114 protein-coding genes, 1 tRNA gene, 4 pseudogenes and 1 riboswitch (2 of these 120 cut by a window edge) are annotated in these 111457 nt (G+C 53.9%); of the genes and pseudogenes, 52 read left to right on the forward strand and 67 right to left on the reverse strand.

What is annotated here, in order from left to right; translation table 11 throughout:
- Positions 1-537 carry the 5' portion of a DUF692 domain-containing protein gene (locus tag QN378_RS12760; RefSeq protein WP_323550877.1) on the reverse strand. The gene continues 300 nt to the left of window position 1, outside the view, so only the first 537 of its 837 coding nucleotides appear in the window; it begins with the start codon at positions 535-537; its stop codon lies beyond the left edge, outside the window.
- Positions 538-583: 46 nt separating this feature from the next.
- On the reverse strand, positions 584-856 hold the full coding sequence (locus QN378_RS12765) for a DUF2282 domain-containing protein (protein WP_322184196.1): 273 nt from the start codon (positions 854-856) through the stop codon (positions 584-586).
- A gap of 250 nt (positions 857-1106) precedes the next feature.
- On the opposite strand from QN378_RS12765, the gene QN378_RS12770 reads away from it, so the two are divergent.
- Positions 1107-1679 (forward strand): sigma-70 family RNA polymerase sigma factor, encoded by a 573-nt coding sequence (locus tag QN378_RS12770; RefSeq protein WP_323550862.1) that lies wholly within the window; start codon positions 1107-1109, stop codon positions 1677-1679.
- Entirely contained in the window at positions 1676-2317 is a 642-nt protein-coding gene (locus tag QN378_RS12775) for a DUF1109 domain-containing protein (RefSeq protein ID WP_323550861.1), read from the forward strand. The genes QN378_RS12770 and QN378_RS12775 overlap by 4 nt, the downstream gene beginning before the upstream one ends.
- 78 nt (positions 2318-2395) lie before the next feature.
- Here the strand turns inward: QN378_RS12775 and ychF are convergent, their stop codons facing one another.
- From ychF to QN378_RS12815, 8 genes are all read right to left on the reverse strand, one after another.
- Positions 2396-3496: a redox-regulated ATPase YchF gene (gene ychF / locus QN378_RS12780; protein WP_322201080.1), complete on the reverse strand. Its 1101-nt coding sequence runs from the start codon at positions 3494-3496 to the stop codon at positions 2396-2398.
- Between the two features lie 21 nt (positions 3497-3517).
- The gene (pth, locus tag QN378_RS12785; protein WP_322201082.1) at positions 3518-4102 is read right to left on the reverse strand and encodes an aminoacyl-tRNA hydrolase; all 585 of its coding nucleotides are present in this window, start codon (positions 4100-4102) and stop codon (positions 3518-3520) included.
- A 165-nt stretch (positions 4103-4267) separates the two neighbouring features.
- A complete protein-coding gene (locus QN378_RS12790) occupies positions 4268-4867 on the reverse strand; it encodes a 50S ribosomal protein L25/general stress protein Ctc (protein ID WP_323550860.1) in 600 nt (199 codons plus the stop codon).
- A 137-nt stretch (positions 4868-5004) separates the two neighbouring features.
- On the reverse strand, positions 5005-5946 hold the full coding sequence (locus tag QN378_RS12795; RefSeq protein WP_297840316.1) for a ribose-phosphate pyrophosphokinase: 942 nt from the start codon (positions 5944-5946) through the stop codon (positions 5005-5007).
- A 46-nt stretch (positions 5947-5992) separates the two neighbouring features.
- A tRNA-Gln gene (locus QN378_RS12800) sits at positions 5993-6067 on the reverse strand.
- Positions 6068-6102: 35 nt separating this feature from the next.
- On the reverse strand, positions 6103-6951 hold the full coding sequence (gene ispE, locus QN378_RS12805) for a 4-(cytidine 5'-diphospho)-2-C-methyl-D-erythritol kinase (protein WP_322206814.1): 849 nt from the start codon (positions 6949-6951) through the stop codon (positions 6103-6105).
- 5 nt (positions 6952-6956) lie between these two features.
- Positions 6957-7574 (reverse strand): lipoprotein insertase outer membrane protein LolB, encoded by a 618-nt coding sequence (gene lolB, locus QN378_RS12810; protein WP_322201086.1) that lies wholly within the window; start codon positions 7572-7574, stop codon positions 6957-6959.
- Positions 7575-7578: 4 nt separating this feature from the next.
- Positions 7579-9306 (reverse strand): tetratricopeptide repeat protein, encoded by a 1728-nt coding sequence (locus tag QN378_RS12815; protein ID WP_323550859.1) that lies wholly within the window; start codon positions 9304-9306, stop codon positions 7579-7581.
- 228 nt (positions 9307-9534) lie between these two features.
- Here QN378_RS12815 and hemA point away from each other — a divergent pair, with 228 nt between their 5' ends.
- The 6 genes from hemA (at position 9535) to QN378_RS12845 (ending at position 14908) form a co-directional block, all read left to right on the forward strand.
- Positions 9535-10812, forward strand: coding sequence for a glutamyl-tRNA reductase (gene hemA / locus QN378_RS12820; RefSeq protein ID WP_322201089.1), 1278 nt, complete (start codon positions 9535-9537; stop codon positions 10810-10812).
- Positions 10809-11891 carry a peptide chain release factor 1 gene (prfA, locus tag QN378_RS12825; RefSeq protein ID WP_323550858.1) on the forward strand — a complete coding sequence of 361 codons (1083 nt, stop codon included), beginning with the start codon at positions 10809-10811 and terminating at the stop codon, positions 11889-11891. The genes hemA and prfA overlap by 4 nt, the downstream gene beginning before the upstream one ends.
- Positions 11892-12734, forward strand: coding sequence for a peptide chain release factor N(5)-glutamine methyltransferase (gene prmC, locus QN378_RS12830; protein ID WP_322201093.1), 843 nt, complete (start codon positions 11892-11894; stop codon positions 12732-12734).
- The gene (locus tag QN378_RS12835) at positions 12728-13483 is read left to right on the forward strand and encodes a molybdopterin-synthase adenylyltransferase MoeB (RefSeq protein ID WP_323549500.1); all 756 of its coding nucleotides are present in this window, start codon (positions 12728-12730) and stop codon (positions 13481-13483) included. Before prmC ends, QN378_RS12835 begins: the two co-directional genes overlap by 7 nt.
- Positions 13476-14276, forward strand: a complete 801-nt coding sequence (gene murI, locus QN378_RS12840) for a glutamate racemase (RefSeq protein WP_322201097.1) — start codon at positions 13476-13478, stop codon at positions 14274-14276. Before QN378_RS12835 ends, murI begins: the two co-directional genes overlap by 8 nt.
- Positions 14277-14389: 113 nt before the next feature.
- Complete coding sequence (locus QN378_RS12845; RefSeq protein ID WP_322201099.1) at positions 14390-14908, forward strand: acyloxyacyl hydrolase; 519 nt, start codon at positions 14390-14392, stop codon at positions 14906-14908.
- 246 nt (positions 14909-15154) lie between these two features.
- On the opposite strand, the gene QN378_RS12850 is transcribed toward QN378_RS12845, so the two are convergent.
- The 12 genes from QN378_RS12850 to QN378_RS12905 form a co-directional block, all read right to left on the reverse strand.
- Positions 15155-15469, reverse strand: coding sequence for a YkgJ family cysteine cluster protein (locus QN378_RS12850; protein ID WP_323549498.1), 315 nt, complete (start codon positions 15467-15469; stop codon positions 15155-15157).
- Between the two features lie 60 nt (positions 15470-15529).
- Positions 15530-16033, reverse strand: a complete 504-nt coding sequence (locus QN378_RS12855; RefSeq protein ID WP_323549496.1) for a DUF2878 domain-containing protein — start codon at positions 16031-16033, stop codon at positions 15530-15532.
- A complete protein-coding gene (locus QN378_RS12860; protein ID WP_322201105.1) occupies positions 16026-17288 on the reverse strand; it encodes a cyclopropane-fatty-acyl-phospholipid synthase family protein in 1263 nt (420 codons plus the stop codon). The genes QN378_RS12855 and QN378_RS12860 overlap by 8 nt, the downstream gene beginning before the upstream one ends.
- The gene (locus QN378_RS12865; protein WP_322201107.1) at positions 17278-18075 is read right to left on the reverse strand and encodes a DUF1365 domain-containing protein; all 798 of its coding nucleotides are present in this window, start codon (positions 18073-18075) and stop codon (positions 17278-17280) included. The genes QN378_RS12860 and QN378_RS12865 overlap by 11 nt, the downstream gene beginning before the upstream one ends.
- Positions 18072-19319 (reverse strand): NAD(P)/FAD-dependent oxidoreductase, encoded by a 1248-nt coding sequence (locus tag QN378_RS12870; protein WP_322201109.1) that lies wholly within the window; start codon positions 19317-19319, stop codon positions 18072-18074. The genes QN378_RS12865 and QN378_RS12870 overlap by 4 nt, the downstream gene beginning before the upstream one ends.
- On the reverse strand, positions 19316-20107 hold the full coding sequence (locus QN378_RS12875; protein ID WP_322201111.1) for an SDR family NAD(P)-dependent oxidoreductase: 792 nt from the start codon (positions 20105-20107) through the stop codon (positions 19316-19318). The genes QN378_RS12870 and QN378_RS12875 overlap by 4 nt, the downstream gene beginning before the upstream one ends.
- Positions 20104-20526, reverse strand: coding sequence for a nuclear transport factor 2 family protein (locus tag QN378_RS12880; protein WP_322201113.1), 423 nt, complete (start codon positions 20524-20526; stop codon positions 20104-20106). The genes QN378_RS12875 and QN378_RS12880 overlap by 4 nt, the downstream gene beginning before the upstream one ends.
- The gene (gene phrB / locus QN378_RS12885) at positions 20519-21964 is read right to left on the reverse strand and encodes a deoxyribodipyrimidine photo-lyase (RefSeq protein ID WP_323549494.1); all 1446 of its coding nucleotides are present in this window, start codon (positions 21962-21964) and stop codon (positions 20519-20521) included. The genes QN378_RS12880 and phrB overlap by 8 nt, the downstream gene beginning before the upstream one ends.
- Before the next feature lie 9 nt (positions 21965-21973).
- The gene (locus QN378_RS12890; protein ID WP_323549491.1) at positions 21974-22924 is read right to left on the reverse strand and encodes a MerR family transcriptional regulator; all 951 of its coding nucleotides are present in this window, start codon (positions 22922-22924) and stop codon (positions 21974-21976) included.
- A 3-nt stretch (positions 22925-22927) separates the two neighbouring features.
- The gene (locus tag QN378_RS12895) at positions 22928-23890 is read right to left on the reverse strand and encodes a DUF523 and DUF1722 domain-containing protein (protein WP_323549489.1); all 963 of its coding nucleotides are present in this window, start codon (positions 23888-23890) and stop codon (positions 22928-22930) included.
- Positions 23891-24060: 170 nt separating this feature from the next.
- The gene (locus QN378_RS12900) at positions 24061-24276 is read right to left on the reverse strand and encodes a TIGR02450 family Trp-rich protein (protein ID WP_322201121.1); all 216 of its coding nucleotides are present in this window, start codon (positions 24274-24276) and stop codon (positions 24061-24063) included.
- Entirely contained in the window at positions 24273-25259 is a 987-nt protein-coding gene (locus tag QN378_RS12905) for an NAD(P)/FAD-dependent oxidoreductase (RefSeq protein WP_323549486.1), read from the reverse strand. The genes QN378_RS12900 and QN378_RS12905 overlap by 4 nt, the downstream gene beginning before the upstream one ends.
- Before the next feature lie 310 nt (positions 25260-25569).
- On the opposite strand from QN378_RS12905, the gene QN378_RS12910 reads away from it, so the two are divergent.
- Both QN378_RS12910 and hemH read left to right on the forward strand, forming a co-directional pair.
- Entirely contained in the window at positions 25570-26472 is a 903-nt protein-coding gene (locus tag QN378_RS12910) for a TIGR01777 family oxidoreductase (RefSeq protein ID WP_323549485.1), read from the forward strand.
- Positions 26473-26485: 13 nt separating this feature from the next.
- Positions 26486-27511 carry a ferrochelatase gene (gene hemH / locus QN378_RS12915; protein ID WP_322201127.1) on the forward strand — a complete coding sequence of 342 codons (1026 nt, stop codon included), beginning with the start codon at positions 26486-26488 and terminating at the stop codon, positions 27509-27511.
- 62 nt (positions 27512-27573) lie between these two features.
- Here the strand turns inward: hemH and QN378_RS12920 are convergent, their stop codons facing one another.
- Positions 27574-28851 (reverse strand): uracil-xanthine permease family protein, encoded by a 1278-nt coding sequence (locus QN378_RS12920; protein WP_322201129.1) that lies wholly within the window; start codon positions 28849-28851, stop codon positions 27574-27576.
- Positions 28851-29489 carry a uracil phosphoribosyltransferase gene (gene upp, locus QN378_RS12925; protein ID WP_322201131.1) on the reverse strand — a complete coding sequence of 213 codons (639 nt, stop codon included), beginning with the start codon at positions 29487-29489 and terminating at the stop codon, positions 28851-28853. The genes QN378_RS12920 and upp overlap by 1 nt, the downstream gene beginning before the upstream one ends.
- A gap of 150 nt (positions 29490-29639) precedes the next feature.
- Between upp and QN378_RS12930 the strand changes: the two genes are divergently transcribed.
- Entirely contained in the window at positions 29640-30197 is a 558-nt protein-coding gene (locus QN378_RS12930; RefSeq protein WP_322201133.1) for a hypoxanthine-guanine phosphoribosyltransferase, read from the forward strand.
- 218 nt (positions 30198-30415) lie between these two features.
- Entirely contained in the window at positions 30416-30703 is a 288-nt protein-coding gene (locus QN378_RS12935) for a PA4642 family protein (RefSeq protein ID WP_323549482.1), read from the forward strand.
- Between the two features lie 58 nt (positions 30704-30761).
- Here the strand turns inward: QN378_RS12935 and mqo are convergent, their stop codons facing one another.
- Positions 30762-32270 carry a malate dehydrogenase (quinone) gene (mqo, locus tag QN378_RS12940; protein ID WP_322201137.1) on the reverse strand — a complete coding sequence of 503 codons (1509 nt, stop codon included), beginning with the start codon at positions 32268-32270 and terminating at the stop codon, positions 30762-30764.
- A 1106-nt stretch (positions 32271-33376) separates the two neighbouring features.
- Between mqo and QN378_RS12945 the strand changes: the two genes are divergently transcribed.
- Positions 33377-33961 carry a YajG family lipoprotein gene (locus QN378_RS12945; protein WP_322201138.1) on the forward strand — a complete coding sequence of 195 codons (585 nt, stop codon included), beginning with the start codon at positions 33377-33379 and terminating at the stop codon, positions 33959-33961.
- A 45-nt stretch (positions 33962-34006) separates the two neighbouring features.
- Here QN378_RS12945 and QN378_RS12950 read toward each other — a convergent pair whose 3' ends face one another.
- Both QN378_RS12950 and QN378_RS12955 read right to left on the reverse strand, forming a co-directional pair.
- Positions 34007-34213: a hypothetical protein gene (locus tag QN378_RS12950; protein ID WP_322167752.1), complete on the reverse strand. Its 207-nt coding sequence runs from the start codon at positions 34211-34213 to the stop codon at positions 34007-34009.
- Positions 34214-34480: 267 nt separating this feature from the next.
- A complete protein-coding gene (locus QN378_RS12955; protein WP_322201140.1) occupies positions 34481-35644 on the reverse strand; it encodes a 1-acyl-sn-glycerol-3-phosphate acyltransferase in 1164 nt (387 codons plus the stop codon).
- Between the two features lie 131 nt (positions 35645-35775).
- Here QN378_RS12955 and QN378_RS12960 point away from each other — a divergent pair, with 131 nt between their 5' ends.
- The 3 genes from QN378_RS12960 to QN378_RS12970 all read left to right on the forward strand — a co-directional run bounded on the left by QN378_RS12960 (position 35776) and on the right by QN378_RS12970 (position 36910).
- The gene (locus QN378_RS12960) at positions 35776-35958 is read left to right on the forward strand and encodes a CPXCG motif-containing cysteine-rich protein (RefSeq protein WP_322201143.1); all 183 of its coding nucleotides are present in this window, start codon (positions 35776-35778) and stop codon (positions 35956-35958) included.
- Positions 35958-36218: a DUF2007 domain-containing protein gene (locus QN378_RS12965; RefSeq protein ID WP_322201145.1), complete on the forward strand. Its 261-nt coding sequence runs from the start codon at positions 35958-35960 to the stop codon at positions 36216-36218. Before QN378_RS12960 ends, QN378_RS12965 begins: the two co-directional genes overlap by 1 nt.
- Positions 36219-36289: 71 nt before the next feature.
- Positions 36290-36910 carry an SOS response-associated peptidase gene (locus tag QN378_RS12970; protein WP_322201147.1) on the forward strand — a complete coding sequence of 207 codons (621 nt, stop codon included), beginning with the start codon at positions 36290-36292 and terminating at the stop codon, positions 36908-36910.
- Between the two features lie 103 nt (positions 36911-37013).
- Here QN378_RS12970 and QN378_RS23605 read toward each other — a convergent pair whose 3' ends face one another.
- From QN378_RS23605 to QN378_RS12990, 5 genes and pseudogenes are all read right to left on the reverse strand, one after another.
- Positions 37014-37859 (reverse strand): methyl-accepting chemotaxis protein, encoded by an 846-nt coding sequence (locus QN378_RS23605; protein ID WP_407074513.1) that lies wholly within the window; start codon positions 37857-37859, stop codon positions 37014-37016.
- 12 nt (positions 37860-37871) lie between these two features.
- Positions 37872-39152, reverse strand: a pseudogene (locus QN378_RS23610) (HAMP domain-containing protein); the annotation flags it as partial.
- Between the two features lie 214 nt (positions 39153-39366).
- The gene (locus QN378_RS12980) at positions 39367-39951 is read right to left on the reverse strand and encodes a TMEM165/GDT1 family protein (protein WP_322201151.1); all 585 of its coding nucleotides are present in this window, start codon (positions 39949-39951) and stop codon (positions 39367-39369) included.
- 20 nt (positions 39952-39971) lie between these two features.
- Positions 39972-40159, reverse strand: a riboswitch (yybP-ykoY riboswitch).
- A 39-nt stretch (positions 40160-40198) separates the two neighbouring features.
- Positions 40199-41197, reverse strand: coding sequence for a class I SAM-dependent methyltransferase (locus QN378_RS12985; protein ID WP_322201153.1), 999 nt, complete (start codon positions 41195-41197; stop codon positions 40199-40201).
- 51 nt (positions 41198-41248) lie between these two features.
- A complete protein-coding gene (locus QN378_RS12990) occupies positions 41249-42214 on the reverse strand; it encodes a 2-hydroxyacid dehydrogenase (protein WP_323549474.1) in 966 nt (321 codons plus the stop codon).
- Between the two features lie 422 nt (positions 42215-42636).
- Here QN378_RS12990 and QN378_RS12995 point away from each other — a divergent pair, with 422 nt between their 5' ends.
- The 7 genes from QN378_RS12995 to QN378_RS13025 all read left to right on the forward strand — a co-directional run bounded on the left by QN378_RS12995 (position 42637) and on the right by QN378_RS13025 (position 49292).
- Entirely contained in the window at positions 42637-43494 is an 858-nt protein-coding gene (locus tag QN378_RS12995) for a transporter substrate-binding domain-containing protein (RefSeq protein ID WP_322201157.1), read from the forward strand.
- Between the two features lie 64 nt (positions 43495-43558).
- Positions 43559-44281, forward strand: a complete 723-nt coding sequence (locus QN378_RS13000) for an ABC transporter permease (protein ID WP_323549473.1) — start codon at positions 43559-43561, stop codon at positions 44279-44281.
- A 16-nt stretch (positions 44282-44297) separates the two neighbouring features.
- Positions 44298-45041 (forward strand): ABC transporter permease, encoded by a 744-nt coding sequence (locus QN378_RS13005; RefSeq protein ID WP_323549472.1) that lies wholly within the window; start codon positions 44298-44300, stop codon positions 45039-45041.
- Positions 45042-45059: 18 nt separating this feature from the next.
- On the forward strand, positions 45060-45851 hold the full coding sequence (locus QN378_RS13010) for an ABC transporter ATP-binding protein (RefSeq protein ID WP_323549471.1): 792 nt from the start codon (positions 45060-45062) through the stop codon (positions 45849-45851).
- Positions 45852-46001: 150 nt separating this feature from the next.
- Positions 46002-46631: a LysE family translocator gene (locus QN378_RS13015; protein WP_323549470.1), complete on the forward strand. Its 630-nt coding sequence runs from the start codon at positions 46002-46004 to the stop codon at positions 46629-46631.
- Positions 46632-46864: 233 nt separating this feature from the next.
- Positions 46865-47404, forward strand: a complete 540-nt coding sequence (locus QN378_RS13020; RefSeq protein ID WP_323549469.1) for a hypothetical protein — start codon at positions 46865-46867, stop codon at positions 47402-47404.
- Between the two features lie 205 nt (positions 47405-47609).
- Positions 47610-49292 (forward strand): fatty acid--CoA ligase, encoded by a 1683-nt coding sequence (locus QN378_RS13025; protein ID WP_323549468.1) that lies wholly within the window; start codon positions 47610-47612, stop codon positions 49290-49292.
- A 171-nt stretch (positions 49293-49463) separates the two neighbouring features.
- Here QN378_RS13025 and QN378_RS13030 read toward each other — a convergent pair whose 3' ends face one another.
- Both QN378_RS13030 and QN378_RS13035 read right to left on the reverse strand, forming a co-directional pair.
- The gene (locus tag QN378_RS13030; RefSeq protein ID WP_323549467.1) at positions 49464-50666 is read right to left on the reverse strand and encodes an HD-GYP domain-containing protein; all 1203 of its coding nucleotides are present in this window, start codon (positions 50664-50666) and stop codon (positions 49464-49466) included.
- Positions 50667-50809: 143 nt separating this feature from the next.
- Positions 50810-51100 (reverse strand): hypothetical protein, encoded by a 291-nt coding sequence (locus QN378_RS13035; protein ID WP_323549466.1) that lies wholly within the window; start codon positions 51098-51100, stop codon positions 50810-50812.
- A 2-nt stretch (positions 51101-51102) separates the two neighbouring features.
- On the opposite strand from QN378_RS13035, the gene QN378_RS13040 reads away from it, so the two are divergent.
- Positions 51103-51798: an OmpA family protein gene (locus QN378_RS13040; RefSeq protein WP_322201172.1), complete on the forward strand. Its 696-nt coding sequence runs from the start codon at positions 51103-51105 to the stop codon at positions 51796-51798.
- Between the two features lie 104 nt (positions 51799-51902).
- On the opposite strand, the gene QN378_RS13045 is transcribed toward QN378_RS13040, so the two are convergent.
- From QN378_RS13045 to QN378_RS13055, 3 genes and pseudogenes are all read right to left on the reverse strand, one after another.
- The gene (locus QN378_RS13045; protein ID WP_322201174.1) at positions 51903-52811 is read right to left on the reverse strand and encodes an acyltransferase; all 909 of its coding nucleotides are present in this window, start codon (positions 52809-52811) and stop codon (positions 51903-51905) included.
- A 76-nt stretch (positions 52812-52887) separates the two neighbouring features.
- Entirely contained in the window at positions 52888-54978 is a 2091-nt protein-coding gene (pta, locus tag QN378_RS13050) for a phosphate acetyltransferase (RefSeq protein ID WP_322201176.1), read from the reverse strand.
- A gap of 112 nt (positions 54979-55090) precedes the next feature.
- Positions 55091-55400: pseudogene (locus QN378_RS13055) on the reverse strand (DUF3565 domain-containing protein).
- On the opposite strand from QN378_RS13055, the gene QN378_RS13060 reads away from it, so the two are divergent.
- The 4 genes from QN378_RS13060 to QN378_RS13075 all read left to right on the forward strand — a co-directional run bounded on the left by QN378_RS13060 (position 55399) and on the right by QN378_RS13075 (position 58378).
- On the forward strand, positions 55399-55884 hold the full coding sequence (locus QN378_RS13060; protein ID WP_322201178.1) for a peptidylprolyl isomerase: 486 nt from the start codon (positions 55399-55401) through the stop codon (positions 55882-55884). The pseudogene QN378_RS13055 and the gene QN378_RS13060 overlap by 2 nt on opposite strands.
- A gap of 121 nt (positions 55885-56005) precedes the next feature.
- Positions 56006-56488, forward strand: coding sequence for a glutathione peroxidase (locus QN378_RS13065; protein ID WP_322201180.1), 483 nt, complete (start codon positions 56006-56008; stop codon positions 56486-56488).
- 158 nt (positions 56489-56646) lie between these two features.
- Positions 56647-57285: a TetR/AcrR family transcriptional regulator gene (locus QN378_RS13070; RefSeq protein ID WP_407074080.1), complete on the forward strand. Its 639-nt coding sequence runs from the start codon at positions 56647-56649 to the stop codon at positions 57283-57285.
- A complete protein-coding gene (locus QN378_RS13075) occupies positions 57275-58378 on the forward strand; it encodes an NADH:flavin oxidoreductase (RefSeq protein WP_322201184.1) in 1104 nt (367 codons plus the stop codon). The genes QN378_RS13070 and QN378_RS13075 overlap by 11 nt, the downstream gene beginning before the upstream one ends.
- 100 nt (positions 58379-58478) lie before the next feature.
- Here QN378_RS13075 and QN378_RS13080 read toward each other — a convergent pair whose 3' ends face one another.
- The 6 genes and pseudogenes from QN378_RS13080 to cysZ all read right to left on the reverse strand — a co-directional run bounded on the left by QN378_RS13080 (position 58479) and on the right by cysZ (position 63885).
- Positions 58479-59654 carry a glycosyltransferase family 1 protein gene (locus QN378_RS13080; protein WP_323549502.1) on the reverse strand — a complete coding sequence of 392 codons (1176 nt, stop codon included), beginning with the start codon at positions 59652-59654 and terminating at the stop codon, positions 58479-58481.
- A gap of 362 nt (positions 59655-60016) precedes the next feature.
- Positions 60017-60514: a hypothetical protein gene (locus tag QN378_RS13085; protein WP_323570705.1), complete on the reverse strand. Its 498-nt coding sequence runs from the start codon at positions 60512-60514 to the stop codon at positions 60017-60019.
- A gap of 326 nt (positions 60515-60840) precedes the next feature.
- Positions 60841-61025, reverse strand: a pseudogene (locus tag QN378_RS13090) (EI24 domain-containing protein); the annotation flags it as partial.
- A 744-nt stretch (positions 61026-61769) separates the two neighbouring features.
- Positions 61770-62267 (reverse strand): hypothetical protein, encoded by a 498-nt coding sequence (locus QN378_RS13095; RefSeq protein WP_323570706.1) that lies wholly within the window; start codon positions 62265-62267, stop codon positions 61770-61772.
- 376 nt (positions 62268-62643) lie between these two features.
- Positions 62644-62985, reverse strand: coding sequence for a hypothetical protein (locus QN378_RS13100; protein ID WP_323549464.1), 342 nt, complete (start codon positions 62983-62985; stop codon positions 62644-62646).
- Between the two features lie 132 nt (positions 62986-63117).
- The gene (gene cysZ / locus QN378_RS13105) at positions 63118-63885 is read right to left on the reverse strand and encodes a sulfate transporter CysZ (protein ID WP_323549463.1); all 768 of its coding nucleotides are present in this window, start codon (positions 63883-63885) and stop codon (positions 63118-63120) included.
- A gap of 367 nt (positions 63886-64252) precedes the next feature.
- Between cysZ and trxB the strand changes: the two genes are divergently transcribed.
- Positions 64253-65215, forward strand: coding sequence for a thioredoxin-disulfide reductase (gene trxB / locus QN378_RS13110; protein WP_322201192.1), 963 nt, complete (start codon positions 64253-64255; stop codon positions 65213-65215).
- Positions 65216-65272: 57 nt separating this feature from the next.
- Here trxB and QN378_RS13115 read toward each other — a convergent pair whose 3' ends face one another.
- The 5 genes from QN378_RS13115 to folM all read right to left on the reverse strand — a co-directional run bounded on the left by QN378_RS13115 (position 65273) and on the right by folM (position 67645).
- Positions 65273-65614 (reverse strand): HopJ type III effector protein, encoded by a 342-nt coding sequence (locus QN378_RS13115; RefSeq protein ID WP_323549462.1) that lies wholly within the window; start codon positions 65612-65614, stop codon positions 65273-65275.
- On the reverse strand, positions 65607-65903 hold the full coding sequence (locus QN378_RS13120) for a DUF1244 domain-containing protein (RefSeq protein ID WP_323549461.1): 297 nt from the start codon (positions 65901-65903) through the stop codon (positions 65607-65609). Before QN378_RS13120 ends, QN378_RS13115 begins: the two co-directional genes overlap by 8 nt.
- A 75-nt stretch (positions 65904-65978) precedes the next feature.
- On the reverse strand, positions 65979-66350 hold the full coding sequence (gene folX / locus QN378_RS13125; protein ID WP_322201198.1) for a dihydroneopterin triphosphate 2'-epimerase: 372 nt from the start codon (positions 66348-66350) through the stop codon (positions 65979-65981).
- 2 nt (positions 66351-66352) lie between these two features.
- On the reverse strand, positions 66353-66913 hold the full coding sequence (gene folE, locus QN378_RS13130; protein WP_322201199.1) for a GTP cyclohydrolase I FolE: 561 nt from the start codon (positions 66911-66913) through the stop codon (positions 66353-66355).
- A 21-nt stretch (positions 66914-66934) separates the two neighbouring features.
- On the reverse strand, positions 66935-67645 hold the full coding sequence (gene folM / locus QN378_RS13135) for a dihydromonapterin reductase (RefSeq protein WP_322201201.1): 711 nt from the start codon (positions 67643-67645) through the stop codon (positions 66935-66937).
- Between the two features lie 474 nt (positions 67646-68119).
- Here folM and QN378_RS13140 point away from each other — a divergent pair, with 474 nt between their 5' ends.
- Entirely contained in the window at positions 68120-69085 is a 966-nt protein-coding gene (locus tag QN378_RS13140) for a MerR family transcriptional regulator (protein WP_323549460.1), read from the forward strand.
- Positions 69086-69124: 39 nt separating this feature from the next.
- On the opposite strand, the gene QN378_RS13145 is transcribed toward QN378_RS13140, so the two are convergent.
- Both QN378_RS13145 and QN378_RS13150 read right to left on the reverse strand, forming a co-directional pair.
- Positions 69125-69733: a hypothetical protein gene (locus tag QN378_RS13145; RefSeq protein ID WP_323549459.1), complete on the reverse strand. Its 609-nt coding sequence runs from the start codon at positions 69731-69733 to the stop codon at positions 69125-69127.
- Positions 69734-69787: 54 nt separating this feature from the next.
- Positions 69788-70246, reverse strand: a complete 459-nt coding sequence (locus QN378_RS13150; protein WP_323549458.1) for a PAS domain S-box protein — start codon at positions 70244-70246, stop codon at positions 69788-69790.
- A 97-nt stretch (positions 70247-70343) separates the two neighbouring features.
- Between QN378_RS13150 and QN378_RS13155 the strand changes: the two genes are divergently transcribed.
- The 4 genes from QN378_RS13155 (at position 70344) to QN378_RS13170 (ending at position 73626) form a co-directional block, all read left to right on the forward strand.
- Positions 70344-70799 (forward strand): flavodoxin, encoded by a 456-nt coding sequence (locus tag QN378_RS13155; RefSeq protein WP_322201209.1) that lies wholly within the window; start codon positions 70344-70346, stop codon positions 70797-70799.
- Positions 70800-71033: 234 nt separating this feature from the next.
- Positions 71034-71816: a class II aldolase/adducin family protein gene (locus tag QN378_RS13160; RefSeq protein ID WP_323567468.1), complete on the forward strand. Its 783-nt coding sequence runs from the start codon at positions 71034-71036 to the stop codon at positions 71814-71816.
- A gap of 185 nt (positions 71817-72001) precedes the next feature.
- Positions 72002-72913: an SDR family oxidoreductase gene (locus tag QN378_RS13165; protein ID WP_323551101.1), complete on the forward strand. Its 912-nt coding sequence runs from the start codon at positions 72002-72004 to the stop codon at positions 72911-72913.
- 188 nt (positions 72914-73101) lie between these two features.
- Positions 73102-73626: a hypothetical protein gene (locus QN378_RS13170; RefSeq protein WP_323551100.1), complete on the forward strand. Its 525-nt coding sequence runs from the start codon at positions 73102-73104 to the stop codon at positions 73624-73626.
- Positions 73627-73767: 141 nt separating this feature from the next.
- Here QN378_RS13170 and QN378_RS13175 read toward each other — a convergent pair whose 3' ends face one another.
- Positions 73768-74166 (reverse strand): hypothetical protein, encoded by a 399-nt coding sequence (locus QN378_RS13175; protein ID WP_323551099.1) that lies wholly within the window; start codon positions 74164-74166, stop codon positions 73768-73770.
- 764 nt (positions 74167-74930) lie between these two features.
- Between QN378_RS13175 and QN378_RS13180 the strand changes: the two genes are divergently transcribed.
- From QN378_RS13180 to QN378_RS13190, 3 genes are all read left to right on the forward strand, one after another.
- Positions 74931-76730: a DUF1302 domain-containing protein gene (locus tag QN378_RS13180; protein ID WP_322201218.1), complete on the forward strand. Its 1800-nt coding sequence runs from the start codon at positions 74931-74933 to the stop codon at positions 76728-76730.
- A 22-nt stretch (positions 76731-76752) separates the two neighbouring features.
- Positions 76753-78120 carry a DUF1329 domain-containing protein gene (locus tag QN378_RS13185; RefSeq protein ID WP_322206816.1) on the forward strand — a complete coding sequence of 456 codons (1368 nt, stop codon included), beginning with the start codon at positions 76753-76755 and terminating at the stop codon, positions 78118-78120.
- A gap of 157 nt (positions 78121-78277) precedes the next feature.
- On the forward strand, positions 78278-80833 hold the full coding sequence (locus QN378_RS13190; protein ID WP_322201220.1) for a LuxR C-terminal-related transcriptional regulator: 2556 nt from the start codon (positions 78278-78280) through the stop codon (positions 80831-80833).
- 571 nt (positions 80834-81404) lie between these two features.
- Here the strand turns inward: QN378_RS13190 and QN378_RS13195 are convergent.
- Positions 81405-82208, reverse strand: coding sequence for a SirB1 family protein (locus QN378_RS13195; protein ID WP_322201221.1), 804 nt, complete (start codon positions 82206-82208; stop codon positions 81405-81407).
- 225 nt (positions 82209-82433) lie between these two features.
- On the opposite strand from QN378_RS13195, the gene QN378_RS13200 reads away from it, so the two are divergent.
- Positions 82434-83459: a Leu/Phe/Val dehydrogenase gene (locus QN378_RS13200; protein WP_323551064.1), complete on the forward strand. Its 1026-nt coding sequence runs from the start codon at positions 82434-82436 to the stop codon at positions 83457-83459.
- Positions 83460-83593: 134 nt separating this feature from the next.
- Here QN378_RS13200 and QN378_RS13205 read toward each other — a convergent pair whose 3' ends face one another.
- On the reverse strand, positions 83594-83857 hold the full coding sequence (locus tag QN378_RS13205) for a YebG family protein (protein WP_322167804.1): 264 nt from the start codon (positions 83855-83857) through the stop codon (positions 83594-83596).
- A 279-nt stretch (positions 83858-84136) separates the two neighbouring features.
- On the opposite strand from QN378_RS13205, the gene QN378_RS13210 reads away from it, so the two are divergent.
- Entirely contained in the window at positions 84137-84625 is a 489-nt protein-coding gene (locus QN378_RS13210) for a phosphate-starvation-inducible protein PsiE (RefSeq protein ID WP_322201225.1), read from the forward strand.
- A 6-nt stretch (positions 84626-84631) separates the two neighbouring features.
- Here QN378_RS13210 and QN378_RS13215 read toward each other — a convergent pair whose 3' ends face one another.
- On the reverse strand, positions 84632-84958 hold the full coding sequence (locus QN378_RS13215; protein WP_322167806.1) for a DUF3509 domain-containing protein: 327 nt from the start codon (positions 84956-84958) through the stop codon (positions 84632-84634).
- 184 nt (positions 84959-85142) lie between these two features.
- Complete coding sequence (locus tag QN378_RS13220; protein WP_322167807.1) at positions 85143-85559, reverse strand: HPF/RaiA family ribosome-associated protein; 417 nt, start codon at positions 85557-85559, stop codon at positions 85143-85145.
- Between the two features lie 315 nt (positions 85560-85874).
- On the opposite strand from QN378_RS13220, the gene QN378_RS13225 reads away from it, so the two are divergent.
- Positions 85875-86459 carry a hypothetical protein gene (locus tag QN378_RS13225; protein WP_323551065.1) on the forward strand — a complete coding sequence of 195 codons (585 nt, stop codon included), beginning with the start codon at positions 85875-85877 and terminating at the stop codon, positions 86457-86459.
- Between the two features lie 6 nt (positions 86460-86465).
- Here the strand turns inward: QN378_RS13225 and QN378_RS13230 are convergent, their stop codons facing one another.
- Positions 86466-87338, reverse strand: a complete 873-nt coding sequence (locus tag QN378_RS13230) for an AraC family transcriptional regulator (RefSeq protein ID WP_323551066.1) — start codon at positions 87336-87338, stop codon at positions 86466-86468.
- Positions 87339-87472: 134 nt separating this feature from the next.
- On the opposite strand from QN378_RS13230, the gene QN378_RS13235 reads away from it, so the two are divergent.
- The gene (locus QN378_RS13235; RefSeq protein ID WP_322201232.1) at positions 87473-88372 is read left to right on the forward strand and encodes a DMT family transporter; all 900 of its coding nucleotides are present in this window, start codon (positions 87473-87475) and stop codon (positions 88370-88372) included.
- Positions 88373-88562: 190 nt separating this feature from the next.
- On the opposite strand, the gene QN378_RS13240 is transcribed toward QN378_RS13235, so the two are convergent.
- Both QN378_RS13240 and QN378_RS13245 read right to left on the reverse strand, forming a co-directional pair.
- Complete coding sequence (locus tag QN378_RS13240) at positions 88563-89537, reverse strand: D-glycerate dehydrogenase (RefSeq protein WP_323548922.1); 975 nt, start codon at positions 89535-89537, stop codon at positions 88563-88565.
- A 33-nt stretch (positions 89538-89570) separates the two neighbouring features.
- Positions 89571-90518 carry a LysR family transcriptional regulator gene (locus tag QN378_RS13245; RefSeq protein WP_322201236.1) on the reverse strand — a complete coding sequence of 316 codons (948 nt, stop codon included), beginning with the start codon at positions 90516-90518 and terminating at the stop codon, positions 89571-89573.
- Between the two features lie 185 nt (positions 90519-90703).
- Here QN378_RS13245 and QN378_RS13250 point away from each other — a divergent pair, with 185 nt between their 5' ends.
- The 4 genes from QN378_RS13250 to QN378_RS13265 are packed head-to-tail and all read left to right on the forward strand — an operon-like array spanning position 90704 to position 95552.
- On the forward strand, positions 90704-92215 hold the full coding sequence (locus QN378_RS13250; RefSeq protein ID WP_323548923.1) for an efflux transporter outer membrane subunit: 1512 nt from the start codon (positions 90704-90706) through the stop codon (positions 92213-92215).
- Between the two features lie 54 nt (positions 92216-92269).
- Positions 92270-94447, forward strand: coding sequence for an FUSC family protein (locus QN378_RS13255; protein ID WP_323548925.1), 2178 nt, complete (start codon positions 92270-92272; stop codon positions 94445-94447).
- Positions 94437-94637 (forward strand): DUF1656 domain-containing protein, encoded by a 201-nt coding sequence (locus QN378_RS13260; protein WP_323548926.1) that lies wholly within the window; start codon positions 94437-94439, stop codon positions 94635-94637. Before QN378_RS13255 ends, QN378_RS13260 begins: the two co-directional genes overlap by 11 nt.
- Positions 94638-94691: 54 nt before the next feature.
- Positions 94692-95552, forward strand: a complete 861-nt coding sequence (locus QN378_RS13265; RefSeq protein ID WP_322201244.1) for an HlyD family secretion protein — start codon at positions 94692-94694, stop codon at positions 95550-95552.
- 164 nt (positions 95553-95716) lie between these two features.
- Here QN378_RS13265 and QN378_RS13270 read toward each other — a convergent pair whose 3' ends face one another.
- From QN378_RS13270 to yaaA, 3 genes are all read right to left on the reverse strand, one after another.
- Entirely contained in the window at positions 95717-96538 is an 822-nt protein-coding gene (locus QN378_RS13270; protein ID WP_323548927.1) for an SDR family oxidoreductase, read from the reverse strand.
- Positions 96539-96557: 19 nt separating this feature from the next.
- Positions 96558-97016 (reverse strand): multidrug transporter, encoded by a 459-nt coding sequence (locus QN378_RS13275; protein WP_322201248.1) that lies wholly within the window; start codon positions 97014-97016, stop codon positions 96558-96560.
- 168 nt (positions 97017-97184) lie between these two features.
- On the reverse strand, positions 97185-97973 hold the full coding sequence (gene yaaA / locus QN378_RS13280) for a peroxide stress protein YaaA (protein ID WP_322201250.1): 789 nt from the start codon (positions 97971-97973) through the stop codon (positions 97185-97187).
- 209 nt (positions 97974-98182) lie between these two features.
- Between yaaA and QN378_RS13285 the strand changes: the two genes are divergently transcribed.
- Both QN378_RS13285 and QN378_RS13290 read left to right on the forward strand, forming a co-directional pair.
- Positions 98183-99307: a polysaccharide deacetylase family protein gene (locus tag QN378_RS13285; RefSeq protein ID WP_323548929.1), complete on the forward strand. Its 1125-nt coding sequence runs from the start codon at positions 98183-98185 to the stop codon at positions 99305-99307.
- Positions 99308-99655: 348 nt separating this feature from the next.
- A complete protein-coding gene (locus QN378_RS13290) occupies positions 99656-101050 on the forward strand; it encodes a PhoH family protein (RefSeq protein ID WP_323548931.1) in 1395 nt (464 codons plus the stop codon).
- A 58-nt stretch (positions 101051-101108) separates the two neighbouring features.
- On the opposite strand, the gene QN378_RS13295 is transcribed toward QN378_RS13290, so the two are convergent.
- Genes QN378_RS13295 through QN378_RS13310 form a run of 4 tightly spaced genes read right to left on the reverse strand, consistent with a single transcriptional unit; the run spans position 101109 to position 106456 of the window.
- Positions 101109-102335, reverse strand: coding sequence for an MFS transporter (locus QN378_RS13295; RefSeq protein ID WP_323548932.1), 1227 nt, complete (start codon positions 102333-102335; stop codon positions 101109-101111).
- Positions 102336-103460, reverse strand: coding sequence for a carbamoyltransferase C-terminal domain-containing protein (locus QN378_RS13300; RefSeq protein ID WP_323548933.1), 1125 nt, complete (start codon positions 103458-103460; stop codon positions 102336-102338). It abuts the gene before it with no gap.
- A 13-nt stretch (positions 103461-103473) separates the two neighbouring features.
- Positions 103474-105330, reverse strand: coding sequence for a methyltransferase domain-containing protein (locus QN378_RS13305; protein WP_323548935.1), 1857 nt, complete (start codon positions 105328-105330; stop codon positions 103474-103476).
- Positions 105331-105346: 16 nt separating this feature from the next.
- Positions 105347-106456, reverse strand: a complete 1110-nt coding sequence (locus tag QN378_RS13310; RefSeq protein WP_323548937.1) for a SagB/ThcOx family dehydrogenase — start codon at positions 106454-106456, stop codon at positions 105347-105349.
- Positions 106457-106926: 470 nt separating this feature from the next.
- Here QN378_RS13310 and QN378_RS13315 point away from each other — a divergent pair.
- The 4 genes and pseudogenes from QN378_RS13315 to moaE all read left to right on the forward strand — a co-directional run.
- Positions 106927-107169 (forward strand): annotated as a pseudogene (locus QN378_RS13315) (PhoH family protein); the annotation flags it as partial.
- A 179-nt stretch (positions 107170-107348) separates the two neighbouring features.
- The gene (gene moaC, locus QN378_RS13320; RefSeq protein ID WP_322201264.1) at positions 107349-107831 is read left to right on the forward strand and encodes a cyclic pyranopterin monophosphate synthase MoaC; all 483 of its coding nucleotides are present in this window, start codon (positions 107349-107351) and stop codon (positions 107829-107831) included.
- On the forward strand, positions 107828-108073 hold the full coding sequence (locus QN378_RS13325) for a MoaD/ThiS family protein (protein ID WP_322201266.1): 246 nt from the start codon (positions 107828-107830) through the stop codon (positions 108071-108073). Before moaC ends, QN378_RS13325 begins: the two co-directional genes overlap by 4 nt.
- A gap of 2 nt (positions 108074-108075) precedes the next feature.
- Positions 108076-108534 carry a molybdopterin synthase catalytic subunit MoaE gene (moaE, locus tag QN378_RS13330; protein ID WP_322201268.1) on the forward strand — a complete coding sequence of 153 codons (459 nt, stop codon included), beginning with the start codon at positions 108076-108078 and terminating at the stop codon, positions 108532-108534.
- A 46-nt stretch (positions 108535-108580) separates the two neighbouring features.
- Here moaE and rhlB read toward each other — a convergent pair whose 3' ends face one another.
- Together rhlB and QN378_RS13340 are read right to left on the reverse strand one after the other, a co-directional pair.
- Positions 108581-110059 (reverse strand): ATP-dependent RNA helicase RhlB, encoded by a 1479-nt coding sequence (rhlB, locus tag QN378_RS13335; RefSeq protein ID WP_322201270.1) that lies wholly within the window; start codon positions 110057-110059, stop codon positions 108581-108583.
- A gap of 146 nt (positions 110060-110205) precedes the next feature.
- Positions 110206-110862, reverse strand: coding sequence for an alpha/beta hydrolase (locus QN378_RS13340; RefSeq protein WP_322201272.1), 657 nt, complete (start codon positions 110860-110862; stop codon positions 110206-110208).
- 480 nt (positions 110863-111342) lie between these two features.
- Here QN378_RS13340 and QN378_RS13345 point away from each other — a divergent pair, with 480 nt between their 5' ends.
- Positions 111343-111457: the start of an amino acid ABC transporter substrate-binding protein gene (locus tag QN378_RS13345; RefSeq protein WP_322201274.1), read on the forward strand. Its footprint extends 917 nt past the window's final position; 115 of the gene's 1032 nt are visible here — the first part of the coding sequence; the start codon lies at positions 111343-111345; its stop codon lies off the right edge, out of view.

Below are 111457 nucleotides of genomic sequence, written 5' to 3' on the forward strand. Positions count from 1 at the left end.
TAAGTTGTGCGCGCTGATGTGCACATTATTCACATCCAGCAGCAAGCCACAGCCTGTCCTCTCGCTGAGCTCGGTCAGAAAGTCCAGTTCGCTATAGTCATGGCCATCAATGTGCAAATAGTGGGTCGGGTTTTCAATCGCGATACGACGCCCAAGGGCATCTTGTGTGCAATTCACATTACTGGCGATGCGCCGCAATGCCTCGCCGGTGCGGGGAAATGGCAGCAGGTCAGGATGGTATTGGCCGCGCCAGGCAGACCAAGCCAAGTGCTCGGAGATCAAGCCGGGTTGAATGCGATCCGCAAGATTTTTCAGGCGCTTTAAATGCTCTGCATCCGGCGGACGATCGGCCGCCAGCGAGAGTGATACGCCGTGCAATGACAGTGGATGTCGAGTGCCAATGGCCTCAAGCCACGCCAAGCGGGGGCCACCGCCGACCATGTAGTTTTCCGGATGAACTTCGAACCAGAGGCCCTCGGCTGTGCAGTCGAGGGCGTCCTGATAGTGGACCGGTTTGAGGCCGAGTCCGGCCCCCATCTGGAACTGATTCTTCATGATTGGCGTGTGCCCCGTGGTGCAGAAGTTACATAGGTGTCAGAGTGCCCATGCCTTTTGGGGTCTTGATGCTGGTGCACGTACCCGCTGGAACGTTTTTCCAGGAGTTAGCCTGGTAGTCCATTTTGGCGGTGCCTGCACAGGTGGTGCCTGCGCCGGCTTTGCAATCGTTGTGACCGGCCATTGAAACGCCGTAGCATTTTTCCATGGCGCCTGCCGCTGCTGGGGTTTCTGCAGCCATGGCACCGGCTGCGAAGGAAGAGAAAGCAACGGCGAGGGCGGCAAGTTTCAGAGTGTTCATGGTTATTTCTCCGGATGAAAATAAGAGGTCGTCTCGTCAGTGCAGAAGTGCGCTGTGCTTGCGATCCGAAAGGTAGTTCGCTGATTTTTCGTATCCGGTTACAGCAATCGCAAAATTTTTTTTGGATATGCGAAATAAACCCGCTGGTTGCCTTCCGCCGTTGAACACAAGCATGATCGCCTGCCCGTTATTGGCATTGCCGTTATGCAGGTACGAAATATTTTTATCCTTCGTGTAACCAGGGCGGACGATGGAACGAATTACACATAACGACACGTTACGCAGCAGAGAACTCCATCTTCAACGCTTGTTCCTCGACGGTTTAAACGGAGACGAATGGGCTTATCGGGAGTTTCTGTCTGAATTAAGCGGTCATGTGCGCGGCTTTTTGCGAGCGAAACTTCAACGGCAACCCGAAGAATCCGAGGACTTGTTGCAAGAGGTCTTACTCGCCGTTCATAACGGGCGCCATACGTACCGAGTGGATCAACCTCTGACCGCTTGGGTCTTTGCTATTGCGCGCTACAAGCTTACTGATTTTTTTCGAGGCAGGTCACGCCGTGAGGTGTTTAACGACTGTCTCGACGAGGTGTCCGAGCTGTTTGCCGAGCCCGAGCTAGAACCTGCGCAGGCCAGTCGCGACCTACGCAAGTTGTTGGCGCAGCTGCCTGAACGTCAGCGTCTACCCATCGTGCATGTGAAGCTTGAAGGATTGACGGTAACGGAAACTGCGCACATGACGGGATTATCGGAGTCGGCTGTGAAGATAGGCATACATCGCGGGCTTAAGGCGTTGGCGGCGAGAATTATAGGTGCACGATGAAAACTGACGAGTTTATTACCATGCTCGCGTCGGGCGTTACCCCGGTTGACCGCAATGCCCTGCCCAAACGCTTTGGTGTCGCCGTGTTGGTGGGACTAATGGCTGCCACCTTGTTGGTGGCGGCTGTACTGGGCATTCGTCCAGACCTGGCTAAAATTGCGGCAACGCCAATTTTTTGGGCGAAGATCGGTTTTCCTCTATGCCTGATGATGGGTGCGCTCCGTTCGGTTTCGCGGCTGGCAAGACCCGGCACAACCCTTGGCTCCGGAAAACTCCTGATCGTTGCGGCAATTGCGGCGGTATGGGCCGGCACCCTTTATGTCCTCATGAGCGCAGCACCCGATGCGCGCGTTGCGATTATCCTCGGCAAGACGTGGCGGGTGTGTGCGTTGAACATTACCTTGCTGTCGATTCCAGGATTCATTGCCGTTTTCTGGGCCCTACGTGGACTTGCGCCCACGCGACTGGTACTAGCAGGTGCCTGTGGCGGATTGATGGCCGGTGCGATGGCTACGCTTGCATACAGCTTGCATTGCCCAGAAATGGAAGTTCCATTTTGGGGCGCCTGGTACTTACTGGGCATGCTGGTTCCAGCAGCCATCGGTGCGTTGCTCGGGCCGCGATGGCTTCGTTGGTAACAAACAAAACCCCCGTATCGGCTAGCGGTTACGAGGGTTTTGAGGTTTACCAAACGCTGTGAAACTCCACGGAATTCGTCAGACGTTAAAGCGGAAGTGCATTACGTCGCCGTCTTTGACAATGTATTCCTTGCCTTCCAGGCGCCATTTACCGGCTTCTTTAGCACCGGCTTCGCCCTTGTACTGAATGAAGTCGTCATAGGCGATGACTTCGGCGCGGATGAAGCCTTTTTCGAAGTCGGTGTGAATTACGCCTGCAGCTTGAGGACCGGTGGCGCCGACGCGGACGGTCCACGCACGGACTTCTTCAACGCCAGCGGTGAAGTAGGTTTGCAGGTGCAGCATCTCGTAACCGGCACGAATTACCCTGTTCAAACCGGGTTCTTCAAGGCCTAGGGCTTCGAGAAACATGTCTTTTTCTTCGCCATCATCAAGTTCGGCAATTTCTGCTTCGATCTTGTTACAAACCGGCACCACAATCGCGCCTTCTTCTTTGGCAATGGCGCGAACCACGTCCAGCAGCGGGTTGTTTTCGAAGCCGTCTTCGGCAACGTTGGCGATGTACATGACTGGCTTGGTGGTCAACAGGTGGAAGCCGCGAATGGCTGCCTTCTCATCGGTGCTCATGTTCTTCATCAGGCTGCGCGCTGGCTTGCCTTCGGTGAAGTGAGTGATGAGTTGTTCCAGCAAGCCTTTTTGAATGACTGCGTCCTTGTCACCGCCTTTGGCATTGCGCGTGACTTTCTGCAGTTGTTTTTCACAGCTGTCGAGGTCGGCGAAGATCAATTCCAGGTCAATGATCTCGATATCACGTTTGGGGTCAACGCTGTTGGAAACGTGAATAACGTTCTCGTCTTCGAAGCAGCGGACTACGTGAGCGATTGCATCGGTTTCACGGATGTTGGCGAGGAACTTGTTGCCCAGCCCTTCACCTTTCGATGCGCCCGCGACTAGGCCAGCGATATCGACGAACTCCATGGTAGTCGGCAAGATGCGCTTTGGTTTGACAATGGCTGCCAAGGCATCAAGGCGTACGTCAGGCATCGCCACAATGCCGGTGTTCGGCTCAATGGTGCAGAAGGGAAAGTTCTCTGCCGCAATGCCGGATTTAGTCAGGGCGTTGAAAAGAGTGGACTTGCCGACGTTAGGTAGGCCGACGATGCCGCAGTTAAATCCCATGATATTTCCCCTCGGAGTTAGTCAAGCCTTCTGGCTGTGCAGGTTCTTCATCGCACGGTTCCATTCACCGGCGAAGATATCCGGCAGCACGCCGAGGGCAAAATCGATACTGGTGTCCAGTTTTTCCTGCTCGGCGCGAGGCGCTCGACTCAAGACAAATCCAGAGACCTTACTGGCATCACCCGGGTGGCCAATGCCAAGCCGCAGGCGGTGGAATGTATTTTGATTGCCGAGTTGCGCGATGATGTCGCGTAACCCGTTATGACCGCCATGGCCGCCGCCTTGCTTGAGCTTGGCAACGCCGGGTGGCAGATCAAGTTCATCGTGAGCCACCAGTATGGCGTCTACCGGGATACGATAAAAGCCAGCAAGCGCCGCGACTGATTGTCCGCTGCGGTTCATGAACGTGGTGGGAATCAGCAGACGAACATCCTGACCCAAGTGACTAAAGCGCCCGGTCAGGCCAAAAAATTTGCGCTCGGCAACTAGATTGATGTGGTGTGCCGCAGCAATGCGCTCAACAAAAAAAGCCCCTGCGTTATGCCGGGTCTGTTCGTATTCGGCGCCTGGATTTCCCAGGCCAACGATCAGTTGTATGGCAGTCACGACAGGGGCTCTTCCTTGGAGTTGTGGATAACACCGATATAGACAGTGGCAGCAATAGGCGAAATTAGCTCATTTACCATGATGTAAACTCCGCGATCTCGCCCACTTTGCCTGACTATCGCTCCCGGTGTTTTCTGAGCAACTCCGACGTTGCCAAGTAATGAATTACTCGGCTGCGGTTGCGTCTTCAGTCGGCGCTACACGTGGCGCGTGAACATTGGCTACGGCCAAGTTGTTACCGTGCACGAGTGCGACAAACTCAACACCTTTAGGTGCTTTCAGGTCTGACAGGTGTACGATCGAACCGACTTCGGCGTTACCCAGGTCGACTTCGATGAACTCAGGCAGATCTTTTGGCAGGCAAGTCACTTCAACTTCAGAAATAACGTGCGAGATTTCGCCGCCTTTCTTGATAGGAGCTTCTTCATTGATGAAGTGCACTGGTACGTGGGCGGTCAGTTTCTGACCGGCAATTACACGCACAAAGTCAGCGTGAAGCACGTGACCTTTAGCTGGGTGACGTTGCAGTGCCTTGATAACGACGTTCTGCTTGGCGCCGGCAATATTCAATTCGATAACGTGGCTGAAAGCAGCTTCGTTTTCTAGCAGCTTGGCAACTTCTTTGGCGGTCATGCTGATGGATTCAGGGGCTTTTTCGCCACCGTAAACTACAGCTGGAACCAGGCTCGCGAGACGACGCAGGCGGCGGCTCGCACCTTTCCCCAGGTCAGAACGCAGTTCAGCATTTAAAGTAAATTCATTCATGGTGTTTCTCCAAAATAACCACATTCGCCCAGCGTTTGCGACCGGCGCTAAGGCGATATGGGCAAAAAAGCCCCGCTCCAACAATAGGTTGGGGCGGGGCGCTTTTCGACAACGAGATGTAGCGTAGGGCAGAGCCCTTAGCGGAACATCGCGCTGATCGATTCTTCGTTGCTGATGCGGCGAACCGCCTCGGCGACTACCGGTGCGATATCCAATTGACGGATACGTGAACAGGCTTGAGCAGCAGCGGACAATGGGATGGTGTTAGTTACCACCAATTCGTCCAGCATGGAATTTTCAATATTCTCGATCGCCCGACCCGACAGCACAGGGTGTGTGCAGTAAGCGAAAACCTTGGAAGCGCCATGCTCTTTAAGGGCCTTTGCCGCGTGGCACAAAGTGCCGGCGGTATCGACCATGTCATCGACCAAAATACAGGTACGCCCTTCAACATCGCCGATGATATGCATCACTTCCGAGTGATTAGCTTTTTCACGGCGCTTGTCGATGATCCCGAGATCGACGCCCAGAGATTTAGCAACAGCACGTGCACGCACGACGCCGCCAATATCCGGAGATACGATCATCAGGTTTTCGAAGCGTTGATCTTCAATGTCATCCACCAATACTGGGGAGCCGTAGATGTTATCTACCGGAATATCGAAAAATCCCTGAATTTGGTCAGCATGCAGATCAACCGTTAGAACACGATCAATCCCGACTACCGTCAGCATGTCAGCCACAACTTTTGCGCTGATTGCTACACGTGCGGAGCGCGGACGGCGATCCTGACGGGCATAACCAAAGTATGGGATTACCGCAGTGATACGAGAAGCCGAGGAGCGGCGGAAGGCGTCTGCCATCACTACCAGTTCCATCAGGTTATCGTTCGTTGGGGCACAAGTCGGCTGAATAATGAACACGTCTTTACCGCGAACGTTTTCGTTAATCTCAGCGCTGATTTCACCATCGGAGAACTTACCGACGGAGATATCACCTAGTGGGATATGTAGCTGACGTACTACACGTCGAGCTAGATCGGGGTTGGCGTTCCCCGTAAAAACCATCATCTTGGACACGCGCACTACCTGCCGGCTGAGGGTATACCTGGATGAGTATAGAAAATGGCAGGGGCGGCTGGATTCGAACCAACGCATGGCAGGATCAAAACCTGCTGCCTTACCGCTTGGCGACGCCCCTGTAATTGTTGCATCTGAGTGCCCAGCACTCAGTTCTTAGAACAGCTCTTGCAGCTTGCGGTGCAACATCGAAACGTTGCTCCCCTTCGCTACAAACCCTGTAAGGGTCTCTGTTAGAAGGGCCGAGACTTTATCAGCTTCAGCTTTGTTTGGGAAGGCCCCAAACACACAACTTCCAGTACCAGTTAATTTTGCGTCGGCATATTTGCCCAGCAAATTCAAAGCGTTACGAACGGCTGGATAACGCCTCTCTACAACTGGTTGACAGTCATTTCGACTGTTTCCCTCAAGAACGGGGCGCACTTTAATTGGAGGAGTGTCACGTGTCAACAGCGGATCTGAAAAAATTTCTGCTGTACTTACAGATACTTGCGGCACAAGCACCAGATACCACGGTTCTTCGGGGTCTACAGGGGTCAATATTTCTCCGACACCTTCGGCAAAAGCTGCGTGGCCACGTACGAAAACCGGGACGTCTGCGCCCAGTGTAAGGCCTAGAGCGGCCAAACGATCTTCTTCCCAGCCGAGTTTCCACAGGTGATTAAGGCCCAGCAAAGTAGTAGCTGCATCGGAGCTTCCACCGCCGATTCCCCCTCCAATGGGCAGGCGTTTTTCCAGCCAAATGTCTGCGCCAAGGCTACTGCCAGCCTGTTTTTGCAGTGCGCGAGCGGCTCTGACGATCAGATTGGAGTCGTGGGAGACATTTGGAATGTCAGTTTGTAGCTGGATGCGGCCGTCATCGCGTATTGCAAAACTGAGTTCGTCGCCGTAATCGAGAAACTGAAATAGTGTTTGCAGTTCGTGGTAGCCATCAGCGCGACGGCCGAGAATATGTAGCATAAGGTTGAGCTTGGCCGGCGCGGGCAGCGTCAAGCGTTCAGTCATCATGCTCACTGCCCCAATTTGCGCGGCTGCCAGTCCTTGATCACCAGGGTGACATCAAGGTCTTGCCCATGCAGCTTGATGCGCTCGGGCAACCAGTAGCCGTTCTGTTCCGAATAGCTGAGGTATTGGACTTGCCAATTATCTTGTTCAAGGCTGGCAAGGCGACTGTCACCGTCGAGCGTCAGTTTGCTTTTGCTGTCCGGGGCAGGAAGGCCACGCACCCACCACACCAAATGCGAGACCGGTAACTTCCAGCCTAACTGCGCTTGTAGGAGGTCTTCGGGGTTGGAGGCCTCGAAGCGTCCCTGGTTGGCGACTTCTAGCGCCACGGTGCCTGGACGACCTGTCAATCGTGCTGCGCCGCGTCCCAAGGGACCAGATAGTCGGATGTCGTAATAGTCTTGTCGCTGTAACCAGAACAAGGTGCCGCTCCCCGAATCCTTGGGCGCACGAATACCCACCTTGCCGCTAATTTGCCAGCCGTCCAGGCTGCTCAGTTGTGCTTTATGTTCGCGCCATTGCGCGGGGCTGCCTTGGCCCTGCACGGCTTCGCGGTTAGTAAAACCGGCGCAGCCGGCGAGCAGGGTGATCAAGCTAAAAACTATAACGTGGCGCAAAAACATAAAATTAAAGAGTCTCAGATCCGGTCAGGCGCCGCAGAGTGCTGCGCAGAATTGGGCTGTCAGGTTGTTGTTCAAGGGCCTTGCCCCAGACTTTGCGAGCTTCGCGCTGGTTGCCTTTGGCCCATAAGACTTCGCCCAAGTGAGCGGCTACTTCATGGTCGGGGAAGCGTTTCAGGGCTTGTCGCAGTAGGCGTTCAGCTTCATCAAGGTTGCCCAAGCGGTAGTTCACCCAGCCGAGGCTGTCGAGGACTGCCGGGTCTTCCGGGTTAAGGTGATGGGCGCGTTCGATCAGCTCTCTAGCTTCGGCGTAGCGCGTTGTACGGTTTGAAAGCGTGTAACCCAATGCGTTCAGCGCCATGGCATTGTCTGGTTCGCGCTTCAGGATGGCGCGAAGGTCTTTTTCCATCTGCACCAGATCGTTGCGTTTTTCCGCCAGCATGGCGCGGGTATAGAGCAAGTTCAGGTCATCAGGAAATTGCTTCAGCGCCAGTTCCAACACGCGCGATGACTGATCAAATTGCTTGCTGTTTTCCAGTGTCTGCGCTTCGATCAAATACAACTGGACCGCGTAATCGGGCTGAGCATCACGTGCCGAAGCCAGAAGTTTGGACGCTTCAGCGGTACGGCCGTGACTCATCAAAATATCTGCCTGACGTAACTGTGCGGCCAAGTAATCGTTGCCGGGGCCAACTTGGGCATATTCAATCAGGGCTTTGTCAGCAGCGTTGCGTTCTTCGTCAACACGACCGAGGTTCAGGTGCGCCGAATCAACGTGACTGCCGCGACCGATCAAGTCTTCGAGGTAACCGACGGCTTCGTCCCAAGCTTTGGCCTCAAGGCAGACAAGCGCCAGTGAATAACGCAGTTCGTCGTCGTCCGGGAATTGCTGCACCAGACTTGAGAACTCGATCTTGGCCTCATCTATGCGATTCTGCTCGACCAGCATCCGTGCGTATGTCAAGCGCAGACGTTTATCATCAGGGTATTTTTTGATGTTTTTTTGCAGGATGGGCAGGGCTTCTTTGCCACGGTCCATTCCTTGAAGAATGCGTGCTCGCAACAGAATAGGTGCAACCTCACCGTCAGTCGGCGGATTGTCTTCCAGCAACTTCAAGGCCGCTTCGGTATCACCGTTTTGCTGAAGGAGTAAGGCTTTACCAAATATCAGTTGGCCGTTCTTCGGATATTTCTTAAGCAGACGGTCAAAGCTTTTCAACAGACCATTGCGCGTATCTACATCGGTTTCTGCAGCAGACAGTGCCAAGAAGTCGAAATGCGTATCGCCTTGCCCTTGAAGTACCTTCTCCATATCCGCCATGGATTCGTCGTAGCGTCCGGCGCGGGCCAGTTGAATTGCTGCAGCGCGTTGAGCTTCAAGATTGGTGGGGTCGTTTTTCGCCCAGATTAACGATGTTTCCAGTGCAGCCTGATCGGCGCCCAGGTACTCGGCAATCCGGAAAGCTCGCTCGGAAACCCCGGGGTCCTGGGTGTTGACCGCCTGAGTGACGTAATTATCCAGGGCGATGTCGAAGCGATTGCGCTGGCCAGCCAGCTCCGCTGCCAACAGGCTGACAACCGTGTCTTGAGAAAATGAGCTATAGACCTGCGGCTTGGCGACAGGCGCGGGTGTTGTGTCTAAGGCCGGAGCGGTTGCGTCCGGAGAAACGGGAGCCAAGGCTTGGCAGCCGTTTAAAAAGACAAAGGCGAGAAATAACGCGGAGGATCTATTCATATATAGGGAAAGGACGACTTACCTGCGGTCAGATCATCATGACACAAGCCTTGGAGCAAACCCACAGCCGGTGCGAAAACTACTCGGCTTGCCCGATTCCTGGATGAAAACACCCCAGATTATCGGTATCAAGTGAGCATCCCTATTAGGACAATAGTCTGCGGTAGTTGTTCTGAATCAGGCGAAGTAGGACAATTGCCGGCTTCACGTCACCATCAGCGACCTTGAATGGCCTTCCTTGCACTCGGTATTAACCATAAGACTGCCTCAGTCGATGTCCGCGAGCGCGTGGCATTTACGCCTGAGCTGTTGGTAGAGGCGTTGCAGCAGCTTTGCCGTCTCACCGATAGCCGCGAAGCTGCAATCCTCTCGACCTGCAATCGCAGTGAGCTTTACATCGAACACGACAACATCGCTGCCGACTCGGTTCTGCGTTGGTTGGCCGATTATCATCATTTGAGCCTGGAAGAGCTGCGGGCCAGCGCTTATGTGCACGAAGATGATGCGGCAGTTCGTCACATGATGCGGGTGGCCTCGGGGCTTGACTCACTGATATTGGGCGAGCCACAGATTCTTGGCCAAATGAAATCCGCGTACGCCGTTGCACGGGAAGCAGGGACCATCGGCCCACTGCTCGGTCGACTGTTTCAGGCCACGTTCAACGCAGCCAAACAGGTGCGTACTGAAACGGCCATCGGTGAAAACCCGGTATCGGTTGCGTTTGCCGCGGTAAGTTTGGCGAAACAGATTTTCAGCGACTTGCAACGCAGTCAGGCGTTGCTGATTGGCGCAGGTGAAACCATTACATTGGTCGCCCGACACCTGCACGAACTGGGCGTGAAGCGTATTGTAGTGGCCAATCGCACGCTGGAACGCGCCAGTATCCTGGCTGCCGAATTTGGCGCGCACGCGGTGTTGCTTTCAGACATTCCCGCAGAGCTGGTCAACAGCGACATCGTTATCAGCTCTACTGCCAGTCAGTTGCCGATTTTGGGCAAGGGTGCGGTGGAAAGCGCCTTGAAGCTGCGTAAGCACAAACCGATTTTCATGGTGGATATCGCTGTTCCTCGGGACATTGAGCCTGAAGTCGGTGAATTGGACGACGTTTACCTTTATAGCGTCGATGACCTGCACGAAGTGGTTGCTGAAAACCTCAAGAGTCGCCAAGGCGCCGCGCAAGCAGCTGAAGAACTGGTGATGATTGGCGCCAACGATTTTATGCTGCGCCTGCGCGAATTGGCGGCGGTGGATGTGCTTAAAGCCTACCGCCAGCAAAGCGAGCGCCTGCGAGATGACGAACTGCTCAAAGCACAACGGATGCTGGCCAACGGCGGCAGTGCTGAAGACGTGCTGATGCAGCTGGCTCGCGGCCTAACGAACAAACTGATGCATGCACCTAGTGTGCAACTGAAAAAGCTGACAGCCGAGGGCCGCCTTGATGCGCTGGCCATGGCCCAGGAACTTTTTGCCCTTGATGAGGGCTCGACGGATAAACCCCCGCAATGAAAGCTTCACTGCTCAATAAGCTGGACATCCTCAATGACCGCTACGAGGAATTGACCGCACTGCTGGGCGATGCCGAAGTCATTTCCGAGCAAAATAAATTTCGCGCCTATTCCCGCGAATACGCTGAAGTAGAACCGATTGTCGTGACTTACATTCAGTTGCTCAAAGTCGTGAGCGATATGGAAGCCGCGCAGGCATTGCTCAAAGACAGCGACCCGGATATGCGTGAAATGGCCAGCGAGGAAGTTCGTGAAGCCAAAGCCCGGTTAATTGACCTCGAAGGTCAATTGCAACGCATGTTGCTGCCAAAAGACCCAAATGACGGCCGCAATGTCTTTCTGGAAATTCGTGCTGGCACCGGTGGTGATGAAGCAGCGATATTCTCCGGCGATTTGTTCCGTATGTATTCGCGTTATGCCGAGCGCCGTGGCTGGCGCGTGGAAATTCTCTCTGAGAATATTGGCGAGCATGGCGGCTTTAAAGAAGTCATTGCTCGTGTCGAAGGCGAAAACGTCTATGGCAAATTGAAATTCGAGTCCGGCGCGCATCGAGTACAACGCGTTCCAGAGACCGAATCCCAGGGCCGAATCCATACGTCTGCTTGCACCGTGGCGGTCTTGCCAGAACCTGATGAGCAGCAAGTAATTGAAATCAATTCCTCCGACCTGCGGGTGGATACTTATAAGTCTTCAGGCGCAGGCGGCCAGCATGTCAACAAGACCGACTCGGCAGTGCGTATAACTCACTTGCCGACCGGTATTGTCGTTGAGTGCCAAGAGGAGCGTTCCCAGCACAAAAACCGCGCGCGGGCGATGTCTTGGCTATCAGCAAAACTCAATGATCAGCAAACCAGCGCGGCAGCCAATGCCATCGCCAGCGAGCGTAAACTGTTGGTGGGCTCGGGCGACCGATCCGAACGAATTCGCACGTACAACTTCCCTCAGGGGCGGGTGACGGATCACCGTGTCAACTTGACGCTGTATTCTCTTGATGAAGTTTTGGCGGGCGGAGTCGATGCAGTGATAGAGCCACTTCTAGCTGAGTATCAGGCCGATCAACTTGCAGCATTGGGTGAATAAATGACGATTATCGCCAGCTTGTTAAGAGGCGCCGAGCTTCCTGATTCGCCGACTGCGCGTCTGGATGTGGAGTTACTGTTGGCAGCAGCTCTGGGAAAGCCTCGAAGCTTTTTGCACACATGGCCAGAACGAATAGTCAGCACCGAAGCGGCGCTGATGTTCGCGTCCTACTTGGCGCGGCGGCGAACAGGTGAACCGGTGGCTTATATTCTGGGCCAGCAAGGTTTCTGGAAGCTTGACCTGGAAGTCGCACCGCACACGCTGATTCCTCGGCCTGACACTGAGCTGTTGGTTGAGGCAGCGCTGGAATTGCATGCAGCAACGCCGACATTGGCGCCGGTGACGGTGCTCGACCTCGGTACCGGCACCGGAGCAATTGCCTTGGCGCTGGCAAATGAGCGTCCAGCCTGGGTTGTGACCGCTGTAGACCGCGTGCCGGAAGCCGTGGCCTTGGCGGAGCGCAATCGTCATCGGCTGCACCTGGATAACGCCATCGTCCTGAAAAGCCACTGGTTCAGCGCCCTCCAGGGGCAGCGTTTCGATCTGATCATTAGCAATCCCCCTTATATAGCGGCTGCCGATCCCCACCTGTCAGTGGGTGATGTGCGTTTTGAGCCGAGCAGCGCGCTGGTGGCGGGGGTTGATGGCCTGGATGACATACGTCTGATTATTGCGCAGGCGCCTGAACATCTCGAGGCGGGTGGGTGGTTGCTGCTTGAGCACGGTTACGATCAGGCTGCTGCCGTGCGTGACCTGCTGGCTGGCGAAGGGTTCGAACGTATTCATAGCCGCATGGACTTGGGCAGCCATGAACGAATTACCCTGGGCCGCCGTCCATGCTGACTGACTCGGAACTGTTGCGTTACAGCCGACAGATTTTGTTGCAGCACGTTGATATCGAGGGTCAGTTACGTCTCAAAAACAGCCGTGCACTGATCGTTGGCCTTGGTGGTCTTGGTTCTCCGGTGGCTTTGTACTTGGCGGCGGCCGGGGTCGGTGAACTGCATTTGGCCGACTTCGACACCGTGGACCTGACCAATCTGCAACGGCAGATCATTCATGACAGCCGCAGCGTGGGGCAGAGTAAAGTCGATTCGGCCATCGAACGTCTTACGGCCCTCAACCCGGAATTGAAATTAATTGCCCATAGCAGTGCTCTCGACGCCGACAGCCTGGCGGCAGTCGTTGCGTCAGTGGATCTGGTCCTCGATTGCTCCGACAACTTTGGCACTCGCGAAGCGGTAAATGCGGCCTGTGTCGCCGCCCGCAAACCGTTGGTCAGTGGTGCAGCGATTCGCCTTGAAGGCCAGTTATCGGTATTCGATCCCCGGCGTGCCGAGAGCCCTTGCTATCACTGCCTTTACGGTCACGGCAACGAAGACGAATTGACGTGCAGCGAAGCGGGCGTGATTGGCCCCTTGGTTGGGGTGGTCGGCAGTTTACAGGCGTTGGAAGCATTGAAGCTGCTTGCCGGCTTTGGAGAGCCTATGGTGGGGCGGCTATTGTTGGTTGATGCCTTGACCAGCCGCTTTCGGGAAATCAGGGTCAAACGAGATCCTGCGTGCAGTGTCTGTGCCTGCGCGCATGACTAAAAAAAATGAAGCGGCCATCGGAGTATTCGATTCCGGGGTGGGTGGATTATCGGTTTTAGGTGAGATTCGCAGCCTGTTGCCCAACGAATCATTACTGTACGTGGCTGACTGCGGTCACATTCCCTATGGCGAGAAAACCACCGAGTTCATTCGTCAACGCTGTGCGGTCATCGCTGATTTTTTCCATGTACAAGGTGCTAAAGCGCTGGTGCTGGCGTGCAATACCGCCACGGTGGCTGGGGTCGCCGATTTGCGCCAGCGTTATCCAGACTGGCCCATCGTCGGCATGGAGCCCGCCGTCAAACCGGCTGCAGCGGCGACTCGAAGCGGCGTGATCGGGGTATTGGCAACCACGGGCACGCTACAAAGCGCAAAATTCGCAGCGTTACTTGATCGATTCGCCATTGATGTGCAGGTGATTACTCAGCCGTGCCCGGGCCTGGTCGAGTTGATCGAAACCGGAGACTTGGTCAGCCCTGTTATTCACACTTTGCTGCGCAGTTACGTCGAACCTTTGCTGGCTGCGGGCTGCGACACCATTATTTTGGGTTGCACGCACTATCCCTTCCTCAAACCGCTGCTGCGCGAAATGATCCCGAAGTCCATTAGTCTGATCGACACTGGTGGCGCTGTAGCGCGTCAGCTTCAACGTTTACTTGGCCAGCGCAACTTGCTGGCGCAAGGCCCCGCTCAAGAAACGCACTTCTGGACCAGCGCCTCTCCAGAGGTTTTTAAAAACATATTGCCATTGCTATGGAATAAATCTGGCGATGTGCGATTCTTCGCAATGTAAAAAATGTGTCAAAGGCGCAGAGTTGGGCTGGAACTTAAGCGGGCGTCGGGATTTCTATAAAAAGTCTGTGATTAAAAAAATTCCTGAAACGTTATGTAAATAGGGTGTTTCTGATGAAGCGACTGTTTTGTTTGGCTGCGATTGCGGCCGCATTAATGGGGCAAAGTTTTATTGCTCAAGCAGCGGGTCTTGAGTTGTCAGTCGGGGAGACAGGGGAGTCGACGCAGACTTACCGATTGGGCGTGCAGTTTGATTGGGATAAAAGCTGGTTCCAGACAGACGTTGGGCGACTGACGGGCTATTGGAACGGTGCTTATACCTATTGGACCGGAAACAAGACATCAGGCAATAACAGCTTGTCGTTTTCGCCAGTTTTTGTTTATGAATTCGGTTCGGCAAGCATTAAGCCTTATCTGGAAGCGGGTATTGGCGTGGCGGTATTTTCCAGTACACGTGTGGAAGGGCAGAATCTAAGCACCGCTTTTCTATTCGAAGACCGCGTCGGGTTTGGTTTGCGTTTTGCCGGTGGGCATGAAGTGGGTATTCGTGCGATGCATTATTCCAACGGCGGCATCAAAGAGCCAAATGCGGGTATAGAGACTTACGCGCTGCACTACACGGTTCCGTTCTAGGTTTGAACGACGGCGGGAGATGACCTCAATCCTTGTTGCTTGAAATGCGCCCCAGAGATTGGATCTATGTCCAACTTTTGGGGCTCAGTTCAGCTCTCTGTAGGCGCAAGCGTGTTAGCGAGGTGGGGTGACTGACTCCCCGCGAGATTCCTTTGCCAACAAGTCGGCTCCAGAAATTCAGGTTCTCGGATTGCGTGTCTCCTGGCACCGTTCGTTGGCTTCGCCGGAACCTGGCGGCAGAAATAATTACCGATACGCCGTGGCTATACCGCGGCGTTCGTTCAGGCAATCTTCAGCACCTGCCTCGAACTCGCGACAAATCAATGGGCGTTTTTCGTAGATGGTGCACAGCATGGTGTTGCGATCCAAGGCTGCACACCAGCCGTCATCCAACCGCAGCATGACCTCGCCACCCCAATCGTCGTTAACGATGTAACGCTCAGGCACGCCAGTGTCAGTGATCAGCATCACTTCCAGTTGGCAGCAGCAGGCTGCACAGGTCGAACACGTGATGGCCGGTTCTGCGGGGAGTTGAGTCAGCGGAATATTGGTGGTTGTCATAGGCGCGCAGTGTATGCCGTTGCGTCGCACTCGTGTGACCGTAGCGACAAAACACCATCTTTATATCCAGGCATGTTGCTTATAAATTTTTGCCAACTTCTGTAAGAGCGGAAACAACACCGCCCAGATAATACCCAGCAACAGCATGCTCGGCCAAAGTCCCAGTGGCAGATAAACCCCAGCCATCTTTGACCCCGCGTAATACGACATCGGACCGCCGATTGCGCCCAGCACACTGGCGCGCCACCACGGTGTGGCGGTCCAATCCAAACAGTGGTTGAGCGTGGTGGCCAAAACAGCCCATAGCACCATCAGCCACAGGGGAATCAACAGCCCTTCGCTGGCGAAACTGAAAACACCTGATTTCAGCAACAGGCTGTCGATCAACGTACCTATAAGTGCCACGCTAACTACCAGCGGACCTTCCGTGCGCCACGAACTTATCCACAATAGATGCATCGCCAGTACCACCCCAGCCAACAATAGCCAAAGACTATTGCCGCCCAGTACGCAGGCAAACCAACCGATTTGGAACAATAACGCGTTGGCTAGGCGCTTACGCATCAAACCGTCCAAGCAGCGGTTGTGGCATGGCGTCGGGTTTGGCTAGCAGCAATTGCGCGGTGCCGATGGTGCGTTCGAGAAACCCCCCTTCGCAGTAGCACAGGTAGAATTCCCAAAGCCGCAAGAAATAATCATCGTAGCCTAACTCCATCAAATAGCCGTGAGCGTGGCGAAAGTTGTCGTGCCACATCCGCAGCGTTCGTGCGTAATGTAAGCCAAAGTCTTCCATATGCATCAGGTTCATGTCGGTATCGCGCCCCACCACTTCCAGCATGCGCTGCACTGAGGGTAGGGCGCCCCCTGGAAAAATGTAACGTTGAATAAAATCGACGGTGTTCTTCGCCTGTTCGTAACGTTGCTCACGAATCGTAATGGCTTGAATAAGCATCAATCCGTTGCTCTTCAACAGGTGCGCGCACTGTTTGAAATAGGTCGGTAAAAATTGGTGACCCACAGCTTCGATCATTTCTATAGACACTAGCTTGTCGTATTCGCCAGTGAGGTCGCGATAATCCTCCAGCAGCAGTGTTACTTGATTCTGCAACCCGAGCTGGATGACGCGTTTTTCAGTGTAGGCAAATTGTTCTTTAGACAGCGTGGTAGTGGTCACGCGGCAACCGTACTTCTGTGCAGCGTAGATAGCCATGCTGCCCCAGCCCGTACCGATTTCCAATAAATGGTCCGACGGTTTGAGCACCAGTTTTTGGCAGATACGCTCGAGCTTGTTCAACTGCGCCTGCTCCAGCGTGTCATCGGCACTGAGAAATTGCGCGGCGGAATACATCATGGTCGGATCGAGAAACTGTTCGAACAGCTCGTTGCCGAGGTCGTAGTGCGCCGCAATATTTTTCTGCGAACCTTTGCGCGTATTGCGATTCAGCCAGTGCAAGCCATGAATGAATGGCCGACTGAGTTTAGCCAGTCCACCTTCCATCGCATCTAGTACTTCCAGGTTGCTGACCAATACCCGAATAACGGCAGTCAGGTCTGGGGTGGTCCAATAGCCATGAATAAACGCCTCCCCCGCCCCTATTGAACCGTTGCTGGCAACCATGCCCCAGGTGGCGGGATCAACCACCGTGATTTGCCCTTGCAACACTGCGCCGGCTGCGCCAAATACCTGGCGATCATTGCCTTCAGTGACTACCAGCTGCCCGCGTTGCAGTCGTGCCAGTTGACGCAGAACACCGCGTCGAAGGAGGTTCGTCGTCAGGCTGTTAGTGCTGATATTTGCCGTTACGCTGCTACTTTTCATGGCGAGAATCCTTGGGTTGCACGGCGGCAATACGAAAGGCGGCGTCAGCAGCCTGATGGGAAAAAATTGGCATTCGTTTGATTAGCAAACGCAACGCTTGCCAATAAATTGCCAGACACGTCTTGGCCGTCATCCAGGGGTATTGGAGCAAATAACGGTGCAGGCTGGCGCGGTTCAGGTCTAGTCGTTCCAGGTTCAGCGTTGCGTCGAACACTTTGAGTTCGCCTTGCCAGTCAGCCATGTGCACTCCTAACTTTTCCGCCGGCGGGCTAAAACTCATTCGGTACTCCAGGTCCCGTGGCAAAAACGGCGAGACATGAAAAGCCTTGGCGACCGCAAAATGTTGATGCGTATCACCTTCAGCGGGTAGCACGTAGTGGTAATGCTCGCCCCACGGCGTATTGGTGACTTCGCACACAATGGCTGCCAGCTGGCCGTCGCTCTCGTAACAATAAAAGAAACTGACCGGGTTGAACGACAGACCCCAACTGCGGGCTTGGGTTAGCAGGCAGATTTTGCCCAGAGGTGTATGACTGAGCGCTGCGCCGACCAGCTCACGCACCGCGTCCATCAGTGGAACTCCACGCTGGGTATAGGTCTTTAGATAATCAGTTTGGCGAAATGAAAAGGGCGCAAACCGACTACTGCCGGCCAGTGGCGACAACGCAAGTACCTCTTCTTGTTCGGCGAGGTCCAAGTACAGCAGGCCAATCCGATACCGAAAGTCGTGGGCTTTAGGCGAGAACCTCCTATGAGCGATCCAGCCGCAGTAAAGGGCGCTATTCACAGCAGTTCCCCAAACGCTTGGGCAACTCGCAGGCCGCTGACTACGCCGTCTTCATGAAAGCCGTTAGCCCAATAGGCGCCGCAGTAATAAGAGTGCTGAGCACCAAACAGTTCTTCCCAGCGCGCTTGTGCCGCAACGGCCGTCAGGCTGTATTGAGGATGGGAATAGCGGTAGCGGGCGAGGATTTTGCTCGGGTCTATGGCCGCTGTCTGGTTAAGACTGACGCAAAAGCGCGTGTTGGATTTAAGCCCCTGCAGGATGTTCATGTCATAGGTAACTGCCGCTAAATGCTGCTCATCACCGCCTAGGCGATAGTTCCAACTGGCCCAGGCCAAAGGGCGTTTGGGCAATAACTGGATGTCGGTGTGCAGTACCACGTCGTTGTCGGCGTAGAGCAGGGCTCCCAGAATTTCTTGCTCGGCTGCGCTCGGTTTCGTCAGCATTTTTAAGGCTTGGTCGCTGTGGCAAGCGAACACTACTTTGTCAAAGCGCTCACTGCCCGCTGCGCTGTGAATCACCACGCCCTGATCATCGCGCTCGACCCGATCCACCGGGCAGTTAAGCCGAATTTTGTCGCGGAACGAAGCGATCAACGGGTCTATATAGCGGCTGGAGCCACCTTCTACTACGCACCATTGCGGTCGGTTACTGACCGAAAGCAAACCGTGGTTTTTGAAGAAACGTACAAAAAATTGCAGCGGGAAGCTCAGCATGTCGGCGAGAGACATCGACCAGATCGCCGCGCCCATAGGCACGATGTAGTGTTCTGTAAAACGCCGTCCGTATCCGCCACTTTTCAGGTACGCACCCAAAGTGGTATTCACGGCAATGCGCTGACTTTGGAGGTCATCTAGCGCCTCACGATTGAAGCGTAGGATGTCGCGTAGCATTAACCAAAATGAGGGTGAGCAAAGGTTGCTGCGCTGAGCAAACAGGCTGTTAAGGGAATTACCGTTGTACTCAATGCCGGCGCTGGGGTCGCAGACTGAGAAACTCATTTCTGTGGCTTTAAACGAGACACCTAGGGTGCCCAGCAGCCGAATAAAATTGGGGTAGGTCCAGTCGTTAAACACGATAAAACCGGTATCAATGGCGTGGCTTGTGCCGTCAACCGTGACATTCACGGTGTGCGTGTGACCGCCCACCCAGTCAGCGGCCTCGAAGACGCTGATGTCATTACGGCGGTTGAGTAAATACGCCGTGGTCAGCCCGGATATACCGCTGCCAATGATCGCGATTTTCATGGAGTTACCTTCTCCGTGCTCGATGTGCGGGCCAAGTGTTTGCCGAGCAAAAGTTGCAGGCGTTTGGGCAGCATCGCTATCAGCCGTAGGCTGAGAATAAAGGCGGTGGGGAAGGCTATCTCCAGCGGACGGTGTGAGCGCTGCAAACGCTCGGCGATGTGCCGGGCGGCTTTGTCTACAGGCCAGCGCATAGGCATCGGAAAGTCGTTACTTGCGGTCAGTGGTGTGTCGACGAAACCGGGGCTGACGATGGTTACGTCAATGCCTTCATGAGCCAGGTCGATGCGCAAAGCCTCGAACAGGTATCGCAAGCCTGCTTTGGAGGCGCCATAGGCTTCAGCCCGGGTCAGGGGCAGGTAAGTCACCGAACTGGCAACGGCCACTAGATGCGGTTTTTTTCCGCTACGCAGCAAGGGCAGGGCTTCCTGCACGCAATAGCTGCTGGCGATTAAATTAGTTCGGATTACCCGCTCGATCATGGCAGCATCGAAATTTCTACTGTCGACGTATTCGCAGGTGCCAGCGTTTAAAATTGCGGAGTCAAGAGCGCCCCAAATTTGAGCGATACGCTCGCCAATTTGTTTGACCTGTTCGCTGTCAGTGAGGTCGCCAGGTGCCAGCAGGACTTGTTGGGGATAGCGTTTATCCAGTATTTCCAATGGCCCAACCGTGCGCGCAGTTAATGCAACGCGATGTCCGGCTTTGAGCAGTTCTTCTGCCAACGCCAAGCCTATTCCACTGCTAGCGCCGGTCAGCCAAATTCGGCGAACGTTTGGATTGGGCGTCATGCAACTCTCCCCTTTAACCACAATATGGCTCGGCCCAAGATCGGCACGTGTTCGTAAAGCATGGCGCCCGCATCGAAAAAATCGCGGTGTTGATAAACCTTGTCGTTCCACAGCAGATGCGAACACCCCTCAACGCGGATCAGCTGCCCGGCGTTTAGCCGTGGATGACGAAAACTCATGGTCCAGCGCAGATAACCTTTGCCTTCGCGCACCTGATCGAACGCGTAAAACTCGAAGCGCAGCTGGCTGACATTGCCGTACAGCTCTTCGAAGTAACGCTTTACGTTACTGAGGCCGGTGACCTCGTGAAGAGGGTCGGTAAAGACCACGTCATCGCTATAGAGCTCGCCAAGTTGATCCATCGAATCTTTGTCCAGAGCTGCGAAGCTGTGAGCAAAGCGACGTAGATAATCACTCACTTAGATTTTCCCCTTGCTGGCGATGGGGCAGGCTCTTGAAGGCAGCCAGTGCTCTTAGGCGGCTTAGACCTAAATCCACGATGGGTTTGGGGTAGTTGGCGACGCCGAACAAGCCGCCTGCCGTAGCCGGGTTATGAACTTCTTTTTTATTCAGATTTGCCAACTCCGGCAGCCAGTGCTTAAGAAAGAGGCCTTCGCCGTCGAATCGTTCCGATTGGCTTAGCGGGTTGAAAATTCGAAAGTACGGGGCGGAATCAGTGCCGGTCGATGAGCTCCATTGCCAACCACCATTATTGGCTGCCAAGTCGCCGTCGATCAGGTGCTGCATAAAAAATCGTTCGCCAAGGCGCCAGTCGATCAATAGATTTTTAGTTAAAAACATCGCAACAACCATCCGTAGACGGTTATGCATCCAGCCGGTATCCAGCAGTTGGCGCATGGCGGCGTCAATGATCGGCAGGCCGGTGCGCGCTTCTTGCCAGGCGGCCAGGTCGGCAGGCGCGTCACGCCATTGCACCGCTTCGGTCTCAGGGCGAAACGCACAGTGACGCGAAACCCGTGGATAACCGACCAGAATATGTTTGTAAAACTCTCGCCACAGCAACTCGTTTATCCAAGTGACTGCGCCGATATTACCGGTGTCGAATTCACCGTGATTACTTCGCAAGGCTGCATGGAGGCACTGGCGAGGTGATATAACGCCTGCGGCGAGGTATGCCGATAGTTGGCTTGTGCCAGGTTTCGCAGGAAAATCGCGCTCGCTTTCGTAATAGTTGATCTGTTCGTCGGTGAACAATTCCAGGCGCCGTCGGGCTTCCTCTTCTCCCGCCGGCCACAGCCCGCGCACGGCTTCAGTAGGCGGCGTAAAGCCTGCAACGCTGGTTGGCACGGTGTCACTGTTAATAGACAGTTCTGGCTGGGCGGTTGGGCGCTGAACCAGCGGCGGTATTGATAGGTTCATGCGTGAGTAACACGCTTTGCGAAACTGACTATAGACCTGAAAATAGTTACCCGATTTGGTCAGCACGCTGCCGGGCTTGAAGAACAGCTGATCTAAATGGTTATAAACATGAATCCCTGCATCTTGCAGCGTTTCACTAACGGCCCGGTCACGCGTCATCTCGTGGATGCCATATTCGTCGTTAAGGTGCAGGGCTTCTACATTGTGCTGTTTGCAGAGCTCAAGCAGCACGCTTGGCGCTTGGTTCCAGGTATCCGCGTAGCGAATCAATAGCGGTACATTTATTTTTTTCAGCGATTGGCTTAGTTCGGACAAATTCCGCAGCCAGAAATCAACCTTGCAGGCTGCGTCGTCATGGGCTTGCCATTGCCCTGGGCTGATCAGGTAAACAGCGATCGTCGGACCGCGTTGCATCGCAGCGGTTATCGCAGTGTTGTCATGTGAGCGCAGATCGCTGCGCAGCCAAACCAGTTGCATATTCACACCTTAAATAAGCCCGAGTTTGTGCAGTATGGTCTGGGCAGCAAGCGGATCTTCGGCCAGTGTCAGTCCGTCAATCTCGGTAGTAGATACGGACAGCTCGGCGCAATGGATGCATACCGTTGGTCCGACAATCAGTTTGGGGCAGGCTATGTTGGCCAAGAGTTTGGGCAACAGATTCACGCTCAACGCCTTACTGGAATACAGCAGCAGCCCCCGGGCTTGTAGGTATTCGACGGCCAACGCCAACTCACCGACGGGCACGGGCCAATCGAATACTTCCACCGGACAATCGCTGCTACTGATTAACCAAGCGGTTAGCCAAAGATGCGGTTCTAGAGGTAAGTCAGACTGATTGACCAGCAGCAGGGGCGTGCCATTGAGTTGACGATTGTTGTAGTAGATCCGTGCGCCCAACTTGCTACGAAGCCATGAGTAGAAAAAAATTCGCTCCAGTTGCGCGCCGAATTGTCCCTGCCAACGCTGTTCCAGTTCGGTTAGCAATGGCAAAAGAAGTTGTTCGCAAAGGGTGCGCGGTGGGTACAGCGCCATCGCCTGATTAATAGTTTCATCAACTTTGCGTTCAGCCAGTTGGCCAATGGCAATTAGCAATGTCTGACGTAGATTGTCCCAATCGTTTGCGGGGTCATGGGTGATCGGTTGCGGCATATCAATCAGTTGCTTGACCTGACTGACAGACACTCCACGATTGAGCCAAGTGAGAATCAAAAAAATTCGTTGCACATGTTCGGCGCAATACAGCCGATGACCTTTAGCCGTGCGCTGAGGTATCACCAATCCATAGCGCCGTTCCCACGCCCGAAGCGTTACCGCATTGACTCCGGTTTGCCGAGCAACTTCGCGAATAGGCAGCCAGCCGTGTTCCAGCGCCAATTGGTATTCGGCGCGCCTCGATTCCGGCTGTGCGTTGTGCGCTTGATCGGTTAGATTTTTCATGAGTCAGATCGCATTGCGCAAACCGAGATTTTCCGGATGCGGTTGGAGGTAAACCTGCTGTGCCAGGTAGGCATCCGGATGCTGTCGCAAGTGGTGTTTGAGCAGGGTCAGTGGCACCACCAGTGGCACCACGCCGCGCCGATATTGGCCGATCAGTCGCTGCATTTCCTCTCGGTCGTCCTGGTTCATGGTGTTTTTGAAATACCCATTGAGGTGTTGCAGGACATTTGTGTGGGTGCCGCGTGTGGCGCATTTTTTCAACGCGTCCATCAATTCACTGAAATACCGTGGTCCAATTTCATTCGGATCTGACTTGGCCATGGAGCCCAGCATTTTACCCAGTGCTCGGTATTGAGCAGGGTTGTTCGCCATGAGTTGGTATTTGTAGCGCGAGTGGAATTCAGTCAGGCTGCGGCGGCTCAATCCGCTACTCAGTAGTGCTTGCCAATCGGCGTAGGCATACACCCGAGTGATAAAGTTTTCTCGTAATACGGGATCATTTAGTCGACCGTCTTCTTCAACCGGCAGGTTCGGTTGTTGCGCACAAAAGGCTCGGGCGTAGATCCCTCGGCCTACCGGGGCTGGGAGACCGTTGTCTTTGTACACCTTCACTCGTTCGAGACCGCACGAAGGTGACTTCTGCATAAAAATATAGCCGCACACATCGCTCATCTGCGTGGCCATGTGCACGCCGTAGTCAGCTAACGCCTGGGTCACGTTCAACTCACTATGAACACTCCCGATTGCCTGAGGTGAGTCTGGATCGCCGATCAGTCGAATGGCTTCCCGTGGAATGCCCATGCCAATGGCGACCTCGGGGCAAGCAGGCACGAAATCAAAATACTCTTTCAGGGTTTGGGTACACAGGTGTGATTCTTTATGGCCGCCGTTGAATCGCACCTCAACGCCCATCAAGCAGGCGCTGATGCCGAGTTTGGGTTTGCTGAGGGCGGTAACGCTAGACATGACAAACCTCTGATTTTTTGTTGTACAGACATGGGCTTCTGTACAACTTTAAATCATCATAGGTTCGATACTGTACAAGTCAATTTATTTGTACAATATTTGTCGCGAATTGAGCGGGTAACTACCGGCAGTGGTTTGAACGCAATAGCCCTGAGGATGAAGGCTGTCTGCTATTTCCAGCCCATGTGCCAAGCGTCGCTGTTTTGCAGGCTTAGCCACGGTAGACGTTCGGTGCGCCGAGTGAGGACGGCCTGTAATTCAATCTCCAGCACTATGCCTTGCTCATCGCAAAACAGTTCGGTCACCAGAAAATGTTTTTCTCGGAGTTCGGGATGGGCTGCTGTCCATTTCGACAGCAGCAACTTGTGGGGGTTAAGTCGGTTCACTCTAAGTGCTCCATCAGTCGGCGTGCAGCTTCTTGTCCGCTAAGCCATGCACCTTCAACGCGGCCAGACAGGCACCAATCGCCACACACATAAACACCTAAATCCGAGTCGGACAATGAGCCCCATTCATGAGCCCCAGCCGGCCGCGCATAGAGCCAGCGATGGGCAAGAGTGAATGCAGGAGCAGGCATGGCGCAACCGACCAACTCGGCGAAAGCGCCGTGCAAGTGCTCAATGACCGCTTCTTTGGGCAGGTCCAAATGTTGTTTGCTCCACGCGCTGGTGGCATGCAGGACCCACGTGTCAAGGGCGCTTGAACGTCCCGGTTTACTTCGATTTCGGGCTAGCCAGTCAAGGGGGCTGTCTTGTACGAAGCAGCCTTCCATGGGCGTTTTTAGAGGTGTGTCAAAAGCCAGTGCCACGGCCCAGGTAGGTTCCATTTGAACCCCCGCTACAACACTGGCGAGTTTCGGCGCGGCGGCGAGCAGGGTAGTTGCTTGCGGGGCGGGTAAGGCGATCACGACATGGCTGAATGGACCGTGAGTGACGCCGTCAGCATCTTGCAAACTCCAGTGGTGTTTACCGCGATACACTTCGGTGATTCGGCATGAAAAGGTCACGGGAAGGTCGGCGCGCATGGCTCGGGTTATCGCACTCATACGTGGGCTGCCAACCCAGCGAGTCTGCTCATCCGGCGACGGGCTGAGCTTGCCTGCGTGATAGTTATAGAGCTGAGGGGCCCATACTGCGACGTACCCACTCAATTGCCATTGCTGTACAACTTCAACGAAGCGCCTGTCACGGGCAGTGAAGTATTGAGCGCCCAAGTCCAGAGCGCCCGCATCACTGCGTTTGCTGGACATTCGGCCGCCACTGCCGTGGCTTTTATCAAAAAGATGAACGGAATGCCCGGCGCTGTGGAGCGCTTGGGCAGCTGAGAGTCCGGCGATGCCGGTACCGATGATTGCGATGGGTACAGTCATAGGGGCCTCGTTACCTTATTTGTACAGACTACGCCGTAGTTAAAACCTGTACAATCTTGTTTTTCGGTATAACTTGCTGCTCGTGCGAATTATGCGACTCGCTTATCTGAGTTTGGCCCCTGATCGGGTTTGCTCAACTACCCATCCGGATTGTGTACGGCTAGGCAAAGATCGATAAGAGCCGCTATGACCTATGGTTAAGGCGGACGGCAGAATCAGTAGCTGCCTGGCATCCCACTGCTGCACGAAGGTTGAGTGTGGTAATCAATAGACTAATGATTTGCGACGAACGCCACGCGAGGAGCATTTCATGCACATATTGCTGACCGGCGGTACTGGTTTGATAGGACGCCAGCTGTGCAAAAGCTGGCGGTCACAGGGTCATCAGCTCACGGTCTTGAGCCGCAGGCCTGATGAGGTTCTTAGATTGTGCGGAGATTCAGTGCGAGGTATTGCCCGGCTGGATGATGTAGGCGCTGACCCGGTCGATGCGGTTGTCAACCTGGCGGGCGCACCTATCGCAGACAGGCCTTGGACGCGTAAACGCAAAGCGTTGTTATGGGAAAGTCGCGTAGGCCTCACGGAGCAGTTGCTGGCGTGGCTGGAACGTCGCGAACATAAACCGCGGGTATTGATCTCCGGGTCTGCCGTTGGCTGGTACGGCGATGGTGGTGAGCGTGAACTGAACGAAGACGCAGCGCCGGTCGCCTTGGATTTCGCCAGCCGCCTGTGCGATGCGTGGGAGGAGACTGCGCAGCGCGCCGAGGCACTGGGCATACGTGTCGTCATTGTACGTACGGGCTTGGTCTTGGCTGACGGCGGCGGGTTTTTGCAGCGTCTTTTGTTGCCGTTCAAACTCGGTGTTGGTGGCCCGATTGGCAGCGGTCGACAATGGATGCCATGGATTCACATTCAGGACCAAGTCGCACTGATTGATTTTTTGTTGAACCGGACCCAAGCCCAAGGTCTTTATAATGCCTGCGCGCCTTACCCGGTTCGCAATCGAGAGTTCGCTAAAACGCTGGGCACTGTTTTACACCGTCCTGCGTTCATGCCATTGCCAGCGTTTGCACTGAGAGCACTGCTGGGGGAGATGTCTGTATTGTTACTGGGCGGCCAGCGCGCACAACCGGCTCGACTTCAGGAAGCAGGCTTTACTTTTTCATTTACTGATTTAAACGCGGCCCTGAATGATGTCTTGGGCCGCCACTGACAAAGGATGCTGCATGACCGATCACGCGCTGTTGCTGGTCAACTTGGGTTCGCCGGCCTCGACCAAGGTGGCAGATGTCCGAAGCTACTTGAATCAATTTTTGATGGACCCCTATGTCATTGACGTACCGTGGCCGGTTAGGCGGCTTCTGGTATCGCTGATTTTGATTAAGCGCCCCGAGCAGTCGGCGCACGCTTATGCGTCCATTTGGTGGGACGAGGGTTCTCCGCTGGTGGTGCTGAGTCAGCGCTTGCAGCAAGCGATGGTCAAGGAGTGGAGGCAGGGCCCTGTCGAGTTGGCAATGCGTTATGGCGAGCCTTCTATCGAGACCGTACTGACCCGTTTGGCCGCACAGGGTATTCAGAAAGTGACCCTGGCGCCGTTATACCCACAGTTTGCCGACAGCACCGTGACCACGGTGATCGAGGAGGCAAAGCGGGTGGTGAAGGCGAAGTCATTGAACATCCGGTTTTCGTTGCTACAGCCGTTCTACGATCAGCCGGAATACCTTGATGCGTTGGTGGAAAACGCTCGACCACAGCTTCAGCAACCCCATGATCATTTATTGTTAAGTTTTCACGGCTTGCCCGAGCGGCACCTGCACAAGCTAGACCCCACCGGTAATCATTGTCTGAAGGGAGCCGAATGCTGCAAGACGGCGTCTGCGCAGGTGATCGCAACGTGTTACCGGGCGCAGTGTTTGCGCACGGCGGCACTATTTGCCGAACGGCTGGGCTTGGCCGATGGCAAATGGTCGGTGTCGTTCCAGTCACGCTTGGGGCGTGCGAAATGGATCGAGCCCTACACCGAAGCGCGTCTCGCTGCACTGGCGAAAGACGGCGCGAAAAAAATCCTGGTGATGTGCCCGGCATTTGTTGCCGATTGCATCGAGACCCTAGAGGAAATAGGCGATCGGGGCAAAGAGCAATTCCGCGAAGCGGGAGGGGAGGAGTTGGTACTGATTCCTTGCCTGAACGATGACCCGAATTGGGCTGCCGCGCTCAAAACGCTGTGTGAGCGAGCGCCAGTAATGTTGTAGTTTTCTAAGTTGCCTCGCCAACAATTTGTTGGCGAGGCACCCTAGAAGAGAGCCAACTAGCGTTACAACATCTCTTCCAGTTTTTTCTTGTGCTTCCAGCTGTCATTGCCCGGCAGCAGCAGGTTCAAGCCAATCGCAACCACCGCACACAGCGCAATGCCTTTGAGACCAAAGTCGTTAGGGCCGGTGCCGGTGCCGATCAAGACGCCACCAATACCGAACACCAACGTTACCGACACAATCACCAGATTGCGCGCCTCGGCGAGGTCGACTTTATGGCGGATTAAAGTGTTCATCCCCACCGCAGCAATCGAGCCGAACAACAGGCACAGAATTCCGCCCATGACGGGGATCGGGATGCTTTGCAGCAGCGCGCCGAACTTGCCGATGAAAGCCAGGCTGATGGCGAATATCGCCGCCCACGTCATGATTTTAGGGTTGTAGTTTTTGGTCAACATCACCGCGCCGGTTACTTCGGCGTAGGTGGTGTTCGGCGGTCCGCCAAACAAACCTGCCACGGTAGTAGCGATACCGTCACCGAGTAGCGTGCGATGCAGCCCTGGTTTTTTCAGGTAATCGCGACCGGTCACACTGCCCACTGCAATCACGCCGCCGATGTGTTCAATGGCGGGTGCCAACGCGACCGGGACAATAAACAAGATCGCCTGCCAGTTGAATTCCGGGGCCGTGAAGTTAGGCAGCGCCAGCCAAGGCGCAGCGGCGATTTTTGCGACGTCGACCACGCCGAAATAAAACGCCAGGGCGAAACCGATCAACACACCGGAAATGATCGGCACCAGACGGAAAATTCCGCGCCCGAACACCGCTACGACCACCGTTGTCAGCAGCGCCGGCATCGAGATCCACATGGCGATGTGATACGGAATCAACTGCGCACCGTCTCCACCTTTACCCATGGCCATATTGGCGGCAATCGGCGCCATGGCGAGACCGATAGAGATGATCACCGGGCCAATGACCACGGGCGGCAACAATCGGTCGATGAACCCCGTGCCCTTGATCTTCACCGCAAGGCCGAGAAAAGTGTAAACAAACCCTGCCGCCATGATCCCGCCCATGGTCGCGGCCAGACCGAACTGGCTTTTGGCGAGGATAATCGGCGTAATAAACGCGAAGCTTGAGGCCAGGAATACCGGCACCTGACGGCCCGTAACCACCTGAAAACACAAGGTGCCAAGCCCGGCGGTGAACAGCGCGACGTTCGGGTCGAGGCCGGTGATCAATGGCATAAGGACCAAGGCGCCAAAAGCCACGAAAAGCATCTGAGCGCCTGAGAGCACGGTGCGCCAGAGTGGATCGTTGAATTCATCCGGCTTCATCAGGCTTCCTTCTGCTTGGTACCGAATATCTTGTCGCCGGCGTCGCCCAAGCCTGGAATGATGTAACCGTGTTCGTTCAAGCGCTCATCGATGGATGCGGTGTAAATCATCACATCGGGGTGAGCTTTCTCCACTGCGGCAATGCCTTCGGGCGCTGCGACCAACACCATGGCGCGGATTTCCTTGCAACCTGCGCGCTTGAGCAGGTCAATGGCCGCAACCATTGAGTTACCGGTCGCCAGCATTGGATCAATGATCATAGCCAGTCGCTCATTGATCTCAGGAACCAGCTTTTCCAGATAGGTGTGGGCTTGCAGTGTCGCTTCATTGCGAGCCAAGCCGACGGCGCTGACCTTGGCACCGGGGATCAGGCTGAGCACGCCATCGAGCATGCCGATACCTGCCCGCAAAATCGGGACAACAGTAATTTTCTTGCCGGCGATTTTTTCGACCTGCACTGTACCTGCCCAACCCTGGATTTCGTAGGTTTCCAAGGGCAGATCGGCGGTTGCTTCATAGGTCAGTAGCGCACCGACCTCCTGAGCCAGTTCACGAAAATTCTTGGTGCTGATGTCCGCTCGGCGCATTAAACCGAGCTTGTGGCGGATCAGCGGATGGCGGATCTCACGGATGGGCATAAGGAAAGACTCCGACGGGGGCAAAAAAACGGCCTAGATTAATCTATCCAACTGTTACTGTCCGAACGTTAGTCCAGAAATGCTTGCTCTGACCGAAGCGGATGCGTACCTTTGCCCGCTTTTCTTCCACCGCACCCAATGGAGAGCGCCATGTCTGCTGATCTCGAGCATATCCGCCAAATCATGCGCGAAGCTGATTGCCTGTACACAGAAGCTGAAGTCGAGGCAGCCATCGCTCGTCTTGGCGCCGAGATCAATGCCGCGCTGGCTGACACCAATCCCGTGGTGTTTTGCGTTATGAATGGTGGCCTGATCTTCACCGGAAAACTATTGACGCACCTCAACTTCCCGCTGGAAGCGTCCTACTTGCACGCCACCCGCTATCGCAATGAAACCACCGGCGGTGACCTGTTTTGGAAGGCTAAGCCGGAAGTCTCGTTTATCGACCGCGATGTGTTGATCATCGATGACATTCTCGACGAAGGTCACACCCTCGGCGCGATCGTCGACTTCTGTAAGCACGCAGGCGCTCGGGCGGTTCACACCGCCGTGCTGATCGATAAAGAACACGACCGCAAAGCGCGGCCAGACCTCAAAGCCGACTTCGTAGGTTTGCCATGCATCGACCGCTATATCTTTGGTTACGGTATGGACTACAAGGGCTACTGGCGCAATGCAGCCGGTATTTATGCGGTTAAAGGGATGTAAAGCGGCCTACATGCCTGAGTTCACGCCAGTTTTCGGGAACACTTGCACATGACGTTGTTGATCGCTCGGCTGCCTTGCTTCCACTGGTGTTGAGCAACCTTGATGGCCATGTATGGGCCGGTTTACACACCATCGGGCTACATGTGCGTTGAGCGCCGAGGCGGGGGAGGGTTAAACTGCCCGCCCGTGATATCGCGAATCAGTTGGAGTCAGCAGTAATGCGTAAAGATAAAAGGCAGGTGATTGGCGATGAAATCGGCGATGAACAAATCAAATTGTTCCTCGATTTCGAACCGGTTGATGCTACCTCGCCGTCACTGCACAAGCTGATCAAGGCCTACCGTGGTCTGCGGATTAACGATTTTGAGCGATTTTTGGTATTTTTTCTCGCGGCGGGTTTGGACCTTGATGGCAAAAATGAGCACGGTCAGGATTTCGTTACGTTGATCAAAGACCAGCGTAACGCCGAGGAATACATTGACCTGATTGAACAGGCTCGCGGCTGATACTGTTGTTTAGCCCAAAAAAAACGCCCCTCAGGGGCGTTTTTAATAGCGGATACGATCAAGCGAAGCTTTCGGACTCGTTGCTGATCACAACCAAATCCAGGCTTTCGTTGCACTGGTCGTTGATCCGCCGATACAGCTGCGCATCGTTTTCCAGCTCTTTTTCTCTTGCCGGGAAAATTTCATTGAGCTTGGCAGCCCATTCGCCACGGGCCTTGTCCGGGAAGCAGCGGTCAATCAGGTCGAGCATGATTGACACCGTCACCGAGGCACCTGGAGAGGCGCCGAGGAGGGCCGCCAGCGAACCGTCTTTGGACGATACCAGCTCAGTGCCGAACTGCAGCACGCCGCCTTTTTTTGCGTCTTTCTTGATGATCTGAACCCGTTGACCGGCGACTTCAAGACGCCAGTCCTCAGCCTTGGCTTGCGGGTAGAAGCGGCGCAGCGATTCAAGACGTTGTTCCATCGACTGCATCACTTCGCTGACCAAGTACTTGGTCAGGTCCATGTTGTCACGGGCGACAGCCAGCATCGGGCCAATATTGGCGGCGCGAACCGAAAGCGGCAGATCCATGAAGGAGCCGTGTTTCAGAAACTTGGTGGTGAAACCCGCGTAGGGTCCAAACAATAACGAGGTTTGACCGTCGACGACGCGGGTGTCCAAGTGCGGCACCGACATCGGCGGCGAACCCACGGCGGCCTGGCTATACACCTTGGCTTGGTGGTGTTTGACCACTTCTGGATTATCGCAACGCAGCCATTGGCCGCTGACCGGGAAGCCACCGAAACCTTTGCTTTCTTCAACGCCAGACATCTGCAACAACGGCAATGCCGCGCCGCCTGCACCGAGAAATACGAATTTGGCATCTACTTCGCGGGTGTTGCCGGTATTGACGTCTTTGATGCTAACGCTCCAGCCTTGGCCGTTTCGGGTCAGACCGGTGACGCGCTTACAGTATTTGACCTGCGCATCCGGCGTGCTAGACAAGTGTTTGAGAAGCTGATTAGTCAATGCACCAAAATTGACATCGGTGCCATTCATGACGCGGGTTGCGGCGATAGGCTCATCTATTGGCCGGCCCGGCATCATCAGGGGCATCCACTCGGCCAATTTGGCTTTGTCTTCGGTGTATTCCATGGCCGAGAAAGCATGATGCGTATGCATCGCTTCGAAACGCGCTTTGAGGAACGACACGCCGTCGGTGCCCTGGACAAAACTCAGGTGCGGGACTGGACTGATAAACGATTTTGAAGAACCAAAGGAGCCTTTCTTGGTCATGTATGACCAGAACTGCTTCGAGACCTCAAACTGGGTGTTGATATGCACCGCTTTTTTGATAGATATAGAGCCATCAGCCGCTTGCGGTGTGTAATTGAGCTCACACAGGCCCGCGTGGCCGGTGCCGGCGTTGTTCCACGGATTGGAACTCTCCGCAGCACCGGAATCCATCAGCTCAACGACTTCCAGCGTGAGGCTGGGGTCGAGCTCTTTAAGCAGCACCGCCAGGGTGGCACTCATGATGCCCGCCCCAACCAGTACCACATCAACTGTTTCGTTATGCGCCATTAACGCGTCTCCAAAATCTGCAGCACCAAATTGACGGCATACGATCCCGAGCTCAGCTGCCGGTTGTTGCCGAGGCCTGAATCCGAGAGAGCCCCAGGTAACCTATGGCCAGGATCGCCATGTCCGATTCTTCGCAATTTTTTGCATCTTCAGCGGACGCCACCCTTCGGGCTTTGAGTGCTTATGAACTCACTTTCAGGCTCGACTGGCAATTCGACTATCGTCAAGGCGTCCGTTTGTGCAACCAAATCCGTAGTGGACAGGCTTCAGGCTCCGGTCATGGAGACTGCGCAGCAGCGTTGGGCCCCATTTAACAGGGCTGGATCAGACGTTAACGGTGCATGTAAGAACGCAAAACTATTCATTTGCTCGCCACACTCTTATGAAGTAGTGAAAACCCGTTTTTTCACGCTCTTTTGAAGACGTGAACCTCAAAAAGAACCGACGTTAACGCAGGTTCTGGCAGGCAGGATGCAAAACAAGAGTGACGCTGACGGGTGAGTACTCTCGAAACAATTCGAACGATTCGACCCGGATCGGCGAGCACGAGTGCTTGCAAATAACCTGTGTGGGCGACTCTCTGTGGGGCGGTGCGGGGAGCTAATAAAGAGCATTAGCGATGCTGCGAGGCCCGATCAGGAGACGTCCTTATAATCGGGGCAAGATTATAGCGATGAAACGCTATGAATTGATCGTATTTACTGACTTTAATTAGCCGCCGAATCAGTGAGTCAAAGTGTGGCGGCGACTAACGCATGGTTGGGGCTTGGCGGTGCGGGCGTTATCGGGCAAAAGGGTGACTGCCATTGTGGACAAATTTTGTCTGTTTCTCTCTATCCAGCAGCCCTAGGCGGCGAAGCGCCATGATGATGGCTGCGGCGCAAAACGCGTAATGACAATAAAAAGCCTTGCATTGCTCCAGTGAGCGTCAGCAAGAGCTTCCTTACTACATCACATGCCTTTTTGCAGCTGAAAAGGAGTTTCGACAGGGCATAGGGCAAGGAACTGATGCAGAGCGTGTCAGGTCTGATTTTCAGCTAGTGAGCCGACTATCGGCACCGCTATACTGCTGGCCATTTATGTTTTTGGCCTCTGGAGAGATGAGTATGTTGCATCGCCTGTTGTTCGGTTTAATTGCTGTAAGCAGTTTGACGTTGGTCGGCTGTGCCAACAGCCCGCAACAACTTAGCCCGCAACCCAAACTCACGAGTCAACTCGCTGCGGTAGGTCATGGCCAGCCGGTAGTGGTTCGTGTCGTTGACGGTCGCGCCTCGCCCACCCTGGGCACGCGCGGTGGTTTGTATCCGGAAACCAGTGCTGTCAGCGTCCAGCCAAATGACATCCTGCCTAAATTGCAGCAACAAGCCGAAGCCGCTGTGCGTTTGCTTGGCTACACCCCGAGTGGCAATAGCGGTAACGTGCCTCAGTTGACCGTGACCCTCGCTGACCTGAAGTATCAATCGCCTAAAGAAGGCCTGTACGTGACTGAAGCAACGATCTCCGCGACCTTTCGCGCTGACGTAGTCAACAACGGGAAAAGCTACAACGGTCGTTATGCGGCGTCGCTTGATCAGCGTTTCGGTATGGCGCCGAATCAAGAGACCAACACCAAGCTTGTCAGCGATGTATTAAGTGATGCCCTGACCCGCTTGTTCCAAGACCCGACCGTCGGACAAATGCTCGGTCAGTAATGCTGAGTGTGTAGGGGCGGCCTAGCGCGCTCCTACACACTGCTCTCACGCTGCTTCTTGGCAAAAACCCAGAAAATTTAAACCGGCTTGCAGGTCCAGGTCTGGTAGGTCGTGGTGCTGGTGCCCGCCCAAGGCGCAGTAGACCAGCCAATGGCGGTCCTGCACGTTGAAGGCAAGGGCGTCGATCAGCGCTTCTTGTTCATCACTTTGAGCGATCAGGTACAAGCGATCCTGGTTTTGTGCATGCAACATATCGGGCTCACTGTAGGTGTCTAGTCAGGTATCGAGGTGCCATACAGTGGTCGGTTCACGTTACGTTACGGTGACCTGTTCTAAATTAATTTCAAGAATCTATCGTCGTCCCACGCTGTCGCCGTGTAAATCAAGAGACGCATCGACTTGAGTCGCTTGAGGTGAAGCATTTAGATCAGTCGACCGAACAGATTCAAATGCATGATCCGTTCATCGGCTCATAAAAATGGCGCCCCATAGGGCGCCATTTTGTTATCGGCGAAAGGCTTAAAGCGCCAAGCCCGCCTTAACCCGGTATTGGTTGCGTACCGGGGCGGCGTATTGCAACACCAAGAACGGCCGGTGCTCGACAGGGCAGGTATCCAGGCGGCGCTGCCATTCTGCTTGGGCGCGGGCCAATTCGTCTGCCGGGAAAATCTGCGCCGCCGCTGGCACCGCGAGCGTCGGGTCCGAATCTGCCCATTGCGCATATGCCAGATAGTGCGCAGGAAACAGGCGATACCCTCCGAGGATTTGACGATCCATTTCGATTGCCAGTTGCTTGGTGTCGTCGAACGGCTCGGAGATAGGCGCTGCGAAACTCACGTGCACCCGGCCTTTATAACCCGTTATACCAAGGGCGATGCTGACATCATCTTCGCCGGGCACCTTGGTGTAGGTGCCAGTGGTTGCGCGAATATACAGCTCGCGGGCCTTGGCGCGGTCGCACGGATCGTACTCGTAACTGATCGACACTGGCGTCAGGTTCAGCGATTGGATCACGTCGCAGAACGGCTCGTCTTTGCGGCTCATATGGAACATTTTCAAGATCGCTGATTCGGTGCGGTCGTCACCGTCCTTGGCGCGGCCTTCGGCCTGAGCGATCCAGATCGATTGGCAATCGCTACGAATCGAGTGATTGATATACGCCGACAGCAGTAGGTAGGCCGCCATTTTTTCCCGACGCCCGGCAATCGAGCGGTGAACGATAAAGCTTTTGTTTAATCGCATCAGGTCGCTGACGTAGGGCTTTTGCAGCAGGTTGTCACCGATGGCAATTCGCGGCGTTGGCAGACCGGCGTGGTACACCGCGTAATTGACAAAGGCCGGGTCCATAACGATGTCGCGATGATTGGCCAAGAACAAATAGGCGCTCCCGGACTTAAGCTGCTCAACGCCGGTATAAGTCACACCATCGGTTGCCCGCTCAATGGTATGGTCGATATAAACCTCGACCTTGTCCTGCAGCGTTGCGACCGAATGCACCCCGTCGAACTCGCGGCGCAGCCGATGAGCTATAAGAGGTCGGAGTATCCAACCGAATGCGCTGGCGAGGCGGGGAAACCGAAAGTGAGTCAAGATTTCAAGAAGTGCTTTGTCGCTAAGCAGACGCGCCAGTACAGCTGGGACCTCGGCGTCGTCGTAAGGTCGGATGGCATCGAATTCGCCCATCATGCTCTCTTGTTGAAAATCGCTAATGTAGAGGTAGGCTGGGTCTGAAAAGTGCCGTCAAACCCGCTGATTAAAAGAACCAGCCTTCAAATTGAGCGCGATTATACGCATAACTCTTCTCGGAGACCGTGATGCAGGAAATACAGGCTTACGACTGCCCTTACTGCGGCGAATCGGTGGAGGCCGTGCTGGATTTATCCGGCGGCGATCAGCGTTATATTGAAGATTGCCCGGTGTGCTGCCGACCGATTGTGTTCGATCTGCAAACCGACGGCGAAGAATGGAACCTAGACGTACGCAGCGAGAATGAATGATGCAAAAAGTCTACGAACCGGAGAACTTGATGGAGGGCGAACTGCTGCAGGGCATGCTCGCCAGTGAAGGGGTCAAAGCTCATCTAACGGGGGGGCATTTGCTCGGCGGCGTCGGCGAGTTGCCCGTATTTGGTTTGCTGGGGCTGTCAGTGGACAACGATCAGGCTGATCAGGCACGGCAACTGATCACCGCGTACAATGCTGCCATGCCGCTGTCGGGAGACGAACCTGACACTTTTCCTGACGTCTTGATTTGCTGACAGGCGTCGGGTTCCGCTTTCAGAAATCTGCTACTGAAGCAGATTTTTTCAGACGAGAATCTACTGCCCTCATGTGTGGACGTTATGCGCTGTTTCGCTGGAATCCCGCGTTTGCGGCTTTGCCCGGTTTTCCTGCTGACCAAAAGGCGCAATGGAATATCTCCCCAGCCGACTCGGTATTGATGCTGCGGGGTGCTGATAGTCAGCGCCAGTTGGCCCGAGCGCGTTGGGGTCTGACGCCGCCATGGTTAACAGATCTTTCCCGTACGCCGGCCCATGCCCGCGCTGAAACCTTGGCTGAGCAGCCGATGTTTCGCCAAGCATTCAGAGAGCGACGCTGCCTGTTACCCGCCAATGGCTTTTACGAATGGCGCGGCACCACCCGCAAGCGGCCGTTCTGGCTGACACCGAGTGAGGGCTCGACATTATTTTTCGCCGGAATTTGGGAAGCGTATCCGGTTCAAGAACACACCTACCTGAGTGTCGCCGTTGTTACGCAGGCCGCTGCCAGTCAGCGCCGGCCGCTGATCCTCGATGCGCAGGGGCAAGCCGCCTGGCTTAATCCGGAAACTCCGATCCAGATCCTGCAAGCGCTACTGGCCAGCCCTCAATCAGCGTTGCGCGAACGCGAGTTGGCCAATCTGGTCAACGACCCCAAGCTCAACGCCCCCGAGTGTTTGACGCCGCTTTGATGCATCCGAATCTGTAGCCAACTGGTTGGCGATATGAGCAACGCCTTGGTGTGTCAGGCATTTCGCATAACATCTTCGCCAACAAGTTAGCTCCTGGGTTTGCTCAAACCCTGAATTGATTAATCAACCGCCGTTGTTGCTCGGCCAATTGGGTCAATTCCGCGCTGGCTTTGCTGGATTCATCGGCACCGCCTGCGACTTCGTGTGCTACCTGACCAATGTTGATCACGTTGCGGTTGATGTCTTCCGCTACCGCGCTTTGTTCTTCGGCCGCGCTGGCAATTTGGGTGTTCATGTCGTTGATCACCGACACGGCCTTGGTGATAGTTTCCAGGGCTTCAGCCGCAAGCGCCGCGTGGCCCACGCTTTCGTCGGTTTTGGCTTGGCTGTCTTCCATGACCTTGACTACTTGGCGGGTGCCCGACTGCAACTGCTGGATCATGGTCTGGATTTCTTCGGTAGCTTTTTGAGTTTTCTGTGCCAAGTTGCGCACCTCGTCGGCCACCACCGCAAAACCACGGCCCTGTTCACCGGCGCGAGCTGCTTCAATGGCCGCGTTCAACGCCAGCAGGTTTGTCTGCTCGGCGATCCCGCGAATCGCGACCAGAATCGCGTTGATGTTTTCGCTGTCCTTGGCCAAGGTTTGCACCACACCTACCGCTCTTCCGATTTCTACCGCCAGCGAGCTGATCGACTGCGAGGTGTCCCGTACGATTTGCATGCCCTTGTGCGCCGCTTCATCGGCATGGTTGGCGGCGGACGCTGCGTGAGTGGCGTTGCGAGCGACATCGTGGGCGGTTGAGGTCATTTCATGGACGGCAGTGGCGACCAAGTCAATTTCGCTAATTTGTTTATGTACCCCTTGATGAGTGCGGATGGCGATATCGGCGGTGTGCTCAGAGGAGTCGCTGACCTGCTGAACCGAGGTCACCACTTGGGTGATCATCATCTGCAATTTGCCGAGAAAAGTGTTGAACCCCTTCGCTATGGCGCCCAGTTCATCCGCGCGGTCACTGTTCAAACGACGTGTCAGATCGCCTTCGCCTTGGGCGATGTCATCAAGCATCGTCACCATTTGTTTCAGTGGTCGGGCAATGCCGCGGCCTACCAGCCAGATGACCAGCAAGCCCAGGCCTGCGATCAGCAACCCGACCATTGTCATACCGAAAATATCTGTTTTGCGTTGGGCGGCGAGATCGCTTTGCAGCTTCTGCAAGTCGGCCATGACGGCGTCCAGCGGCAGTTGCAGCATCAGTGTCCATCGCGCGTCGGTCGAACCGATACCGAACGGCAGGTACAGTGAGATGCGGCTGTGCTCCTTGTCGAGTTCGTAGCGCACCTGGCCCAGCCCGATCTGGCCGAGGCTGGCCATTTTGCTCGCATCCAGAATATCGCTGGCTTTTTCGCCGAGCTTGCTGACGTCCTTGGTGTACGCCACCAAGCGGCCGTTACTGGCGATCAAGGCCATATCACCCGCGCCGTTGTAGAGCTTTTGATCGGCGAGGTTGAGCATGTCCTGGATGAAGTTCACGGACAGGTCAGCACCGACAATGCCCTGAAACGAGCCATCGACGAGGATCGGTTGAATGAACGAAGACAGCATCACCATTTTGTCGCCGACGCGGTAAGGCGCAGGGTCGATGACGCAGGCTTTGTGGGTATCTTTTGAGCACAGGTAGTACTCGCTGGCACGAATGCCGGTGGACAACAATTTTTGATCTGTTACATCGGCCAGCGCTTCCAGCGCCAGGCTGCCGTCCTGCTTGCGGTACCACCACGGCAACATTCTTCCGCTCTTATCCATGCCGAGCAACGGAGGATCAACATAGGCTCCATCGTTATGTTCCAGCGCGCCAGGCTCCCAGGCGATGTACGAACCGAGAATCTTGGGATTCTGAACCACGGTCTCGTGGAGCATATTCATTAGCTGTTCACGGCTAATGTTCAACTGCGGCTGACCTTTACCGTCCTTCATACCGATCAGGGCGTTGACCCGGGCTAGACCCGCGGCGATTTGCAATGGCGATTCCAATTCGCGCTTGATTTCACTGGTCTCTGTTTGAGCCAGAGCGGTGAGGCGCTGTTCGACGGCTTGTTCGAACTGAGCTTGGGTGCGTTGATCCACCAGTGCCTGAGTGCGGGCCCCGGAAAACAGCGCGTATAACACAAGCGTCGCCACCACGCTGAGAACAATGGCGCCGGCGAGTGCAGCCACGGAAGACTGGATTGACTTGAACTTCATAAGGGCTCCCGACGTGACATTACGCCTGTATTGCCTTATCGGCCCATGCGTTGAAAAACCTGAGCGGAAGGTGACAAAAGGACTGTATTTAATGAGTACGCGTCGTTATTGAGCATGGAGATGCCTTTTATGATGCTCTTGGCTGGGTGGCGCGGGGTATTGAGTGAGTCGGGTTGTCGCTGACAACCTAACTCCGAGGTTGCTGGAGGAGGTGTCAAATCCAGCCGCTGACCTGCATGGCCTTGTAAACGGCGACCACAGCCAAGACGAAAAACGCAAAAGCCGCCAAGCGACGAATCAGGGTGAGAGGTAGTTTGTCGGCGGCGAAGTTACCGGCCAACACCACCGGCACGTTGGCGATCAACATGCCTGCCGTGGTACCCAGAATGACCAGCCACAGGTGGGAATACTGCGCGGCGAGCATCACCGTCGCGATCTGAGTCTTGTCGCCGATTTCAGCGATGAAGAACGCAATCAGCGTCGTGACGAAGGGGCCGAACTTGCGGGCTGAGTTGCCTTCGTCGTCGTCCATCTTGTCCGGGACCAAAGTCCAGAGCGCGGTGGCGACGAAACTGGCGGCCAGAATCCAATGCAATGTGGCATCTGAAAAGAGACTGCCGAACCATGCGCCTATTGCACCGGCTGCGGCGTGGTTAACCAGAGTGGCAGCGACAATGCCGCCGATGATGGGCCAAGGCTTGCGAAAGCGCGCTGCGAGAATCAGGGCGAGCAGTTGCGTCTTGTCACCGATTTCGGCCAAGGCAACAACAGCGGTGGGGACCAGCAGGGATTCCAGCATCAGGTTTTTCCTAAGGGCGGGTAGACACGGCTATGACACGTACAACCTCCCCGCCCTGGGTAAGGTGTTCGTGTCATAGGTCTGGTCAAACCACCGATTCGCCTGAGCGGATCTGGGTCGCACGCACCATGGTCTGCTGACCAAGTATGTTGATACGTGCCGGGCGAGCATGAAGGCTCGCGGGAGACTACTCCCCTAGGACGGTGCGGATTCTGCCTACACGATTGAGATTCGGCAAGTGCTTATTTCAAGCGCGTTTGGCGCGGTAGATGCGAAAACCCTGGCCTTCTGCCTTTACTGCGCAAACCCCTAAATGCTCTTCGATCAACGGCTGGTAGCGCAGGAAACTATTCGCAACCAAGCGCAGTTCGCCGCCGGTTTTCAGATGAAGACGTGCTTTTCGCAGCAAATTTTCCGTGGCTTGGTAGTCCGTATGGACGCCCACATGGAACGGCGGGTTGCTCAGAATAGTACTCAACCCCATCGGTGCGGCGTCGATTCCGTCACCGGTTAATACATCAGCTTCCAGTCCATTGGCTGTCAAAGTCAGACGGCTGCTGGCGGTCGCGAATGCATCGACGTCCAACAAAGTGACGGTGTTGTGTGGGTAGCGGCGTTTGACGGCGGCCCCCAAAACACCGGCGCCACACCCGAAATCTAGGACGTTGCCGCTGGGAAGTTTGTCCAGATGCTGGAGCAGCAGCGCAGACCCGCGATCCAATCGACCGTGACTGAATACGCCCGGCAAACTGACAACTTTGAGTGGGCCGTCTTCCATCTCGACCTCGTAATGCTGGGCAAGACTTTCCAGTTCGACGGCTTGCGGGGCGTTGTCTACCGTGACCAGCCATAGCTGGCAGTGGCGAGCGCTGTCGAGCTTGCGTGGTTTGCCGAAGGGGCTTAATTGCTTGGCGGCGGCTTCGATTCCGCTGCGCTTCTCACCGACCAAGTACAACTCGCGTCCGGCCAGGCGCGACGCCAACGCATTCAAAACGTAATCGGCCAGATCGCGGGCTTTGGGCAAAAAAACCACGGCGGCGTCGAATGGTTGCTCCGGCGCTTGAACGCCAAAGTGAGTGCGACCTTCAAAACTTGCATTGAGGCTCGCTTGGTCGCCTGCATGCCAGCACCAACCATGGGCGTTCGGTAATTTCCCGAGCAGATCGTCGGCAGGCAAACCCGCCAGAAGCAACGAGCCCTGAAACAAATCGGCCTGACGGAGTAGTACTTCGCTGCGCGGGTCCATTTTTAGCTCCTGCAAAAGAGGCGAAGTCTAAACGTTTCGTCGGCGAGCGTGTCAGCTGACAACGCGTCGAGGGGTTCCAGCGCGATACGCCTCAACGTTTTCGCTGAGCTGGCCGACGATCCGTTGCCGCGCTTCGCGACTGCCCCAGGCATTGTGTGGCGTCACAATTAATCGAGGAATATCACCCGCCAATAACGGATTGCCGTCGACCGGTGGCTCGACCGTCAAGACGTCGGTGGCGGCTCCGCCGAGATGCCCGTTGCGTAGCGCATCGGCCAGCGCCTGCTCATTGATCAGGCCGCCACGTGCGGTGTTGATGACGAACGCATGGGGCTTGAGCAATGCCAGTTCGTGAGCGCCGATCATGTTCTGAGTGTGCTCGTTGAGTGGACAGTGCAAGGTCAATGCATCCACTTGCGGCAGCAGCTCATTCAATGGCACGCGGTCCGGGCGGGCAGGGCGGCCGGGAATTTGCCCGAGCAGAACGCGCATTCCAAAAGCTTCAGCCAGCTTCGCCACTGCGCCGCCCAACTCGCCATGGCCCAACAAGCCCAAGGTTTTGCCTTCCAGTTCGACGATCGGGAAGTCCAGCAGGCAAAACTGTTTCGCTTGCTGCCAACGACCGTGCTGTACAGCGCTCTGATAATCCGGCAGGCGTGTGGCCAGCGCGAGCAGCAACATTAAAGTGTGTTGCGCCACGGACGGCGTGCCATAACCCTGGCAATTACACACCACCACCCCGTGTTTCCGAGCCGCGGCCAAGTCGACGTTATTAGTGCCGGTGGCGGTAATCAACACCAGTTTCAGGTCCGGGCACGAGGCGAATGCGTGGGCGTCGATCACGGTCTTGTTGGTAATCGCGACCTGCGCACCCTGCAAGCGCTCAATGATCTGTTGTGGCGTGCTGCTGCTGTGCAATTGCAAATCACTGAAGTTTTCCCGCAGTGCGCTGAAGTCCAGGTCGCCAAGGTCCAGGGACGTGTGGTCGAGAAAAACTGCTGTGTACGGGCTGCTCATCTGCGCTGGGCTCCTGTGAAAAGCTAAAAAGAGTGAAGAAACGGCATCGGCAACCTTACCTGAAACCCCGTAGGACCCCGTAGGAATAATCCCGCACTGTTTCGACGCCGGGCTGCGTCCCATGCGCAACGCCTGCGTTCGGCAGCTCTTTCAAAATGAGAGCGACTCATCCCCACTGCACACTTTTGGTTCGGAAAGTAACGTTCGGTCCTTAATTCAGTGCGCTGCCGAGCATCGTTCAGAACGAACCACCGTCAAATTCTGTCTCAAAACCTGTCAGGCTGCGGCCTGGTTACTTTTTGAGAAGGGTTTCCAGAGTTGGCGTTTAAATTGCTAGTACTTGTATGTACAAGCATAGGGGACCACGTTTAGTGGCTTTTTATACACCACGTTCTTATTTGGCTTAGGCGGGAAGGATGACGATGTCGAAGAAAATCAGTTGGTTTGGATTTGTAGCGGTGAGTGCAGCAGCGCTGGCGTTTATACCGGTTGTGCATGCCAAAGACTGGACGTCGGTGAACATCGCCACCGAAGGCGCTTACGAACCGTGGAACCTGACGTTGCCAGGCGGCAAAATCGGCGGCTTTGAGCCTGAGTTGATGGACATCCTCTGCCAGCGCATGAAACTGAAATGCAACGTGGTGGTGCAGAACTGGGACGGAATGATTGCCAGCCTGAACTCGGGCAAATTCGACGTGCTGATGGACGCGATCGTGATCACCCCAGAGCGCCAACAAGTCATGGCGTTCTCGATTCCTTACGCCAGCACCCCCGCGAGTTTTGTCGCGCTCGACGCGAAATTACTGCCGGGTAAAACCGGTCAGGCGGATGGCATTACGCTGGGCACCGATGCGAAAAAAGTTCGCGCCAGTGTCGAGGATTTGCGTGCCGCGCTGAAGGGCAAAACCATCGGTATTGCATCGGGCACGGTCTACACCCCGTTCATCGATGAACAGTTCAAAGACGTCGCCACCGTTCGTGAATACAGCAGCTCGGCAGAAGCTATTCTCGACTTGCAGGCTGGCCGAATCGATGTGGATTTTGACGACGTGACCTTCTTGAACTCGTTGATGGACAAGCCGGAAAACAAAAACCTGGCGTACACCGGACCACAGATTGCCGGTCCGATCTGGGGCCACGGCGAGGCGTTGGGTTTCCGTCAGAAAGATGCAGATTTGAAAGCCAAGTTTGATGCCGCGCTGAAAGAAGCATTGGCTGACGGCACGGTTAAAAAACTCAGCGAAAAGTGGTTCAAGCTGGATTTGACTCCGAAATCGTGAGGCTGGCATACCTGGCGCCTTAACGGCGCCGGGATTCAAATAAGCTACTCGCAGGAACCTGTATATGAATCTCTTGCAGATGCTGAGCTTCGGTGACACGGGTTGGGGCATGGCGCTGCTCAAGGCTGCTGGCACCACACTGTTGTTGACGCTGGCGGCGTTGTTGATCGGCGCACTGATCGGCGGCGTGATTGCAGCGGCGAAGTTATCCCGTCGACGCTTATTTCGAGGCTTGGGGGATCTGTATTCAATTCTGTTCCGCGGCATCCCCGAGCTGTTGGTTATCTATCTGTTCTATTTCGGTGGCGCCACCGTGGTGTCTGCGGTCGGCCACTGGTTTGGGGCCGATGGTTACATTGATGTCCCACCGTTTTTAGTGGGTGCCATAGCGGTAGGACTGATCTCTGCGTCATATCAGGCGGAAGTCTATCGCGGCGCTTTCATTGCGGTGCCCAAGGGCGAGCTGGAGGCCGCGCTGGCCATCGGCATGACCAAAGCCATGCGCATCAGGCGGGTATTGATTCCGCAAATCATGCGTTACGCGCTGCCAGGTTTGGGCAATGTGATGCAGATGAGTCTGAAAGATTCGGCACTGATTTCGGTGATTGGTCTGGTGGAATTGATGCGTGCCAGTCAGGTGGCGGCCGGTTCGACCCGACAATATTTTACGTTCTATATCGTTGGCGGCGCGTTGTACCTGGTTCTTACCGGGCTCTCGGGGCGCATTTTCAATATCGCTGAAGCTCGAGTGCGCCGCACGCAGCGTCGCAGCCCTACACAGTCTTGAGACAGGAGAATAGCCCATGATCGATTTCGCCTTTCTCGCCGATACCATGCTCAAATTGTTGGCCGCTCTGCCTACCACGCTGACCTTGTTTTTTTGCTCGCTGGTGTTGGGCTTGACCCTTTCCCTGGGCATCGTCGCCATGCGCGTAAGCCGCTGGGCCATCCTCAGTTACCCGGCGCGTTTCTACATCATGATCTTTCGCGGTACGCCGCTGCTGATCCAGATGTTCCTGATCTATTACGGCCTCGGTCAATTCCCGGCGGTTCGCGACAGTTTCATGTGGGTGGTGCTGAAATCTCCCTACGGGTGCGCGGTGCTTTCCCTCGCCATGTGTACGGCCGGCTACACCGCTGAAATCATCCGGGGCGGTCTGCTCAGCGTGCCCCATGGGCAAATCGAAGCGGGGCAGGCCATTGGTATGTCGCCGTGGGCCTTGTTGTACCGGATTATTGCGCCGGTGACGTTGCGTCAGGCGCTGCCAGCGTATTCAACGGAAGCGATTCTGCTGGTCAAATCCACCGCCTTGGCCAGTTTGGTCACGGTGTGGGACGTCACCGGCGTCGCCCAGCAAATCATCCAGCGCACGTACCGGACCATGGAAGTGTTCCTCTGCGCCGCGTTGATTTACCTGGTGCTGAATTTTCTGGTGGTGCGCGCGGTGGCCTGGATCGAGCACCGTCTTTCGCCTCATCTTCGTGAACGACCGGCCGGGCTTTCGCCTAAATCAAAAACGGCCGTTACATCACCCACTAATCCCTAATTCGCTGCGGAGCTGGTCATGACTTCTCAATCAAACACCGCCCTGTCGGTGAGCAACATTCAAAAATCCTACGGCCCGGCGCACGTGCTCAAGGGCATTTCCCTGGACGCACACAAAGGCGATGTCATCTCGATTCTCGGCGCCAGCGGCTCGGGCAAAAGTACCTTTCTGCGCTGCATCAATCTGCTGGAAACCCCGGACGAAGGCTCCATCAGCCTGGACGGCGAAGCCATCGAGATGGCCCGTCGTCGTGATGGTCGCCTGCTGCCAAGCAACGCGCGCCAGGTTGAACGGATGCGCAGCCGGTTGGGCATGGTGTTTCAGAACTTCAACCTGTGGTCGCACATGACCGTGCTGCAAAACGTCATCGAAGGCCCGATGCGTGTGCTCAAACGCCCGCGTGCCGAGTGCATCGAAGATGCCGAACAACTGCTGCACAAAGTCGGCCTGTACGAGCACCGCGATTACTACCCCGCGCATTTGTCCGGCGGCCAGCAACAGCGCGTCGCCATCGCCCGGGCCTTGGCGATGAACCCGCAAGTCATGCTGTTCGACGAACCCACTTCAGCCCTCGACCCGGAACTGGTGGGCGAAGTGCTGCGGGTAATGCGCTCATTGGCCGAAGAAGGCCGCACGATGTTAGTGGTGACCCACGAAATGGGCTTTGCACGCCACGTGTCGAACCGAGTCCTTTATATGCATGGCGGGTTGGTTGACGCACAAGGCACACCGGCTGAGCTGTTTGAAGGCTTGCCGACTGAGCGTTTCCGTCAGTTTGTTTCCAGCCACAACCAACGCAATACCGATTGACCTGCCCGTCGTGGCGCGGGGTGGCATTGCCCGCGCCTGCTTCGCTCCATTGCTCGGCAACTGTACCTATGGCGCAACGCGGTGAAGGCGTACTGTGGCGAACGCCTTAATGTTTGCTCACAACAATTTACGCCCGATGCGGAGGCTCCCATGTACTGGACGGAATTTCTAACCGTTGCCCTGATTCACCTGCTCGCCGTCGCCAGCCCCGGCCCGGATTTCGCCGTAGTAGTCCGCGAAAGTGTGACCCACGGTCGCAAAGCCGGCACATGGACCGCCTTGGGCGTCGGCACCGCGATTTTCCTGCACGTGGGTTATTCGCTTTTAGGCATCGGCCTGATCGTTTCGCAATCCATCGTCTTGTTCAACGCCCTCAAATGGGCCGCCGCCGCCTACCTGCTGTACATCGGCATCAAAGCCCTGCGCGCCAAACCCGCCAGCGCCACCGACGCGCCGGTCAAATTACCCTTGGGCGAACGCACCGCTCGCGGCGCCTTCACCAGCGGTTTTGTCACCAACGGCCTCAACCCCAAAGCAACGTTGTTCTTCCTTTCATTGTTCACCGTCGTGATCAACCCGCACACGCCGCTGCTGGTGCAGGCGGGTTACGGCATCTACCTCGCCCTCGCCACCGGGGTCTGGTTTTGCCTCGTGGCGCGGCTGTTCAGCCAGGAACGCGTGCGCGCAGGGTTTGCGCGGATGGGCCACTGGTTTGATCGGACTATGGGGGTGGTCTTGGTCGCGTTGGGGGTGAAGTTGGCGTTTACTTCGGTGCATTGAGGGATGTTATTAATGACTGATAATGGCTGAAGGACTTTTTATTGTTTCCATTTAACTTCTAATACCGTGTTCTGTTAACTCTAAAACCGCCGCGTTCACGCCGGCGGTTTTTTATTAAATGGCGTTTGGGAAATTTCCTAACGGGGTCGCGGACGCGTCCTACATACGGCAACGGCCGACCTGAGCAAGCATGTGCGCCAGCGCATTCTTGGCTTACAAAAAGAGGGTCGTCCATGCCGATTTTAAACACTCAGAAAAGATTTACCCTGACCGTCGCCCAGCCAAAACAAACCTACAACCTCCAGGTTTTCGAATTCTCCGGACGCGAATCCCTTAACCAACCCGACTATAAAGCGCAACGACCCACGTTACCTGATTGGGCTGATATTCCATCGCTGGGGATTACGGCGTTTCGCGGCAAGCTCAACCTGCTGGACACGCCGGAAGTGCGAGCAGTTGACCCTGTCACGAAAATCGACCTGCCAATGCAGGACGTTGGCGCCCTCAGGACGTTTACCAAAAACACGGGCGATGTGCTGAGGCTGGCCAAGGCATTGCCGTTGCCTGATGCCCTCAGCGAAGAAACCGCCACCACGCCGGAGCTTAAAACCCTGCTCAACGCCCACAAAACGGCGAAGGTCGCAAAAATGGCCAAAGACTTGTTCGACAGCCTGCCCGCCGAGGAGAAAACCAGTTGGTTGGACCAGATCAAGGCGTGGTGGGTGGCTAATCCACCCACCTGTGGGAGCCAACGTGTTGGCCAAGGGGCTTGACGTGGTAGGGCTGACAAAACGCCTCGCGAACACGTTCGCTTCTACAGAGATGTGTGCGAAGCCAACAATCCGCCATCAACAGTGGCCACATGCGGTCATTCACGTCAGCCATCAAATCATCCCTTCGGCTGATTTAGCTGGCGAGCAACGTGTCTACAGTGCATATTTTTCAGCCACGCCTGTGCACTTATAAAAAGGAACTCGTATGTTGCAGACTCGCGTCATTCCGCCAGCTGATGGTGCTTATCAATACCCGCTGTTGATCAAGCGGTTGTTGATGTCGGGCAGCCGTTACGAAAAAACTCGAGAAATTGTCTACCGCGATACCGTGCGCTATAGCTATCTAACCCTTAATGAACGTATTGCGCGTCTGGCCAATGTGTTGACGAATGCTGGGGTAAAGGCTGGCGATACGGTTGCGGTGATGGATTGGGACAGCCACCGGTACCTGGAGTGCATGTTTGCTATTCCGATGATTGGCGCGGTGATCCACACGGTTAACGTGCGGCTGTCGCCGGAACAAATTCTCTACACCATTAACCATGCGGAGGATAAGTTCGTGCTGGTCAACAGCGAGTTTGTTGAACTCTACAACGCGCTTGCGCCGCAGCTGACCACCGTCGAAAAAACCCTGCTGCTGACCGATGCACCCGAAAAAACTGCTGGCTTGCCCAATCTGGTCGGTGAATATGAAGAGTTACTGGCGGCGGCCAGTACCCAGTATGAATTCGAGGATTTTGACGAAAACTCCGTCGCGACCTTGTTCTACACCACGGGCACGACCGGTAACCCCAAGGGCGTGTATTTCTCGCACCGGCAGTTGGTCCTGCACAGCATGGGGGTGGCGACGATCATGGGCTGCATCGACAGCGTGCGTTTGCTCGGCACCAACGACGTCTACATGCCCATCACCCCGATGTTCCACGTGCATGCGTGGGGCGTGCCGTATGCCGCGACCATGCTCGGGCTCAAGCAGGTTTATCCGGGTCGGTACGATCCTGAGTTGCTGGTGGCCTTGTGGCGTAAGGAAAAGGTGACCTTTTCCCATTGTGTGCCAACCATTCTGCAAATGGTTCTCAATGCCAAGTCAGCTCAGGACGTCGACTTCTCCGGCTGGAAAATTATCATTGGCGGCAGTGCGCTCAATCGCACCCTGTATGACGCGGCCAAAGCCAAAGGGATTCAACTGACAGCCGCTTACGGTATGTCTGAAACTTGCCCAATGGTGTCCGTGGCGCATTTGAACGAAGAAATGCTCGCGGGCAGCGACGACGAGCGCACCATGTACCGAATAAAGGCTGGCGTGCCGGGGGTGTTGGTCGACGCGGCAATCATCGACGAAGAGGGTAATTTCCTGCCTGCTGATGGCGAGTCCCAAGGTGAGTTGGTCCTGCGTGCGCCGTGGCTGACTGAGGGCTATTACCGTGAGCCGGAAAAAGGTGCAGAGCTGTGGGCCGGGGGCTGGCTACACACCGGCGACGTTGCTACGCTGGACAGCATGGGGGTGATCGATATCCGTGACCGGATCAAAGACGTGATCAAGACCGGTGGGGAATGGGTGTCGTCATTGGCGCTCGAAGACCTGGTCAGCCGTCACCCGGCGATACGTGAAGTTGCGGTAGTGGGAATTGCTGATCCGCAATGGGGCGAGCGGCCGTTTGCATTGTTGGTCATCCGCGATGGACATAGTATTTGCGCCAAGCAGTTGAAGGATCACTTGAAACCTTTCGTCGAGTTGGGGCACATCAACAAGTGGGCGATCCCCAGTGAGATTGCTCTGGTTACTGAAATTCCCAAGACCAGCGTTGGCAAGCTCGACAAGAAACGTATCCGCCTGGACATTATCGAGTGGAAAAAAACTAACAGTACTTTTCTCTCGACACTGTAAGCACTCTCAGGTGCCGCGCTCTCCGGGCACGGCACATTACTCAAGCAAAATCTTGGCGTGCTAATTCTATTGGTCACGCCATTTAGCTTGCTTGAAATTGACCGCAGGGTAGGAGGTGCTCTCGGTGGTTCGCAATATTTGTATTCATTAGACTGGTTTTATTAGAGAAGACTATTCATTTGAATTGTTATTGTTTACTAGTGAGATACCTGACCACAATGTTTCTGTGTTGCTTATACCCAGATCTTCTGCAGACTCGATCTGAACTATTTTATCGCGCTGGTCGATGTGGGCCAAATCGATAATTTCAAGTGAGATGGGTGTTTTGTTGTGTATTAACATGAACACCTTAACTTTGGGTTTTAATAGCGAAACACCATTCTGTTCAACGACTACCCCCAAACGACCACTCTTCAGGCTCACCAGTGCGCCAATGGGGTAAATGCCTACGGTTTTAACGAAGTTCCGGAAAACGGTTTCGTCGAAGTGCCCTTTCCACGAGGCCATTTCACGAATGGAGTGTGCTGGCCCCCAACCCTTTTTATAGGGGCGTTCAGAAGTCACGGCGTCATACACATCACACACCGCGCCCATTTTCGCAAACAGGCTGATCTGGTCGCCAGCAAGACCGTGTGGGTAGCCTGTGCCGTCGATTTTTTCGTGATGATGCAGGCATACGTCCAGCACATCGGCGCTGAAGCTTGCAGTTTTCACCAGAATATTCAGCCCTTCTTGGGGATGATCTTTCATGCGTTTGAATTCTTCTGAGGTCAGCTTCCCGGCCTTATCGAGGATGGTGCTTGAGATCATCATTTTGCCGACATCGTGCATGAGCCCTGCTATCCCGGCTTCCTTGACCTGGTCCGGGGCCATCTTTAACTGACGGGCCAGAGCGATCATTAGTATGCAAACGGCTACGGAATGCATATAGGTGTAGTCATCGGAAGTCTTTAGACGCGACAGGCTAAGCAACGCGTGCGGATGCCGGAGAATCGAATCGGTAATTTCGTCTACCAGTAGCGAGCTTTGTTTCGGGCTGATTGCCCGGCCTAGACGCGCGTCATTGAACATCGCGATCACGGCTGCTTTGGCCCGTGCGCAAATTTTTATTGCCTCGGTCAATTCCTCATCCAGACTGATGGGGCTTGGGCCAGCTGAAGAGTCGATGCCGACGGGAACAGCGTCTACTAACGAGTTGCCTCTGCTGAGATCGATCCATACTTCTTTGATAGTTAAAAGCTGTATCCGCACTATATCCTGCGAATCTTTGACTTCAAAACTACCTTTCCAAGAGGGATGATTAATCCACGCGCCACAAAATTGATGGATGTACATGCCTACATTAAGGTCAGCGGTCAAAATTTTCCTGAGCATGTAGTTCTCTCTACTGCAATGCGTCCCTGCATCGGAACTTACTGTGTCACGACGGCTGTATTGTTATAAATGCTTCAATCATGGAGTCCTAAATCAGCGAGAGTGGTCAGAAGTCTCAGGCGAATGATTTCATTGTGCCACTATCATTGCCAGTCGGAAAGCTTTATACGAACGTCAAAATCGTCGACGAATTCGTAAAACCCCTTCTCTTCTAGCCCTCTGCATTGCGGCATCTCGATCTTAAACAACACTACCACCATATAAGCATTTGCAGGGGATAACGGGGAGAAGTGAGAAAAATATTCGTTTTTGGTGTGCAACCTCTCATCCCTCTCAAGGAATTTTTTCTTGAAGTGGTGTTCAAATTGCAGCGCGGTTGATGCCTGATGTTGGTTTTGGCCGCTAAGCTGCTTAGTGATAAACAGGAGTACCAAAAATGTTTACCTCGTATCGATCGGTGATTTTCGCTACTGCGGTTGCCTTAATGGCCGGTTGCGCGTCGCCGAACCCGTATAGCAATCAGCCTCAAAACAGCGATTCGAGCGGCGTGAGCAACACTGCTAAATACGGAGGTTTGGGCGCGTTAGCGGGTGCCGTTGCTGGCGCCGCGCTGAATCACGGCAACCGTGGCAAAGGCGCTTTGATTGGCGCTGCCGTAGTAGGCGCCGGTGCAGCCGGTTACGGTTACTACGCGGATAAGCAAGAAGCTGCGTTGCGTAAGAGCATGGCCAATACCGGAGTCGAGGTGCAGCGGCAAGGTGATCAAATCAAGCTGATCATGCCGGGTAATATTACGTTCGCCACGGACTCTTCAGCCATTGCTGCAAGCTTCTATGCGCCGCTGAATAACCTGGCGGGCTCGTTAAAGCAGTACAACCAAAACATGATTGAGATTGTTGGCTTTACCGATAGCACCGGCAGCCGTCAGCACAATATGGACTTGTCATTGCAGCGCGCGCAGAGCGTCAGTACTTACTTGACGTCGCAAGGCATTGATCCTTCTCACTTGGCAGTAGGCGGTATGGGGCCGGATCAACCGATTGCCAGCAATGCTGACGTTAACGGTCGGGCGCAGAACCGCCGGGTTGAGGTCAATCTGAAGCCGATTCCTGGACAACAGTATCAGCAGTAGGGGTTAGACCTTATAGGACACGAATTGTTGGCGAAGGTCGCTCGAACTTTATCGCAGCTTTCGCCAACGCCTACACAGGTCGTGTTGCTGCTGAATCCTGCCGTTTATTTCCTCGCTGGGTATTCTCGATGCATCGCCTCCAGCAATAAGTCCTTCTCTTCCCACAGCTTATTAATCCACTGCTGGAACTCCTGGCGGTACTGGTCATCCTGGTCGTAATTTTTGCCGATGAACTGCGAGGGAATTTTGATTTCTTCAAAATGCGCCACAATGGCTTCGACGTTGCCGCTCAGAAGATCCCAATAGCCAGGTTGTCCGCCGGGGTAATGAATCGTTACGTTGACGATGGACTCCAACTGCTCACCCATTGCGTCTAGCACAAAGGCGATACCGCCCGCTTTGGGCTTTAGCAAGTAGCGAAACGGTGACTTCTGCTGCGCATGCTTACTCTCGTTAAAACGAGTGCCTTCGACGAAGTTGAAAATGCCCACCGGGTTATGGCGAAACTTGTCGCAAGTGCGGCGAGTGGTTTCCAGGTCTTTGCCTTTTTTCTCCGGATGCTTTGCCAAGTACGCCTTGGAGTAGCGCTTCATGAACGGGAAGCCCAGTGCCCACCACGCCAGGCCAATTACCGGTACCCAAATCAATTCCTGCTTGAGAAAAAACTTCAGCGGGCGGATGCGTCGGTTAAGCACATATTGCAACACCATGATGTCGACCCAGCTTTGGTGGTTGCTGGTGATCAAGTACGAATGCTGATAGTCCAGCCCTTCAAGTCCGCTCAGGTGCCAGCGCGTGTTACGCAGCAAGTTCATCCAAGCTTTGTTGTTGCTGATCCAGGCTTCGTGAATATGGCTCATCAGCCAGTTGGTGAAGCGCTGTGCAGCCGGTATGGGCAAGCATAGCTTTACGATGGCGACGATGAATAACGGCGTGCAGCAAACAATGGTGTTTAGTGCCAATAGCAGCGAGGCAATGATGCCGCGCAGTGGAGCGGGTAAAAAATACAGCATATGGGCCGAGGCCTCCGCGAAAAAATCGGATGCCGTCGGGTGGTCCGGCGGCACTGGTTAGTGGGTAATAGGAGCGTTAGGACAAGTAGGCTGCTTGAATCGCTGTGAGAGCGATGGTGTAGACGATGTCGTCAACTTGAGCGCCTCGCGGCAGATCATTCACTGGTTTGCGCAGCCCCTGCAACATCGGGCCGAGACTGACGCAATCGGCGCTACGTTGCACCGCTTTGTACGTGGTGTTGCCGGTATTGAGATCCGGGAACACGAACACGGTGGCACGACCCGCGACTGGGCTGTTCGGCGCCAATTGACGGGCTACATCTTCGTTGGCGGCAGCATCGTACTGCAACGGGCCATCGATTTGCAGGTCGCTTTGTGCCCGATGGGCCAACTGAGTCGCTTCACGGACTTTTTCAACTTCCTCGCCGCTGGCCGATTCACCACTGGAGTAGCTGATCATCGCGACCCTCGGCGCAATCCCGAATGCCACCGCTGAGTCGGCGCTTTGCAGGGCAATTTCAGCCAGCTCGGTAGCGCTCGGGTGCGGGTTCATGATGCAGTCGCCATAGACCAGCACTTGCTCTGGAAACAACATGAAAAATACTGAGGACACTAACGTGCAGCCCGGTGCAGTCTTAATCAATTGTAATGCCGGGCGGATGGTATTCGCCGTGGAGTGACTAACTCCGGAGACCAGCCCGTCAACTTCATCCAGCGCGAGCATCATGGTGCCGATCACCACGGTGTCTTCAAGCTGCTGTTCGGCCATTGGCGCATTCAGGTTTTTATGTTTGCGCAGCTCTACCATTGGCGCGATGTAGCGCTCGCGAATCAGGTCGGGGTCAAGAATTTCAAGCCCTGGCGGCAGCTCAATGCCCTGCGCCTGCGCCACGGCGTAGACTTCTTCAGGTTTGGCCAGCAACACGCAGCGGGCGATTCCGCGCGCCTGACAAATAGCTGCGGCTTGAATGGTCAGCGGTTCACTGCCTTCTGGCAACACGATGCGTTTGTTAGCGTTCTGAGCACGCTGGATCAGTTGATAGCGGAATACTGCTGGCGACAGTCGCATCTCCCGTGGTGTACCACATCGCTGATGGAGCCATGTCGCGTCCAGATGTTCGGCGACAAAATCAGTAATGATTTCGGCGCGTTCGCGGTCATCAATAGGGATTTCTTTATTCAGTTGATTCAACTGGTTTGCGGTGTCGTACGAGCCGGTGCTTACCGATAGAACGGGCAAACCTGCCTGAAGCGCACCACGGCATAGCTCCATTATCCTAGGGTCCGGCACGGTGCCGCTGGTTAGCAACAACCCCGCCAACGGCACGCCATTTATGGCCGCAAGGCTGACAGCGAGAATAATGTCATCGCGGTCGCCGGGGGTGACCACTAGCACTCCGGGTTTGAGCAACGCCACTGTGTTAAGCACGGTACGGGCACAAATGATGACTTTTGACATGCGCCGTTGTTCGTAGTCGCCTGCATTTAAAACCTGCGCGCCGAGCAGATCGGCAACGTCGCGGGTGCGTGGAGCGTTCAGATCGGCTTGAAAGGGTATGCAGCCCAACAAGCGGAACTCACCGCTGCGCAATAACGGCGAATGCTCTTTAAGTCGGGCGGCGAAGGCTTCCATGCTCTCGTCGGTGCGCACTTTGTTCAAAATGACGCCAAGGACTTTCGGGTCTTTAGGACCACCAAACAGCTGCGCCTGCAATTCGACCCGGTCAGAGAGTTCGGTCAACACCTCATTTTCTGGCGCCGAGACGAGGATTACATCGGCATCCAGGCTTTTCGCTAGATGCAAATTGACCCTCGCCGCATAGCTGGCATGGCGGGTAGGGACCATGCCTTCAACGATCAGCACGTCTTTGCCAACGGCGGCTTGTTGATACAAATTTATGATTTCTTCCAGTAACTCATCCAACTGACCATCGCCCAGCATGCGCTCGACGTGCGCCAATCCCAGCGGTTTTGGTGGCTTCAGACCATGTGTACGGGCAATAAGCTCGGAGGAGCGTTCAGGGCCCAAATCACCTGGATGGGGTTGAGCGATAGGCTTGAAGAATCCAACTTTAAGGCCCGCGCGTTCGAGGGTGCGCACTAGGCCAAGGCTGATGGACGTCAAGCCCACACCAAAGTCAGTGGGTGCGATAAAAAAAGTTTGCATGCGGACATCTCGATTGAGCAGTACAAGGGCTGTACTAAGCAGCCAGGCAAAAATATCGGTTTACGTCGTGTGCGTTCAGTGCGGCTTGCCGCGAGCTTAGATTCGCCGCGATTCAGTAGGGCGTAAGGTTATCGTTATCCGGACCCTGCGCGCACCAGCCGCAGGTAAAGCTTTTACCTATTTGTTGTTGGCGCTTCAACGGATCAAGCACCCAGGCCCTTGATTGCCAGGGTGGTTGATGGCGTAGATGCTGGGTATGCCCACAAGAAAGGAGGGCTATCCAATGGCCATCAGCGTCTTGGCGAAAATCAATGAGTGTGCTGCTGTGCAATGGGCCGTCCGTCAGAGTTGCGTTCGCTTTCGGGCGAGCGCTTGGTTAAACTTGTGCGTTATTCAATTCTCAAGCAAAGGTCTCGCCCCATGCCGATCGCCGCGAACAAGGCCGTCTCCATCGACTATACCCTGACCAACGACGCTGGTGAGGTCATTGACAGTTCTGCTGGCGGCGCGCCGCTGGTCTACTTGCAGGGTGCAGGTAATATCATTCCAGGTTTGGAAAAAGCACTGGATGGCAAAAACGTCGGCGATGCACTCAAAGTGTCCATCGAACCTGAAGATGCTTACGGCGAGTACCAGGCTGAACTGGTCAGCACCTTGAGCCGCAGCATGTTCGAAGGCGTCGACGAACTTGAAGTGGGTATGCAATTTCACGCATCCGGCCCCGATGGCAGCATGCAGATTGTGACAGTTCGTGATCTGGACGGCGACGACGTTACTGTTGACGGCAACCATCCGTTGGCCGGTCAGCGTCTGAATTTCGACGTCAAAATCATTGAAATTCGCGATGCCAGTCAGGAAGAAGTTGCTCACGGTCACGTGCATGGTGAAGGCGGCCATCACCACTGATTTGTGCTGCTAAGCTCAGTTAGCCGGCTAGGCGCCCCGACAGGAAGCGTGAAAACGACAGGCTCGTTTTCACCGCCTGATGCGGGCGCCTTTTTCGTCCGCTAGTTATTTGGAGTTCGTCATGAGTGCTTTTCACGACACTAATTTAAAAGCTCTGGATGGCCAGGATCTGCCTCTCAAGCCTCTCAAGGGCAAAGTAGTGTTGGTGGTCAACGTTGCGTCGAAGTGTGGCTTGACCCCGCAATATGCCGCCCTTGAAAAACTCTATCAGGAGTATCAGGGTCAAGGCTTCAGCGTCCTTGGCCTACCCTGCAACCAGTTTGCGGGTCAGGAACCGGGCTCCGAAGAAGAGATTCAGACATTCTGTGACGTCAACTACAATGTCACCTTCCCTCTGGGCAGCAAGCTGGAAGTGAACGGCGATCACCGTCACTCGCTTTACCGTTTGCTGGCAGGCGAAGGCGCTGAATTTCCGGGTGACATTACTTGGAATTTCGAGAAATTTCTGGTGGGAAAGGACGGTCGTGTGCTCGCCCGGTTTTCTCCTCGCACACCGCCGGATGATCCCACGGTGATCCACGCCATCGAAAAAGCGTTGAAGTAATTTAACTGTTGTTTGCGCTGGGTCGTTGCGTTTTCGACCCGGCAGTTCGTTTCATCCCTCCCCAGTAAATTAGCTTTTACTCGCCTGACTTTTTATTTGAAATCACTCCCATCAATAGTGCTGGCGAGGTCTAGACGACCGGTCATATGCTCGGCGCCATGAATACATCCTTTCGACTCGACAAGCGTGATCTGATTCTCGCCAAAGGTGCTCACCTGATGACCCGGCGGGGCTATCACGGAACCGGCGTGCTAGATATTGTTCAGGCCGCGGGCATTCCCAAGGGCTCGTTTTATCACTACTTCGCCAGCAAAGAAGACTTCGCCGTGCAAGCGCTTGAGTACTTGTACGGGCCAAGGCTGCTGCGTTATGAAGCTGTTCTGAATGACCCTGCACAGAGCCCGCGTGAACGGATTCTGGGTTACTACCGGGATGTGATTGTGCATTTTTCCCGTCAGGAAAAGCCTGAACACCATTGTTTTATCGGCAGTCTCAGTTTCGAAATGGCGGGGGAATGTGTGCCAATTGCCAGCCAGGTCGAAAGCATCTTACAGCGCTCGGTAGCCATTCTTGCCCAGAGCCTGAAAGTCGCACGGGATGCCGGCGAGTTACCGGAAAACACTGACTGCGCGGCGCTTGCCGAATTTGTCGCCAACGCCTGGGAAGGTGCGTTGATGCGCATGAAAGTAAGAAACAGCGCTGCATCCCTGAGTATTTTTCTGGCTCAGCTTGAACGTCTTCTGACGCCAGACCATCTGCTGTTGATCGATTCCCGAGGAACCTTACATGCCAGTTAAAGCTTTGTTCAGACCCTTCAGCCTGGGCACCTTGCAGTTGCCGTCTCGGGTAGTTATGGCGCCGATGACCCGTTCGTTTTCACCGGGCGGGGTGCCAAATTCGAAGGTCATTGAGTATTACCGTAGGCGGGCTGCCGCGGGGGTGGGGTTGATCATCACCGAGGGGACTACGGTCAATCACAAGGCTTCTAACGGTTACCCGAATGTTCCCCAGTTTTTTGGTGACGCGCCGTTGGCAGGCTGGAAAAAAGTCGTTGATGCCGTGCATGCTGAAGGCGGAAAAATAGTGCCCCAGTTATGGCACGTAGGGGCTGTGCGTCACCTTGGGACTGAGCCTGACGGTGATGTACCGGCTTACGGCCCGATGGAAAAACTCAAAGACGATAAAGTCTTGGTTCGCGGTATGTCCAAGCAGGATATTCAGGAGGTAATTGGAGCATTCGCTCAGGCTGCCCGGGACGCGAAAACCATCGGCATGGATGGCGTTGAAATTCACGGCGCCCACGGTTACATCGTTGATCAGTTTTTTTGGGAAGGCACCAACCAACGCACCGATGAATATGGAGGCGACTTGGCGGGCCGGTCGCGGTTTGCTATTGAGTTGATCGAGGCAGTGAGAGCTGCGGTCGGTCCTGACTTCCCGATCATCTTCCGATTCTCGCAATGGAAGCAGCAGGATTACGCCGCCCGTCTAGTTCTGACGCCGGAAGCTTTGGGCGAATTTCTCAAGCCGTTGTCTGCCGCAGGCGTGGATATTTTCCATTGCTCGACACGTCGCTTCTGGGAGCCGGAGTTCGATGGTTCAGACCTCAATCTTGCAGGCTGGACGCGCAAGCTCACCGGTAAGCCAACCATCACCGTAGGCAGCGTCGGTCTGGATGGCGAGTTTTTGCAGTTCATGGTCAAGACCGACAAGGTCGCGCAACCGGCCAGCCTGGATAACTTGCTGAAACGCCTGAACGACGATGAGTTCGATCTAGTAGCCGTCGGCCGCGCTTTACTGGTCGACCCGGACTGGGCACAGAAAGTACGTGAAGGCCGTGAGCAAGACATCCTAGCGTTTAGCCGGGAAGCGTTAACCACGTTGGTCTGACCAAATATCTATTGATAACAAACTTGTTGGCCAGGCGTGAGGGTTGATGGACACAACGCCGATGGCCTCGCCAACAAGTTAATTTCAGCGAATGTAACTACTACACCTGAATCTGCCCCATCGGAACCGCCTTGCCCTGTTTAGACGTGCTGCGCAGTTGCTGTTCAAACGCGTCGATAATCGCTTCCCAGCCCTGATGGATGGCGTGTTTACGAGCATTCAGACGGACGCTACGCAGGGTTTCGCTGTCTTTTAGTACCCAGCGTGCCGCGTCAATAAAGCCTTGCTCGTCCCCCGGCATCGCCAGCGCGCCATTATGGCCGTGAAGAATGTGCTGCGCGGCGGCGGCCTCGTCATACGCAATCACGCCCAATCCTGAAGCCAATGCCTCTAGCACGACATTACCGAACGTTTCAGTCAAACTCGGGAACACAAACAAATCGGCTGACGCATAGTGCGCCGCCAGCATTTCACCGCGCTGTGTACCGCAAAAAATAGCGTCTGGCATTTGTTGTTCCAGCACCGCGCGTTTCGGGCCGTCACCGACCACTACCATCTTCAATCGCAGCTTCGGATAGGTCGCTTGCAAGGCATCAAAGCTGGTTTTCAACAGGCCCAGGTTTTTCTCCGGCGCGAGCCTACCGACATGTAATACGGCAATATCGTCGACGCGCAATCCCCAACTTTGTCTTAACTCCATGCAGCGCTTTGCCGGATGGAACAACTGGCTGTCAACGCCTCGAGACAACAACTCAATACGCTCGAAACCCCGTCGCCCCAATTCCAGTTTTTGACTGGCACTTGGCACAACCGTCATCTGTGAGCGGTTATGAAACCAGCGCAGATAATGCGTAAGCAGCCGCGAGAAAACGCCGAGACCATAATCGACGGTGTACTGCTGGAAATTGGTGTGGAAGCCACTTATGACCGTTATCCCCAAACGCCGCGCTGCACGCAATGCCGATAACCCTAGCGGTCCCTCGGTGGCGATATAGAGGACATCGGGTCGTTGCCGGGTCCAGCGTCGTAGCAGTTTGTGCATCGACGATTGCCCCCATTGCAAACCTGGGTACCCAGGGATGGGCCATCCCCGGCATAACAACAGATTTGCATCCGCAGTTTGGCTTTGGTCGTCCACTTGGCGCGGCCGGACCAGTTCAACGCGATGGCCGCGTAGACGCAAGCCGTCACACAGCCGGCCAAGCGTATTGGCCACACCATTGATTTCAGGCGGGAAGGTTTCAGTGATCAGGGTGACATGCAATTGTGGATTCATGCCGTTAGTGTCGACGGGTGTCATGTCGCTGACGTGGCGGTTGGGTGATGGATTTGTGACGGTAATGCTGGCGGTGTATTTAGTTGAAGAATAGTGCGGTTGGTTAGCTAGGCGATATTTCAAACACTACATAGTTCAACTATGCCAAGGACCGTAAACAGATGTCACGATGTATCGCGTCAACGGTCAGGCTCGACAAGTATGTTTGCTGGGAATAATCAATCGCAACCATTCTTTTTTAGAACGGTTGTAAACGGTAGGAATAGTTCGCCCGTTCCGGTTGGTGCCCAGGGGGGCGGTGACGGTAAAGTGGTGATCTAATCGTGTTGCCGTCTAGGGAAGGATCCCGAGACGGCATTGGTTTACAAGTCGGCCATTCGTTTGAACTCATTCGGTAATGCGTCGTAGTAGGCGAATACCTTTTTTAAGACTTCTATAGCCGGTGTATTTTTTGCTATTTCAGACCTGTAGAGCTCTGCGAGTCCGGGCTGCTTGTTCTGACGAACTTGTTCATAATAGGTTTGCATTTTTTTCGTATAGACTTCACCCGTCGCGCTAAGTCTTATAATTGGCTCGTCGGAAACGTCTATTAAAGGCCCGTCAAGCGAGTCGCATCCATAAAGTTGCGCCCACATTCCCGCCCGTTCCGAATCGTTATTCGCATCGCTCATTATCCAATCGCGAACTTCAGTAGCCCTTGCGCTTCGTACATAAGGTATTTCAGCCATTTTGTTCGTGGCGTTACTTAGTGTTTCGGCAAACGATATAGAGCGCTGTGAGTTTTCAGCTTTTTTATCGGCTGATGGCCGAAGCATTTCATTGCTGATTATCAGGGTGGTTGAATTCGTTACATTTGACATGGCCATATCCCTCCTTTGCGTGGCAAATGGATATAGCAATCCTAATGCCAGATTTGGATATGGATATGCCACAGAATATGAGTATGCGCGGGACTTAATAAAGGGGTGTTTGCGCATTTTTTGAGTTGCACGAGTTCAGAATTTCGTTACAACCAGTATAAAAGTGGCAACCGCTTGCCGCCTTTCGGTAAATCGGTGCCTTCGTTGGAAACCGCGCCTTGAATGCTCGTTCGCTGCTTCGAAATGAACGAGCTTCTACATTTTGTACCAGATGATTATTCTCGGTTCGTTTGAGCGCCGATCAACGACCGTTACGGGCCATCTGCTTATCTACCATTAGATTCCCGCCTTGGCATCTGCAGCAGGTTCACAAACTGAATCAGTAGCACCAGATACACAACTTCGCCAAAGCCTAACTCTGCCAACGCTTCTGTCACAGCCAGGCAAGCATTTCGTTCCAGCTGAGTTTGTGGTTATCCGCCGGATAGTCGATGTACTGGAAAATGAGCATGCGTCATCCGAAAGCCACGTCGTCACTGTCCCTTCCCAAAGGAGTGAATAAAAATGTATCAGTGATATGGACGGACTGAAGGCTTGGATTGTCCGCGTTGCTCAGTTTTCTAAGAAGGTGTTAGGTCGGCTAGTCAGTGAATACGGCGGTGTTGTCGTCAATCTTGCGCTTTGACCGGAAAATATTTCATTCGAATCGTACATGAAGACACAATGCGCTTCCGTTGTGATTAGCTAGTAATCAAAATAGGACTCGGCCCTGCATTGATATTCGTATATGTATTCATAAGAAATTCCCCCAAAGCGGGTTTGCATTTCTTTTCTGAAATGTGTGTAAGTATTTTACTTAAATTTCTCAGACCGAAAGCCCTGTGATGAAAAAAATGTGCGCGGCGGATTTTTTGATTTGACATATCGATAAAATGGACCCGTTTAGCCCCTTTAGGCTTTTCTGAGAGCCTGTGGTCGGTCCCCGGGGCACCCGCCGCCCCATCCGAGTTGGTTCCTCAACATAAAGCGATTAGTCGTGGGTTATTCTGGTTTTTTCCGTGGGCTTGCGGTCCAATTGTGCCAAGGGTCGGTACGATCCAGCCATTGACGTCTGCGACACTAAAAATGTGGGTTTTTAAACAATAGGAACAGTTCCCCTGTGCCGGTTGGCGGTTTGGGATCCGCAGTGACCGTGTCGTGGTGACCTGAATAAATGCCTGACTCAGGAAGCTATCCTGGGACAGGCATTGGATTGTTACCAGTCTGAAATTCGTTTGAACTGATCTGGCAACGCGTCGTTGTAAGCATATATTTTTTTCAGTATATCTACAGCAGGTGCACCTTTGGCTATCTCGGACTCATACAGTTTTGAAAGCCCGCCCTGATTCTCCTGCCGTATCTGATTATAGTAGTCCTGCATTTTTTTCGTATAGACTTCACCGGTCGCGCTGAGTCGCATAAAAGGTTCGTTTGCCGAACTAATTAAAGGTTGGTCGAGTGAAGTGTACGCCAGAAGTTGCGCCCAGACCTTTGCCCTTTCGGGGTCATTAGTAGCATCATCCATAATCCAAGCACTAAGTTCAGTAGCCCTCGCGCTGCGGACATAAGGTATTTCAGCCATTTTGTTCGTGGCGTTACTTAGTGTTTCTGCAAACGATGTTGATCGCTGTGAATGCTCGGCTTTTTTATCGGCTGACGGCCGAAGCATTTCATTGCTGATTATCAGGGTGGTTGAATTCGTTACATTTGACATGGCCATATCCCTCCTTTGCGTTGGCCATACGAATAAAGCAATGTAAATGCCAACTCCTAATATGGAAATGTCACAAAATATGGAGAGTAATGTTTGCGGGGGATAAGAGTGGTTGCTTGATGTTTAAGACTACCGACATACAAGGCAAAAGTTCGTGGTTTGGCAGGAGCGGCAACCACTTGCCGTGCTTCGATAAATGAGGCCTCGATTTATTAGGCCTAAAACGCCGCCGCGATTACCTGACAAGTAATTGAGCGAATGCAGGCTGTGGGGAAGGCTGTGGCAGAAAGTTGTTCAGCGGGTTTATTCCTGACGACCCAGGAGGTTTCATGCTCAGAAGATGGTGATCCGGTAAGGGATCACCAAGCAGGTATCATTAACCCAAGGTACGAACCAGGTTAGAAATGATTTCGCTCAAGGCACTAGCGTCTGGCCCCTCCATTCGGTGCTCGTCGGCGAAGGAGTATGCAACAGAAAACAGACCTGCATTGACGAACGAATAAGCAGGTTCTTCTTTGTCTAGAATGCACTGCACAGCTGCATTAGTAATGGAAGTCGAGCTGATGACCAAACGTTCAGTCAGGTTGTTCACGCCGTTGATAAAGACTTCATCGGGGTTGAGGCCCGACAGCGCATCGCTCAGAAGCGGGCGCACGGTGTTTGCGATGTTGTTCCAGTCTTCTTGATGACCGGCTGCAGGGTTAATTGTCTTGCTCATACTGATCTTCCTTAATCTAGCGTCCATGCTAGTTGAGCATCATGCTCATCTCAGTGTTGTGAATGGACTTGTTTGTGGAAAGGCCATTAGAGCGGAACCCGCCTGTTGCGAGCGCATATATAAATATCGTGTTCAGTTTTTTCGGCCAATCGCCTGTTTTTCCACCGCCAGGTGCCCACTTTCACGTACCCAAAATAACGTAGCCCCAGCCACTGCCGCTGGCATCATCAGCACATTCACGACCGGAATCAGCAGCGCCAGATAAACGATTCCGCCAAAACCCATACTCTGCCAACGCTTCTGCCGCAGCCAGACGAGCATTTCGTTCCAGCCGAGTTTGTGGTTATCCGCCGGATAGTCGATGTACTGAATCGCCATCATCCACACGCCAAAAAGCAGCCACAACGGGGCGGCGATGACGTTGACCACGGGGATGAAAGAGAGGATCAGCAACCCAATGGCGCGGGGCAGAAAATAGCCCAATTTGCGCATTTCACGGCTGAAGGTGCGTGGCACCATGGCGATCAATTCGCCCCAGCTAAAGGTCGGGAAGTCATCGTTCCCCCTTAGGACCACTTCCACCTTCTCGGCCAGAAAACCATTAAAGGGCGCGGCAATTACGTTCGCAATCAGGGTGAAGGTGAAGAACACCATCAATATCACCAGAATGACGAACAATGGCCAGACGATGTAGTTCAGAAAGCTCAACCACGTGGGCAGTTCTGGCATGAAGGTGTCGACCCACATACCGAACTGATGCATGGCGAGGTAGATCAGTCCGCCGAACAACAGCAGATTGATGGTCAATGGCAGCAGGACAAACAGACGCAAACTTGGGCTGAGGACCAATTTCAGGCCTTCGTGCAGGTATTGCGGGCCAGATAGAGCAGGGGCAGGCATGGCAGCGTCCGATTAGTGGAGTCGGGCAGACCTTACCGGCTTTGGTGGGCGAGCGGAAGTCGTGACATTCGCAGTAACGATCACGGCAATGTAAAGTCGCTGGTTAGCCACAGATACAGCTATGTCGACATAGATGTGATCTATGAGGTGGATTGTGAAACCATATTTCCTTAATCTTCGCCTACTCGATAGTCTTCTCGATAATTAATCGACTTGGCAGTATTTGGCAGCGGCCTGGCCGCAGCCTCCGATTTCAGGACCGCCGTGTTTATAGCCTTCCCCAAGTGCTTGCGCGGTCCTTTTTATTCCAGCCGGTACGCCGGCGATCCGACCACTCGTCATATCGGCCGGTCAATAGGAGCGTGTCATGTCTGAAGTACGTCATTCGCGGGTAATTATCCTAGGCTCCGGCCCTGCCGGTTACAGCGCTGCGGTTTACGCCGCCCGTGCCAACCTCAAGCCGTTGCTGATCACCGGTATGCAAGCAGGTGGTCAATTGACCACCACCACTGAAGTCGATAACTGGCCTGGTGATCCCCATGGCCTGACCGGCCCGGTATTGATGGAACGGATGAAAGAACACGCTGAGCGCTTCGAGACCGAAGTGGTGTTCGACCATATCAATGCGGTGGATTTGGCCGGCAAGCCATTTAGCCTCAAGGGCGACAACGCGACTTACACCTGCGACGCGCTGATTATCGCGACCGGCGCCAGCGCGCGTTATCTGGGCTTACCGTCGGAAGAAGCGTTCATGGGCAAGGGCGTTTCTGCCTGCGCGACCTGCGATGGTTTCTTCTATCGCAACCGTGAGGTGGCAGTGATCGGTGGCGGTAACACGGCCGTTGAAGAAGCGCTGTACTTGGCCAACATCGCTAGCAAAGTAACGCTGGTGCATCGCCGCGAAACCTTCCGCGCCGAAAAAATTCTGATCGACAAGCTGTTTGTGCGTGTTGCCGAAGGCAAGATCGTGCTCAAGCTCAATTCGACACTGGAAGAAGTCCTTGGCGACAAGATGGGCGTGACCGGTGCTGCGTTGCGTAACAACGACGGTACCCGTGATGAGCTGAAAGTGGACGGCGTATTTATCGCCATCGGTCACACGCCCAATACCTCGTTGTTCGAAGGTCAACTGACGTTGAAAGACGGGTACATGGTGGTTCAAGGTGGGCGTGAAGGTAATGCCACCGCGACCAACATCGATGGTGTGTTTGCTGCGGGTGACGTGGCCGACCACGTTTATCGTCAGGCTATTACCTCTGCCGGTGCAGGTTGCATGGCGGCATTAGACGTCGAGCGTTACCTTGACGGCCTGAAGAACGCTGCGTTCTAAACGAACTGGTGCGCAAAAAAACCGGCCCGGGCCGGTTTTTTTATGCCTGTCAGCACGTCACTCTTTGCGCTTCAACGGTTTGCCTTCAAAGGTCACTCCCGCCAGTCCGTTAGCGATCATGGATCGAATGTTAGCGTGGTCGCTGCCCTCTGGCGTGGCCTGTACCGAGCGGTAGTGTTCGCCGAACGCAAGCAACGTTTCTTCATCGCTTAATCCTTCAAGCAGTGCGAACCCCAAGAGCTTGCACGACCCTTCGTTCTGTCCGGCGGCATTTTCGACGTTGCCGTTGGTGAAGGCTTGCGGTTGATAGGCATAATCTTTAGCGATGAACGCCAAGGTGTCGGCGAAGAGGTGTTGGCCGCTGCGTAGGTGGGCACGCAGGGTGTTCAAATCAGTCATGCTTTTGGTCCTTGGCAAATGCAGTGTTCTGTTCGGCGCTGGCTTCTTGCTGGAATTTGCTTTTCCACTCGACGTACGGCATGCCGTAAACCACCTCACGGGCTTCGTCGAGGCTGACGCCTATGTGTTTTTCATCGGCAGCGGCTTTGTACCATTTGGACAGGCAGTTGCGACAGAAGCCGGAAAGATTCATCAAGTCGATATTCTGGACGTCTTTACGACTGTCTAGGTGCGCGACCAGTCGGCGAAAGGAAGCGGCTTCAAGTTCAAGGCGTTCTTGGTCAGTCATGATGAGCTCTGGCAGGCAATTGAATGGTTCGGATGATAACGGGCAAAACACCGTCACAGTTTTTGAGCGGTAGATCTAGCGCTGCCCAGCCAAGGTAATCGACACCGATTCGGCGAAACGCAGCGCGTGTGGTTTGTCGACTTCGACTTCGGCGTACAGCACGGCCTGATGGCTCATGACCAAATCAAGGACTTCCTGGGTCAGTCGTTCAAGCAGCGCGAAGCGATTACCTTCCACGTGCTGAATAATGGCTTTAGTAATGGTGCGGTAATTCAGTGCGTGATCGATGTCATTGTCACGCACCGCATCTTGGGCTGCGTACAGGATGGTCAGGTTGATTAACACATCCTGCTTATTGAGGATTTCGTCTTCATTGATGCCAATAAATGTGCGTAAACCCAAGTCTTTGACCCGAATTCGAGCAGTGCCTGGTTCAAGTCTTGGCATGCTTACCTGCTCCGTCCGATCAACTGTAAAAATTCCTGCCGGGTTGTGCTCGATTCACGAAATGCACCGAGCATCACCGAGGTCATCATGGTCGAGTTCTGTTTCTCGACGCCGCGCATCATCATGCACATGTGGTGCGCCTCAATGACCACGGCCACACCAGCGGCGTTGGTCACTTCGTTAATCGTGTCGGCTATCTGGCGGGTGAGATTTTCCTGGATCTGCAGGCGTCGGGCGAACATGTCTACAATCCGTGCGATCTTCGACAGACCCAATACTTTTCCGGTGGGGATGTAAGCGACGTGGGCCTTGCCGATAAACGGCAGCAAATGATGCTCGCACAGCGAGTACAGCTCGATATCTTTGACGATCACCATTTCATCGTTGTCAGAGGCGAACAGTGCGCCATTGACGATCTCCTCGATGCTCTGTGTGTAGCCTCGACATAAATACTGCATCGCTTTAGCAGCGCGTTTTGGTGTGTCCACCAAGCCCTCGCGATCGGGGTCTTCGCCCAGACCAACAAGGAGTTCACGGTAATTCTGTGGCAGGGACAAGGTCATCAAGGATCCTCACGGGGCGGCTTACTTAAGGTGCCTACCGCCGTTTACAGTCAAAGTTGTGCCGGTAACGTAAGGGTTGTCCAGCAAATAGCGCAGGCTCTGATAGATCACTTCGGCTCCGGGCTCTATGCCCATGGCGGATTTAGTCAGGGTGCAGGCACGGTACGCTGCGTCGTCGTCAGGTTGAAACATCAACAGCGCTGGCGCAATGCTGTTGACTTTGATTCGGGGGGCGAACTTGGCCGCGAATGATAGCGTCAAACTCTCAAGCCCAGCCTTGCTGGCGCAGTACGCAATATGTTTGCTGCTGCCCTTGCGAGTGACGTCGTCGCTAATGTGGACAATGTCGGCTATGGGTGAGCGATGCAACAGGTGAGCGCAGTGAAGATTAATCAAATAAGGCGCCAACATGTGAACGCCAAACATTTGAGTAAATACTGCCGCTTCCTTCCCTGGCGTTTCGACTTGCCACTGTGAGGCATTATGGATAATTGCCCGCAAGCTGTCGGTGTGAGAAGCGAGTTCCTCGATAAAGGTCAGGATGCTTGCTTCGGAGCAAAAGTCGCTATGAATAGCTACTGCCCCCAAATCACGCAACTGCTGAACGCCAGGGCGTTCGCTGCGGTAGCTGAAAATGACGGGCTTCCCCTCCGCCAGCAAACGTTTTGCGCAATGCAGACCAACTCGCTGGCTGGCGCCAGTGATCAAGACAGGTGGAGTGGCGAAAACCATGGGCAACTCGCGTATCAGTAAAGGTCGAGCCGGGCGCCAAAATAGCGGCCGCGAGATCAAACCAACGAAGCCATCAACTGACTATTATCTGCAGCAAAGTTATACCAATGGCCATAACCGAACAACCCGCAAGGCAAGGCGCAAGACATTTCCTTGTGTCGCACCTAGTGGCGCGGGGCCGTTTCAGACGTGCGGATGGGCACGCAAAGTGCGCTATGCAACCCGCACGTGGGCAAGCGAGCTGACAGCGCAATAAACAGGAACCGCGAGGGGCTGAGTGGCAACATGCAGGCCCGAGCCGGAAACAGAAGAGTTAATTCACGCAACAATGAGCCAAGTACACAGTTGAACACCACACGAACCGGAAAATTGCCCGCTATATCACCCTTGCCTATTTCCGCGGTGGCAGCGGGACAGTTTGTGGGCGGCGGTGTTGTGAGTACAATGCTCCACTGTATTCAATCGATGCCTGCCATGACTGATTCTGTTAACGGCCCCGCTATAGATGGTGGCCTGCAGCTAGACGACCTGAAACAAGAAGAATTATTTCCTATCCGCGAAGTGTCACGCATGACTGGAATCAATCCGGTCACGTTGCGTGCATGGGAACGGCGGTATGGACTTATTCAGCCAACCCGCACCGACAGCGGGCATCGTCTGTATTCTCAAGCCGATATTGAAGAAGTTCGCAGCATTCTTGGCTGGATTGAGCGCGGTGTATCGGTCAGTAAAGTCGGTAAGATTCTCGCCAGAGCCAGCGTCGTTAGAGGTGCGCCCGGTGCTGGCCGGGAAGACGGGTCGCTAAAGGAATGGAGTGAATGGCAAGCCCAAGTGCGCCGTGCGACCCGTGCTTTTGATGAGCGAAGTCTGGAGCTGTTATACGGTCAAATATTTTCGACATATCCGATGATCGTGGTGTTCCAAGATATTTTCATGCCCCTGTGGCAAGAGTTCTTGTTGCATCAGGATCAGTTTGGTCAAGCCAGTGAATGGCTGTTCCTCGATAGTTTTCTGCGGGGACGAACCCTGCAACGTTTGCAGATGTCCCGCAGTTCTGGAGAAACTGCCGTATTGGTAGCGGCCCTACCCGGAGAATGCCGTGAGCTGGAGTTGTGGGTGGCAGGTCTGATGTTAGGAACCACCGATACCTCGGTTAGCGTATTGGCCTTGGGTCAACCGCTGGAGGAGTTGAGCCTTGTGTGCGGAAAAGCTCAGCCGCAGGTGTTAGTGCTGTATTCCAATCGCCCCCCGACTGCCGATCTGCCTCGGCGTTTGCAGCGCCTTGCGTTGATGCTCGACTGCCCGGTTTTGTTGGCAGGCGAAGCTTCTGATCTGGCGCAGGATATCCTTGCGGGTTCGCCCATTGCATGTCTTGGAAGTGATGGGCGTGTGATGCAACGACGGTTACAGCAGTTTCTGAAGGGGCATCTGGATTCGTAGCCGGTCGGCTGGGCTACCCGCTCTAAGCAAAAGCTGTAGCTACTCAAATGGAGCAGGATGAGCCAATTGATGCTGTTGCAGAATGTACTGGCGCAGCAATTCGGTGGCTTGCTTGTTTCGCTGGCTCAAGCGGTAAGCGGCCAAGCCCTGCGCAGTGAGTCGTTCGAATGTGCCCCGCAGGGCGATACGGGCATGCCCAGCTGGAGTAAACCACAACGAAAAATACTTTGGGGGTTTGGTCGCTTTGCGATTTTCCACCAAGACACCTTTGAAAGATATCTCGTGAACCCACATTGCAGAAAGCGAACCTTTATCGGTTTTCAGCGGCAACGGTTCGTCCAAGTTCAAGCGCCAAGGGCGGGTCATGGAGCCGTTTTCTTCATAAATGCTAGGTGCGCCCAACTGCAGATGCATGGCGTGAAATTCATCTTCCACCAAATGCAGCGGGAATGTCATTTGCTGGTTGTCGAACTGCGCTTGGAGTGTCACTTGCTCGTGAGCGGCCAGCCGCGTCAGCAATTCTTGAATCTGCGCACCGCCGTTGACCAGCAGGCTGCGCGACTGATCGCGCTCGTTAAGTTTTTGGCTGTGCTGCATGTTTTGAATGAAGTCCAACTCGTCCTGGGTCAGCAAGGTATCGCGCTGCATGGTAAAGCTCGGATCTGCGGTTAATGGATTAAAAACCGTTAGTTTCGGCGTTAGTTAGGACCGCTTGTCGTTTTTTAGCGACATAATTTCTGCTCGTGCTGAGGCCAGATCGGCTTCTAACTCGACAACCCTTTGTTGTGCCTCGACCTGCTCAGTCACGTCTTTCTGGATACCTATGAAGTAGGTCAGTTGATCGGCAGCATTAAATACGGGCGTAATCGATAACTCGTTCCAAAAATAGCTGCCGTCTTTGCGGTAATTACGCAGCACTGTTCGGCAGGGCGAACCCTCGACGATGGCCTTTCGAATCAATTCCAGGCTAGGCTGATCTCTGTCGCCGGCCTGCAAAAAACGGCAGTCGCGATACAGAATGTCTTCTCCCTGATAACCGGTCAGGTCTTCAAAGGCTTTATTGACATAAATAAGAATATTGTCATCGCCTTCTTGCTCAGCGACCACGATCCCGTCGTTCGACGCATTGATTACCAGTTGCAGCAGCTTTGCATTAATCATTGAAAACTTCCGACATGGTTGCTAGGTCCGCATTCTAAAACATCGTGCCTGATTGAGGCATAATGCCGTCCTTTTTACTGTGCTACAGGGTCAGTTTATGAAAGTCGTTATCCTTTCTGGGTCGGTCTATGGCTCAGCTGAAGAGGTTGCTCGGCATGCGCAGAGCATCCTTCGCGATGCCGGTCACCAAGTCTGGCACAACCCTCGCGCTACGTTTGCCGAATTGCAAGCTTATGCGCCTGAAAGCTTTTTGGTGGTGACCTCGACCACCGGCCTTGGCGAGTTACCGGACAACTTTCTTGCACTGTATTCGCACATTCGCGACGTTTTGCCCGCGGCTTGGCGTGGTTTGCCAGGCGGCGTGATTGCCTTGGGCGACGCCAGCTACGGCGATACGTTCTGCGGCGGCGGCGAGCAGGTACGCGAGCTATTTGCCGAGCTGGGGATTCGAGAAATACAACCCATGCTGCGCCTCGACGCGAGTGAAACAGTGAACCCTGAAGCGGATGCTGAGCCATGGCTGGCGACTTTCATTGTTCAGCTCGGCGCTTGATTGGGTTGTTCACGCAACAAGGACAACCATGTGTGCGCGGCTTTTGATTTGTGCGCGCCCTGGCTGGTTTCCTCAACGTGTTCGCTGCTCGGTTATTGTCCGCTTTGCTTTAAGATGACTCGCTCGGCCAGTAAGCTGGCTGCGAATGCAACTACGGGGATCCTTGGCTCTGAACTAGACTGTTCGGCATACCATCCATAACGCCAACATAATAAAAGTGCCGAGGTGAACGCCGTGAATGTCGCTCAAGTTTTGCCCGCCCGAAATGTTCAGGATCAAGTCAGCGCCACTGAGTGGCAAGCCAGGGTTGATCTGGCCGCGTGCTATCGGCTGGTTGCGATGCACGGTTGGGATGATCTTATCTTCACCCACATTTCCGCCAAGGTTCCGGGCACCGAAGACTTCCTGATCAACCCTTACGGTCTGATGTTTCACGAGATCACGGCATCGAGTCTGGTTAAAATCGATCAGGCCGGTAACAAGTTGATGGACAGTCCTTACGAGATCAACCCTGCCGGTTACACCATCCACAGTGCTATCCACGAGGTCCGGCACGACGTGGCGTGTGTGATTCATACGCACACTGCCTCCGGGGTTGCGGTGTCTGCGCAGAAGCAGGGAATTCTGCCTATCAGCCAGCAATCAATCTTCATCCTCTCCAGCTTGGCTTATCACCCTTACGAAGGTGTTGCACTCAATCACGAGGAAAAAACACGCTTGCAAGCTGACCTTGGTGAGAACAACTTCTTGATGCTCAATAACCACGGGTTATTGACCTGTGCCGGTAGCATCGCTGACGCCTTCTTGATGATGTTTACGTTCCAGCGTGCCTGTGACATTCAGGTGTTGGCGCAGAACAGCGGTGCCGAGCTGATTCCCATTCATGGACAGATTCTGGCCGGTGCAAGAGCGATGATGGCTGGAGTCACTAAAAGCGCACAAGGCATGGGTGGTGTATTGGCGTGGCCAGCGCTGCTACGCAAGGTCGACAAGCTTGACCCGAGTTACAAGGAATAGCGTTGAACAGAGCTTAAATCCTACCGTGCGGGGTTATTTGTCTGGCAATAAACGCTTTAGGGCAGATAGACGCGCGCACATCTGCTGGCCTTATTAGTCACTATTCAGCACGAACCGTGTTGATTGTGACTCGGCGTCGGGTGATTGACACTGATGCCATTGCCTACCTTCCGCTGGAGTTGTTCATGAGTGAGCCTGTGCGTTTTGAAGATAAAGTTGTCATCGTCACGGGCGCGGGCGGCGGTTTAGGGCGTGCCCATGCCCTGCTATTTGCTAAACATGGCGCTCGCGTAGTGGTCAACGACCTTGGCGGCTCGGCGCATGGCGAAGGCGCGAATGCGTCGGCGGCGGACCGGGTGGTAGCTGAGATTCGCGAAGCGGGCGGCACGGCCATCGCCAACCACGATTCCGTGACTGACGGCGACAAAATCGTCCAAAACGCCCTGGACGCGTTCGGCCGTATCGATGTAGTCGTCAATAACGCAGGCATCCTGCGCGACAAAACCTTTGCGAAGATGGACGACGCTGATTGGGACTTGGTGTATCGCGTCCACGTTGAGGGCGCCTATAAAGTAACCCACGCTGCCTGGCCGCACATGCGCGAGCAAAACTATGGGCGTGTAATCTTTACCGCCTCAACCTCCGGCATCTACGGTAACTTCGGCCAGTCCAACTACGGCATGGCCAAACTGGGCCTGTATGGCTTGACCCGAACCTTGGCGTTAGAAGGGCGCAAGAATAACATTCTGGTTAACGCCATCGCTCCAACGGGCGGTACTCGCATGACCGAAGGGCTTATCCCGGCCGCCGTATTCGACATGCTCAAGCCAGAGCTGATCAGCCCATTAGTTGTATTCCTCGGCAGCGAACAGTGTGTAGAAACCTCCGGCCTGTTTGAAGTAGGTGGCGGCTGGATCGGCAAAACCCGCTGGGAGCGCAGCGTAGGTGCTGGATTTGACCCGCGCGCGGGTTTCAGCCCGGAAGACGTCGCGGCCAGCTGGGAAAAAATCGGCGACTTCGATGGCGCATCACATCCCAAAGACACGACCGACGCATTAAAAGAGATGATGGCGAATTTGCAAAAGTATTCCGTTTGATTTGTTAGTGCGTGTTGTGTTGTTAGCTAAGCCGATCAATTGATCGGCTTAGCTGTTTTTGTAGGAATGTTATTTGCAAGCGTGTAGGGCTGTTCTGAATCTATTGTGTAGAGGTGGTTTTCGTTAAAGTTTATCCAAAAGACCTCCGATAAGACGGGAACAATGACGTCGAGTGTGGAGATTTTTTTATGATGGATAATTATGATGTTGTAAAATTACGGTTGGAAAGCTATACAGCGTCTCCCGATAGAGCTTTCAGGGTTGAAACAGATTATCCCGTCGCAGAAAAAGATATTCAGCAAAAAGTCGGACAGTATTGGGCGGATAAATCCATTTCTAATGAGGAAAGGTTGGCCGGCTTTGAGTATGACTTGTCCAATTTTGATCCGGAAAATACCAGTAATGTTGAAATGCGTGCTATTGCGTGGGAACTTTGTGACCTTGGGGTAATTGATACAGCTACCGCTAGCTGGCTGGGGGGGCTTGATGTTGAGTTTAATAGTCAGGGTAATGAAATAAATAAAGGCAAGAAAAAAAACGTATTCACGTCTTTTAATAGTAGCTTGGAATATTACAAAACGGAAATATCTGCTGGGAACACGAGTCTGAAAAATGTGCAGAGAAGCCTTAGCGCTGCTCTTCTAGTTGTACTTGCGATACAAGAGCGCGCGCAGATGACTAAGAATAAAGCGCTGATCGATACGCATGCTTAATATCAAAATAGACGTTTTCTGAACCAGTAACTTTGGAAATGCATCTGACTTCACCTACATTGATCGGTAGGCCTCCCAAAGCGGTTAACTTGGGCCGCTGCATAACGGTAGCGGCCCAAGTATTATGTTCTCAGTTGTGTGTTAAAGAGGAACGGAGAATGTGCCGCCTTTATAGGGGGCAGATGTTTGTTTACCTTGGTTGTTTAGCACAATTCTAAACGTTCCGGAACCATACTGTTTCGCGGGATTAAATGCACCGCTCTCGACATTCGTCCAAACACCTCCAATCAGCTTTTGCACATCCACAAATGTCAGCCCAAGCCGAAATTTGTGATAAGTCGTGGCGCATTTCGCGGTATACGGCCCGTAAACAACCTTGAGTTCCCCCGGCGCCGCAACCCCTGGATAAACCGTTCCGTTGTTGATGAAACACATTTTGTTCAGCGGCGTTAGCCAGCTTTGCATTGGCGCAGCCACCACCTGACCACTCATTTGCACCAATCCAAACGCCAGCACCCATGCACCTAGTTTCTTATTCATGATGTAGCTCCTGTTATGTATTAAAGTGTCAAGTCATACGCTTTGTCCCATTTGGGCTCAACGCTTGTAGAACACCGACTTGACACTAACAGTTTAAGCACACTTGTTTGTAGTCCTGCTCCCGAGAATAACGTAAGAAAATTCCGAGTATGGCCGTTCGGAAAGTTATCTGTAGGAGTCCTCTTGTAGTGTTGAGAGAGATTTTTTTAATTCAAGTGAGTAATCAGGATCGTGTTGGCGAGCGGATGATAAATTGCAGGTAAAAAAAAGCCGCTGTATTAACAGCGGCAAATAAGACGCAGATCCAGGAGCTCTAAAATCAACGTCGGTCAACCAGAGGTGCAACTAGCGCGTAGGCGATCGATCATCGATAGTCTGCGCGATGCAATATTCATTTGGAAAGTTAAGGCATAATTGCGGTATTCAATAATGCTGATCAGTCGTTGTGAAAGCCCAGCAAGAATAAGGAAAAAACGTCCGATGAAACAGAGCGGTTTGCGACAATGACTATTGCACCACAGGCAACAACCGCCATTTTTTCAGGATTGCGCTCTTGCGATTCCAGTCTCGCCTCTACGATGCACATTAGTTCAATCCATCCCCGTCATCATCGATCATCCACCGCGTCGATGATGCTTCGCGAAGCCGGGCCAGATGGGGGATTCACTCTTTCGAGGTACAACACAAATACCTCCTTTGTGCGCTTATCGCTCCTGATGGCGCTGGGTAGGGTATCTTCCTCTGCAATCAACCGGGGAAGACGCATGACAACAACAATAATGCGCGCCATCTTCAAGCCAAAGGCGCTGGCGATTGCCGTCGCACTGGGCTGTACAGCACAGGCGCAGGCCGTTTCATTCAACATTGGCGAAGTCGAAGGGCAATTCGATTCGTCGCTTTCATTAGGCGCAAGTTTTGCGCTACGTAATGCCAACCAGGGTCTGGTTGGGACGGTGAATGGCGGCAAAGGTCAGGCGTCTACCGGCGATGACAATCGCCTGAATTTCCAGAAGGGCGATGCGTTCTCTGAGATCTTTAAAGGTGTGCACGACCTGCAGCTGAAATGGGGTGACAGCGGCGTGTTCATCCGCGGCAAGTATTGGTACGACTTCGCGCTCGAAGACAATAACCAGGATTTCAAACAAGTCAGCAACAATGGGCGTAAAGAGGCGGCCAAGTCCTCCGGCTACCAACTGTTAGATGCGTTCGTTTACCACAACTACACCATTGCCGATTTGCCGGGCACCGTGCGGGCGGGTAATCAAGTAGTTAGTTGGGGTGAAAGTACCTTCATCGGTAACTCGATCAATTCGATCAACCCCATCGACGTTTCTGCATTCCGCCGTCCTGGTGCCGAGCTTAAAGAGGGCCTGATTCCGGTCCCGATGCTGTTCGCTTCCCAGGGGATAACCGACAAGCTTAGTGCAGAAGGCTTTTATCAAGTGCGCTGGGAGGAGACGGTCGTAGATAACTGCGGCACCTTCTTCGGGAATGATGTTGTAGCAGAAGGCTGTAACAACAACTACACGGTCGGCAGCCCCGCCATTGCGCCATTGCAGCCAATCGCCGCTGCTTTCGGCCATGGCTTCCAGGTAACGCCAGAAGGCGTTGTTGTACCTCGGGGCAGCAAGCGCGATCCGAGTAACAATGGACAATTCGGTGGTGCTTTGCGTTGGTTAGGAGACGATACCGAATACGGTCTGTACTTTGAAAACCTGCACAGCCGCGTTCCAGTCCTCAGTACCCAGACCGCTAGCCTGCAGACGTTTCAATCGATCCCCGGCATTGCCGCTGCCGCGGGCCGGGCTACAGGCAGCGCCGCTGCTGCCGCTGGTTTAGCGCAGAGTACTGCGCTTGGTAATGGTCAGTACTACCTTGAGTACCCGGAAAACGTGCGTTTGTTCGGCGCCAGTTTTGCCACCACCTTGCCGGAAGGCACGGCTTGGAACGGCGAGATCAGTTATCGGCCTAATGCTCCGGTCCAACTCAATACCACTGACTTGACCCTGGCGCTGGTAAACCCACTCGTTCGTGGCGCTGCATCGCCTATCGCGACCTCGCCAGGTGCAGACAACCAAGGCTACAGACGTAAAGAAATCACACAGGTTCAATCGACCCTGACGCACTTTTTCGATCAAGTATTGGGCGCTGAACGTTTAACTGTAGTCGGTGAAGCCGCTGTGGTGCACGTTGGTGGACTGGAGTCCCACGACACTCTTCGCTATGGCCGTGATTCGGTGTACGGCGCTTACGGTTTCAACGGCGACACCAAAGGCTTTGTGACTGCGACGGCGTGGGGTTATCGTGCGCGGGCAATACTTGATTACGCCAACGTGTTTGCGGGCGTCAATCTTAAGCCCAGCGTGTCTTGGTCACACGACGTAAATGGTTACGGTCCGAACGGTCTGTTTAACAAAGGCGCGAAAGCGGTCAGCCTTGGGGTTGATGCCGATTACCGCAACACCTATACCGCCAGCCTCAGCTACACCGATTTCTTCGGTGGTAACTACAACACCTTGATCGACCGTGACTTCGCCTCGTTGAGCGTCGGCGTGAACTTCTGATCAGTTTGAAAAGGGCATGACTATGCGCAAGATCATTCTTCAATGTGGCGTCCTGGCACTCAGCCTGATGGCCACCAGTGTAATGGCCGCAGTTTCGGCGGAAGAAGCCGCCAAGCTGGGCAAAAGCTTAACCCCAGTTGGTGCAGAAATGGCCGGCAACGCTGCCGGCACCATTCCAGCCTATACCGGTGGCCTGCCGGTCAACGCTGGCACAGTGGACGCCAATGGTTTTCTGTCCGATCCCTTTGCTAATGAAAAGCCGCTGTTCATTATCACTGCCGCCAACGTAGCCCAATACAAAGACAAATTGTCTGACGGTCAGCAGGCGATGTTCCAGCGCTATCCCGATTCGTATCGGATTCCGGTTTATACGACGCACCGCACGTTTGCCTTACCGCAAAAGATCTACGATTTGGCTAAGAAAAGCGCCACCACGGTGACGACGATTAACGATGGTAATGGTTTGGCAAACTTTGCTGAAAGCCGCTATTACGCGTTTCCGATTCCGAAAACCGCCAACGAAGTGTTGTGGAACCACATCACCCGTTATCACGGCGGTAACGTACACCTCACCATCACTCAGGCAACGCCGCAAACCAATGGCGCATTCGATTCAGTCACCTTTGAGGAGGATATCGGGGCGCCTGAGGATATTCCGGATCTCGACAAACAGGCCAGTGCCAACATCCTGACTTACTTCAAACAAGAAGTAACCAAGCCTGCGCGCTTGGCAGGTAACGTATTGCTAGTGCACGAAACCCTTGATCAAGTTAAAGAGCCCCGTCAGGCCTGGATCTACAACGCCGGTCAGCGCCGTGTTCGCCGTGCACCGCAGGTGGCTTATGACGGGCCGGGCACCGCTGCTGACGGCCTGCGTACCTCTGACAACTTCGACATGTTCTCCGGTGCACCTGATCGTTACGATTGGCAGCTGATTGGCAAGAAAGAAATGTACATTCCTTACAACAGCTACAAACTCGATCAGCCGACCCTCAAATACAGTGATGTGATCAAAGCTGGGCATATCAACCAAGATCTGACTCGATATGAGTTGCACCGAGTATGGGAAATCGTTGGCACCTTGAAATCCGGCCAGCGCCATATTTATGCCAAGCGTCACATGTACATTGACGAGGACAGCTGGCAGGTAGCGTTGGTCGATCATTACGACGGTCGCGGGGCATTGTGGCGTGTCGCAGAAGGTCACGCGGAGTATCACTACGCACGTCAAGCGGCCGCTTACACGCTTGAGGCTCTTTATGACCTGAACGCCGGTCGATATATCGCCCTTGGGATGAAAAACGAAGAGAAGCACGGCTACCAGTTTGATCAGAAGTTCCATGCGTCCGACTTCACACCTAACGCGTTACGCAACGCAGGTATCCGCTAAGCCTGTAACCAAGCATTTTTAGCAAAAAATAAACCACTTACAGCGATGTAGGTGGTTTTTTTATGGTAAATAATCACTGCGCCGAATATTCCTACATCCAGAACTACCGAACCGCTTAGTGTGGGCGTGAGAAGTCAGAATAATAATAGGGGCTCCCATGACTGCCTTTACCGTTCATCTGGGTCATGCGGACTATTGGCCGCGCCTGTCGCCTCAGCACTTGGTACGTCCACGCTTGACCGTGCCGTTACTCATGTCTAGTGCGCGAGTGAAACTATTGTGCGCGCCCGCTGGCAGTGGCAAAAGCGCAGTACTGGGTGAGTGCATCCGCCAAGCCCCTTCCGACTGCAGCGTCAGTTGGTTGCCGTTAGCAGGAAACGAGCAAAGTCCTGCGGGCTTTTGTGCACTGCTAGCCAGTGCACTTGGTATCGAAGATCGCGACGAAAACAGTTTTGTGCATCATTTGGCGCATTGGCAAAAGCCATGCTGGATTGTGCTGGATGATTATTGCCGATTGCCATCACCTGATATGGATCACTGCCTTGATCGGTTGTTGGCGGTCAGCAGTCCGGCTATTACTTGGTGGATAACCGGGCGGCGACGACCCCTATGCAACTGGCCAAGGTTGCTACTCAGCGGTGAGTTGTACGAGATTGATGGCCCCACATTAGCCTTCAATCTCGCTGAAATCGAGCAGCTTTTAGTCAACGAAAGCATCGTTTGGCCAATCGACGCAGGTACTTCAATTCTTTCCGAAAGCGCTGGCTGGTGCGTGGGCGTAAAGGTAGCTCTGCTCAATCCAGAGGAATGGATTACGGCTGAAGGCTTCACGCGGCAGCAGCGCCGGCAGCGCTGTTCTCGGACACTGTTTGAATACCTCAATCATGAGTTATTTTCAGGAATTAACTCCGAACTAACTGAAGCCTGGCGGGTACTGGCGCACTTACCGCGGTTCAATCCGGGGTTGTGTGAACATGTGTTCGGTGCAGGTGAGGGCGGAAAGTGGCTTAAAGCGTTGCAGGACATCGGTGGCTTTATTGAACCTTGGGAACACAATAGCGAGTGGTTGCAGGTGTTCCCACCGCTGGCCCACTGCATGCGTGACGAGGACTGGCCGGAGCGCCGCTCATGGCATCGGCGTGCTTGTCAGTGGTTCAGTGCTCAGGGCGATTGGCAGTCAGCGGTAGAGCACGCGGTTCAGGCAGAGCAGTATGAAGTCGCGATCAGCCTGCTGCAGCATTATGACTTTTCTTACTTGCTGCTGGGCCAAAATATTTCGCTTCTACTGAGCTTGTACGAGCGCTTTCCCGATTTAATGCGCGGCACTCCCCACCTCATAAGACTGACCGGTTCAGCCCTGATCTACACCGGTCGTTTCGATCAGGCAGCGATATGCCTAGAGCATTTAGGGCGTTTTCTGCCACAACCGTCAGCCATGCAACAACGTGACTTTATTGCTGCATGGCAGGCGCAGCAAGGTTGGTTGCACCACCTGTGCGGTGATGCCCCGCGTGCAGTTGGCCATTTTGAAGAGGCATGCGCTTATCTCGCACCCGATGCGTGGTCATGCCGTGTTCTCTGCCTATCGGGCATGACCCAACAAGCCCTGCTTAACGGCCAGTTCGACGAGGCGCTGGTACACAATCGTGCGGCGCTATGCTTGGCGCGCGCCGAGGGATCGTTGCTGTTTGAAGCCTTGCTGGAACTGGATCATGCCCAGTTGCTGGAACAGCGGGGGGTGTTACAACGCAGCGAAGATACGCTGGAAAAAATGCACGATCTATTGCTGGCTCACCACGCGGTCGCAGGTCCGCTATTGGGTAGGATAGCGTTACGTCGGGGGCGTCTGGCTTTGCGCCAGGGGCTTGATCAGCAAGCGCGTGCATTGTTGCGAAGTGGGCTGAACCAATGCCTGCGCAGTAAAGATAAGCTTGCGCTGTTCGGTTTTTTAGGGCTAGCCATCCTTGACGCTAATCAGAGTAACTATGCACAGGCGTTCGTCTGGTTACGAGACGCCGAGCGGGTGATGCAACAAAACCATATTCCGGAATATTTTTGGCGCGGTGTTTTGTTACAGGTCAGCAGCCATTTTTGGCTACAACAACGTCGGCCCGAACTCGTTCGAGTGGCATTGACCCGTGTGTTACATCATTTAAGTTGCGCGCCAGCCAAGCATGCACCGCCTGCAACGCTGGAGTTAGTCCCGCATATCGAATACTTGTTGGTATTAGCAGAAGTTTACTTACATCAGGCTGAGCAGCCCATGCAACGGCTGCAAGTGCTGCAGCGCTTTGCCAATCAACAGGGCATGCATAGCCTTGAAACCGAGCTGTATCTAGCGATGGCTGAAGTGGCCTTCCTGCTGGGAGATATGCGCACAGCCAATGGGTATTTGACTGACGGTTTAACCCTGGTTGACCGTTTAAACCTTCAGCAACCGTTGCGCGAGTTAAGACTGCGGCAACCTGCGATGTTGCGGGAACTGGGGGTAGAAGAGCGTTTGATTGCAGCCTCTGAAAATCCACTTAGTCATCGCGAGCTGGAAGTACTCATGCTAATCGCTCAAGGCAGTTCAAATCTGCAAATTGCCGACCAGCTGTTTATCTCTTTGCATACGGTAAAAACTCACGCTAGGCGTATTCACGCCAAACTAGGGGTAGAGCGTCGAACCCAGGCAGTGGCCAGAGCCAAGGCGCTAGGATTGATGGCGTGAATCGAGCGCAGCGGACATGCACATGCAAACGTTATTCCTTGATTGCTACTTTTTTCTCGCATTAGCTGTCGGTAGCAAGTGGTGATTACTTTGAGCTTTAATATGTATCACCGGCCCGCTGTACCCTCCATTAATTATTACGCTCGGTCTTTGGGACTGATTACTGTCAAATAGTCAGTCGGGAGCTCCAAGACTCTAGGCACATCCACTACGCTCGCCGCCGGGAGCTGTTTGCCAGTTGCAAACAGGTAGAAATGTATCGTGATGCGTTAGTTGACATGTTTACGGCCGCTTAACCCTGGCCTCTGGTTGACGCGTGTGATGGTCAGTTTGGGTGCGTCCGCTACGCTCGAAGGGGTTAGTAATAACACTATTAATTCACTGCACCTAAATGATTGCCTGATTGACGGGGTTTTTACTTTTAGGGACTTCGACAGCACGGACCCTGCTGGTAAGTTTGAGTTACACAGTTGTCAAATGCACGAGCAACCTATTGCTGCAGGTTTGGACCAGCAGTAAATTGACGCCCCATGGGAAATACAACGTCCTGTCAGCCACCTGACGTTAGATCTTAATGAACCGCGCGGCTTGGCGGTAAATGACTCAATCGTTCGGTCAATCTCAGCCGTTGAATAGGGTCCTCACTCAACAGCAGTGCATGTTCCAGGTCGAAACGCTCGGCCTGCGGACATTCAAGAGATTGATACAAACTGGCCCGTGCCAAGTGATCACCGGTGGTCGCTTGGCCCAACTGCAACACCCGGTCCGCATCCTTGAGCGAAGCCAAAAAATCATCATTAATTTGATGCAAATGCCGAAGGTTACGCGACAAGCGTTGCACCATTGCTATGTCTGTCGCGCGCGTCATGTGGTCCGATTTAAGTTGCATGTCTGGACCAAATTGGCGTACCAGCAATTCACGGCAATCTTTTGGGTAAAGCCGCCGCCCCCCGCAGGGATCCAAGAGGTGGTCTGCTCCTGGCACCCGCAACAGAAAGTGCCCTGGAAAATTAACCCCTTCCAATGGGATTTCTAGTCGCTTGGCCACTTCCAAGGCAATGATCGCCAAGCCTAACGGCTGCCCGCGTCGACGCTGCAAAATGTTGTGCACTAACGCCGATTGAGGTCTAGGTTGACTTTTGTCGTCCTGTTGAAACCCCAATGTATTCAGGCAGCGCAGCAGTGGCTGAGCCAGCTCAATGGCCGGCAGCATTGGCAAAGCAGCGCTGATTTGACGTTCTAGATCTTCGACAATTTGGAATCCTTGCACTGGGGAGAACTGCGGATCGTGTTCAGCGGACACCCACAAAACGGCTTCCATAACAGAAGACGGCGGACATTGCAGGCTGGCAAGGCAGGCTTGACGTGGGGTCATCAACCTCTCCGTTGATCAGATACCGTGGCTTTGATACGCACTAATTGTCGGGACTCTAGAGCTTCTGTTTTAGCCCCAGTCACCGATTTCGTCCAGTGCCTTATTAGTCAGCGCGTTGCGGTTGGTCGCCTAGGTTGCGAGTGTTTTTCATAGGTTCCTGAGTGGTTCGGCGTTTTTTGTTCCAGCGCCTATACTCGCCTTAGAAAAAACTCGGGAGCACCGCCAATGTTCGCTCTCATGCAAAGCTCACATGTGGAGACGCTGCACTTTATCGTCGATCCTGAGACTGGCCTCAAAGCATTGATCGCAATCCACAATAGCCAGAACGGTCCCGCCTTGGGCGGTTGCCGCTACCTTGATTACTCCGACGAACAGAGCGCCATTCAGGATGCCATTCGCCTCGCGCACATCATGAGCTACAAAGCGGTACTTGCCGGGCTACCTTATGGAGGAGGCAAGGCGGTGATCATGCGCCCGGCGCACGTTCCCAATCGCGCGGCGTTGTTCGAGTCCTTCGGGCGGTTTATCGAAACCCTGGAAGGACGCTACATCACGGCGGTCGACAGCGGCACCTCCAGCGCTGACATGGACTGCATCGCACGACAAACCCAACATGTCACCAGCACCACGGAAGCGGGCGACCCCTCGTTGCACGCCGCCATGGGCGTATTCGCTGGTATTCGTGCCACTGCCGTGGCGAGGCTAGGCAGCGACAATCTTGAAGGATTACGCGTTGCTGTCCAAGGGCTTGGGCATGTCGGTTATGCCTTGGCCGAGCAGCTGCATGCAGCGGGCGCCGACCTGTTGGTCAGTGATTTGGACAACGGCAAGGTGCGATTGGCCATGGAGCAGTTTGGTGCTCACCCGATTGCCTGCGACTCTTTGCTTAGCACCCCATGCGATATTTTTTCACCTTGCGGGTTGGGTGCCATCCTGACGAGCAAAAGCGTTTCGCAACTGCGCTGTGCCGCCGTGGCCGGCGCGGCGAATAATCAACTGACTGATTTGCAGGTCGGCGATCAGCTGGAAGGACGAGGCATTCTGTATGCGCCTGACTACGTGATCAACTCCGGAGGCCTGATCTACGTGGCGCTGCAACATCAGGGGGAAACGCTGAATACTATTACTGCGCACTTGTCACAAATCGGTACTCGATTGACCGAAGTATTTGCTCACGCCCAGGCCGAAAAACGCTCCCCGGCGCATGTCGCTAACGACCTGGCGGAACGCCTGTTAAATAAAGGGTACTGACGTTCAGTGGCTGAATTTGCCGACGCCTTCGCACAGATCCGTGTAGGAGCCAACGTGTTGGCGAAGCGGCAGAAGCGCCGTTCCTAACTAACCGCCTCGCCAACACGTTGGCCCTACAGAGTGTGTAGTGGCGCTTATTCTTCCAGCGGTGCACTCAGCAATTCGGACAAGGCGTCCGGCTGACTCTTGAACGCTTTAGCGAAGACATCACGATTTTTCGCCATGTAAATCCCGGCTTCTTCCACCTGAGCTTCCGTTAACGACGGCACCGCTCGTTGCAACACTTCGGCAAGCAATTCTGCCAGTTCGAGCATTTTGTCATGACGATCAGCTTCGGCTTTATCCATGAACAAACGCTCCAAATCTCGGCTGCTGCGGTATACCACTTCGACGGCCATTCAGCACCTCACATGCCTTCACGATAATCAGTCTTTAACGACTACTGTATTTTTATACAGGTAAAAGCATAAGCCACCCGATCCGTTTTGGATAGTGGCATTTTTGCTTAGATTCCTCATTTCGCAGCATTGCGGTGTTACTTGCGACAATCCACCACGCTCTCAATCCAAGACCTTGGCACCTGTCCTGCAAATAAAACCTATTACAAAAGACGACGCGACAGTAAATCGTCACCTCGGCACGGCATCATCCGCTCGAATTATTCAAGGAAGTACATTGTGAAAATCAACTGGGCTGAGTCTCTGCGTCAACACGTTCACGGGCTGGCCGAGTCACTGGGGAACTTGTGCGTCGAGACGTTCCATTACCTGGCGCTGTTCGCTATTGGCGCGGTAACGGCCTGGGCGGCGGTGATGGCGTTTATGGACATGCTGGAGAAGGGTCACATCACGGTCGATGACATTCTGTTGCTGTTCATCTATCTGGAGTTGGGCGCCATGGTCGGGATTTATTTCAAAACCAACCACATGCCGGTGCGGTTTCTGATTTACGTCGCCATCACCGCGTTGACCCGCTTACTGATCTCGGACGTATCGCACCACAACCCACCGGACCTCGGCGTGGTTTATCTTTCTGGTGCGATTTTGCTACTGGCATTCGCGATTTTGGTGGTGCGCTACGCGTCGTCGCAATTCCCGTCGGGTAAGGTTCCTGACCCGGACAGCAAAGCCAAGGGCGCGCTGACCGAGGAGAAAGGCGAATTGTAATTCGCGTTAGAAACCGGCCGATAGTTGCGGCTGGTTACTTAACCAATTCTTACGAGGAGCGGGTTTATCCAATTGATCGCTGTCGGTCATTGCCGCCAGAATGGCCACGGCGCTGTGGCCTTGTTCGATGGCGATGCCAAATTGCACGCTTTGGATGAGCCTGCGCAGTCGCTTGGGCTCATTGCGTTGCTCGGCACTGATCCAGCGCTTGGCGACGATGCCCGTCTCGTTGGATAAGGTCAGCATGATGCCGCCATCGAGCCCCTGAATGCTCAGATTGACTCGGTAATCAGGCTGAAAAACATCAGTGATCAGTTGAAAAGGGTTGTCCATAGCCTGCGCCTGGTCGAGAAGTCTATTTAAATTGACCGGCTGTCGGTGGTTTAAGTTCGCGACGTAAGACTAATGGCGATGATGGCGCCTCGGCATGCGCCATAAAAAAAGACAGCGCTGTTTTCACAGCGCCGTCCTTTTCAGATTGTTTCCATGGTGATGGTCGTCAATTGCGCGCTGCGGACTAACCGTGCAGGGCGTCCTCTTCTTTTTCCAAAAACTCTTCCTGAAGCATGGCATCCGGATTTTCAGAATCCGCGTCTATCTCCGCGTCTGTTACCGGCGCGCGTTTGTCGCGCAGTTTGCCGAACAAGTGTTCAAGGGCGTGATTGAGTTTCTCTGCCGCGCCTTCCACTGCCTGATCCAGTGTGTCGGCTTTGTGGGTAACCGAAATCGGTTGATGACCTTTTGGCCGGGCTTCCATCTGGCAGCGAATATCATGCGGGCCAGGCTTTTCGCCATTCTCGTCGCGGATATGAACCTCAACGCGCGTTAGATCTTCTTCGTAGCGTTCGAGCGTGCTTTCAACGGTGGTACGGACCCACTCCTCCAGTCGGATGCTGTTTTCAATATGGTTATCGCTATTGACCTGGATTTGCATAGTTTTTTCCTTACTTAAGGCTTACTCACATGAGAACGATCAGCCTGCCTCGGGTTCGAGGAATAACCACTCGCCTCTCACCCTCAGTGTTGGCCCCGATGAGGAAACAATTCAACCCCTTGATAGCAAATATATTTTGTGGCGGAAAAGGCGAAGGTGGCAGGGATTTTGACTGGACGGCGTGCCGGCCGATGTGATTGGAGCCGTAGGTCAAGGCAGAGATCGGGACGTTTCCTACATCTCAGGCGGAATCCCCTGATTGGCAGTGTTGGATTTTCAAAGCAAATTCTCTGCATTCCATTGACGGAAATAGGTATGAACAAATATCTGATCCCGCTGCTTGCCTGTTCTGCCTCGTTCTCTGTTTGGGCAGACAACTGCGAACAGAAAAAATTATCTTTCGGTGCTCTGCCATTTGCGCAGAGTGACGGGTTGGCGGTAATCATTGGTCCTTACCAATTCAACCTGCCTGAAGCACCCACTGCGCTAGTTGCGTTCGACGGAATATTGGCCGCTTACCCCGAAAAAAAGTACGTAAGTTATCAACTTATAACCAATGACAGTGTTGCAGGTGCTCTGTCTCAATTCACGACGAAAAAACTCTCAAGCGCTGATTTAGATCGTTATCTATATGGGCTTTATAGTTTGGAAAGTCTGAATGAAACAGATCAGGCACTGGTTAGAGATATGCGTTCTGACATGCAGCTCGACTGCCGTGCCCGACTGACGAATTTCGCCGTGGGCTATGGTGTTGAAGCCATTTTTCAAGAAGCTACACCAACCGATCCAGAGCACCGAATTTTGCTTTTCGCGAATGATTCTACGTATTTGATCAGTGTGAGGGGTGCCAAGGAGATGGCGCTAAATGTTCTGCAGACCATAACGCTCAAGAAACAGTAAAACAGCCTACAAAAACGCCAACCGATACTCCCCCGGCGTCGCCCCCATCGCCTGTCTAAACCGGTTATTGAAATGACTCGCACTGGCAAATCCACAGGCCATTGCAATACTTCCCGACGGTTGTTGGCTTGTGCGCAGGAGTTGCTGTGCGTAGTTCATGCGGCGCGCCAACAAATACTGATGCGGCGGTAAGCCAAAACTTTCGCGAAACATCCGGGCAAAGTGGTATTCGGACAATGCACAGAGCGCTGCAAGTTCGCCCAGGCTTATTGGGTCTGCCAGACGATGTTCGATGTAGTCCACTAAGTGTCGCCGTAGATGCGGGGCGAGGCCGCCTTTGAGGCGGAGGCCGTGGCGTTGGCCGACTTGGTTGAGCAGGGCGTGGCTGAGCATTTCGTGGGCGAGGCTGCTGGTTAGCAGGCGTTCACCGGGTTCACTCCAATCCAGTTGGATTATGCGGCGAAAACGTTGAGCTTGTTCGGCATCGTCGATAAACGTGCTTTCGCGCAATTGCAGTTCCCGGGGCTCACGGTCGAGCAGGGTGACGCAGCCCAGGGCGAATTGTTCAGGGCTGATGTACACATGCGCGAGGCGAATTTCGCCATTGATGACCCAGGCCGACTCATGCCCCGCCGGCAAAATACAGAGCTTTCCTGGACTGCCTTTCTCATTTGGACGGTCGCGACGGTAGGTACCGGTGCCGCCGGCGATGTAACACGACAGGGTGTGGTGGCTGGGTGCTTGGTATTCCTGCGCATCGTGATGGTTGTTCCACAGGGCTGCGACCATCCCGTCACCCAGGCCCGCGCTTTGTTCGAGGCGAGCATTGGGCGAGCTGTTCAGGGCTTGAAAGACCTGGATGGTTTCCAGTGGCGGCATAACGAATTCCTCTAACTTCGCATCCTATCAAGTCGCTTACGTGTTGCCAGTCGCCAAACGATCAAAAGCGCAAGTTTGTGCAAGTCGGCCCTGAGACGAAACCTCAGACTGGAGCTCAATTAAGGAGCCCACCGATGAACCTCTCTTTGTACCTGCTCACCGTACTGATCTGGGGCACCACCTGGATTGCCCTCAAATGGCAGTTGGGCGATGTGGCGATTCCGGTGTCGATCGTCTATCGCTTTGGCTTCGCGGCCTTGGTGCTGTTCGTGATCCTACTGCTCAGCGGTCGGCTGCAGAAGGTCAATCGGCGCGGCCAACTGCTTTGTCTGGCGCAGGGCCTCTGCCTGTTCTGCGTGAACTTCATGTGTTTTTACACCGCCAGCCAATGGATTCCCAGCGGCTTGATCGCCGTCGTGTTTTCCACCTCGACGCTTTGGAATGCGCTGAACGCTCGACTCTTTTTCCGCCAGAAAGTCGCGCGTAACGTATTGGCTGGTGGTGGCTTGGGGTTGATCGGTCTGGCGTGCATGTTTTGGCCTGAATTGTCCGGGCATACCGCCAGCCATGAAACCTTGATCGGCTTGGGCTTGGCGCTGCTGGGTACGCTGTGTTTCTCAGCGGGGAATATGCTGTCCAGCTTGCAACAGAAAGCAGGGTTGAGACCGCTAACCACCAATGCATGGGGGATGCTCTACGGGGCGACAATGTTGGCGGTGTATTGCGTAGTGAGCGGCACACCCTTCAGTTTTGAATGGAGCACCCGTTACATCGGGTCGTTGGTGTATTTGGTGATTGCGGGTTCCGTGATTGGTTTTACCGCCTACCTGACGTTGGTCGGGCGTATGGGGCCGGAGCGTGCAGCGTATTGCACGGTGCTGTTCCCGGTAGTGGCATTGAATATTTCGGCTTTTGCCGAAGGTTACCAATGGACATTGCCCGCGTTGATGGGGCTGGTATTGGTGATGTTAGGGAATGTGTTGGTGTTTCGTAAGCCAAAACCGGTGACGGTGGTGACGGGAACGCTGGCATAGACCGCCTCGCCAACAAGTTGGTATCTACAGAGGGGTTATGTCTGTAGTCGCCAACGTGTTGGCGAAGCAAGCAACGCGGTTTAGCGGCGAAACCGAGGTGTTGTCTTCCCGAATGAATTCGGTCCTACAGGATTCGCGCCACGCCATGCGCATTGATCTCTCCCTTCAACGGGCACGGTCTAGGGAGAAATCAGCCGTTCCACACCTGCGGGTTCACCAGGTCCTGCGGTTTCTCACCGAGCAATGCGCTGCGCAGATTCTGATACGCACGGTCAGCCATGGCCTGGCGCGTCTCGTGGGTGGCCGAGCCAATGTGCGGCAGGGTTACAGCGTTGCTCAGTTGGAACAGCGGTGATTCTGCCAGTGGTTCTTTTTCATACACGTCCAGCCCCGCACCGCGAATCGTGGCGTTTTTCAGCGCTTCGATCAGCGCCGGTTCATCAACCACCGGGCCGCGGGAGATGTTGATCAGGATCGCGCTTGGCTTCATCAGCGCCAGTTCGCGTGTGCCAATAAGGTGTTTGGTTTTTTCGCTCAACGGTACGACGAGGCAGACGAAATCCGATTCGCCGAGCAGTTGATCAAGGCTGCGAAACTGCGCACCCATCTGCTGTTCCAGCTCTGGCTTATGGCTGTTGCCGCTGTACAGAATCGGCATGTTGAAACCGAAGTGGCCACGTCGGGCAATAGACGCTCCGATGTTGCCCATGCCAACGATGCCCAAGGTTTTGCCGTGCACGTCGGTGCCGAAATGCCCGGCTTCGATCGAGCGTTTCCAGTGGCCGGCCTTGGTCCAGGCATCCAGTTCAGCGACGCGGCGAGCGCTGCTCATCAACAGCGCGAAGGCCAAGTCAGCGGTGCTTTCAGTCAGCACGTCCGGGGTGTTGGTCAGCATGATGCCGCGCTCATTGAAGTAGCCCAGCTCGTAGTTGTCGTAACCCACCGAGATGCTCGACACCACCTCCAGGTTGCTGGCGCTCTGCAACTGCTCGCGGCCCAGCTTGCGCCCGGCGCCAATCATGCCGTGGGCATGGGGCAGCGCGGCGTCGAATTGTTCATTCATATCGCCCAATTTCGGGTCGGGTACGATCACGTTGAAATCTTGCTGCAGGCGCTCGGCCATTTCGGGGGATACGCGGCTGAACGCAAGGACAGTCTTTTTCATCGGGCGCTAATCTCGAACGGTTAAATGGAAATGTCAGACGATGTTGAGTAAATCATGGGTTTTCAAATCAGCTTCATGGGCGGCCAGAATCTCCGGCAGCGACCCGCGCAGGTATTCGACCCATGTCCTGATTTTTGCATCCAGGTACTGGCGCGACGGATAGATTGCGTACAGATTTAATTCTTGCGAACGGTAGCTAGTCAGCACCCGCACCAACGTGCCGTCGCGCAACCCCTCAATAGCCGAATAAATCGGCAAAATGCCGACCCCCATCCCGCTGCAAATTGCCGCTTTCATGGCGTCGGCCGAATTGACCAAAAACGGCGAGGTGACAATGGTGACCATCTCCTGGCCTTCAGGGCCGTCGAACACCCATTTTTCCAGTGGGAACACCGGGCTAACCAACCGCAGACAGGCGTGGTTGAGTAAATCCTGGGGTTTTTGTGCGGCCCCGAAAGCGTTGATGTAGGCGGGTGAGGCGCACACAATGCTGTAGGTGATGCCCAGGCGCTGGGAAACAAAACCCGAATCCGCGAGCTCTGTGGCCAGTACGATGGAAACGTCGTAGCCTTCTTCAAGCAAATCAGGTCCGCGGTTGCCCATGGTTAAGTCGAAGCTTACGTCCGGATGGTGCTTGCGATAACGGGCGATTGCGTCAATTACGTAGTGTTGCCCGACGCCGGTCATCGAATGAACTTTCAGCTGACCTGACGGACGCGCGTGGGCATCGCTGGCTTCTGCCTCGGCTTCTTCGACATAGCCGAGAATCTGTTCGCAACGCAACAGGTAGCGCTTGCCCGCTTCCGTTAGGGCAATACGCCGCGTGGTGCGGTTCAGCAGACGTGTTTGCAGGTGCGCTTCAAGGTTGGAGACTGCACGCGATACGTTTGCGGTGGTTGTATCGAGCTGTACCGCAGCGGCAGTAAAACTGCCCGCTTGCGCCACACAGCTGAAAGCACGCATGTTTTGCAGGGTATCCATTGGCAGTTCTCTGATGAGATTGACAAATTGTGACATGAAGTAACGGTTGGATGTGAACCAAACCCGCTGATTATCCCCCGTTCTGTAACAAAGAATCGCACTTCACCGGTCTTATCGTCGCCTTGACCGCCCTCTAGAATCGATGCATATCCTCCGCAGTACACCTAAGTCGGGAATTTGCAGCAGTGCCGCGTCGCATGTCCAGAGGGCTCAAACCCCTATTTGTTATGGCTCTTTCGCTGGCAATCGGCGGCTGCATTGGAACCGGAGGCATTGGCCCTCAGGAGCATTCCATTCCAGCCAACGAACTGGCAACGGATGAGGCGATCCAGAGTGCTGCCAAAGAGGCGCACTGGCCAGCTTCGCAATGGTGGCGTGCCTATGGTGATGAGCAGCTTGATCGCTGGATCGAACTGGCGGCCAAAGACAGCCCAAGTCTGGCAATGGCCGCCGCACGAGTGCGTCAGGCCAAGGCAATGGCAGGTGTCGCCGAGTCGGCCGAATCGCTGCACGTCAGTGGCGATTCGAACCTTAAAAGGCATAATTGGCCAACCGATCAGTTTTACGGCCCAGGTCAACTGGCCAATACCAGCACTTGGGACAACAATGCCTCAATGGGCCTTCGCTATTCTCTAGACCTTTGGGGTCAAGAGAGCAATACCACAGAGCGAGCGTTGGATATGGCTCATATGAGCGCCGCCGAAGCGCGTTTGGCTCAGCTTGAGCTACAAAACGACATCATCCGAGCGTATATCCAGTTGTCGCTTAATTACGCACAGCGCGACATCGTTGAGGCGACGCTGGCCCAGCAAGAGCAAATTCTGCAACTGGCACAACGGCGCTTTAACGGGGGCCTGGGTACTCATTTCGAAATCAGTGAGGCCCAAACCCCGTTGCCTGAAACCCATCGTCAGATCGATTCCCTGGACGAGGCCATCGCGCTGAGCGGTAATCAGCTGGCTGCGCTGGCTGGCAAAGGCCCTGGGGAGGGTGCACGTTTGAAGCGCCCGACACTGTCGTTGCAAACTGCGTTGAAACTGCCTTCGTCGCTGCCCGCCGCCTTACTCGGTCAGCGTCCCGACGTGGTAGCTAGCCGCTGGCGGGTTGCGGCTCAAGCGCGTGGCATTGACGTTGCGCACGCTGGTTTCTATCCCAACGTCGATTTGGCCGGCAGCCTCGGTTTCGTCGCAACCGGAGGTGGGATGTTGTCGTTTCTGGCGGGTAACAAATTCAACTACAGCGTCGGACCGGCCATTACCTTACCGATCTTCGACGGCGGCCGTTTGCGCTCGGAGTTGGGTGAAGCCTCTGCCGGTTATGACATTGCTGTGGCGCAGTACAACCAGACGTTGGTTACCGCGTTGAAAGAAATTTCAGACCAATTGATTCGCCGTGAGTCGATGGCCAAGCAGCAAGCGTTTGCGGCTGAGTCCGTGGGCGCAGCGCAAAAGACCTATGACATTGCGAAGGTCGCTTACACCCGTGGCCTGACTGATTACCTGAGCGTGCTCAATGCGCAGACCTTGCTGTTCCGCCAGCAACAGATTCAACAGCAGGTCCAAGCGGCGCGTCTGACAGCACATGCCGAGTTGGTGGTGGCGTTGGGTGGTGGTTTGTCAGCGGGTGCTGATTCACCCAAAGACGAGAGGACCGTGCCGTCGAAAGTCCCCGCTGCACTTGCGGCGTTTGACCATTGAAAAATTTCGGTGCCGCTTCGCGAATGAATCGCTCCCACAGGGTTGGCTGCGCACATGATTAGCTTTTTTCGCTCCCTGGAATGGCGCCGCGAGTTTTTCGCATGGGCACGCAGCGACGGGGTGACTTGGATTTACATTTTTAAAGTGCTGTTTGCGGCCTTCGTGACGTATTGGATCGCGCTTCGTCTAGAACTGCCGCAACCGCGCACGTCGATGATCACCGTCTTTATCGTCATGCAACTGCAAAGCGGACATGTGTTCGCTAAAAGCTTCTATCGGATTATCGGCACCTTGGCCGGCTCAGCCATGATGGTGTTGTTAATGTCTTTGTTCGCCCAAAACAGCGAGCTGTTCCTCGGCAGCCTGGCGTTGTGGGTTGGCTTTTGTTCGGCGGGCGCTGCGCGTTATCGAAACCTGCGGGCGTACAGTTTTGTTCTCGCCGGTTACACCGCAGCGATGATCGGCTTGCCAGCATTGGCGCACCCCGAAGGCGCCTTCATGGCAGCCGTCTGGCGGGTGCTGGAAATCTCCCTTGGAATTGTCTGCTCGACCGTAGTCAGCGCCGCGATCCTGCCGCAAAGCACTAGCGCCGCCATGCGTAACGCGCTCTATCAACGTTTCGGCGTGTTTGCCCGATTTGCCGCTGATGGCATACGCGGCCTCAGTGAGCGGACGGCCTTCGAAGCAAGCAACGTTCGCTTCATCACCGAAGCCGTCGGGTTGGAAGGTCTGCGCAGCGTCACGGTGTTTGAAGACCCGCACATGCGTCGTCGCAACGGCCGATTGAATCGTCTGAACAGCGAATTCATGGCCATTACCACCCGCTTCAACGCCCTGCATCAATTGCTCGAACGGTTACGCTCACGGGGCTTGACGCAAGTGGTGTCGGCCATCGACCCGGGTCTTGCGACCCTGGCTGAACTGCTCGACGGTTTTGCCGGACGGGCGTTGACCATTGCTGATGCCGCGTCACTTGAGCGTCAATTGGCGGCCTATAAAATCAGCTTGCCTGATCAGGTGCGCAGCCTGCGTGAGACGCTGGTCGCGGGCCGCCCTAGCCCCGCAGACCTGTTGGATTTCCACACCGCGTTTGAGCTGCTGTACCGCTTCGTCAACGACCTGCACAACTACGCGCAAACCCATGCGTCATTGGGCGATCACCATCATGTTCGCGAGCAGTGGACTGAGTCGTTCAAGTCCACCACCAGTTGGTTGTCGTCAGCAGCATCGGGGATTCGTGCGGTATTCATCGTCGGCGCGCTGAGCGCGTATTGGCTGGCCACGGCCTGGCCGAGCGGCATGACCATGATCTTAGTGTCGGCGGCAACGGTTGCGTTGTCCGCCACTACACCGAACCCCAAGCGTATGGCATTCCAAATGGCCTGCGGCACGCTGATGGCAGCGGTGTTCGGCTTCGTCGAAACCTTCTTTATTTTCCCCTTCATCGACGGCTTTCCGTTGCTTTGCGTGGTGCTGGCTCCGGTGTTCGTCATTGGTGCCTTCCTGGCCTCCCGGCCCCAATGGGCCGGTATCGGACTTGGGTTGCTGATATTTTTCAGCATTGAATCGATACCCAGCAACATGACCCTTTTTGACCCGTACCTTTACGTCAATGATTACATCGCGATGATTATCGGCATGTTGGTCTGTGCTGCAGCAGGGGCAATCATCCTGCCGCCCAACAGCCGCTGGTTGTGGCGTCGGCTGGAACTTCATCTGCGTCGGCAAGTGTTGTTCGCCATCAGCGCACCCCTACGCGGCTTGGGCCCGGGTTTCGAAAGCCGCACCCGCGATCTGCTGCACCAGGCCTATGGGCTGGCCGCCGGCCAGCCGCAGGTGCAGCGCGGATTATTGCGCTGGATGTTCGTGGTGCTGGAAGTGGGTCACGCGATTATCGAGTTGCGCCGTGAACAAGAGGTGCTGCCGGATTTCGCGTGCTATGCCCATTACCAGCCTTGGCGCCATGCGATCCGGCTTATGGGGCGTTCGTTGGTACGATTGTTCGTTCAGCCTGGTAGGAACAACCTTGAACGCAGCTTGAGCGCGGTTAATCACGCTATCGTCTGCGTGCAGCTAACCGACGAACCCTTCGCCCCGCACTTTGAAACTTCAGCGTTACGCAGGGTTGAGAGCTATCTGCACTTCATCCGTACTTCGTTACTTGATCCGCAATCACCCCTGGCTGCGTACGCTGCCAACCGTGAGCCGCAAGGACTTCCGCATGCCTCGTGAAATAGCGTTCCACGGTCTCTACATGCCGACGGTGACCGTGATGTTTTTGGTCGCGACGGTATTGGCCTGGGTGCTGGACAGAATTCTGTCGGCGTTTGATCTGTACCGTTTTTTCTGGCACCCGGCGCTGTTGCGCCTGAGCATGTTTGCTTGCATTTTCGGGGTGCTGGGGCTGACGGTTTACGGTTGAAGTCCGGCTGTTTGCAACACCCTTTTTGCCTCCGCCCTTTCTTTGAGAACCAGGATGAAAAAGCTCTTCAGTCTGACCGCCACGTTACTGGTCCTGGCCTTGGCCATTTGGATAGGTCACAGCCTGTGGGTTAACTACATGAACACACCGTGGACCCGCGATGGTCGCGTGCGCGCCGATGTGATCAACGTAGCGGCCGACGTGACTGGAACCGTGGTCGATGTGCCAGTGCGTGATAACCAGCAAGTGAAGAAGGGCGATTTGCTGATGCAGATCGACCCCGATCATTACCAGATCGCAGTTAAAGAGGCACAGGCGAACGTCGCTTCACGCAAAGCCACCTGGGAGATGCGCAAGCTCAATGCCAGCCGCCGCGCAGACATGGACAGCCTGGTGATTTCCCGTGAAAGTCGCGACGATGCCAGCAATATAGCCGTTTCAGCTCAAGCCGATTATCAGTTGGCCCAGGCGCAACTTGAGGCAGCAGAGCTCAACTTGCAACGCACCAAGGTGGTGGCGTCGGTGGACGGCTACGTTACCAACCTCAACGTGCATCGGGGTGATTACGCGCGAATTGGCGAAGCGAAAATGGCCGTCGTCGACATGAACTCGTTCTGGGTCTACGGCTTCTTCGAAGAAACAAAGTTGCCGCACATCCGTGTGGGTGACCCGGCTGACATGCAGCTAATGAGCGGTCAGTTACTCAAGGGTCACGTGGAAAGCATTGCCCGTGCGATTTATGACCGTGATAACCCGGAGAGCCGCGAACTGATCGCCGACGTCAACCCGACCTTCAACTGGGTCCGCCTGGCGCAGCGGCTGCCAGTGCGGATCCATTTGGACAGCGTGCCCGACGGCGTGGTGTTGGCGGCGGGCAGCACCTGCACCGTGATTGTTAACCCAGGGGTTAACTGATAGTCGTCAAACGCGCATTGCTTATTGATAAAAATAATTCTGCAGAGCCCGACGAAGGTTGTGATGAATCTGCCTATTGTCCTATGGCTGCCTGAGCTGCTGTGGGACTGAGTCAATGAAATCGCAAGACCTTTTTCGGTGGCTACTACAGAGAATGGGTTTGTTCACAATACTTTGTCTAAACCAAACCGCTTGCGCAGTCCTCTTTCCAGCAAACTTTTGGGTACTAGCGCCGCTATCAATGGCAGCGCTCGGCAGCCGTTTCCCAGGCGTAGCAAGCGTGGCGGTTTTCGTTTTTTCACCGCGTTGAGCAAATCGAGGGCGAATGCCGTGGCAGATGTCGGATTGCCTTGTGAGGCATTGGCTCTGGCGCGAATCGCCTCGCGCAACGGCCACCACGGCGAAGACTCAGCGATCAACAACTCAGCTTCACGGGTCGCATTGCTGGCAAAGCGCGTGTCGATAGCCCCGGGCTGGACCTCCATAACCTTGATGCCGAACGGCGCCAGCTCCAGGCGTAGCGCATCGCTGAGCGCATGCACGGCGGCTTTCGAGGCGCAATATGCACCCGCAAATGGCGTCACCAGAACCCCTGAAACGCTGCCAATGTTTACCACCATTCCCTTACTTTGGCGTAACAATGGGAGCAGCGCCTGGGTCACGCCGACCACCGAAAATACGTTGGTTTCAAACTGCCGCCGCATGGCCTCCACACCGCCATCCAGCAACGGACCCATTGCGCCATACCCAGCATTATTAATCAGCAAGTCAAGCCCACCGTGGGCTGCGAGCTTCATTTTCAGGCGCTCAAGGGCTTCGCCATTGTTGACGTCTAACTCAACGGCGAAAAATCCAGCGGCATCCAGCGCTGCTACATCGTCGGCTTTACGCGCAGTGGCCCACACTTCATAGCCCGCCGTTTTGAACACGTCTGCCAGTGCCCGGCCAATGCCACTGGAACACCCGGTGATGAGAGCGATAGGCATAGTTTTCCCTTATTGTTTTTTAGAAATTGCCCTGTAAATGCTCAGCCCGAAACTCGACCGTTTCTGCACGATAACCGGGCCGCAACGGCGGTATTGGTAGACAGTCTTGCCAATCTCCCCCGGCCTTTAATTCACCGGGGCCGCGATAACGAGGTGCAGCATAGACATCATCGGCCAGGTTCACCGTGTCGCCAGGTCGATAGGCCGCTACGCGCCATTGCAATGCCAACAGTGGTTGGTTGTTACCGTTGTGTAATTGAACCCGCAAAGGGTTATCAGCTGGACAGCGTTCAGGCGAATAACTCAGGCGCAGCTCAAGCCGCTCCAACTGCCGGGTGTCCTGACTGTCCTGCCACAGGACCCACAACGTCACTAGCCCTAGACACAGCGCCGCCGCCAACGACACCAGCAAGGCTTTGGTGGGGTAGCGCTGTAGCAGGACGAGCCATATAAGGATTAGCGCGATGCCAATCAGCATTAAGAAACGCCTTGTTTGATACAGATGTTCGGCATCGTACAGAAGTGCAGGTGGGATTGACCAACCGCCAGATCACTCATTGACCGACATCCAGACTTTGCGCCCTGAGTAGCCGTTTAGGTTTTAATGGCTGATTTGGGATATGCACATACTAAGGAACCTTGCCGATCATCGGTGTAACTCGGTCGGGGTGTCTCGCAGGAAAACAAAGGTGTCGGTCTTCGACTGCTCAGGGCTGTAGCGATAGCCATGGGCATCAAATTGCTTCAGCGCTTCGGGGTTGCTGATTTGTTCTTTGATCACAAACCGGCTCATCATGCCGCGCGCTTTCTTTGCGTAGAAGCTGATGATTTTGTATTGGCCGTTTTTCAGGTCACGGAATTCGGTATTGATGATTCGGGCGTTGAGTGCCGAGCGTTTCACCGCTGAAAAATACTCGTTTGACGCCAGGTTCAGCAGCACATCATCGCCTTGTTCGAGCAACGCCTGGTTCAGCCACTCACTGATTTGCGTGCCCCAGAACGCATACAAGTCTTTGCCGCGAGCGTTGGCCAGCTTGGTGCCCATCTCCAGCCGATACGGTTGCATCAAGTCCAGCGGGCGCAATAGACCATACAGGCCAGAAAGCATCCGCAGGTGGTCTTGGGCGTAAGTGAAATCGGCGTCGGTGAAGTTTTCTGCCTGGAGTCCGGTGTAAACATCACCTTTGAACGCCAGTAGCGCCTGCTTGGCGTTTTCGGGTGTGAAATCAGGTGTCCAGCTGCCGAAGCGAGCGGCGTTAAGGCCAGAGAGTTTGTCTGACAGGTGCATCAAGTCGGCGATTTGGGCTGGCGCCATCTCCCGCAGCTGGATGATCAGCTCTTGAGAATGGTCAAGGTACTGCGGCTGGGTGAAGCGCTTCGTGACCGGCGGGGTCTCAAAGTCGAGGGTTTTGGCCGGGGAAATCACCATCAGCATAAAATCGTCTCCTGGAATCGTGAGCGCGATTCTAGGGTACAACGCAAGGTCAGTGGCGATAGATTCTGAGCCAACTTGTTGGCGAGGGGGCTAAACGACAGGCTGCTTCACGCCTCTGGCCAACAAGTTGGCTTCTAAAGAGCATCTGTGGCTCACCTGGGTCATGGGCAGGTTATAGTGCGCCGCGAGGTATTTCTGGGGATGTGACTGTGCGCTTTGTTTTTTTTATTTTGGCCGGTCTGTTCTGGCTCAACGCCCACGCTGCTGGCCCGGTACCGCTGGCGACGATTGATCGCAGCGTATGGCCGGAACAATTGGCCACCCCCGCATTATTCGATGTCGCATCGCGCGCCGAAATCCTGGCGTTTGCCCATGCGTTGGTTGTGAGTGAAGGCCAGGATGAAAACGCTCTTAAAGCGAGATTGGGCCTAAGAAAAATCAACATGGTTTCGCTGAATCTGATCCGTCGGCGCTTATGGACGCGTTTGTTGGAGAACTATCAATATGCCCAGCAAAGCTGCGAACAGGACGCTTCGTTTTGTGTGTTGGTCGAAGACATGGCGATGCTCCGCGAGCAAGCCACCAAGTTCAAGATCGCCGATGACTCGTTTTACGCCGCTTGGGATCTCCCCAGTCATGCCTTCCATGAGCGTTACCTGACCGAGCTCCTGCATATGGCGGCACTGTTTCCGCTGACCAGCAACGAGATCGAACGCTATAACTCTGACGAACTGACCGGCGATGAACTCGGCGATCGCACCTTCCTGCTCAGCTTCAACAGCGGCCCGACCGTGGTGGATGGCACCACCGACTGGCTGACCGATTACCTGCGTCAGCGCAAACTCAATGCCACGTTCTTTGTGCTTGGGAAAACTTTCCAGACACGTGAAAGCGAAAGCTCGGCGGCCGATATGCAGGCGTTGTACAAACAACAATGTGTTGGGTCGCAAGGCTGGCAATACCGCTCGCACAGCCAATGGGTCGACTGGCAGAGCTCAGTAATGCGCAGTGCGGCATTGTTGCAGCAAGCGCTGCCAGAAAATTACGTACCGTTGTTCCGACCGCCCTACAGTCAACGTCGGTCCGACAGCGCCGAGTTCTTCCGCGCTCAAGGTTTGAAAGTCTCGTTATGGAATATCGATTCGGAAGATTGGAGCCGTGCTATCTCAGCTGAGCAGGCTGGCCAACGGGTGCTGACGTTGATGTTGCTGTGGCGGCGGGGGGTGGTCGTATTCCATGACATCAACAACAAAATCGAAACAGCGTTGCCTTGGTTGCTCGCCAGCACTGCACAAAGTGGACTTCAATGGCAGGATTGCCACCATTATCCCTGAAAGGCCCGGTAGGTCGGGCTGTGCATCCATTTGAGTGGAGGGAGGAATTGAATTTTTTTAGCAATTTGGATCGGGCGGACTTCCGACTTTAACGGTGCTGGAGCGCGCCGCCAAGGGCTATTCGTCACACCGCAAAATAAACTTCAAAAAAGTGTCAAAGAGCTTTTTACTGTCATGCCTTTTGCGGTATTACCACTGTAGATCGCCGAAACCTGCAACACAGGTGGCGTCATCCCAGACCCATCTTGAGCATGTCTCCCCTGCCTGAAGAGGAGAGTTCGGCGGCCTTATCGTGGCGCAGTACTGTGCAGTATTGCGTCGCTTGGCTTCTAAAAAAGGTGAGCGAGTATGGATGATCACGGACGCACCCCTTCATCTGACCAGCCAATTATGTACGTGCTTGATACCAACGTACTGATCCATGATCCAAATGCTTTATTGAACTTCGAAGAGCATCACGTTTCCATCCCCATGACCGTGCTTGAGGAGTTAGACAAGCTCAAAGCGGGGAAGCACTCCGTCGCTGCCGAATGCCGTCAAGCTATTCGACTGATCGACAAAACATTGGGCGGCGCTACACCAGAGGAGGTTGAGTTAGGCGTACCGATTGATCGCGGCACCGGTATCTGCAAGGGCTTTCTGTCGATCCTCATGAACAAGCGGCATGAGCCCAACAACTTGTTGCCTGAACATCTGAACGACAACATCATCATCAATCAATTGATCGACCTGCACACGCGCAACAAGGATTTGCGTCTGGTGCTGGTGACCAAAGATATCAACATGCGCCTCAAGGCGCGGGCGTGTGGGATCGCCTCCGAGGATTACAGTACTGATCAACTGGTCGACGACGTTTCCATGTTGTCGCGTGGTTATCACACCATGACCGGCTCTTTTTGGGACCGTGTCAGCAAGGTTGAAACTCGCCAGGATCACGGACGCACTTGGCACCGCGTGCAGCTCACCGATAACCTGCCTGCGGTACACATCAATGAATTCATCATTGATGCACAGGGTTTTGTGGGTTGGATCAAAGGCATCAAAGCTGATGAATTGCTGATTCTGGATATGCACCAAGAACCTTTGCTGCACCAGGAAGCTTGGGGCCTCAAACCACGTGACATTTATCAGGGGCTCGCGTTGTTCGCCTTGCTTGACCCTGATATCCACTTGGTCAACCTGTCGGGTGCAGCCGGTTCCGGTAAAACCATTCTGGCGTTGGCCGCTGCAATCGAACAGACCATGGTCAGCAAGCGTTATCGCCGCATCATCGCGACTCGTAGCGTGCAAGGTCTGGATCAGGAGATCGGTTTCCTGCCCGGCACCGAAGCCGAGAAAATGGAGCCTTGGTTAGGCGCCATCACCGACAACCTTGAAGCGCTGCACATGGACGATGAAAATACCCACGGCAGTGTTGATTACATCCTCAGCAAAGTGCCGTTGCAGTTCAAATCCCTTAACTACATCCGAGGCCGCAGCTTCCAGCAAAGCCTGATCCTCATCGACGAATGCCAAAACCTCACACCGCACCAGATGAAAACCATCATCACCCGTGCCGGTGCCGGCTCCAAAGTAGTGTGCCTGGGTAACCTGGCGCAAATCGATACGCCTTACCTGTCGGCCACCAGTTCTGGCCTCACCTACCTGACGGAGCGTTTCAAAGATTTCCCCAATGGTGTGCACATCGCCCTGCAAGGCGTGCCACGCTCAATCCTGGCTGAGTATGCGGAGTCGCATCTGTAACCGCTGATCGGGCGGCTGTGTTTAAAAATGGCCGCCCGATTTCCTTGCCTGACAGCATCTACTCGCTCTGCATTCTGATTTTTTCAGAGTGATATTGATCCCTATGTTCAAAATATAGCCATGCCCCGACGATAACAGCGAACACACCGGCGAAACAAAAGACTCCTCCAATTGTTATAAGGCGGGATAGCCAAGCGCCCAGTATTGGAGTCGTAATCATGAGCGCCAAGGAAAGGCTTCGAGCAGTGGCTGAAAGAACGCCTAGATGGGAAACAGGGCAATATTTTTGCAGCGTAATCCCAAATCCAAGGGCGGTGAGTCCGTACGCTATTCCCGCCACAAGAAACAGTGACATGAAGACGACTATATTGGCCAAGTGAGGAATGGTTGGAAGCAAACCGGCCAAGATGACGGCAACCCCAAAAAGTGATAGGGAAAGTGTGGAGCAGAGTGAGAGTCGGGCTGGATAAATTTTAGGGAAAATTAGCCCCGATAATATTCCGCCTACTGCGGTGGCACTGACGACAGCCCCGAAGGCGTACGACTCCAAGCCGAAATTTTTTAGGAAAAGACTTAATAGAGAGTCATAACATCCAAGCACAGCCGACTGCACCATGGTGCAGATGAAAAATAGCCTTGTAATAGGACCATGTTTGAAAAATGATTTGAACGCCTCAAGACTACCGAACGACCTCATCTCGGGGTTTTGAGTGACAGAGGATGTGGAATGAGTAATTGATAAAACGATTACGCAAATAGTGCCGATCAAGGAAAATACCGCTGATACTAAAAAACCTGAAGATTTGTCTGCGACGCTTGCTATGATGCCAGCCGCCAATGGAGAACACACTTTTATAAATTGATCCATGATGGTGACGAGAGATATATTTTTTACAAGATCTTCATTGGATAGTAATTTTCTCGTAAGGATTATCTCTGCAGAGCCTGAGCCTAGGTTGGCGAGCCCCTTCATGAAAACGAAGACTAAGAAGACTGTTTGAGACGTCGCCGAAAATAACAGGCAGGCAACAAAACAGCGAGTAAGGAAGCTCCAGCAGATAAATTTGAACGGGCTCGTGCGGTCTGCTAGAGCACCGAACAGTGGTCCCAATAAAAGAGGAGGTAGCCCGTACAATGCAGCAGCGAGTCCTAGCGTTTCAGCAGAGGCATCGAAGCCAAACGTTAATACTGTAAATATTAGAACGAAGTCTACCCAAAGCGTAACCGAGGTGCTTAGTCTGATACCACACAGATAACCGTATCCAGCGATGTTGGGAATATTCACTTAGCTTGCCTTCGCTTTTCTATACATATTTTGGTTTATGACATAAGTCGATATTCCATTTTGAAGGCAGAACGCTTCAATGTCTGAGTGGGAGTTTATGAAACCTCTACCTTTGAAGTTAAGAGAGGTGTTACAGAGTACGCCCACTCCGGAATGCGTTTTGAAGGCGGAAAGCAAATCGTACATCGCAGGATTGTCCACTGCTGTTACGGTCTGAACTCTCGCTGTTCCGTCGATATGTGTGATAGCCCTTAATTTGCGGTCGATAACATTATAAAATGACATCATATATTTGCTTTTAACACACCCTTCAAAATAAATTCCAGCGTCTTCTTCGATACAGATTGGTGCTATCGGCCGATATCTTTCTCTTTCTTTTATTATATTTAATTTTTCTGTTGTTTCGATAGAAAATGGGGCCGCGATAATTGACCGATTTCCTAGGGCGCGGGGACCTATTTCACAGTTGCCTTGGACCCAGCAAACTATCTCTCCTGTGGCTAGTGTTTCGGAAACCTCGTCTAAGCACAGAGGTTTTTCCAGGAAAACTGAACTGTTCTTTGGGATGTCATAGATAAATGACTGAGCAGAATACACGGACCACTCGATCTTTACTTTTCCAGTCAAGTTATGTTGAGTCGCAGCTGCGGCTCCGATTCCTACGCCTGTGTCATTGGTGCATGGCGGAACAAAAACGGCATCAAATAGACCCGATTTTTCCCACATCCGGTTCCACTCGCAATTCAACCCACACCCGCCCGCAATTTTATTGTCCGCATAAGGAGAGAGTGCGTAAGAAGCAATTATGTGCGACAGTTCATGGCTGCAGTGGGTCCACTTCAGTGAGTTCTGGCCTAACTTATATTCTCTACTTTCGAAGTTAAGGCCTAAATAACCTCCGTCGGTAGGAGCGTTTCGAGGGTCGTGCCCTTCCGCCCAACCGCTTATAGCTACCGCATCCAAATCATCGGAATACTTTAGCGTTGCTTCTATTAATGATTTCGTAGAAACAGGGGCATATCGTTGTCCACTATTTTTCTCGGCTTCATGGCTAAATGCTAGCTTCCCGTCCTCTAACAAACAGATGTGGCCGTCGTGCCCGGTATTGACGCCTAGTATTTTCATTTAAATTCTCTTGTTAGGTGTGGTTAGGTTTAAGCCAAAACAAATACATGGCACCAAAAAAACTAGGATTCGATTTTTCAAATATGTCCCAATTTTCAAAAAAATCTTCCAACGAGGTGGAGTCATAAAATTGACGGAAGCCCGGGGAATTTCTTTCGCCGGCCCGTTCAAAACCCGCAAAAGTGGCTTTGGTTAAATGTAATAATTCAGATATTTTTTGTACTGTATAGGTGTGTTTTAGTGGGTTAAAAAACAAATCCATACAGCCAGATCGATTATAAAAATCTGGTGATTTTATAATTTCATTAAAGGCCTCGGCGGAGCTATTAAGTAAAATGAAATCTCTTATCCTCGGCAGATTTTTCGGCGAAAATGAAATTTCAGACTCAGAAAACTGTTGAGCCAATTTCTTTAGTGGCTGTCTCGCCAAGGTGCTATAAAGGCCTAATTTTAAAACGCCACCTGGTTTTAAAGAAGAAAGAAGTGCTCGGCAACCTTTAACCGGATATTTAAGATGGTGCAGAACACCAATGCACTCAATGAGCCGGAATTTTATTTTTAGCTCATCGACATCGTAGATGCTACCTTGGACAAAGGTTATATTTGCGACGTTTAGCTCTCTACTTTTGGTCAGGGCATACTGTAGGCTTGCCATACTAATATCCAAGCCGATAATATTAGTTTCGGGATAGGTAAGCGCTAATTGAATGGCGTGTCTTCCGGTGCCACAACCCGCCACGAGTATAAATTCCCCGTTATTTTTTAAAGACGTTCGATTAACGTTTAGCTGAGAAAGGGCTTCATTTAGCGTTGTCTCTCTGTAATAAGGTACTGACGACCACGCTGGATAGGGATACGCTTCATAAAAATCAGCCGTGATTTCTCTTTTTCTGCAGGACGCCATAACGAAGATTTCGGGACTGCCTATGTGCAGGTTGTTCGCGTTTACAGGGTGAGCTTGATAGGCTCCTACTGGAAAGCTTTCGTTTGGTGAGTAACGGCTGTAAGACGCCAATACACGCTCTATAGCTTTACATCTGCAGGTGGAAATGCTGTCGTCGCTCTGATACAGTTTTAACGACTCTATTATTTCCTGATCTTCAGTTTCAATTTTGTAGATGTAGCCGTTGAGACGGCATTGGGCGCTCATAGCTGCCAGAAATGGTAAATGCTTTCCGTTGTAGCAGTCTTGTATAAGTTGTCGCGCGATCTTTCTTCGCGCTCGGCGAATCTCCATTTCAATGATGGGTGAGTTAACTAGTTGTGTAGAAATGAGCTTTAATGTGTTGGCGTTATCTTCAAGCAGATCTGAAGTGTTAAGTATGTTTTTTGTCTCGCCAGCTCTTGATAGGGTAACTAGATGTCCGAGCTGTTCGAAATAAATATTTGCCACCGCTTGTTTATCCAAGAGTGTGTTATCTATCAGTGGAGCCAGAGAGTCAAAAATAACCCTGTCAAATGATTCGATATGTAGACTCTGTAGTAATCTGAGGTAGTTTTTTGATAGCTCACCTGTTGAGTTGGATTCGAGTTTTATCGCGGCTTGGTATGTCCACACTGCGGCGCTATGTTGGTTGCTATATTCGTATGCTGAAGCTAGATTCTGATAATATTTTAACTGTGTTTCTGTTGTTTTACTCGCTGCGCATGCCTTTTTGTAGAAGCTTAGCGCTAGTTTTATTTCGCCTTGTTCCTCGTGCAGAATCGCTAGATTGTTGAGCGCTCTATCATTTGTCGGGTCAAGCAGAAGGCTTTGTTTGTAACGTTTATGGGCGTCGGCAAAATTATTCTCTGTCAAAGCGATATCTGCTTGTAGGCGCAGGTGTTCTGATTTTTCTTTTTTCTCATCACTAGGGGCAGTTTTGCTCACATCACGACTTCCTTTATCATGGATTCGAGTTTAGGAGTTGTAATACGCCAGGGCTTAAAGGGTCTGAGTAGCCGGGGCCCCCAGCCATTACAAATATGGACTGCTCTTTAAATCCGTCAACCTTTATGAGGTCGTTAAGTAGATTGTCTATAAAGTATCCCGTAACCCATGTGTTAAGGGAGTAAGCGGTGGTTACCAAATTGAAGGTTTGAGATAAATGGCCAACATCCAATAGTCCCGAACGATATGCTCGTGAATGTGGGTATTTCCACCATAATTTATCGAATCTCGTAGTGAGAACAATAAGAAATGAAGCTTCGATCGCAAAACTCTGATAGCAAAGAATTTTTTCTAGTGATGGATCAATCACTAGGTCTATTTCTGTCAGCACATGTTGATGTGATCTATAGTGATAAATTCCTCTACTTAGACCATCGACGTTAAGTGCGATTAGGTATGCTTCAGTTGCCTGGAGACATCCCGCGCTGGGTGATGATCGTCTGTATCCGACTGTCCTAACTCCTCGTTTTTCCATTTCTTCTTTGTGGGAGTCGCCGTGAATTGCCCCAAACGTTGAATACAAAATATCGGCTACGATTGATACAGGAACTGCGTCAAATCTAAAGTTTCGACTCGTCCTTCTTTCCCACAGGGCGCCTTGAAGATTCATATTTTGGATGGGCGCTCCGTTATAATCAGGCAGAGTGATTATTTTGCCTTCGCGCTCGGTTTCCAAATCAGGCATCGTGTCTTCGATACTCTGGCAGAAATCAATATAGCCTGATTCAGTATCCTCTAGTTTTGATATTTCAGAGGGGAAATTATGCTTGCTGCCATAATGAAATATCTTGGATATTAAATCCCATCCCCACTTTCCACGTTCTGCGGCCAGCTTTTTATAATCAAGCGCTTGATCAGCCAGCAGTAATATTCCGGCTTCAATCAGCAGCTCGTCCTCAGGTTGAGCTTGATAAGGAAGATGGCTATATTCAGTGAGTTCAAATATCCTATCAAGATATGTTTTTTCAAGAATTTCGTATTGCTCTCCGGTATTTAAATTCCATAGACCAAAAACGCCATCATTGAGCGTTATGACTATCTCTTCACTGATTACGAATTCACGCATGACTGATTCCTTTGAGGAAAAGACGCTGAGCGGTTATCCGCCCAGCGTCAACATTATTACTTGGCCATTTTCGATTTTTTGTCCATAGGAGTAATCAAAGTGTTGTAAGCATTATTGGAGAGTGCAGTTAAACGGGTTTGCAGATTAATCTTACGCATCATCAATTCCTTTTCTAGTTGGGGTAATGGGTCTTTCGACTCCACGAGTTAAAGAATAATATTTATATGTTTTCAGTCAATAAAAATATTGCGTGATGTTTCCTACAGATAAAACATTTGTCCTTGTAGGGAGTTTCTGTCTGTTAAATTTAATTGGTTTATTTTGTTGTTTTATTTCAATAATTTACAAGGATCTAGATATGTGTTTGGCTAGGGCGAGATTCGTATTTGAAATATATTGTAATAGCTATTTTTTGGGTTTTCTTACCAGTTGGTTATGCACCTAAGCCCTATGTCAGGACAGATCGGCGGATCGACGAATGCCAAAACCTCACACCGCACCAGATGAAAACCATCATCACCCGTGCCGGTGCCGGTTCCAAAGTAGTGTGCCTGGGTAACCTGGCGCAAATCGATACGCCTTACCTGTCGGCCACCAGTTCTGGCCTCACTTACCTGACGGAGCGTTTCAAAGACTTCCCCAATGGTGTGCACATTACCCTGCAAGGGGTACCCCGTTCGATCCTGGCTGAGTATGCGGAGAGTCATTTGTAAGAACGTTTGCTGACAATAGAGGACCCCTGTGGGAGCGAATTCATTCGCGAAAGCGGCTTATCAGGCGCTAAAGAGGTATCGCCTGCACCGCCGTATTCGCGGATGAATCCGCTCCCACAGGTTTGTTAGCGTGCCTCACTTTAGGTTTACACTCCGCACTCCTGCTCAGGAGTAATGTTGTGCTGACTCATCTCGATTCCCAAGGTCGCGCCAATATGGTCGACGTCACTGAAAAAGAAGTGACGTTCCGTGAGGCGGTGGCCGAAGCGTTTGTACGTATGCGTCCCGAAACCCTGCAACTGATTGTCAGCGGCGGTCATCCCAAGGGGGATGTGTTTGCTGTGGCGCGGATTGCCGGCATTCAGGCGGCGAAAAAAACCTCTGATCTAATCCCCTTGTGCCACCCGTTGATGCTGACTGGGGTCAAAGTAGAGCTGAGTGCGGAAGGTAACGACGCTGTGCGCATCGTCGCCCGCTGCAAGCTTTCCGGGCAGACCGGTGTAGAAATGGAAGCGCTGACTGCCGCGAGTATCGCTGCGTTGACGATCTATGACATGTGCAAGGCCGTGGACCGTGGCATGGTCATTGAAAACGTGCGGTTGCTGGAAAAGCTTGGCGGTAAGAGTGGGCACTTTGTAGCCGACGAGGCGGGTGCTCAATGAGCGTTCAAGTATTGTATTTCGCCCGGTTTCGCGAGGTGTTGGGCTTGGAAACTGAAACGGCGGAGGGCGACTACCACTCCGTCCGGGCACTGCGTGAATACTTGGTGTTGCGCGGCGGGGCCTGGCAAATTCTGGCTGAACAGAACCTGATGTGCGCGCGTAACGAAGAGCTGTGTCAGCTGGACGAACCCCTGGTTTCAGGCGATGAAGTCGCGTTTTTCCCGCCTGTGACCGGAGGCTGAACATGGCGATTCGGGTGCAGACAGCGGCGTTCGATCCGGGCCTGGAAGTCAATGCGCTACACGCCGCCAACGTAGGCATCGGTGCGGTGGTCAGTTTCGTGGGCTATGTGCGTGATTTCAACGACGGTCGGGAAGTGGCGGGCATGTTCCTTGAGCATTATCCGGGCATGACCGAAAAAGCCTTGGCCAAAATCACGGTTGAAGCTGAGCAGCGCTGGCCGTTGCTGAAACTGGAAGTGCTGCATCGCATTGGTGCTTTGGAGCAGGGAGAACCCATCGTCTTCGTTGGCGTCGCCAGTGCACACCGGCAAGCGGCGTTCGATGCCTGTGCGTTTGTGATGGATTACTTGAAAACCCGAGCGCCGTTCTGGAAGAAAGAAAACACCAGTGACGGGCCGCGTTGGGTAGAGGGCCGGGACAGTGATCATGCAGCGGCGGGGCGGTGGGACAGTAAAGCCTGAAACTAGTCTGTAGGGGCCAACACGTTGGCTCCTACAGACAATGGGGTCACAGCGGCACAGCACTCTTGCGCACGACCGGTTTCAGCAGTTCCATCGGCGGCGTTTCGCAGCTGATCTTGCGGCCCAGCAGCGCTTCGATGGACGGCAACTGATACGAGTCATCTTCGCCGGCAAAGCTGATCGAAACGCCGCTGGCGCCCGCACGACCGGTACGGCCAATGCGGTGCACGTAATCGTCTGGGACTTCCGGCAGGGTGAAGTTGATCACATGGCTGATGCCATCAATGTGGATTCCACGACCGGCCACGTCTGTGGCAACCAACACACGAATCTTGCCTTCGCGAAAGCCTTCCAGAGTCTTGATACGTTTGTGTTGCGGCACGTCGCCGGACAACTGCGCAGCGTTGACGCCATCTCGGACCAGACGCTCTTCGATGCGCCGCACTTCATCTTTGCGGTTGGCAAACACCATCACCCGTTCCCAATTGTTCTCGGTGACCAGGTTGTAGAGCAACTTGTATTTGTCAGCGGCGGCAACGGCATAGATATGCTGCTCGACCATGTCACTGGCAACGTTCAAAGCCTCGATTTCAACGATTGAAGGCTCGGTCGTCCATTGTTTCGCAAGGTTCATTACGTCTTCGGTGAAGGTCGCGGAGAACAGCAGGGTCTGACGTTCGCCCTTGTGCGGCGTTTGGCGAATGATCTGCCGGACCTGTGGGATGAAGCCCATGTCGAGCATGCGGTCGGCTTCGTCCAGTACCATCACCTCGACCATATCCAGATGCACTTCGCCGCGCTGGTTGAAATCCAGCAGGCGCCCCGGCGTGGCTACGAGAATGTCGCAATGACGGGCTTCGAGCTGCTTGAGTTGCTTGTCGAAGTCCATGCCGCCGACGAAGGTCATGACATTGAGGCCGGTGTACTTGGTCAATAGCGCCGCGTCTTTGGCAATTTGCACTACCAGTTCGCGGGTTGGCGCGATGATCAACGCACGCGGCTCGCCCATGTACCGCTCTTTAGGCGGAGGGGTCTGCTGTAGTTGCGTGATAATCGAAATCAGGAACGCGGCGGTCTTGCCGGTGCCGGTCTGTGCGCGACCGATTGCATCTTTGCCCGCGAGGGTGAAACCCAATACTTCAGCCTGAATCGGCGTGCAGTAGGGGAAGCCCAGGTCGTGGATCGCATGCATCAATTCAGGCGACAAGTTGAAATCGTGGAAGCGGGTTTTGCCTTCCTGTGGTTCAACGACAAAGTCTTGAAGCTTCCAGGTGCTGACTGGCGGTTTGGGCGCACGTTCACGACGGGGGCGTTCTGGCTTTGGCGTTGCAAGTTTTGCGCTGACGATGTCTGCGTCTTGACCCTGGGCAGGCGTGCTGACAGGTGCCGAATGATGGGGATTACGTTGCCGTGGATCGCTATCGGTTGGGCCGACGGCAACAGGCGAGGAGGCGATAGGGCTGGGCGCGAGTTGCACAACCTCGCTTTTACCGAACATCTTTTTGAGTGCTTTGAGCACGGTCATCTCATCAATTGATTAAGGAATGTACGTCGGGCAGTGTAAAGCAAGAACCTCCTGCGGCGTAGTGCCATCCGGAAGCGCTACAGGACGCGTCAAGTCAGGGCTTCACAGTGCGCTGTAGTTCGCTTCTTACACTCGCAACGGAGTTTTCAACTAAGCTTTTGTGCCAGCCAGACTCCGATGTCAGTAATCTCCTGCGGTAACACTTCGTGCCCCATTGGGTATTCCTGCCATGTAACGGTTACGCCCGAGGCCTTAAGGGCGTCATGCGCAGCGCGGCCCATGGCATTTTTGACCACATCGTCACGGTCACCATGCAAGCAACACACCGGAATCTGCTTTTGGCTCGCGGACAATGTCAGTAGTTCGCTAAAAGTCGGAGCGTAAGTAGACAGCGCAAGCACGCCGCCCAACGGTCCCTGCCAGCGCAAGAAAGCGGCGTGTAAAACGACCGCGCCGCCTTGAGAAAAGCCTGCCAGAAATATCCGTGCCGGGTCGATGCCGCTGTCACGTTGCGCTTCGATCAGGTTCAACACCATCAGTGCAGAAACCTCCAACTCCTCGCGATTAATGGCCCGCGCAGGGTTCATGGCCAAAATATCGTACCAACTGGGCATGGTATAGCCGCCGTTGATTGTGACGGCACGGTCCGGTGCCTGAGGCAGGATGAAGCGTGTAGTAAGCAAGGTTTGTTGGAGCATTTCTGCAACCGGCATGAAGTCATACCGATCGGCACCAAGACCGTGCAACCAGATCACGCAGGCATCGGCCGCGTTGATGGGCTCAAGAATCAAAGGGTCGCTCATTGTTGCTCCATTAATGTGCGCACGCGCTGTTTTAGTGCGTTGACGCGGTGCGCAATTGAAATAAATAGTTAATAAGATGTCGCAAGGTTACAAGTATTGGACTTGACCTGTCGTTAATTCGACATCGCCAGCGTGCTGGTACGGGCTTTGCTATGAAACCCCCTGAGTGAATGCGTTTGCTCCGGCGGTAACACTATCAGGTGGCTGATGGCTGGAGTAGGCACTGAATCCATGCATCAAGATTCTGCGTACAGTTCGTTTTGTACCGGATTGGTCCAGCGGACATCATGGGGCTTCAATCCATTTGACTGATTGCGGGCTAAGGTTAATCGGGTGTCGAGTAGATCTCGGACGCGATCCTGGCCTAGGTCTTACGTAGCATTGACCCAAAAATAAGCCGACACGGGTCAGCAATGCCTCACAAGGGTGCGACGGGACTGAAGCTCTACACAACAAGAGCAAAACTTGGAGGTTTGTTGAATGAAGATGTTGAAATCTACCCTGGCGGTACTGACTGCCGCTGCAATTCTCGGCGTAAGCAGCTTCGCTCAGGCGGGCACTACCCTTGATGCGATACAGAAGAAGGGCTTTATTC

Source organism: Pseudomonas sp. 10S5 (assembly GCF_035019745.1).
In the GTDB taxonomy this organism is placed as follows: Bacteria; Pseudomonadota; Gammaproteobacteria; order Pseudomonadales; family Pseudomonadaceae; genus Aquipseudomonas.

What these genes read in the sequence shown, in the direction of transcription:
- QN378_RS12970 (WP_322201147.1), top strand. Translation starts at nt 36,290, where the DNA reads ATGTGTGGACGTTATGCGCTGTTTCGCTGGAATCCCGCGTTTGCGGCT.
- QN378_RS13260 (WP_323548926.1), top strand. Translation starts at nt 94,437, where the DNA reads ATGCCTCGTGAAATAGCGTTCCACGGTCTCTACATGCCGACGGTGACC.
- QN378_RS12850 (WP_323549498.1), bottom strand. Translation starts at nt 15,469, where the DNA reads ATGACAACCACCAATATTCCGCTGACTCAACTCCCCGCAGAACCGGCC.
- ispE (WP_322206814.1), bottom strand. Translation starts at nt 6,951, where the DNA reads ATGACTGAACGCTTGACGCTGCCCGCGCCGGCCAAGCTCAACCTTATG.
- QN378_RS12905 (WP_323549486.1), bottom strand. Translation starts at nt 25,259, where the DNA reads ATGACTGTACCCATCGCAATCATCGGTACCGGCATCGCCGGACTCTCA.
- QN378_RS13005 (WP_323549472.1), top strand. Translation starts at nt 44,298, where the DNA reads ATGATCGATTTCGCCTTTCTCGCCGATACCATGCTCAAATTGTTGGCC.
- QN378_RS13075 (WP_322201184.1), top strand. Translation starts at nt 57,275, where the DNA reads ATGCCAGTTAAAGCTTTGTTCAGACCCTTCAGCCTGGGCACCTTGCAG.
- QN378_RS13070 (WP_407074080.1), top strand. Translation starts at nt 56,647, where the DNA reads ATGAATACATCCTTTCGACTCGACAAGCGTGATCTGATTCTCGCCAAA.
- QN378_RS12775 (WP_323550861.1), top strand. Translation starts at nt 1,676, where the DNA reads ATGAAAACTGACGAGTTTATTACCATGCTCGCGTCGGGCGTTACCCCG.
- QN378_RS12845 (WP_322201099.1), top strand. Translation starts at nt 14,390, where the DNA reads ATGAAGCGACTGTTTTGTTTGGCTGCGATTGCGGCCGCATTAATGGGG.
- QN378_RS13265 (WP_322201244.1), top strand. Translation starts at nt 94,692, where the DNA reads ATGAAAAAGCTCTTCAGTCTGACCGCCACGTTACTGGTCCTGGCCTTG.
- ychF (WP_322201080.1), bottom strand. Translation starts at nt 3,496, where the DNA reads ATGGGATTTAACTGCGGCATCGTCGGCCTACCTAACGTCGGCAAGTCC.
- QN378_RS23605 (WP_407074513.1), bottom strand. Translation starts at nt 37,859, where the DNA reads ATGATGATCACCCAAGTGGTGACCTCGGTTCAGCAGGTCAGCGACTCC.
- QN378_RS13275 (WP_322201248.1), bottom strand. Translation starts at nt 97,016, where the DNA reads ATGCTGATTGGCATCGCGCTAATCCTTATATGGCTCGTCCTGCTACAG.
- QN378_RS13300 (WP_323548933.1), bottom strand. Translation starts at nt 103,460, where the DNA reads ATGAAAATACTAGGCGTCAATACCGGGCACGACGGCCACATCTGTTTG.
- QN378_RS12870 (WP_322201109.1), bottom strand. Translation starts at nt 19,319, where the DNA reads ATGAAAATCGCGATCATTGGCAGCGGTATATCCGGGCTGACCACGGCG.
- QN378_RS13040 (WP_322201172.1), top strand. Translation starts at nt 51,103, where the DNA reads ATGTTTACCTCGTATCGATCGGTGATTTTCGCTACTGCGGTTGCCTTA.
- QN378_RS13180 (WP_322201218.1), top strand. Translation starts at nt 74,931, where the DNA reads ATGACAACAACAATAATGCGCGCCATCTTCAAGCCAAAGGCGCTGGCG.
- moaE (WP_322201268.1), top strand. Translation starts at nt 108,076, where the DNA reads ATGGCGATTCGGGTGCAGACAGCGGCGTTCGATCCGGGCCTGGAAGTC.
- QN378_RS12935 (WP_323549482.1), top strand. Translation starts at nt 30,416, where the DNA reads ATGCGTAAAGATAAAAGGCAGGTGATTGGCGATGAAATCGGCGATGAA.
- QN378_RS12930 (WP_322201133.1), top strand. Translation starts at nt 29,640, where the DNA reads ATGTCTGCTGATCTCGAGCATATCCGCCAAATCATGCGCGAAGCTGAT.
- QN378_RS12770 (WP_323550862.1), top strand. Translation starts at nt 1,107, where the DNA reads ATGGAACGAATTACACATAACGACACGTTACGCAGCAGAGAACTCCAT.
- prmC (WP_322201093.1), top strand. Translation starts at nt 11,892, where the DNA reads ATGACGATTATCGCCAGCTTGTTAAGAGGCGCCGAGCTTCCTGATTCG.
- QN378_RS12965 (WP_322201145.1), top strand. Translation starts at nt 35,958, where the DNA reads ATGCAAAAAGTCTACGAACCGGAGAACTTGATGGAGGGCGAACTGCTG.
- QN378_RS13000 (WP_323549473.1), top strand. Translation starts at nt 43,559, where the DNA reads ATGAATCTCTTGCAGATGCTGAGCTTCGGTGACACGGGTTGGGGCATG.
- QN378_RS12895 (WP_323549489.1), bottom strand. Translation starts at nt 23,890, where the DNA reads ATGTCTAGCGTTACCGCCCTCAGCAAACCCAAACTCGGCATCAGCGCC.
- QN378_RS13270 (WP_323548927.1), bottom strand. Translation starts at nt 96,538, where the DNA reads ATGCCTATCGCTCTCATCACCGGGTGTTCCAGTGGCATTGGCCGGGCA.
- QN378_RS13060 (WP_322201178.1), top strand. Translation starts at nt 55,399, where the DNA reads ATGCCGATCGCCGCGAACAAGGCCGTCTCCATCGACTATACCCTGACC.
- QN378_RS12920 (WP_322201129.1), bottom strand. Translation starts at nt 28,851, where the DNA reads ATGAAGCCGGATGAATTCAACGATCCACTCTGGCGCACCGTGCTCTCA.
- QN378_RS13155 (WP_322201209.1), top strand. Translation starts at nt 70,344, where the DNA reads ATGAAAGTCGTTATCCTTTCTGGGTCGGTCTATGGCTCAGCTGAAGAG.
- hemA (WP_322201089.1), top strand. Translation starts at nt 9,535, where the DNA reads ATGGCCTTCCTTGCACTCGGTATTAACCATAAGACTGCCTCAGTCGAT.
- QN378_RS12875 (WP_322201111.1), bottom strand. Translation starts at nt 20,107, where the DNA reads ATGACGCCCAATCCAAACGTTCGCCGAATTTGGCTGACCGGCGCTAGC.
- QN378_RS12765 (WP_322184196.1), bottom strand. Translation starts at nt 856, where the DNA reads ATGAACACTCTGAAACTTGCCGCCCTCGCCGTTGCTTTCTCTTCCTTC.
- QN378_RS13200 (WP_323551064.1), top strand. Translation starts at nt 82,434, where the DNA reads ATGTTCGCTCTCATGCAAAGCTCACATGTGGAGACGCTGCACTTTATC.
- QN378_RS12945 (WP_322201138.1), top strand. Translation starts at nt 33,377, where the DNA reads ATGTTGCATCGCCTGTTGTTCGGTTTAATTGCTGTAAGCAGTTTGACG.
- QN378_RS12815 (WP_323550859.1), bottom strand. Translation starts at nt 9,306, where the DNA reads ATGAATAGATCCTCCGCGTTATTTCTCGCCTTTGTCTTTTTAAACGGC.
- QN378_RS13340 (WP_322201272.1), bottom strand. Translation starts at nt 110,862, where the DNA reads ATGAGCGACCCTTTGATTCTTGAGCCCATCAACGCGGCCGATGCCTGC.
- QN378_RS13195 (WP_322201221.1), bottom strand. Translation starts at nt 82,208, where the DNA reads ATGACCCCACGTCAAGCCTGCCTTGCCAGCCTGCAATGTCCGCCGTCT.
- folX (WP_322201198.1), bottom strand. Translation starts at nt 66,350, where the DNA reads ATGCCAAGACTTGAACCAGGCACTGCTCGAATTCGGGTCAAAGACTTG.
- QN378_RS13170 (WP_323551100.1), top strand. Translation starts at nt 73,102, where the DNA reads ATGATGGATAATTATGATGTTGTAAAATTACGGTTGGAAAGCTATACA.
- QN378_RS12790 (WP_323550860.1), bottom strand. Translation starts at nt 4,867, where the DNA reads ATGAATGAATTTACTTTAAATGCTGAACTGCGTTCTGACCTGGGGAAA.
- QN378_RS13190 (WP_322201220.1), top strand. Translation starts at nt 78,278, where the DNA reads ATGACTGCCTTTACCGTTCATCTGGGTCATGCGGACTATTGGCCGCGC.
- QN378_RS12995 (WP_322201157.1), top strand. Translation starts at nt 42,637, where the DNA reads ATGTCGAAGAAAATCAGTTGGTTTGGATTTGTAGCGGTGAGTGCAGCA.
- prfA (WP_323550858.1), top strand. Translation starts at nt 10,809, where the DNA reads ATGAAAGCTTCACTGCTCAATAAGCTGGACATCCTCAATGACCGCTAC.
- QN378_RS13185 (WP_322206816.1), top strand. Translation starts at nt 76,753, where the DNA reads ATGCGCAAGATCATTCTTCAATGTGGCGTCCTGGCACTCAGCCTGATG.
- QN378_RS12910 (WP_323549485.1), top strand. Translation starts at nt 25,570, where the DNA reads ATGCACATATTGCTGACCGGCGGTACTGGTTTGATAGGACGCCAGCTG.
- trxB (WP_322201192.1), top strand. Translation starts at nt 64,253, where the DNA reads ATGTCTGAAGTACGTCATTCGCGGGTAATTATCCTAGGCTCCGGCCCT.
- QN378_RS13215 (WP_322167806.1), bottom strand. Translation starts at nt 84,958, where the DNA reads ATGGACAACCCTTTTCAACTGATCACTGATGTTTTTCAGCCTGATTAC.
- folM (WP_322201201.1), bottom strand. Translation starts at nt 67,645, where the DNA reads ATGGTTTTCGCCACTCCACCTGTCTTGATCACTGGCGCCAGCCAGCGA.
- QN378_RS13030 (WP_323549467.1), bottom strand. Translation starts at nt 50,666, where the DNA reads ATGCTCAGGAAAATTTTGACCGCTGACCTTAATGTAGGCATGTACATC.
- QN378_RS13240 (WP_323548922.1), bottom strand. Translation starts at nt 89,537, where the DNA reads ATGAAAAAGACTGTCCTTGCGTTCAGCCGCGTATCCCCCGAAATGGCC.
- QN378_RS13095 (WP_323570706.1), bottom strand. Translation starts at nt 62,267, where the DNA reads ATGTCAAATGTAACGAATTCAACCACCCTGATAATCAGCAATGAAATG.
- QN378_RS13045 (WP_322201174.1), bottom strand. Translation starts at nt 52,811, where the DNA reads ATGCTGTATTTTTTACCCGCTCCACTGCGCGGCATCATTGCCTCGCTG.
- murI (WP_322201097.1), top strand. Translation starts at nt 13,476, where the DNA reads ATGACTAAAAAAAATGAAGCGGCCATCGGAGTATTCGATTCCGGGGTG.
- QN378_RS13115 (WP_323549462.1), bottom strand. Translation starts at nt 65,614, where the DNA reads ATGACTGATTTGAACACCCTGCGTGCCCACCTACGCAGCGGCCAACAC.
- QN378_RS13310 (WP_323548937.1), bottom strand. Translation starts at nt 106,456, where the DNA reads ATGCGTGAATTCGTAATCAGTGAAGAGATAGTCATAACGCTCAATGAT.
- yaaA (WP_322201250.1), bottom strand. Translation starts at nt 97,973, where the DNA reads ATGCTGATGGTGATTTCCCCGGCCAAAACCCTCGACTTTGAGACCCCG.
- QN378_RS13205 (WP_322167804.1), bottom strand. Translation starts at nt 83,857, where the DNA reads ATGGCCGTCGAAGTGGTATACCGCAGCAGCCGAGATTTGGAGCGTTTG.
- pta (WP_322201176.1), bottom strand. Translation starts at nt 54,978, where the DNA reads ATGCAAACTTTTTTTATCGCACCCACTGACTTTGGTGTGGGCTTGACG.
- QN378_RS13025 (WP_323549468.1), top strand. Translation starts at nt 47,610, where the DNA reads ATGTTGCAGACTCGCGTCATTCCGCCAGCTGATGGTGCTTATCAATAC.
- QN378_RS12890 (WP_323549491.1), bottom strand. Translation starts at nt 22,924, where the DNA reads ATGAAAAATCTAACCGATCAAGCGCACAACGCACAGCCGGAATCGAGG.
- QN378_RS12980 (WP_322201151.1), bottom strand. Translation starts at nt 39,951, where the DNA reads ATGCTGGAATCCCTGCTGGTCCCCACCGCTGTTGTTGCCTTGGCCGAA.
- QN378_RS13220 (WP_322167807.1), bottom strand. Translation starts at nt 85,559, where the DNA reads ATGCAAATCCAGGTCAATAGCGATAACCATATTGAAAACAGCATCCGA.
- QN378_RS12835 (WP_323549500.1), top strand. Translation starts at nt 12,728, where the DNA reads ATGCTGACTGACTCGGAACTGTTGCGTTACAGCCGACAGATTTTGTTG.
- QN378_RS13140 (WP_323549460.1), top strand. Translation starts at nt 68,120, where the DNA reads ATGACTGATTCTGTTAACGGCCCCGCTATAGATGGTGGCCTGCAGCTA.
- cysZ (WP_323549463.1), bottom strand. Translation starts at nt 63,885, where the DNA reads ATGCCTGCCCCTGCTCTATCTGGCCCGCAATACCTGCACGAAGGCCTG.
- QN378_RS13290 (WP_323548931.1), top strand. Translation starts at nt 99,656, where the DNA reads ATGGATGATCACGGACGCACCCCTTCATCTGACCAGCCAATTATGTAC.
- lolB (WP_322201086.1), bottom strand. Translation starts at nt 7,574, where the DNA reads ATGTTTTTGCGCCACGTTATAGTTTTTAGCTTGATCACCCTGCTCGCC.
- QN378_RS12855 (WP_323549496.1), bottom strand. Translation starts at nt 16,033, where the DNA reads ATGCGTAAGCGCCTAGCCAACGCGTTATTGTTCCAAATCGGTTGGTTT.
- QN378_RS13085 (WP_323570705.1), bottom strand. Translation starts at nt 60,514, where the DNA reads ATGTCAAATGTAACGAATTCAACCACCCTGATAATCAGCAATGAAATG.
- folE (WP_322201199.1), bottom strand. Translation starts at nt 66,913, where the DNA reads ATGACCTTGTCCCTGCCACAGAATTACCGTGAACTCCTTGTTGGTCTG.
- QN378_RS12985 (WP_322201153.1), bottom strand. Translation starts at nt 41,197, where the DNA reads ATGGACCCGCGCAGCGAAGTACTACTCCGTCAGGCCGATTTGTTTCAG.
- QN378_RS12955 (WP_322201140.1), bottom strand. Translation starts at nt 35,644, where the DNA reads ATGGGCGAATTCGATGCCATCCGACCTTACGACGACGCCGAGGTCCCA.
- QN378_RS13020 (WP_323549469.1), top strand. Translation starts at nt 46,865, where the DNA reads ATGCCGATTTTAAACACTCAGAAAAGATTTACCCTGACCGTCGCCCAG.
- QN378_RS13225 (WP_323551065.1), top strand. Translation starts at nt 85,875, where the DNA reads ATGAACAAATATCTGATCCCGCTGCTTGCCTGTTCTGCCTCGTTCTCT.
- mqo (WP_322201137.1), bottom strand. Translation starts at nt 32,270, where the DNA reads ATGGCGCATAACGAAACAGTTGATGTGGTACTGGTTGGGGCGGGCATC.
- hemH (WP_322201127.1), top strand. Translation starts at nt 26,486, where the DNA reads ATGACCGATCACGCGCTGTTGCTGGTCAACTTGGGTTCGCCGGCCTCG.
- QN378_RS13010 (WP_323549471.1), top strand. Translation starts at nt 45,060, where the DNA reads ATGACTTCTCAATCAAACACCGCCCTGTCGGTGAGCAACATTCAAAAA.
- rhlB (WP_322201270.1), bottom strand. Translation starts at nt 110,059, where the DNA reads ATGACCGTGCTCAAAGCACTCAAAAAGATGTTCGGTAAAAGCGAGGTT.
- QN378_RS13150 (WP_323549458.1), bottom strand. Translation starts at nt 70,246, where the DNA reads ATGATTAATGCAAAGCTGCTGCAACTGGTAATCAATGCGTCGAACGAC.
- QN378_RS13100 (WP_323549464.1), bottom strand. Translation starts at nt 62,985, where the DNA reads ATGAGCAAGACAATTAACCCTGCAGCCGGTCATCAAGAAGACTGGAAC.
- QN378_RS13230 (WP_323551066.1), bottom strand. Translation starts at nt 87,338, where the DNA reads ATGCCGCCACTGGAAACCATCCAGGTCTTTCAAGCCCTGAACAGCTCG.
- QN378_RS12860 (WP_322201105.1), bottom strand. Translation starts at nt 17,288, where the DNA reads ATGAAAAGTAGCAGCGTAACGGCAAATATCAGCACTAACAGCCTGACG.
- QN378_RS12990 (WP_323549474.1), bottom strand. Translation starts at nt 42,214, where the DNA reads ATGAGCAGCCCGTACACAGCAGTTTTTCTCGACCACACGTCCCTGGAC.
- phrB (WP_323549494.1), bottom strand. Translation starts at nt 21,964, where the DNA reads ATGCAACTGGTTTGGCTGCGCAGCGATCTGCGCTCACATGACAACACT.
- QN378_RS13325 (WP_322201266.1), top strand. Translation starts at nt 107,828, where the DNA reads ATGAGCGTTCAAGTATTGTATTTCGCCCGGTTTCGCGAGGTGTTGGGC.
- QN378_RS13165 (WP_323551101.1), top strand. Translation starts at nt 72,002, where the DNA reads ATGAGTGAGCCTGTGCGTTTTGAAGATAAAGTTGTCATCGTCACGGGC.
- QN378_RS12950 (WP_322167752.1), bottom strand. Translation starts at nt 34,213, where the DNA reads ATGTTGCATGCACAAAACCAGGATCGCTTGTACCTGATCGCTCAAAGT.
- QN378_RS13245 (WP_322201236.1), bottom strand. Translation starts at nt 90,518, where the DNA reads ATGGATACCCTGCAAAACATGCGTGCTTTCAGCTGTGTGGCGCAAGCG.
- QN378_RS13080 (WP_323549502.1), bottom strand. Translation starts at nt 59,654, where the DNA reads ATGAATCCACAATTGCATGTCACCCTGATCACTGAAACCTTCCCGCCT.
- QN378_RS13145 (WP_323549459.1), bottom strand. Translation starts at nt 69,733, where the DNA reads ATGCAGCGCGATACCTTGCTGACCCAGGACGAGTTGGACTTCATTCAA.
- QN378_RS13175 (WP_323551099.1), bottom strand. Translation starts at nt 74,166, where the DNA reads ATGAATAAGAAACTAGGTGCATGGGTGCTGGCGTTTGGATTGGTGCAA.
- QN378_RS12960 (WP_322201143.1), top strand. Translation starts at nt 35,776, where the DNA reads ATGCAGGAAATACAGGCTTACGACTGCCCTTACTGCGGCGAATCGGTG.
- QN378_RS13255 (WP_323548925.1), top strand. Translation starts at nt 92,270, where the DNA reads ATGATTAGCTTTTTTCGCTCCCTGGAATGGCGCCGCGAGTTTTTCGCA.
- QN378_RS13065 (WP_322201180.1), top strand. Translation starts at nt 56,006, where the DNA reads ATGAGTGCTTTTCACGACACTAATTTAAAAGCTCTGGATGGCCAGGAT.
- QN378_RS13015 (WP_323549470.1), top strand. Translation starts at nt 46,002, where the DNA reads ATGTACTGGACGGAATTTCTAACCGTTGCCCTGATTCACCTGCTCGCC.
- upp (WP_322201131.1), bottom strand. Translation starts at nt 29,489, where the DNA reads ATGCCCATCCGTGAGATCCGCCATCCGCTGATCCGCCACAAGCTCGGT.
- QN378_RS13235 (WP_322201232.1), top strand. Translation starts at nt 87,473, where the DNA reads ATGAACCTCTCTTTGTACCTGCTCACCGTACTGATCTGGGGCACCACC.
- QN378_RS13120 (WP_323549461.1), bottom strand. Translation starts at nt 65,903, where the DNA reads ATGACTGACCAAGAACGCCTTGAACTTGAAGCCGCTTCCTTTCGCCGA.